Origin of the sequence: Vibrio sp. D404a (genome assembly GCF_030248535.1) — a bacterium.
GTDB lineage: Bacteria > Pseudomonadota > Gammaproteobacteria > Enterobacterales > Vibrionaceae > Vibrio.
Map to the genome: position 1 here is coordinate 1 of NZ_JAHGAJ010000019.1, position 115,343 is coordinate 115,343.

The 115,343-nt window shown below is 44.6% G+C and carries 91 protein-coding genes and 7 tRNA genes (1 of these 98 running past the window's edge); 54 read left to right on the forward strand and 44 right to left on the reverse strand.

What is annotated here, in order from left to right; translation table 11 throughout:
- Nucleotides 1-96: 96 nt before the first annotated feature.
- From KI655_RS11710 to KI655_RS11755, 10 genes are all read left to right on the forward strand, one after another.
- Nucleotides 97-183, forward strand: a tRNA-Leu gene (locus tag KI655_RS11710).
- A gap of 56 nt (nucleotides 184-239) precedes the next feature.
- Nucleotides 240-313: transfer RNA gene (locus KI655_RS11715), tRNA-Cys, on the forward strand.
- A gap of 337 nt (nucleotides 314-650) precedes the next feature.
- Nucleotides 651-2,516 (forward strand): methyl-accepting chemotaxis protein, encoded by a 1,866-nt coding sequence (locus tag KI655_RS11720; protein WP_285405676.1) that lies wholly within the window; start codon nucleotides 651-653, stop codon nucleotides 2,514-2,516.
- Nucleotides 2,517-2,733: 217 nt separating this feature from the next.
- Nucleotides 2,734-4,152 carry a PLP-dependent aminotransferase family protein gene (locus tag KI655_RS11725; protein ID WP_285405103.1) on the forward strand — a complete coding sequence of 473 codons (1,419 nt, stop codon included), beginning with the start codon at nucleotides 2,734-2,736 and terminating at the stop codon, nucleotides 4,150-4,152.
- A 154-nt stretch (nucleotides 4,153-4,306) separates the two neighbouring features.
- Complete coding sequence (locus KI655_RS11730) at nucleotides 4,307-5,893, forward strand: cytochrome ubiquinol oxidase subunit I (RefSeq protein ID WP_285405105.1); 1,587 nt, start codon at nucleotides 4,307-4,309, stop codon at nucleotides 5,891-5,893.
- A gap of 12 nt (nucleotides 5,894-5,905) precedes the next feature.
- Nucleotides 5,906-7,042: a cytochrome d ubiquinol oxidase subunit II gene (cydB, locus tag KI655_RS11735; protein ID WP_285405107.1), complete on the forward strand. Its 1,137-nt coding sequence runs from the start codon at nucleotides 5,906-5,908 to the stop codon at nucleotides 7,040-7,042.
- Nucleotides 7,043-7,050: 8 nt separating this feature from the next.
- Nucleotides 7,051-7,158, forward strand: a complete 108-nt coding sequence (cydX, locus tag KI655_RS11740; protein ID WP_285405109.1) for a cytochrome bd-I oxidase subunit CydX — start codon at nucleotides 7,051-7,053, stop codon at nucleotides 7,156-7,158.
- Between the two features lie 184 nt (nucleotides 7,159-7,342).
- Nucleotides 7,343-7,429: transfer RNA gene (locus tag KI655_RS11745), tRNA-Leu, on the forward strand.
- Between the two features lie 53 nt (nucleotides 7,430-7,482).
- Nucleotides 7,483-7,556, forward strand: a tRNA-Cys gene (locus tag KI655_RS11750).
- Between the two features lie 209 nt (nucleotides 7,557-7,765).
- Entirely contained in the window at nucleotides 7,766-8,272 is a 507-nt protein-coding gene (locus tag KI655_RS11755; RefSeq protein WP_285405111.1) for a hypothetical protein, read from the forward strand.
- A 31-nt stretch (nucleotides 8,273-8,303) separates the two neighbouring features.
- Here KI655_RS11755 and KI655_RS11760 read toward each other — a convergent pair whose 3' ends face one another.
- A complete protein-coding gene (locus KI655_RS11760) occupies nucleotides 8,304-9,092 on the reverse strand; it encodes a lipase (RefSeq protein ID WP_285405112.1) in 789 nt (262 codons plus the stop codon).
- 255 nt (nucleotides 9,093-9,347) lie between these two features.
- Between KI655_RS11760 and KI655_RS11765 the strand changes: the two genes are divergently transcribed.
- From KI655_RS11765 to dld, 3 genes are all read left to right on the forward strand, one after another.
- Nucleotides 9,348-9,421 (forward strand) — tRNA-Cys (locus tag KI655_RS11765).
- Nucleotides 9,422-9,632: 211 nt separating this feature from the next.
- The gene (locus KI655_RS11770) at nucleotides 9,633-10,535 is read left to right on the forward strand and encodes a LysR family transcriptional regulator (RefSeq protein WP_285405113.1); all 903 of its coding nucleotides are present in this window, start codon (nucleotides 9,633-9,635) and stop codon (nucleotides 10,533-10,535) included.
- A 332-nt stretch (nucleotides 10,536-10,867) separates the two neighbouring features.
- On the forward strand, nucleotides 10,868-12,574 hold the full coding sequence (dld, locus tag KI655_RS11775) for a D-lactate dehydrogenase (RefSeq protein ID WP_150869649.1): 1,707 nt from the start codon (nucleotides 10,868-10,870) through the stop codon (nucleotides 12,572-12,574).
- A gap of 167 nt (nucleotides 12,575-12,741) precedes the next feature.
- On the opposite strand, the gene KI655_RS11780 is transcribed toward dld, so the two are convergent.
- The 10 genes from KI655_RS11780 to KI655_RS11825 all read right to left on the reverse strand — a co-directional run bounded on the left by KI655_RS11780 (nucleotide 12,742) and on the right by KI655_RS11825 (nucleotide 25,234).
- On the reverse strand, nucleotides 12,742-13,713 hold the full coding sequence (locus KI655_RS11780; RefSeq protein ID WP_285405117.1) for an energy transducer TonB: 972 nt from the start codon (nucleotides 13,711-13,713) through the stop codon (nucleotides 12,742-12,744).
- Between the two features lie 5 nt (nucleotides 13,714-13,718).
- Nucleotides 13,719-14,141 (reverse strand): biopolymer transporter ExbD, encoded by a 423-nt coding sequence (locus tag KI655_RS11785; protein ID WP_150869647.1) that lies wholly within the window; start codon nucleotides 14,139-14,141, stop codon nucleotides 13,719-13,721.
- Nucleotide 14,142: 1 nt separating this feature from the next.
- Complete coding sequence (exbB, locus tag KI655_RS11790; RefSeq protein ID WP_285405120.1) at nucleotides 14,143-14,988, reverse strand: tonB-system energizer ExbB; 846 nt, start codon at nucleotides 14,986-14,988, stop codon at nucleotides 14,143-14,145.
- Nucleotides 14,989-15,095: 107 nt separating this feature from the next.
- Complete coding sequence (locus tag KI655_RS11795; RefSeq protein WP_285405121.1) at nucleotides 15,096-16,577, reverse strand: porin family protein; 1,482 nt, start codon at nucleotides 16,575-16,577, stop codon at nucleotides 15,096-15,098.
- A 54-nt stretch (nucleotides 16,578-16,631) separates the two neighbouring features.
- Nucleotides 16,632-17,360, reverse strand: a complete 729-nt coding sequence (locus KI655_RS11800) for a Slam-dependent surface lipoprotein (RefSeq protein ID WP_285405123.1) — start codon at nucleotides 17,358-17,360, stop codon at nucleotides 16,632-16,634.
- Nucleotides 17,361-17,504: 144 nt separating this feature from the next.
- Complete coding sequence (locus KI655_RS11805) at nucleotides 17,505-18,884, reverse strand: PKD domain-containing protein (RefSeq protein ID WP_285405125.1); 1,380 nt, start codon at nucleotides 18,882-18,884, stop codon at nucleotides 17,505-17,507.
- 189 nt (nucleotides 18,885-19,073) lie between these two features.
- Nucleotides 19,074-20,396 (reverse strand): PKD domain-containing protein, encoded by a 1,323-nt coding sequence (locus KI655_RS11810; RefSeq protein WP_285405127.1) that lies wholly within the window; start codon nucleotides 20,394-20,396, stop codon nucleotides 19,074-19,076.
- Nucleotides 20,397-20,584: 188 nt separating this feature from the next.
- Nucleotides 20,585-23,707 (reverse strand): TonB-dependent receptor domain-containing protein, encoded by a 3,123-nt coding sequence (locus KI655_RS11815; protein WP_285405130.1) that lies wholly within the window; start codon nucleotides 23,705-23,707, stop codon nucleotides 20,585-20,587.
- A 74-nt stretch (nucleotides 23,708-23,781) separates the two neighbouring features.
- On the reverse strand, nucleotides 23,782-24,717 hold the full coding sequence (locus KI655_RS11820) for a FecR domain-containing protein (protein WP_285405132.1): 936 nt from the start codon (nucleotides 24,715-24,717) through the stop codon (nucleotides 23,782-23,784).
- A 1-nt stretch (nucleotide 24,718) separates the two neighbouring features.
- Entirely contained in the window at nucleotides 24,719-25,234 is a 516-nt protein-coding gene (locus KI655_RS11825) for a sigma-70 family RNA polymerase sigma factor (protein ID WP_150869641.1), read from the reverse strand.
- A 349-nt stretch (nucleotides 25,235-25,583) separates the two neighbouring features.
- Here KI655_RS11825 and KI655_RS11830 point away from each other — a divergent pair.
- Together KI655_RS11830 and KI655_RS11835 are read left to right on the forward strand one after the other, a co-directional pair.
- A tRNA-Leu gene (locus tag KI655_RS11830) sits at nucleotides 25,584-25,670 on the forward strand.
- A gap of 53 nt (nucleotides 25,671-25,723) precedes the next feature.
- A tRNA-Cys gene (locus KI655_RS11835) sits at nucleotides 25,724-25,797 on the forward strand.
- 66 nt (nucleotides 25,798-25,863) lie between these two features.
- Here the strand turns inward: KI655_RS11835 and KI655_RS11840 are convergent.
- The 4 genes from KI655_RS11840 to KI655_RS11855 form a co-directional block, all read right to left on the reverse strand.
- Entirely contained in the window at nucleotides 25,864-28,629 is a 2,766-nt protein-coding gene (locus KI655_RS11840; RefSeq protein ID WP_285405135.1) for a hypothetical protein, read from the reverse strand.
- Between the two features lie 495 nt (nucleotides 28,630-29,124).
- Entirely contained in the window at nucleotides 29,125-32,004 is a 2,880-nt protein-coding gene (gene gcvP / locus KI655_RS11845; protein WP_285405137.1) for an aminomethyl-transferring glycine dehydrogenase, read from the reverse strand.
- Nucleotides 32,005-32,097: 93 nt separating this feature from the next.
- Nucleotides 32,098-32,478 (reverse strand): glycine cleavage system protein GcvH, encoded by a 381-nt coding sequence (gene gcvH, locus KI655_RS11850; RefSeq protein WP_285405139.1) that lies wholly within the window; start codon nucleotides 32,476-32,478, stop codon nucleotides 32,098-32,100.
- A 56-nt stretch (nucleotides 32,479-32,534) separates the two neighbouring features.
- A complete protein-coding gene (locus KI655_RS11855) occupies nucleotides 32,535-33,830 on the reverse strand; it encodes a serine hydroxymethyltransferase (protein ID WP_239839939.1) in 1,296 nt (431 codons plus the stop codon).
- A gap of 421 nt (nucleotides 33,831-34,251) precedes the next feature.
- Here KI655_RS11855 and KI655_RS11860 point away from each other — a divergent pair, with 421 nt between their 5' ends.
- From KI655_RS11860 to KI655_RS11870, 3 genes are all read left to right on the forward strand, one after another.
- Complete coding sequence (locus tag KI655_RS11860; RefSeq protein WP_285405142.1) at nucleotides 34,252-34,875, forward strand: helix-turn-helix domain-containing protein; 624 nt, start codon at nucleotides 34,252-34,254, stop codon at nucleotides 34,873-34,875.
- Between the two features lie 467 nt (nucleotides 34,876-35,342).
- Nucleotides 35,343-36,476 carry a glycine cleavage system aminomethyltransferase GcvT gene (gcvT, locus tag KI655_RS11865; protein ID WP_285405144.1) on the forward strand — a complete coding sequence of 378 codons (1,134 nt, stop codon included), beginning with the start codon at nucleotides 35,343-35,345 and terminating at the stop codon, nucleotides 36,474-36,476.
- Between the two features lie 213 nt (nucleotides 36,477-36,689).
- A complete protein-coding gene (locus tag KI655_RS11870; RefSeq protein WP_285405146.1) occupies nucleotides 36,690-37,799 on the forward strand; it encodes a trypsin-like serine protease in 1,110 nt (369 codons plus the stop codon).
- Here KI655_RS11870 and KI655_RS11875 read toward each other — a convergent pair.
- Nucleotides 37,779-38,090: a hypothetical protein gene (locus tag KI655_RS11875; protein WP_285405149.1), complete on the reverse strand. Its 312-nt coding sequence runs from the start codon at nucleotides 38,088-38,090 to the stop codon at nucleotides 37,779-37,781. The genes KI655_RS11870 and KI655_RS11875 overlap by 21 nt on opposite strands.
- Before the next feature lie 200 nt (nucleotides 38,091-38,290).
- Between KI655_RS11875 and KI655_RS11880 the strand changes: the two genes are divergently transcribed.
- A complete protein-coding gene (locus KI655_RS11880) occupies nucleotides 38,291-38,608 on the forward strand; it encodes a helix-turn-helix transcriptional regulator (RefSeq protein WP_285405150.1) in 318 nt (105 codons plus the stop codon).
- A gap of 48 nt (nucleotides 38,609-38,656) precedes the next feature.
- On the opposite strand, the gene arfB is transcribed toward KI655_RS11880, so the two are convergent.
- Nucleotides 38,657-39,067, reverse strand: coding sequence for an alternative ribosome rescue aminoacyl-tRNA hydrolase ArfB (arfB, locus tag KI655_RS11885; protein WP_285405151.1), 411 nt, complete (start codon nucleotides 39,065-39,067; stop codon nucleotides 38,657-38,659).
- A gap of 86 nt (nucleotides 39,068-39,153) precedes the next feature.
- Between arfB and KI655_RS11890 the strand changes: the two genes are divergently transcribed.
- A complete protein-coding gene (locus KI655_RS11890) occupies nucleotides 39,154-39,756 on the forward strand; it encodes a beta-phosphoglucomutase family hydrolase (RefSeq protein ID WP_285405678.1) in 603 nt (200 codons plus the stop codon).
- 161 nt (nucleotides 39,757-39,917) lie between these two features.
- Here the strand turns inward: KI655_RS11890 and KI655_RS11895 are convergent, their stop codons facing one another.
- From KI655_RS11895 to KI655_RS11910, 4 genes are all read right to left on the reverse strand, one after another.
- The gene (locus tag KI655_RS11895; RefSeq protein WP_285405153.1) at nucleotides 39,918-41,822 is read right to left on the reverse strand and encodes a diguanylate cyclase; all 1,905 of its coding nucleotides are present in this window, start codon (nucleotides 41,820-41,822) and stop codon (nucleotides 39,918-39,920) included.
- A 196-nt stretch (nucleotides 41,823-42,018) separates the two neighbouring features.
- Entirely contained in the window at nucleotides 42,019-43,767 is a 1,749-nt protein-coding gene (locus KI655_RS11900) for a formate--tetrahydrofolate ligase (protein WP_285405155.1), read from the reverse strand.
- A gap of 256 nt (nucleotides 43,768-44,023) precedes the next feature.
- A complete protein-coding gene (locus KI655_RS11905) occupies nucleotides 44,024-45,328 on the reverse strand; it encodes an inosine/guanosine kinase (protein WP_285405157.1) in 1,305 nt (434 codons plus the stop codon).
- A 129-nt stretch (nucleotides 45,329-45,457) separates the two neighbouring features.
- Complete coding sequence (locus KI655_RS11910) at nucleotides 45,458-45,937, reverse strand: CreA family protein (protein WP_285405159.1); 480 nt, start codon at nucleotides 45,935-45,937, stop codon at nucleotides 45,458-45,460.
- Between the two features lie 250 nt (nucleotides 45,938-46,187).
- Between KI655_RS11910 and KI655_RS11915 the strand changes: the two genes are divergently transcribed.
- The 5 genes from KI655_RS11915 (at nucleotide 46,188) to KI655_RS11935 (ending at nucleotide 54,016) form a co-directional block, all read left to right on the forward strand.
- The gene (locus KI655_RS11915; protein ID WP_285405161.1) at nucleotides 46,188-46,682 is read left to right on the forward strand and encodes a hypothetical protein; all 495 of its coding nucleotides are present in this window, start codon (nucleotides 46,188-46,190) and stop codon (nucleotides 46,680-46,682) included.
- A 60-nt stretch (nucleotides 46,683-46,742) separates the two neighbouring features.
- Nucleotides 46,743-48,488: an HD domain-containing phosphohydrolase gene (locus KI655_RS11920; RefSeq protein WP_285405163.1), complete on the forward strand. Its 1,746-nt coding sequence runs from the start codon at nucleotides 46,743-46,745 to the stop codon at nucleotides 48,486-48,488.
- A gap of 280 nt (nucleotides 48,489-48,768) precedes the next feature.
- Nucleotides 48,769-49,494: an HAD-IA family hydrolase gene (locus tag KI655_RS11925; RefSeq protein WP_285405164.1), complete on the forward strand. Its 726-nt coding sequence runs from the start codon at nucleotides 48,769-48,771 to the stop codon at nucleotides 49,492-49,494.
- Nucleotides 49,495-49,837: 343 nt separating this feature from the next.
- Entirely contained in the window at nucleotides 49,838-50,935 is a 1,098-nt protein-coding gene (locus KI655_RS11930) for an efflux RND transporter periplasmic adaptor subunit (RefSeq protein ID WP_285405165.1), read from the forward strand.
- 9 nt (nucleotides 50,936-50,944) lie between these two features.
- Nucleotides 50,945-54,016: an efflux RND transporter permease subunit gene (locus KI655_RS11935; RefSeq protein ID WP_285405168.1), complete on the forward strand. Its 3,072-nt coding sequence runs from the start codon at nucleotides 50,945-50,947 to the stop codon at nucleotides 54,014-54,016.
- 68 nt (nucleotides 54,017-54,084) lie between these two features.
- Here KI655_RS11935 and KI655_RS11940 read toward each other — a convergent pair whose 3' ends face one another.
- Entirely contained in the window at nucleotides 54,085-55,512 is a 1,428-nt protein-coding gene (locus tag KI655_RS11940) for a methyl-accepting chemotaxis protein (RefSeq protein WP_285405169.1), read from the reverse strand.
- A gap of 148 nt (nucleotides 55,513-55,660) precedes the next feature.
- Nucleotides 55,661-56,884 (reverse strand): aromatic amino acid transport family protein, encoded by a 1,224-nt coding sequence (locus tag KI655_RS11945; RefSeq protein WP_285405170.1) that lies wholly within the window; start codon nucleotides 56,882-56,884, stop codon nucleotides 55,661-55,663.
- Nucleotides 56,885-57,356: 472 nt separating this feature from the next.
- On the opposite strand from KI655_RS11945, the gene KI655_RS11950 reads away from it, so the two are divergent.
- The 3 genes from KI655_RS11950 (at nucleotide 57,357) to KI655_RS11960 (ending at nucleotide 59,519) form a co-directional block, all read left to right on the forward strand.
- Entirely contained in the window at nucleotides 57,357-57,485 is a 129-nt protein-coding gene (locus KI655_RS11950) for a hypothetical protein (RefSeq protein WP_285405172.1), read from the forward strand.
- Nucleotides 57,486-57,566: 81 nt separating this feature from the next.
- Nucleotides 57,567-58,181, forward strand: coding sequence for an ACP phosphodiesterase (locus tag KI655_RS11955; protein ID WP_285405173.1), 615 nt, complete (start codon nucleotides 57,567-57,569; stop codon nucleotides 58,179-58,181).
- Between the two features lie 66 nt (nucleotides 58,182-58,247).
- The gene (locus KI655_RS11960; protein WP_285405175.1) at nucleotides 58,248-59,519 is read left to right on the forward strand and encodes a DEAD/DEAH box helicase; all 1,272 of its coding nucleotides are present in this window, start codon (nucleotides 58,248-58,250) and stop codon (nucleotides 59,517-59,519) included.
- A gap of 128 nt (nucleotides 59,520-59,647) precedes the next feature.
- Here the strand turns inward: KI655_RS11960 and KI655_RS11965 are convergent, their stop codons facing one another.
- Nucleotides 59,648-60,397 (reverse strand): TetR/AcrR family transcriptional regulator, encoded by a 750-nt coding sequence (locus tag KI655_RS11965; RefSeq protein ID WP_285405680.1) that lies wholly within the window; start codon nucleotides 60,395-60,397, stop codon nucleotides 59,648-59,650.
- Nucleotides 60,398-60,565: 168 nt separating this feature from the next.
- Between KI655_RS11965 and KI655_RS11970 the strand changes: the two genes are divergently transcribed.
- From KI655_RS11970 to KI655_RS11980, 3 genes are read left to right on the forward strand one after another with little or no spacing between them, the layout of a single operon-like run.
- The gene (locus tag KI655_RS11970; protein ID WP_285405176.1) at nucleotides 60,566-61,654 is read left to right on the forward strand and encodes an efflux RND transporter periplasmic adaptor subunit; all 1,089 of its coding nucleotides are present in this window, start codon (nucleotides 60,566-60,568) and stop codon (nucleotides 61,652-61,654) included.
- Entirely contained in the window at nucleotides 61,654-62,709 is a 1,056-nt protein-coding gene (locus tag KI655_RS11975; protein WP_285405178.1) for an efflux RND transporter periplasmic adaptor subunit, read from the forward strand. Before KI655_RS11970 ends, KI655_RS11975 begins: the two co-directional genes overlap by 1 nt.
- On the forward strand, nucleotides 62,706-65,765 hold the full coding sequence (locus tag KI655_RS11980) for an efflux RND transporter permease subunit (RefSeq protein ID WP_285405180.1): 3,060 nt from the start codon (nucleotides 62,706-62,708) through the stop codon (nucleotides 65,763-65,765). The genes KI655_RS11975 and KI655_RS11980 overlap by 4 nt, the downstream gene beginning before the upstream one ends.
- Nucleotides 65,766-66,061: 296 nt before the next feature.
- Here the strand turns inward: KI655_RS11980 and KI655_RS11985 are convergent, their stop codons facing one another.
- Both KI655_RS11985 and KI655_RS11990 read right to left on the reverse strand, forming a co-directional pair.
- Nucleotides 66,062-66,799: an EAL domain-containing protein gene (locus KI655_RS11985; RefSeq protein ID WP_285405681.1), complete on the reverse strand. Its 738-nt coding sequence runs from the start codon at nucleotides 66,797-66,799 to the stop codon at nucleotides 66,062-66,064.
- Nucleotides 66,800-67,353: 554 nt separating this feature from the next.
- A complete protein-coding gene (locus KI655_RS11990) occupies nucleotides 67,354-67,989 on the reverse strand; it encodes a hypothetical protein (protein WP_285405182.1) in 636 nt (211 codons plus the stop codon).
- A gap of 196 nt (nucleotides 67,990-68,185) precedes the next feature.
- Here KI655_RS11990 and KI655_RS11995 point away from each other — a divergent pair, with 196 nt between their 5' ends.
- The 3 genes from KI655_RS11995 (at nucleotide 68,186) to KI655_RS12005 (ending at nucleotide 69,685) form a co-directional block, all read left to right on the forward strand.
- On the forward strand, nucleotides 68,186-68,431 hold the full coding sequence (locus KI655_RS11995; protein WP_285405184.1) for a DUF2164 domain-containing protein: 246 nt from the start codon (nucleotides 68,186-68,188) through the stop codon (nucleotides 68,429-68,431).
- A gap of 148 nt (nucleotides 68,432-68,579) precedes the next feature.
- On the forward strand, nucleotides 68,580-69,119 hold the full coding sequence (locus KI655_RS12000) for a cytochrome b (protein WP_285405186.1): 540 nt from the start codon (nucleotides 68,580-68,582) through the stop codon (nucleotides 69,117-69,119).
- Complete coding sequence (locus KI655_RS12005) at nucleotides 69,116-69,685, forward strand: YceI family protein (RefSeq protein ID WP_285405188.1); 570 nt, start codon at nucleotides 69,116-69,118, stop codon at nucleotides 69,683-69,685. The genes KI655_RS12000 and KI655_RS12005 overlap by 4 nt, the downstream gene beginning before the upstream one ends.
- A gap of 245 nt (nucleotides 69,686-69,930) precedes the next feature.
- On the opposite strand, the gene focA is transcribed toward KI655_RS12005, so the two are convergent.
- Nucleotides 69,931-71,382, reverse strand: a complete 1,452-nt coding sequence (gene focA, locus KI655_RS12010) for a formate transporter FocA (protein ID WP_285405190.1) — start codon at nucleotides 71,380-71,382, stop codon at nucleotides 69,931-69,933.
- Nucleotides 71,383-71,640: 258 nt separating this feature from the next.
- Between focA and KI655_RS12015 the strand changes: the two genes are divergently transcribed.
- Nucleotides 71,641-72,546 (forward strand): LysR substrate-binding domain-containing protein, encoded by a 906-nt coding sequence (locus tag KI655_RS12015; RefSeq protein WP_285405192.1) that lies wholly within the window; start codon nucleotides 71,641-71,643, stop codon nucleotides 72,544-72,546.
- Between the two features lie 204 nt (nucleotides 72,547-72,750).
- Nucleotides 72,751-73,245, forward strand: a complete 495-nt coding sequence (locus KI655_RS12020) for a DUF1097 domain-containing protein (RefSeq protein WP_285405194.1) — start codon at nucleotides 72,751-72,753, stop codon at nucleotides 73,243-73,245.
- 157 nt (nucleotides 73,246-73,402) lie between these two features.
- Here the strand turns inward: KI655_RS12020 and KI655_RS12025 are convergent, their stop codons facing one another.
- Nucleotides 73,403-75,043, reverse strand: coding sequence for an ATP-dependent endonuclease (locus tag KI655_RS12025; RefSeq protein ID WP_285405196.1), 1,641 nt, complete (start codon nucleotides 75,041-75,043; stop codon nucleotides 73,403-73,405).
- A 235-nt stretch (nucleotides 75,044-75,278) separates the two neighbouring features.
- Between KI655_RS12025 and KI655_RS12030 the strand changes: the two genes are divergently transcribed.
- The 5 genes from KI655_RS12030 to KI655_RS12050 all read left to right on the forward strand — a co-directional run bounded on the left by KI655_RS12030 (nucleotide 75,279) and on the right by KI655_RS12050 (nucleotide 81,339).
- Entirely contained in the window at nucleotides 75,279-77,024 is a 1,746-nt protein-coding gene (locus tag KI655_RS12030) for a bifunctional UDP-sugar hydrolase/5'-nucleotidase (protein WP_285405198.1), read from the forward strand.
- A gap of 493 nt (nucleotides 77,025-77,517) precedes the next feature.
- Nucleotides 77,518-78,519, forward strand: a complete 1,002-nt coding sequence (locus KI655_RS12035; RefSeq protein WP_285405199.1) for a TerC/Alx family metal homeostasis membrane protein — start codon at nucleotides 77,518-77,520, stop codon at nucleotides 78,517-78,519.
- 312 nt (nucleotides 78,520-78,831) lie between these two features.
- Complete coding sequence (locus KI655_RS12040; protein WP_017059812.1) at nucleotides 78,832-79,020, forward strand: hypothetical protein; 189 nt, start codon at nucleotides 78,832-78,834, stop codon at nucleotides 79,018-79,020.
- Between the two features lie 181 nt (nucleotides 79,021-79,201).
- Nucleotides 79,202-79,873, forward strand: a complete 672-nt coding sequence (locus tag KI655_RS12045; RefSeq protein ID WP_285405683.1) for a DUF1223 domain-containing protein — start codon at nucleotides 79,202-79,204, stop codon at nucleotides 79,871-79,873.
- Nucleotides 79,874-80,055: 182 nt separating this feature from the next.
- On the forward strand, nucleotides 80,056-81,339 hold the full coding sequence (locus tag KI655_RS12050; RefSeq protein WP_285405245.1) for a DEAD/DEAH box helicase: 1,284 nt from the start codon (nucleotides 80,056-80,058) through the stop codon (nucleotides 81,337-81,339).
- Between the two features lie 165 nt (nucleotides 81,340-81,504).
- On the opposite strand, the gene KI655_RS12055 is transcribed toward KI655_RS12050, so the two are convergent.
- The 3 genes from KI655_RS12055 to KI655_RS12065 are packed head-to-tail and all read right to left on the reverse strand — an operon-like array spanning nucleotide 81,505 to nucleotide 83,957.
- Nucleotides 81,505-82,860, reverse strand: coding sequence for an FUSC family protein (locus tag KI655_RS12055; RefSeq protein ID WP_285405246.1), 1,356 nt, complete (start codon nucleotides 82,858-82,860; stop codon nucleotides 81,505-81,507).
- A 13-nt stretch (nucleotides 82,861-82,873) separates the two neighbouring features.
- Complete coding sequence (locus KI655_RS12060; RefSeq protein ID WP_285405247.1) at nucleotides 82,874-83,734, reverse strand: HlyD family secretion protein; 861 nt, start codon at nucleotides 83,732-83,734, stop codon at nucleotides 82,874-82,876.
- Between the two features lie 10 nt (nucleotides 83,735-83,744).
- Nucleotides 83,745-83,957: a DUF1656 domain-containing protein gene (locus KI655_RS12065; protein ID WP_285405248.1), complete on the reverse strand. Its 213-nt coding sequence runs from the start codon at nucleotides 83,955-83,957 to the stop codon at nucleotides 83,745-83,747.
- A 210-nt stretch (nucleotides 83,958-84,167) separates the two neighbouring features.
- Between KI655_RS12065 and KI655_RS12070 the strand changes: the two genes are divergently transcribed.
- The gene (locus KI655_RS12070; RefSeq protein WP_285405249.1) at nucleotides 84,168-85,082 is read left to right on the forward strand and encodes a LysR family transcriptional regulator; all 915 of its coding nucleotides are present in this window, start codon (nucleotides 84,168-84,170) and stop codon (nucleotides 85,080-85,082) included.
- Nucleotides 85,083-85,141: 59 nt separating this feature from the next.
- On the opposite strand, the gene KI655_RS12075 is transcribed toward KI655_RS12070, so the two are convergent.
- The 3 genes from KI655_RS12075 to KI655_RS12085 form a co-directional block, all read right to left on the reverse strand.
- Nucleotides 85,142-85,699 carry a PhnA domain-containing protein gene (locus KI655_RS12075; RefSeq protein WP_239839970.1) on the reverse strand — a complete coding sequence of 186 codons (558 nt, stop codon included), beginning with the start codon at nucleotides 85,697-85,699 and terminating at the stop codon, nucleotides 85,142-85,144.
- A 224-nt stretch (nucleotides 85,700-85,923) separates the two neighbouring features.
- Nucleotides 85,924-88,422: a VolA/Pla-1 family phospholipase gene (locus KI655_RS12080; protein ID WP_285405250.1), complete on the reverse strand. Its 2,499-nt coding sequence runs from the start codon at nucleotides 88,420-88,422 to the stop codon at nucleotides 85,924-85,926.
- Nucleotides 88,423-88,439: 17 nt separating this feature from the next.
- Complete coding sequence (locus KI655_RS12085) at nucleotides 88,440-89,693, reverse strand: porin (RefSeq protein WP_285405251.1); 1,254 nt, start codon at nucleotides 89,691-89,693, stop codon at nucleotides 88,440-88,442.
- A 345-nt stretch (nucleotides 89,694-90,038) separates the two neighbouring features.
- Between KI655_RS12085 and KI655_RS12090 the strand changes: the two genes are divergently transcribed.
- Complete coding sequence (locus KI655_RS12090; protein WP_285405252.1) at nucleotides 90,039-91,121, forward strand: site-2 protease family protein; 1,083 nt, start codon at nucleotides 90,039-90,041, stop codon at nucleotides 91,119-91,121.
- Nucleotides 91,122-91,220: 99 nt separating this feature from the next.
- Here the strand turns inward: KI655_RS12090 and KI655_RS12095 are convergent, their stop codons facing one another.
- Nucleotides 91,221-92,009, reverse strand: a complete 789-nt coding sequence (locus tag KI655_RS12095) for a M48 family metallopeptidase (protein ID WP_285405253.1) — start codon at nucleotides 92,007-92,009, stop codon at nucleotides 91,221-91,223.
- Nucleotides 92,010-92,129: 120 nt separating this feature from the next.
- On the opposite strand from KI655_RS12095, the gene KI655_RS12100 reads away from it, so the two are divergent.
- The 5 genes from KI655_RS12100 (at nucleotide 92,130) to KI655_RS12120 (ending at nucleotide 95,842) form a co-directional block, all read left to right on the forward strand.
- Complete coding sequence (locus KI655_RS12100) at nucleotides 92,130-92,555, forward strand: hotdog fold thioesterase (RefSeq protein WP_285405254.1); 426 nt, start codon at nucleotides 92,130-92,132, stop codon at nucleotides 92,553-92,555.
- Nucleotides 92,556-92,579: 24 nt separating this feature from the next.
- Nucleotides 92,580-92,813: a DUF3389 domain-containing protein gene (locus KI655_RS12105; RefSeq protein ID WP_285405255.1), complete on the forward strand. Its 234-nt coding sequence runs from the start codon at nucleotides 92,580-92,582 to the stop codon at nucleotides 92,811-92,813.
- Between the two features lie 170 nt (nucleotides 92,814-92,983).
- On the forward strand, nucleotides 92,984-94,675 hold the full coding sequence (locus tag KI655_RS12110; RefSeq protein ID WP_285405256.1) for an SgrR family transcriptional regulator: 1,692 nt from the start codon (nucleotides 92,984-92,986) through the stop codon (nucleotides 94,673-94,675).
- A gap of 9 nt (nucleotides 94,676-94,684) precedes the next feature.
- A complete protein-coding gene (locus tag KI655_RS12115; protein WP_285405257.1) occupies nucleotides 94,685-95,578 on the forward strand; it encodes a DMT family transporter in 894 nt (297 codons plus the stop codon).
- 12 nt (nucleotides 95,579-95,590) lie between these two features.
- The gene (locus KI655_RS12120; protein WP_150896419.1) at nucleotides 95,591-95,842 is read left to right on the forward strand and encodes a hypothetical protein; all 252 of its coding nucleotides are present in this window, start codon (nucleotides 95,591-95,593) and stop codon (nucleotides 95,840-95,842) included.
- Nucleotides 95,843-95,918: 76 nt separating this feature from the next.
- On the opposite strand, the gene KI655_RS12125 is transcribed toward KI655_RS12120, so the two are convergent.
- The gene (locus tag KI655_RS12125; RefSeq protein ID WP_285405258.1) at nucleotides 95,919-96,551 is read right to left on the reverse strand and encodes a DUF2238 domain-containing protein; all 633 of its coding nucleotides are present in this window, start codon (nucleotides 96,549-96,551) and stop codon (nucleotides 95,919-95,921) included.
- Between the two features lie 202 nt (nucleotides 96,552-96,753).
- On the opposite strand from KI655_RS12125, the gene KI655_RS12130 reads away from it, so the two are divergent.
- Together KI655_RS12130 and KI655_RS12135 are read left to right on the forward strand one after the other, a co-directional pair.
- Complete coding sequence (locus tag KI655_RS12130) at nucleotides 96,754-97,593, forward strand: isopenicillin N synthase family oxygenase (protein ID WP_285405259.1); 840 nt, start codon at nucleotides 96,754-96,756, stop codon at nucleotides 97,591-97,593.
- 225 nt (nucleotides 97,594-97,818) lie between these two features.
- Nucleotides 97,819-98,439: a DNA-J related domain-containing protein gene (locus tag KI655_RS12135; protein WP_285405260.1), complete on the forward strand. Its 621-nt coding sequence runs from the start codon at nucleotides 97,819-97,821 to the stop codon at nucleotides 98,437-98,439.
- Nucleotides 98,440-98,498: 59 nt separating this feature from the next.
- Here the strand turns inward: KI655_RS12135 and mrdA are convergent, their stop codons facing one another.
- From mrdA to tesA, 5 genes are all read right to left on the reverse strand, one after another.
- Nucleotides 98,499-100,397 carry a penicillin-binding protein 2 gene (mrdA, locus tag KI655_RS12140; RefSeq protein ID WP_285405261.1) on the reverse strand — a complete coding sequence of 633 codons (1,899 nt, stop codon included), beginning with the start codon at nucleotides 100,395-100,397 and terminating at the stop codon, nucleotides 98,499-98,501.
- Between the two features lie 287 nt (nucleotides 100,398-100,684).
- Nucleotides 100,685-102,340 carry an ABC-ATPase domain-containing protein gene (locus tag KI655_RS12145; protein WP_285405262.1) on the reverse strand — a complete coding sequence of 552 codons (1,656 nt, stop codon included), beginning with the start codon at nucleotides 102,338-102,340 and terminating at the stop codon, nucleotides 100,685-100,687.
- A gap of 163 nt (nucleotides 102,341-102,503) precedes the next feature.
- Nucleotides 102,504-104,411, reverse strand: coding sequence for a GGDEF and EAL domain-containing protein (locus KI655_RS12150; protein WP_285405263.1), 1,908 nt, complete (start codon nucleotides 104,409-104,411; stop codon nucleotides 102,504-102,506).
- 190 nt (nucleotides 104,412-104,601) lie between these two features.
- Nucleotides 104,602-105,801, reverse strand: a complete 1,200-nt coding sequence (fabV, locus tag KI655_RS12155; RefSeq protein WP_285405264.1) for an enoyl-ACP reductase FabV — start codon at nucleotides 105,799-105,801, stop codon at nucleotides 104,602-104,604.
- A gap of 81 nt (nucleotides 105,802-105,882) precedes the next feature.
- Nucleotides 105,883-106,488, reverse strand: coding sequence for a multifunctional acyl-CoA thioesterase I/protease I/lysophospholipase L1 (gene tesA / locus KI655_RS12160; protein ID WP_285405265.1), 606 nt, complete (start codon nucleotides 106,486-106,488; stop codon nucleotides 105,883-105,885).
- On the opposite strand from tesA, the gene KI655_RS12165 reads away from it, so the two are divergent.
- The 3 genes from KI655_RS12165 (at nucleotide 106,487) to KI655_RS12175 (ending at nucleotide 111,677) form a co-directional block, all read left to right on the forward strand.
- Complete coding sequence (locus KI655_RS12165; protein WP_285405266.1) at nucleotides 106,487-107,161, forward strand: ABC transporter ATP-binding protein; 675 nt, start codon at nucleotides 106,487-106,489, stop codon at nucleotides 107,159-107,161. The two genes, tesA and KI655_RS12165, sit on opposite strands and share 2 nt — an antisense overlap.
- Nucleotide 107,162: 1 nt before the next feature.
- Nucleotides 107,163-109,598: an ABC transporter permease gene (locus KI655_RS12170; protein WP_285405268.1), complete on the forward strand. Its 2,436-nt coding sequence runs from the start codon at nucleotides 107,163-107,165 to the stop codon at nucleotides 109,596-109,598.
- Between the two features lie 618 nt (nucleotides 109,599-110,216).
- A complete protein-coding gene (locus tag KI655_RS12175) occupies nucleotides 110,217-111,677 on the forward strand; it encodes an FAD-dependent oxidoreductase (protein WP_285405270.1) in 1,461 nt (486 codons plus the stop codon).
- A 144-nt stretch (nucleotides 111,678-111,821) separates the two neighbouring features.
- Here the strand turns inward: KI655_RS12175 and KI655_RS12180 are convergent, their stop codons facing one another.
- The 3 genes from KI655_RS12180 to KI655_RS12190 are packed head-to-tail and all read right to left on the reverse strand — an operon-like array spanning nucleotide 111,822 to nucleotide 114,311.
- Nucleotides 111,822-112,760, reverse strand: a complete 939-nt coding sequence (locus KI655_RS12180; protein ID WP_285405272.1) for a biotin-dependent carboxyltransferase family protein — start codon at nucleotides 112,758-112,760, stop codon at nucleotides 111,822-111,824.
- Entirely contained in the window at nucleotides 112,753-113,520 is a 768-nt protein-coding gene (locus KI655_RS12185) for an allophanate hydrolase subunit 1 (protein WP_373417254.1), read from the reverse strand. The genes KI655_RS12180 and KI655_RS12185 overlap by 8 nt, the downstream gene beginning before the upstream one ends.
- 47 nt (nucleotides 113,521-113,567) lie before the next feature.
- Complete coding sequence (locus KI655_RS12190; RefSeq protein WP_285405687.1) at nucleotides 113,568-114,311, reverse strand: 5-oxoprolinase subunit PxpA; 744 nt, start codon at nucleotides 114,309-114,311, stop codon at nucleotides 113,568-113,570.
- 170 nt (nucleotides 114,312-114,481) lie between these two features.
- On the opposite strand from KI655_RS12190, the gene KI655_RS12195 reads away from it, so the two are divergent.
- Nucleotides 114,482-115,343: the 5' portion of a TonB-dependent siderophore receptor gene (locus KI655_RS12195; protein ID WP_285405274.1), read on the forward strand. 1,193 nt of this gene lie beyond the right edge of the window; only the first 862 of its 2,055 coding nucleotides appear in the window; the start codon lies at nucleotides 114,482-114,484; its stop codon lies beyond the right edge, outside the window.

The following is a 115,343-nucleotide window of genomic DNA, read 5'->3' on the forward strand; positions in this document are numbered from 1 at the left end:
ACCTCGTGTGTCGCTCCAAAATTTTGTAATGTTGATTGGCATCGACATTAAGATGGTGTTTACGAATCGTAACGGCATCGCAATAAAGAATTGCGTGCCCTGGTGGTGGAATTGGTAGACACAAGGGATTTAAAATCCCTCGGCGTTCGCGCTGTGCCGGTTCAAGTCCGGCCCGGGGCACCATCTATTTCTCTTATAAAGAGACACGTAGTTACCTTAGACTACGATAATCAAATTAAGGCGCCTTGGCAGAGTGGCTATGCAGCGGATTGCAAATCCGTGGACCTCGGTTCGACTCCGGGAGGCGCCTCCATTATTCAATCAAACCAGTCCTAGTGACTGGTTTTTTTGCATCTGAATTTTATCTTTTGTTTTAAACACTTCTTTCTTATTAGGCCTTAATGCTTGGGACTGTATAGACCAACGAAAAGCATTGGATGCAGAAAGCCGTTGATCAAAAGAAGCGGTAGCGTGTTTTCTAATACTTTGGTATTACACAAGTCACATATTGACTAATGCTAGTCAACTTGTTTCATTATTGAGTCGAAACTCTCATAAAATCAGTTGCATAGATGAGACTATAAAACACTAACTCATGTTCTAAGTTTTATAAGAGGCTCTTAATTATGCAATTTAGTCTAAAGAGAAAGATGGTTTTCTCTGTGGTTTTGGCGATTGCGGTGACATCTGCCATTTTACTATTCATTGGCTACAAAACGTTTCAAACCAATAGCTGGCAAGCGATAGAGAGTGAGAGCCGTAATACGCTTCATGCTCACGCTAAAGGTATTGGCGATTGGTTCCACGATAAGAAGCAAGCGGTAAACGGCCTACAGCAACAAATCTCCCTAAACCCAGATCTAGATGTTGTACCGCACCTACGCCAAACATTGGTGTCAGGCGGCTTTGGTTTAAGTTACTACGGTAATAAAGAAGGTGAAATGTTCCGTCATGATCCATCTTTGAATAAACCGGGTTATGACCCACGCCTACGTGGTTGGTACAAAGAAACACTTGCGGCTAATCAAGCGATTACGACTAAACCTTACGTAAGCGTCACAATGCAAACACTAGTGGTCACGCTTACCGATCCAGTATTTGAAAACGGTCAGATTGTCGGTATTGCTGCGTCTAACCTTGCATTGGATAAACTTATTCAAGACGTGTTAGCGATTCCTGTACCGGGTGACGGCCATGCGATTTTGATTGATAAGCAGGGCACAGTTGTGGCGCATAACAACCAAGACTTTATCTTGAAAAAGATCTCGGATATTGCGCCAGAGCTGAATATCTCTAGCCTTAACTCAGCCGCTGCAAATTTGACGACGCTTTATGCCGATGTAGATGGCGTTGATAAAGTGATCATGGCTGAACCAATCAAAAATACCGATTGGATGCTAGTGATAGAGATGGATAAGGAAGTTCTAGAGCAGCCCCTGTTTACTATGCTTTTAAACCAAATCACAACAGGCTTAGTGGTTCTGATTGTAATGGCGGTTGCGACCTCTTGGTTTGTTGCACGTCAGTTGGTGGAACTCGGACGTGTTGGTGAAGCACTAGCAGATATCGCAGAAGGTGAGGGTGACCTTACTCGACGCCTCACAGTATCGAGCAAAGATGAAGTGGGTCAGTTGGCGGATAAGTTTAATATCTTTATCGATCGTCTGCATGACATGATGAAAAACGTGAGTACCGTTTCTTCTGCAATGACGCAGGGCGCGAACCATGCCAATCAAAGTGCAATGAAACGAAGCGAGAGTGTGGGTAAGCAACAAGATGAAATCACTATGGTTGCAACCGCAGTGACTGAAATGGCGACCGCGACCTCAGAGATTGCCGCCAATGCCGACAATACGGCTAAGAGCGCAACGCATTCGGTAGAACTGAGTGAGCAAGGCTTCCATCAAATGGAGAAAAGCCAAGCATCGATCAATGAACTGGCGAGCGAGCTAACCGGTGCAGTATCGATCATCAGTGAGCTAGAAGAGCACGGCCAACAGATCGCGACCATTCTTGCCACTATTCGAGAGATTGCAGAGCAGACTAACTTACTGGCGCTTAATGCTGCAATTGAAGCTGCGCGTGCAGGTGAGCAGGGCAGAGGTTTTGCTGTTGTTGCTGATGAGGTTCGAGTGCTATCACAACGCACCCACGCATCGACAGAAGAGATCGAAGACAAGATCAAGCGCCTACAGCAAGCGACCAATGGTGCGGTGCGAGTGATGAATCAGAGTCATGATATGGCCCGAACCAGTGTTAATGACGTGAACCTAGCGGGTGAAAGCCTAGAGCAGATTCGTGAGGCGATTCAGGTGATCAGCGACATGGCGACTCAGATTGCATCGGCAGCAGAAGAACAGTCGTTAGTGACGGCTGAAATCAACACCAATACAGAGTCGGTTCGTGAAGTGAGTGATGTGATGGCGTTGGATGCGTCAGATGCGGTGGTACAAGCGGATCAACTTAACCAACTTGCCACTGATCTTAAACAGGAGCTAAGCCGCTTTAAGCTATAGAGGTCAATGTAGCTTAGTAACACAATCAATAAAGCACAGGCCATCGAGTCTGTGCTTTTTCGTTTTGGTGCCCGCACTTCAATTCGCAGTTAAAACTACACTCCGCCAGCTATAAGCAAAAAATATAAGCGTAAAACGCTAAGCGTCTGTATTGCTTGCTATCTGCGTCTCTTACAGTAACCTTATTGGCAACCATTAAGTATGTTGAATGATTGGTATGAAGAAGTCTCAGGTATTAGCAGAGAAGTTAAAGAACCAGATAGAACACAATATTTGGTTGAGTGGTGAGAAGCTCCCATCGATACGCAACTCCTGCAAGCGCTATAACCTCAGTATTGAAACAGTACTCCAAGCGTATCAGCAGCTTGAAGCCGAAGGTTATATCTACTCCAAACCTAAGTCTGGTTACTTTGTGTTGCCGCGTCGTGATGTGCTGGTAAGTAAAGAAACCAATCAAAAACCAATCACTCCTTATCACGTGCGAATCAGTGATCTGTTGTATGACGTGCTTCAAAAGGCCAAAGATCCAAGCATCATTCCTTTAAGCTCTGCGTTTCCTGACCCGTCGCTATTTCCGCACCAAGCCTTGTCGCGCAGTTTGGGTAATGCAAGCCGACAGATGCCAGACAACAGTATGCTGACCAACTTACCACCCGGTAACCAAACATTGAGAAGACAGATTGCTCAACGCTATCAAGTGAATGGGCTAAACGTTCTTCCCGACGACATTGTAATTACGTCTGGTGCAATGGAAGCGCTTAGCTTGTGTTTGCAGTCTTGTACTGAGCCCGGTGACCTAGTCGCGATTGAATATCCTGCTTTTTATGGCGTACTTCAAACCATAGAACGCTTAAACCTGACGGCAGTAGAGATCCCAACAGATCCGGAGTCTGGAATTGATCTGGATGTGTTGTCGTCGGTCTTCTCATCTATGGATATCAAAGCATGTTGGTTTATGACGGCGGCTCAAAACCCAGTAGGGTACTCAATGAGCAGTGGTAACAAACAGAGACTTGCTGAGTTGGTCAATCACTACAACATCCCAATGATCGAAGATGATGTCTATCGTGAGTTGTATGTTGGCAGTGAATCTACTTTGCCTGCCAAGGCGTACGATCAGAATGAAAACATCATGCTGTGTGGTTCTTTTTCAAAATCACTCTCTCCCGGCTTTCGAATCGGTTGGGTGGTGGCAGGAAAACAAGCCTTAAAGATTCAGCGTTTACAACACCTTGCTACGCTCTCTAGTAGTATTCCCATCCAGTTGGCTCTGTCCCATTATCTGACTTTTTATAGCTTTGATAATCACCTGAAGAAGCTTAGGAAAGTACTGAATGAACGCAAGCAGCAACACGTTAATTTGTTGGAACAGCACCTACCCGATTGCACCAAGGTTCATAACGCAAAAGGGGGATATTTCCTATGGATTGAGTTGCCGCCACATGTATGCGTCGAGACGCTTTATGATCGGGCACTAGAACAGAATATCTCTGTCGCGCCGGGGATCATATTCAGTGGTGACAAGCGCTTCAACCACCATATTCGCCTGAACTGTTCTTATGCCTGCGATGACAAAATTTCTCGAGCCATCAAAACCTTAGGCCAGCTAGTCTCAGAGCTGGAATCGCAAGGTTAAAAGGGCTGGTGGTCTACAACTGTTTTCTCGACATGAATATCTGATCTGTTCTAATTTTTAGTGGCTGATCTGTTCTAGTTTGGTTCGTGAGAACTGTGCTGAAATACGCTCCAACTTATGTATGAAAGTCATCATTATGATGTTTGGAGCTTTAATGTTTGATGTTGTTGAATTATCACGCTTGCAGTTCGCGTTGACGGCAATGTTCCATTTCCTCTTCGTTCCTCTGACCATTGGAATGTCCTGCCTATTAGCGATCATGGAGTCGATCTATGTGCTAACAGGTAAGCAAATCTACCAAGACATGACCCGCTTTTGGGGTAAGTTGTTTGGGATTAACTTTGCCTTGGGCGTGACTACAGGTCTCACGATGGAATTCCAGTTTGGTACCAACTGGTCTTACTATTCACACTACGTTGGCGATATTTTCGGTGCGCCTCTCGCCATCGAAGCCTTGGTTGCTTTCTTCTTAGAGTCGACCTTTGTTGGCTTGTTTTTCTTTGGTTGGGATCGCTTATCTGCACGTCAGCATTTGATTGTGACCTGGCTAGTCGCGCTTGGTTCGAGCTTTTCCGCTTTATGGATTCTTGTCGCGAACGGTTGGATGCAAAACCCGATTGGTTCGGAGTTCAACTACCAAACGATGCGAATGGAGATGACCAGTTTCGCTGATGTCGTGCTTAATCCTGTTGCTCAAGTGAAATTCCTTCACACAGTCTCGTCAGCGTATACGTGCGGTGCCATGTTCATTCTCGGTATCAGTGCTTACTACCTACTTAAAGGTCGAGACATTGCCTTTGCTAAACGCTCGTTCGCAGTCGCGGCATGTTTTGGTATGGCATCGATTATCTCTGTTCTTGTACTAGGAGATGAATCTGGCTACGAGCTTGGCGACGTACAAAAAGTGAAATTGGCGGCGATAGAAGCAGAGTGGCACACCGAGCCAGCCCCTGCAGCGTTTACCTTGTTTGGCTTACCGAATCAGGATAAGGGTGAAACAGACTATGCCGTAAAGATCCCTTATGTCATGGGCATTATTGCGACGCGCTCTTTGGATGAACAAGTGACGGGTTTGCATGACATACGTGAACAGCATATCGAACGCATTCGCAACGGTATGGTGGCTTATGACTTACTTGAGCGCTTGCGCGCTGGAGACAGCTCCAATGAAACCGTTAAATCGTTTGATGAGGTTAAACAAGACCTCGGCTATGGATTGCTTCTAAAGCGTTATACCGAAACGGTGACTGACGCCACTGAGCAGCAGATCCAGCTCGCTGCAGATGACTCCATTCCAACGGTGTGGCCACTATTTTGGTCTTTCCGAATCATGGTGGGTTGCGGCATCGTGATGCTGATCGTGTTCAGTGCTGCATTTTTACAAACCTATCGCAAGAAAATCACTGCCAAACCTTGGGTACTGAAGGCCGCATTGTGGTCGATTCCTCTGCCTTGGATTGCCATTGAAGCCGGTTGGTTCGTTGCAGAGTATGGCCGACAGCCTTGGGCGGTTGGAGAAATTTTACCAGTCACGATGGCCGCGTCCGAGCAGTCTGTTGAAAACGTATTGTTTACGCTCGCGCTTATCTTAGGCCTCTATACCGTATTTATTATCGTTGAAAGTTACTTGATGGTGACGGTTGCACGCAAAGGCCCAAGCAGTCTGAAAACAGGGCGATATCACTATGAACAAACAAAACCATCGGTTGAAGCCAAGTTGGCATTACAAGTAGAGCAGTAGGACGGATTTTATATGTTTGAATATGAGACGTTAAAAGTAATTTGGTGGGTGCTGATTGGAGTTCTTTTGATTGGCTTTATGGTAACAGATGGTTTTGACATGGGTGTCGGTGCACTGTTGCCAGTGATTGGGCAAACCGATACTGAAAAGCGTGTGATGATCAACTCAATCGCACCGCATTGGGACGGAAACCAAGTATGGTTGATTACCGCTGGCGGCGCCTTGTTTGCAGCTTGGCCTATGGTCTATGCGACGGTATTTTCAAGTCTGTATGTGGCGATGTATTTGGTTCTCATCGGCTTATGGCTGCGCCCACTGGCATTGGAGTATCGAGCAAAAGTTGAAAGCAAGGTGTGGAAGCAGGCATGTGATGCTGCGATTACGTTTGCTGGCGTTTTCCCACCTGTCCTGTTTGGTGTGGCTTTTGGTAACTTAATCCAAGGTTTGCCGTTTTCGTTGGATAGCTTGTTGATGGTCAGTTACCACGGATCGTTTATCGAACTCATTAACCCATTCAGTTTGCTTTGTAGTTTAGTCGCGTTGTCGATGACGTTAACCCAAGGTGGAGCTTGGTTGTTAATAAAAACAAAAGGTGCAATTTATACCAAGGCGAGAACAACGACACAAATGAGTGCCTTAGCGACCTTCGTATTTATGATAATCGGCGGACTCGTTTTGGACCAGTTGATGGGCTTTCAAGTGGTCAGCACACTCGATCACAACGCGGTTTCTAATCCGTTAAACAAGGTTGTTATCGGAGGAGAGGGGATGTGGTTAAGCAATTTTGAAAACCATACTTGGATGTGGTTCGCACCGTTAGGCAGCGTAGCGTTTCCAATGCTGACTTTCATCTTTGCAAGACTAAAGAAAGATTTGGCGGCGTTTATCAGTTCAAGCTTGAGCAACACGTCAATCATTTTAACGGCTGGATTTACCATGTTTCCATTTATCGTGCCTTCGACGATCAACCCGAATTTCAGCCTGACGCTGTGGGATGCGACATCCAGTGAACTGACCCTCAATATCATGACCGGCGTGGCGTTTGTGATGGTGCCGATCATTCTGGGTTACACCGCTTTTAGCTATCGAACGATGTTTGGTCGACTCGATAATGAGTACGTTGAACAAAACAGTCACTCACTGTATTAGGAGGGTTTATGTGGTATTTCGTTTGGATTCTTGGCTTATTACTCGCTTCTGCATTCACGGTATTGAATCTCATTGGACTTGAGAAAGAGGAAAGTAATACCGACTTGCTGGATTAATGTCGGTGTTAGGCGAGTACGCTTTGAGCAACATGGTTTGTTATTAATCTTTAAGTTCGATAAATAAGCATATGAATTAAAAAGATTAAATATCTATTGATTCCGTTGCTCAATCCGTTAAAGTACTTCTCGTTCTCGCGGCATAAGTCGCTGAGAGATGGTGTTGCCATCGCATGATTGCGTTGCCCTGGTGGTGGAATTGGTAGACACAAGGGATTTAAAATCCCTCGGCGTTCGCGCTGTGCCGGTTCAAGTCCGGCCCGGGGCACCATCTACTTACTCGCAAGAGGGAACAGAGTCGACCTCTTAAAACTCGCACAATTTGGCGCCTTGGCAGAGTGGCTATGCAGCGGATTGCAAATCCGTGGACCTCGGTTCGACTCCGGGAGGCGCCTCCAAATTACAAAAGACCAGCCTAGTGCTGGTTTTTTTGTATCTCAATTCTTCTATTTCTTTGATTTCAATAATATAACTCGACCTTGTAAGGGAACGAGCGCTTCAATATCTGACTAGACGTCGACGCCCGTTGTAAGCGTGTGTAATTAAAACGAGCATAATAATAAAACACTGTTCATAATTACTGGGTTCAACTAAAAAGGAATCCCTCATGTTTAGAAATTTTCTGGTTTTCTCTCTCGTTACTATGCTTGCGGGCTGTGTGCTTTATCCGACGACTCGTGACTACTACAAACCTGTGGTTAAGTTAGGGCAAGTCGAAACGGCGAGTGCAGGCTGTGGGTACCATAAAGCCAAGTATGATGGGTTAGAGCAGCGTGCTGGTGGAATCACGGTTCGAGCTTATCCTCATTTCTCCTTAGAAGAAAACACACTGTCGCTGACTCTATCAACGGAATCTGAATACGATAATGTCGAAGTAACTTTGAATAAAGTGGTGAGCAATGATGTGGAATTACCGTCTGTACCTTTGACGCTTTCATCAGATTATGTCGTTAGTGAAGTTTACCGTGCTTGGTATACGTCTGACGCTGTTCGAGTACAAGGTAAACCCGGTAAGTTGTTGATCACGGCGTCGGACAACTATGGCAATACCTACACGTTCGAGTTTGAATTCGCGAGCCAAAAAGATATCTATTATTCTTCGATAAACTGCTAGCCAATCAATCAAGGGGCGTTCATATCTTGTGTTATCTCTGATCAAAGAAATCTTTGTTGCGAATGTACTTACTCATTAAGTGATACGAGAAGGGACGAATCACCCAGCTTAATAGCGAGCGCCCAAAGCGAATTAGAGTTGGAGTGTTCTCATAGATTCGACCGTTGTAAAGCCAGAGCATTCTGCCTGCATGCCAATAGATAAGGGGAATAGGCGGCATGAAAGTCACGATGTCTAAATCACAACAGATACGGTAGGTTTTCTTGTTAAGAGAATAGCGCTGCTTGAATTGCCAGTTGCCAATCGCGGGTTGGCCAAACGTCACGACACGTTTAATGCTCTTAGGGTATTTGTGATTCAGGTAATCAGCGAAAACGCAGCCAATCGCTCCGCCAGAAGAGTGTCCGGTGATGGTAACTCGCTTGCCTTTTTCAATGAGTGGCGCGAGTGTTGTTTCTAAACGTTCGAAGACTGAAGCGCCGAGCGTATCTTCGTTTCTACTGGGTTGGCTCTCTTGAAACAGAAGATGATAAAACCCTGCGTGGATACGGTAGTTGAGCCCAATCGATTTGCAGCTTCTTGTCCATAACGCGAAGTTTAATAGCCAATCACTGAGGCTATGCGAGCCTTTGATCACCACAATCACTTCAGTTTCCGCTTCACTCCACAGCACACGGATCATGGTTTTCCCAAACTGATTTTTGATGATTCGTTGCCCGTTTGGGTCAAACCCATAGCGTGTTTGTTTGAATACCCTTGGGTAGGCGAGATTGCATAAAACGGCATACCTTTCATACTGGTATCTTTTAAGTGGTTTCAAACTTTATTCCAATCGTCCCTTTACTTCTTACCTTAGTGGGCAATTGTGAAAGATCCATGACAATCAGTATGGTTATGATGACTCTCAATGAGGGCGATGCAGTCGTTTTACACAAGAATTGGTTAAAGCAGCAACGAACAGACCGATTAGATATAGACAATTGTTGACGTTATTTTTGAAGGCGCTATAGTACACCCCGTTCTCAAGCATCAGCATGGGACAGTGACCTAATTTACTGTAAATAGGACACATGAAGGCGCCTTGGCAGAGTGGCTATGCAGCGGATTGCAAATCCGTGGACCTCGGTTCGACTCCGGGAGGCGCCTCCATTTCAATATCATTCCAAATTCGGTCAGCTAATGCTGGCTTTTTTTATACCTAAATTTCAGCAAGCCCGATGATATTTATCGCTGATGCCAATTCCCTATAAGATTTGACTGAGCATCATTAGCGGGCTTAGTGACAACTGTGAACTTAGAGTCAGCTTTTTGATCCAAAAACGCCTAGAATTACCCTGTTTCCAATAACCTGTGAGTATTCATGAGAAGTACCGACGATTACATCATCTTTTATCACTTAATGGAGCAAGGCTCTTTTAGTGGCGCTGCCAAACAAATGCAGTTGACTAAATCGGTGGTGAGCAAGCGTATTTCTAAGTTAGAGCAAGAGCTGGGCGTGCAACTTCTCTATAGAACGACGCGCAGTATTAAGCTGAGTGAAGCGGGTCAGTCGTTTTATGAGCAGGCGAAACGCGTATATAAAGCGGTTGCGACAGCCGAAGAGTCAATTGTCGGCCTAGGGCAGAACCTATCGGGTAACATCAAAATTACCGTTCCAACAATATCTGGTGAGTTGATTTTACCGAGCGTCATCGCAGAGTTTAATGAGCAGTACCCGGACATAAATATCGACATGGATTTGGATAATCGATTTGTGGATATTGTGAATGATCGTTTTGATTTGGCGATAAGAACTGGTGTACTCCCTGATTCAAGCCTGATTGCACGTAAGCTGGTGGATGCGCACTGGGTTGTGTGTGCCTCTCCAAAATATCTCGCCGTAAATGGCAAGCCAGATTCCCCTCAAGAGTTAGTCAAACACAACTGCTTGGCGTACTCCTACCAAGAGACAGGGGCAAAAGAGTGGGCCTTTAAAGCGGGCGACGAACTTTACCAAGTCAAAGTCGATGGTAACCTGTGTACCAATAATTCATCGGCACTAAGAAATGTGGCTTTGTTAGGGCAAGGGATCATTTACGTACCTAGAGTCTTGATTCATGATGATTTAGAGCAGGGGCGTTTGATCCAACTTTTTCAAGGACAAACAGCCAAGTGCTTAGGCATTTATGCGGTTTACCCTTATACACGTCAGCAACCTGAAAAGGTGAAGCGTTTTATTGAACACCTGTACCAAGGGTTTCAAAAGCGCAGCCATCAGTTTTAGGCTAAGTCTAAGCAAAGTTTCTAGTTCTTTTTCTGCTCGGTATCTCATGCTTGGCACCTCACTTCACATCTCGAATATTAGTCGGTGTAAGCCACGCATTTGCAATAACTGGATGTGTGACGCAGCTGTTAATGATTGGTTTTGATATTGTTTCCATAAAGAAACAATCTGTTTCTTGCTCAAATTTTGAAGTTTGTTTTAGTTAACTTAATGAAAATATTAGCTTTATTACAAATAAGCTTAATTTTGGATAGTGTTGGCGAGATCAGCAGCGTAGACGCTGTATAACAGGCTGCTTATAGTGGCTGGGCATAATAATTAGAGATATGGATATGAAACAAAAGCAGCTGATTGATCAATTCAAGGTAATCGTGGGTGATGACAATGTGTTAACCGACGATATCAAAACCAAGTATTACCGTTCGGGCTTTCGCTCTGGTGGTGGCTCTGCACTGGCCGTTGTCTTTCCAAATACCTTGGTAGAACAGTGGAAAGTTATTAAGCAATGTGTCGAAGCTAACTGCATTATCATTATGCAGGCTGCTAAAACTGGTTTAACAGAAGGTTCTGCACCAAGCGGTAACGATTATGATCGCGATGTTGTCGTTATCAATATCACTAAAATGAAACAGATCCACCTTCTTGATGGTGGCAAGCAAGCAGTTTGTCTGCCGGGTGCGAGCTTACACTCCCTAGAAAAAACACTAAAAACGGTTAACCGCGCACCACACTCTGTTATCGGTTCTTCTTCTTTAGGTGCGACAGTGGTTGGCGGTATCGCGAACAACTCCGGTGGCGCTCTAGTGAAGCGTGGCCCTGCCTACACTGAGCTTGCGATATTCGCTCAAGTCGATAAAGACGGCAAACTTCATTTAGTTAACCATTTAGGCATTGATGGTCTTGGCGAGACGCCAGAAGAAATCTTACAAAACATTCAAGACGGAAACTTCGACCCAAGTAAAGTGGTTCATGATGATCGCATGGCTTCTGACAAAGAGTATGACGAGCGCGTAAGAGACGTTACCTCTGACATTCCTTCACGATTCAATGCGGATGATCGCCGACTGTTTGAAGCCAGCGGCTGTGCCGGTAAGCTTGGTGTTTTTGCAGTACGTGTTGATAGCTACCCAGTACCTGACAAAGAGCAGGTCTTTTATCTTGGTACAAATGATCCGGCGAAACTCACTCAGCTACGCAAAGACTTTTTGACTCAGTTTGAGAATCTGCCTGAAATGGGCGAGTACATGCACCGTGATATTTTTAATATGGCGGAGAAGTACGGCAAAGATGTATTCCTATCCATCGATCATCTTGGTACGGACAACTTACCAAAGATGTTTGCTTTAAAAGCCAAGGTTGAAAATACCTTAGAACGAATCCCGTTTGTTAGTAAACATCTGCCAGATACGATTTTGTACTATGCGAGTAAATTGTTCCCGCAACATTTACCACAAAGGTTGCTAGATTATCGTGACAAATACGAACACCACTTGATCTTAAAGATGAGTGATGGCGGTATTGATGAGGCTAAGAAATATCTTAAAGAGGTGTGGGCAGCAGAACCAGACCAAGATTACTTTGAGTGTACCGCAGAAGAAGGTAAGAAAGCGTACCTGAATCGTTTTGCAGCAGCAGGAGCGGCGATTCGTTACGAAACCATCCATCGAAATGAAGTAGAGGACATTGTCGCACTCGATATTGCGTTACGACGTAACGACGAGGAGTGGTTAGAAACACTGCCACAAGAGGTGACAGATAACCTTGTGATGCCTCTCTATTACGGTCACTTTATGTGTTTTGTATTCCACCAAGATTACATCTTCAAAAAGGGAACAGACACAAAACGCATGAAGCGATTGATGTTAGAACACTTGAATAGCCGTGGCGCGAAATACCCAGCGGAGCACAACGTAGGACACTTGTACGAAGCGGAAAACTCACTACAGAAGTTCTACCATCAGCTCGATCCAACCAATACCTTTAACCCAGGTATCGGTAAAATGGACAAGTATCGCCGTAATTGTAACTGCTGTGCCTAACGAGCTTTAATCGAAACATAATAAACAAAGCCACTTCAACGAGTGGCTTTGTTGTTTTATAGCGCCTGAGTTCGAGCATTTAGGCGTTTGAGAGTTTGAGAGTTTGAGAGTTTGAGTAAGGGTTTGAAGATCGAACCTGCGATGTTAATACTTCAAATACAAATGACTCAAAAGCTAAAGTTGATTGGAAGAGTAAGGCTTAAGCGTGTACCAGTTATGCTCGTCGGGGGTTTAATTAATGGTTGAGCGCGGTAAACAAGGTCGACAGCTTCGTTATCTAACGAAAGGGTACCCGAACTTTTAACCAACACGACGTCAATCACATTACCTTGGCGATCCATTGTAAATTTGATAACAGGCATGCCTTTCTTCTTCATGCGCTTCGCTTTTCTGGGGTAACGCTTTTCTCGCTCAAGATGTGCATGAAGTGCTTGCTGCCAATTAATTTTAGCCGCTTTTCCCGCTTCAGAAAGTTGTCCAACCCGAAGCGCACTCGCTTGCTGCTGGCTATTTTCAGCCATTAAATTAGGTTGAGATTTTGCTGTTTGCACGATTTGTTGTTGGTCTTTGAGATCATCACTGATTGGACGCGGTTTCTCAATCGGAACGGGTTTTACAATCGCCTTTTGGGGATCGGGGGTGACTTTAGGTTTCGTCTTTTTGACAACGGGAGGCTCTGGACGACTTTTAGGTGGTACAGGCGTTTTCGCAATCTGTTTTGGCTCCTCGGGTTTAGTTTTCGTCTCTTTTTCCGGCTTGGCCTCTTGGTTGATTGCTGATGAAAGCGCGTTTGCTTTCTCAACCTCAACGAACTTTGGCTGCTCTTTCACAGCTTTCGGTTTGACGATTGGTTGTATCTCCTCAACCGTTGCAGCTTGGATCATCTGCTCTTGAATTATCTCAGGTTGATTTTCGCCTATCTCCGTATCTTCTACTTGCATTTTTGCCATCGCAAGAGGGGCAACAATCGTAACCTTAATGGGTGCAGCTTGCGGAGGCGGAGCAAAATCGTACTCAGGTGTCCAAAGGTAATAAACAAGAGCAGATAAGTGAAGGGCAACACTCAATGCAAAACCGACGACAAACCAAGGCCGACGAGGCTTACGTGATCGGACCCTTAAGGTGGCAAAAATACTCATGCTTATTACCCCTGCGGCGTTTCTAAACCAACGAGCGCAATCTGGCTGTATCCGGCGCGTACAAGTGTGTTCATGACTTTCATGAGTTCGTCATAGGTAATGCTTTTGTCAGCTCTTAGATAAATTCTCTGATTCTGGTCCTCGATAAGTAGCGGAAGATCAAATGGTAGCTGTTCTAACGTTGAAGTCTTATCCTCACCTAATGTCAGCTCTAGCCCCTTACCAACGGTAAGGAACAAAGGTTCATCAGGTAAAGGTGTGGCTTCAGCAGAAGATGAAGGTAGATCGACGGGTACATTAACGGTAGCCAATGGTGCTGCTACCATCACAATGATGAGTAGAACGAGCATTACATCAACCAAGGGTGTCACGTTGATATCGTGGTTTTCCACCAGTTCATCGCTGTCTGAAGATGTTTGAAATCCCATATCACACCACCTGCTTTAATTGTGATGGCGTCTCTTCATTGGTATCGCGGTCACAATCTCGGCTAACAAGTACCATGGTCGCAACAGACACGTCTGTTAGGAGTGCTTTATAGTGTCCAATACGTCGAGAAAAATAGTTATACATCATCACCGCAGGAATAGCGGCAACCAAACCGATCGCTGTTGCGAGTAGTGCTTCAGCTATACCAGGGGCCACAACGACAAGCGTCGTACTTTTGGCTTTCGCGATGCCGATAAACGCATTCATAATTCCCCAAACTGTACCAAATAGGCCGATGAATGGGCTAACTGAACCTATGGTTGCCAAAATGCCCGTCAGTGACGTCATGTCTCGGGTTAACTCTGCTTGAACTCGCTCAAGTCTTAATTGAACGCGTTCTTTAATGCCGTTATGAGTCGCAGGGCCTTGACCGGACATATAGATTTCGTGCTGTGCAGCGGTCACTACGGAGACTTCTTGCCCTGCTTGTAGCGTAAGAGCGGATTCCGCATGCTGAAGAGTGTCTGCGGTCACTAGGGTTGCTAATAGTTGCTTAGTTCTTTTCGTAGCAAGAACGAGCTGTATCTGCTTAGTAATGAAGACTGCCCAGCTCAAAATGGAAGCCACTAATAAAGCGATCATAACCGACTTAACTACCCAATCTGCAGCATGGTACATTCCCATCGGCGAAAGATCGTGGGTGATCAATGGATTTGAAGGTGGGGCAATCTGTTGGTTTGAGACCACAGTATCGGAGATAGGTTGAATCGACGTATCACTCAAAGAATAATGGGAAAACGTCAGCATTAAAAACACTGACGCGATACGAAAAAAAAGCGTTGTCATTAGGTATCACTCACTAGGGATTGAATTAGGCTGGTGGAATAAATTTCCACGTTGTCGCTACCTATACCGAATGAAATTAAAAAAACCGTAAAGAAATTTTAATTATTTTAAAAACGCCTAGTGAACTTGATAGTGATCTCATTTTGCTGGTAGGTGTAGAGCCAATCAACATTGCTTTTTATTCTTTTATGATTCCAAACCAATGAAGGGGTAACACCGAATAACTTGATATCTTTTAGCGAAGCAGAGAGCGCGTAATTTTGCTCTTTATCTCTACGCGTTTCGCTCAGAATGCTATTGAAGCCTTGGTAGTCACGATGTCTAAACGATCCAAAAAGTGTCAGATCAACCCAAGGAATCACATCTGAATTCAAGCCAATTTTACCGCCATAAAGCTCGTAAGCATGGACTTGTTCTTTGTTCTGTTTACCTGTCCAATCTATGCCACCGAATAACAATAGGTCATGATTAAATTGGTACCAATAAGTAAGATACGAAGCCAGCTGCCAGTCTGTTTGATAACTGAGTACACTTGGGATGTAGTCTTGATAGTCGGCTTTGAACTCGAATTTAAGGGCACTGTTTTGGCTGGTTGTTCTAAGCCAGTCTAATTTAACTCCTGAGCTGAAATAAACAGAGCTGTTCGCGTAACGACTTAATTCAAAAGAGGGGCCGATTGATACTTTGTTGAGGCGATTATGAAAACTGTATCCGAAGCCGATTCGAGAAGTATGTTCATTGTAATCACTGTTGTTCCCGTAGTTAGTGCCATAAGTTAGGCCTTGTAAATGAATACCGTGGTGTCGAGACAAAGAGAAACGTTTATTGATACTCGCCTCAAAATCGATCCCATATGCTTTTTCTTTTTTAGGCGTGACACGGTCAAAGAGACACTGACCTGTGTTGGATGTCACTAGGCAGGTATAGGATTCAGAAGAGCTGTTTAAGTTATCATTAAAAGAACCGCCAATCGCCACAGACCCGTTCCAGCTGTCGCGAGCAATAAGTGCTTGGGTAAAGCTGTCGATGGTTCGAATCACACCAGCAGCTCTCGGATTTTGTGAGGGTATTTTTGATTTGATTTGATTGAACAGGTTGAGCGCATCTCGGTTTTGGTTACTTTCAAACAAGACTCGTGCTAGCTCTAACTGCGCGGGGATAAAATTGGGTTGTAAGGCTAATGCGTCTTCGAATGCGAGTTGGGCGTGTTCCAGATCACCTTTAGCTCGAGAGATTGCGCCGTCAGCGTAATTCAGTAACAGTGGGTCAGGCTGTTCAAACTGTCGATAGATTTCCAGTAACTGGCTAGCTTGCACCCATTGACGGTAACGAACAGCAAGATGAAGAGCTTTCGCGACTTGATTCACATCGTTTGTGTCGATCTGGTATCCAGTTTGGGCTGGTTTTTGGGAGTTAGCTTCGCGCTGGTTCTCTTCTTCAAGTATTGCTTGTTCTTTGTTTTGAGCCGACAGGGCGTCTCGTTGTTCAATACGAAACTGCGTATCCGTGTCTTGAGCCCAAGAAAGAGGTGAAGATAAAACGCAAGACAATAGTAGGTAACGTATAAGTGGAGTGGTGTTGGAGTTCATGTGGTGCTCATTAAAAAGAAGCAGCCGAAGCTGCTTCTTAGCCATTGAAGGTGATTACTGTTTTGCACCGCCGAATGCAGTATCAAGATCAGAGTTGCCAGCAAAAGTCGCAATACCTGCAAGTGTTGCTGCATCTGCGCCAAAGAAGTGACCTTGAGAAATACCTTGAGTTGTCACACCTGCTTGGTTAGCTGTTGCCGTACCATTGAACGAAGCGCTTGCTGCATCAATCGTGCTATCCACATTGATAGATAGAGACGCATTAGCAATGTCGCCTGTTAGAGTTTGTTGAGCGAAATCAGCAGTAAACGTGCCTTCAAGCTGGTTACTACCGCTAAAGTGGTTAATACCAGTAATGTTGTACGTCGCGCTACCTGAGGTAGGTACAGTGGTACCAGTGTTGTCGCCTACATAGTAAACAGTGCGGTTGTTGTAACCTTTATCCTGCTCCCCTTCATACCACTCACCAAACCAAACGTCTTGGTTAGCCGCTTGCGCAAAGTTGTAGTGCGTTGAACCAAAGTGTTTACTGCCAGAGGTGTGTACGCCATTTCGTTTTTTACTGCTGAAAATATTGCCTGCTAGACCATCGAAATCGACGCGCTTACCTGTTGAGCTGCCAATGCCGGCTTTACCTTTTGAGTGAAACAGTGGGACGTAAACTTCAGATTCACCAACCTGACGTAAAGAGTCGTCGCTAATCGCGCCATCAAAACCTGCTTGTACAAGTGGGCTAAGGCCAATCATTGCTGCCGCGATCCATGAAAGTTGAACTGGTTTCATTTTGATTCCTTTTAAATTGAGTATGGTAAGTAAAAAGCAAACCCAACATCCGGTGCGCGCGACAGATGTCGTGCTTGCTTTCAACTATTACACCGTTTAGGAAAGAGAAAGCCGCAATAGAAAATCGCATTTTTTAATAAAATTTTATCGGCTAGTGAAATCGTAGTAACTGCCAATACGCTCTATCAGCGTAAAGTCATTTGGCCCATTTAAACTCCACGCAAAACCGAAAAGAACTCGAGAGGTTCGGCCATGTGTTGGAGGAGAAAGCAAAGTCAGGGTTTCGCGGGTTCCTGCTGGAATCACATAAACATCAGATTCGGCGATCTCACCAAAAGGGGTTCTTATGATGGGTTGTACAATGTCTTTACTGTCAGATGCAGACGTAATGGTAAGCGTGATGTCTTTTTCGACAGCTTCAAATGTAAAGGACCCTAGAGTGTAGTACTCAGGTACTGCTCCAGTATCGTTGGTTAGATCTATGCTCTTATCTTCTTTGAATGGCAGAAGTAACGGTTCGGTTTCATCTCTCAGAAAGATTTTTGCATGCGGGCCATCTAACGAAGCAACGCGCACGTATGTAGGCCTGTAGGGTAAATCGGTGAACTCCCCGTCACTTACTTCGACATTGACAGCAAATTGTCCACCTACATCAGCAACAAAGCTTGTGGTTTCAGCACTAGGGTTACCAATAGTTGCATTGCTCCCTTGCGGCGTTGATGCAAAGAACCAATTAAAGGTGAGGGGATCGCCGTCCGGGTCAGAACTTTCGGTGGCGGACAAAGGAATCGTCATTCCCTCTATTGCTAGCATCGCATGGCTACTATACGCAATTGGAGGTCGGTTTTGATGGTTTTCATTAAAGGTGACGGTTGTGGTCGCCTTAGTTGATAAGAAACCATCGGTGACGGTTAATTCCACCACATAGTCACCTGCCACATCAGCGGTTAAGTCGGGGTATTTGCCCTCATATTTACTGAGGCTAGGCTGACTCCCGTCTGGCTGGTTGATAATTTGCCATTGACGGTAAAGCTCATCGCCGTCAGCGTCCGTGGATGTGTCAAACAGTTTGACTGATTGCGATAGGGACGCGCTGTACGTTGGGGTAAGTGAGACCACCGGTGGCGAGTTGTCTTGGTCGGGTTTAGCTACTATTTTTACTTGATTTGGGCGACTGTTGACTTTGCCATCGTTGACCACCAACGAGAGATAATACGTACCAATCTGATCCGCAACGAAAGTCGGTTTGATGGCCTCCAAGCTGGAAAGCTGTGCTTCACTTCCTGCGGGTTTTTCTGAGAATGACCACGAATAAGAGATGAGGTCGTTGTCATAATCAACACTACGCGTGCCGTCTAAGTGGACGACTTGATTAACTTTAACTTGTTGATTGATGCCAGCGATAGCGATCGGAGTTTGATTATTCGGGTCGCTTGTCGGCGATGAATCAGAAGCGCTTCCATTACACGCCGTAATGAAAGCGAAAGAGAGAATTATTGGAAACTTGTAAGTATAGCCATGCATTGCAATACACCGTCGAGAGTAGAATGTTAAGTCATCGTTTTTTGCCTTTCCTTGCTATACCGTTTAAGAAAGAGAAAACCGTAATCCAAAAATAAAAAAGCGCGAATGTTCGCGCTTTTGGTAGGTTTAGTTTGGAGACTAATGATTCGAGTTTGGAATCTAGAGTCTTTAGCTTGGAAGACAGTGAACTTAGTTAGCCTCAGCACTAAAGTCGTAAGCAACGCCCATGTAGTTTGTGAAATCACTGTCAAGGATGAACGAATATACAACGTTGGTTCGCGCGCCCGTCGTCGGTTTTGCCCACATTTTCACGTAAGCCACATCCCCTGCATGTAGGACCTGGTTTAGTTCTATCCCTGTCATTTTCGGTGCATAATCTTCACCTCTGAAATCCATCTCAGTAATTTCACTGATTGTGTAGTCTTTACCAACCGCCTCTAGAGTATAAGTTCCCACTAGAACGTATTCGGGAGAATCACCTGTGATGGTTTTATCTAGGGTAATCGGCGTCGGTGTGTAAGGTAGGGCATGTACTGTTTTTTCATCTCCAAAGGTAAAGATGATTTCGCTGCTGCCTATGGCACTTGCGCTTAAGCGAACCATATCGGCTTCACTGGTGAATTCACCGTCATTTACAGTCAGCGAGAAGAGGTAATCACCCACTTGGTCGGGTGTGAAATCAGGTTTCGCGACTGTCGAGTCTGACAGTTCAGCCGTACTATTTTCCGGTTTAGAAAGTAGTTTCCACGTGTACGTAATCGCATCTTCATTGCCGTCGTAGCTGCCGCTGCCATCTAAGGTTGCTGTTTCTCTAATCTCTAATGACTTTGCGCCACCTGCATTAGCGACAGGAGCAACGTTTTCTGCTGAATAAGACACAGTCACTTCTTGGCTAACGCTCTCGGAACCGTCGCTTACTGTTAATTTCAGTTTGTAGTCACCGGCTGTATTAGAAAGTAGTACTGCTGTTGATGCTCCGCTGCCCGTGAGTTTCATTGTCGCACTATCTGGTGTTGATAAAAGCGCCCATTGATAAGTTAAAACATCGCCATCAAGGTCGACGGCGTTAGACGGAATTTCGATAGATTTGGTTAGAGCAACACTTGGTGGTGTCGCAATATCGATGATTGGCGCCACGTTTTGTGATGCGTCAGTGACTTCAATGGTTTGCTTTGTGGTGCTTGAAGTGCCAGATACTGCACTTTCTAGTTCAAATGTGTAATCACCAACAACATCTGGAGTGAAATAAGGTGAAATGGCTTTGCTTGCGTTAAGTGCAGCGTTACTGCCATCAGGCTTGCTTGTGAGCTTCCATTCGAAAGTCATGTTTTCGTTGTAGGTATCTAAACCTTGGGTTGCATCTAAGCGCACACGCTTGCCTAATTTGGCATAAGATTTTTCTACAGTTGCGTTGTTTGAAGAGTCTGAACTGCTGTCGCTGCTCCCACTACCGCATGCGATAAGCGCTGGCATAGCAGCAGCAAGTAAGGTCCATTTTAGTTTTGAAGTCATGTATTTTTTCCTAATCATGAGTGGCAAAGCTGTTTGAAATCAGCCATGCAAATGTCAATTTCATTGGGTATACCGAATCAAGATGAGAAACCCGTAAAGAAAAACGCCCCGAAAGGCGTTTTATTATGGTTTTGAGTGATACGTTTGATTCCAAACGAGTCTGAAAGGCAATATCAGTGGTCTTTTTATTAAAATTTACCACTTAGTTTGAAGGTTAATGTCCGGCCTGGAGCGGGCATACCTGATACCGAACCTGTATCTAAGTAATAAACATCAGATAAATTATTACCAATCAGTTCAGCACTCAGTTTTTTTGTGAAGGCATATTTGACGTAGGCATCATAAGTAATCACCTCAGTTCTTTTTATGATCTCATCTTCATGACTCGCTGAAACGTAGTTGGTACGTACGCCTGTTTCTAAGTCGGTATCAAAGAAACGAGTACCTAGTAAAATACTGCCTGTATATTCAGGTGCTGCATGGGCAGCAAGGAAGCTTCCTTCTGAAAATCCACCACGAACACAGGTTTCTTCGGATGGGGTATTGCCTGAAATTACATCCTTTATATAACCTTGAGCGGCTGAGTTTTTGTCACAAACCTCGTTTCGGAAGTTGTAAGCAATTGAGGCATCAGCAAAATAATCGCTGTTATCAAACTGCCCATTGATCTCAATACCGCTGGTTCGTTGGCTATCTAGGTTAGTGAAGTTATAACTGTCACGGTCTCTATCCATCACATCGTCAATGGTTTGATCAAAATAGGTCAGCTTAAAGCTCGCATTATCGAAGTAGTGAATGTAGGCCGTCTCGTACAGTTTGGCACGCTCAGGTTGTAGTGGAGCACTTGCGACGGGGTTGCTACTGAATCCACTGGTACTTTCAAATAAGCTTGGGAAACGTAAAGTCTCAGCATAACGTGTGTAAATTCGGCTGTTATCGCTGATTAACCATGTGGCTGTGACAGAAGGCATCCAACCGCTACCGCTAGTTTTGTACTGGGTATTGTATTCTTCAGAAGTTTCAAGCGACTTGGCTTTACAACTGCCTTCGATGTAGTTTTCTTGTTGCATGGCAATACGACAAGCATTGTTCGCCAGATCGAGCTCGTTGTCGCTATTGGTTAACCAATTGGATGCATGGTGCTCGATGAAAGTGGTTTGATTTTGCGCCGCTTCGGTTTGTGTTTGTAGCTTTTGTTGTAATATGGCATCGAAATTAGCGAGTTCAGCTTGTCGTTCGTCTAGCTGACTTTGGTACTCACTGGCTTGATCAGGGAACATAACGATCAAGTTTTGCAATCTATCTATCTCAGTATTGAGGTTTTGTTGCGTGAAAGTGACTCTTACCTCATGCTCTGCATTTGCTACATTTTGTGCGATCTCTTCCGGCGCATAGGTTTCTAGAGTTTGATACGTTAGTTGGTAGCCGTCTTTCTTGTACTCTTTAAGAGGGCTAATGTCGCCAGAGTTTACTTGATGTTCGATGTAGTAATCTGTCGCATTGTAAGAGATGTAACGAACACCAGAATCTAACACGATGGATTCATGTGGGCGCCATTCAATCTTTACTGCGCCGTTGTATTCTTCTCTTTCACCGGCACGGACTGCACCACCATAGAAATCGACAAGGTTGGCTAGTCCCTCTTTAGGGTTCAATTCGTGCATCATGTAACTGCCGGACAACGTCATATCAATAGAGTCTGTCAGTAGCATCTTGTTATTGAAATCGAACCCGTACCTTTGCTCATCACGGTTAACGACGGATGTGTTTATGATGATGTCAGGCGTATCGCTTTTGTAGTTCACGAAGTTGGGGAAGCCATAACCAGTATTGCTGCGTGAATCTGTTTTTGTCAGCCATAAGTTGGTGCTTAGGTTTAGCAAATCGTGTTCAGGGTTAGCTCTAAATTTCAGGGTGTAAGCTTGCATTTTTGCGATCGCAAGCGGCCACTGAGCGAGTCCGTCGGAATTACGGTAGTCTGAACGACTCGCCAATATTTCACCATGAGTACTTTCCGTGTATCGGATACTGGCGTGCAGTTTGTAGTAATCACTGAAATTGATTGTGCCTTTTAACAGTGCTGATTCCATTTCGGCCGATGTGTTGGGTACTTCGTGGCCTGGGTAGTGGACCAATGCCATGTGTTCAGGTCTTAAAAGTGGATTTCGCCCCGCGACTTGGTCACTCGAGTTATTATCAAATGGTTTCGAGTAGAAGTCAGCTTTGCTTGTACCTGAGTAGTAGTTGCCTCGATTTCGGTATGCGTATGCGGCTAACCAGTCAAATTTTGGTTCGATTCCAGCGAGTGCGAGGCGGTAGGCGACGTCTTCTCCATTGAAGGGATTATCTGTTTTGTTGTCTCTGGTTTGGAAACGAAGTTCTGGATCGTCGTACAGTGGAACACCACCTAGCTCGGCATAAGCAGGGACGTCTTGCCAACGTTTTCCGGTATGCAGTCGCGCTTTGTTTGGCTCGATGGAGTTACTGCTGCTTTCGGCAACTAACTCAATACCAAATTGTTCACCTTCTTCAAGGATATCTTGCGGTTGCAAGGTAGTCACCTTTACGGCACCACCTGTTGAGGTATTGATCTCTGAGTTTAATTGAGCACCTTGATAGACGGTCATACTGCCGATGAGGTTGGGGTCAATGTAGTTTCTGTTCGATGACCCACGATAGCCGTTATACACTGAAATGCCTTGTTCAGTACCATCGATAACAACAGGTACACGACCAAAGCCTTGTACTCCACGTACGTTCGGGTCGATACTGCCACCGCCATTTCGTGCTTCGCCACTGTGTGTGTTGGCGACACCGGTGAATAGATCCGCTGCACTGGTTCCTTTGAAACGTTCGATTTCTTCTTTCCCAAGATAAGCGGTTGCGACGTCTTTATCGTACACATCCATTTCACCGTCTGTGTCTCTTTGATAGGCGTCATCAAAATGGGTGCGAACTTGTATAGCATCGAGCGTCATCGAGTCTGTAGTCGGTACGAGGTAGTAAACACCATCAGACTGTTTTTGTGCTTGCAGACCGGTATTGGTCAACAGCATAGACAGCGCTTGTTCATTGTTGTACTGGCCGACTAAACCTTGGCTGTAGAGCTCTGAAGAGAGTGAGGAATCTAGATAAAATTCGATACCCGATTCAACGGCAAAGTGGTTGAGAGCACTGTCTAGGGTGCATGCTGGAATATTATATTGATGATCTTCTGCAGCGTGAGAAGCAAAAGGAAAACTCAATATAACGACACCGAGTTTCAAAGTGGTAATTTTGGAGAGTAGCGAGCGCTGCTTGGCATTTGGCACCGTAATTTCCTTATCGGGATTTCTAACTGACTGTCACATACACCGAACAAGAATCAGAAATCCGTAATAAAATTTTATTTTGCTGTGATGGTGACCCAAAGAGGAGTTCGGTAGTGGATTCTTACCGGTAGTATCTGGCTGATATTGTGTAAGGTTTTATCAATATCTTTGGTCGAGAACACACCAGTAAGTTTGAGTGCTGCGGCACTGGCATCGACGTTGATGATGCCGCGTCGATAACGCCCTAATTCGTTGATGAAGGTTTTGAGCTGTGTCGCTTCCGCCATGATTTTATGTTCCAACCAAAGCATGTCTGAATCTTGGGTCTGGTTTGGCTGTGATACTGTGCGCCGATCGAAGTGGGCAGTTTGCCCTGCGAAAAGATGCGGTTTCCCCATCCCGAGCATAGGTTGAATTTCGACTTCACCCTCGTAAACAGAGACCTGAGTGGTATCTGTGTGCTCACGGATACTGAATTGGGTTCCGATAGGCAACACTAAACCCCGCGAAGTTGTGACTGTTAATGGGCTGCGATGATGTGTATTGGTGATCATGACTTCGCCGCTTTCGATGTGAATATCACGCTGATCATTATTAAAATCGATAAACAGTTTGGAATCAGTATTGAGTGCCAATTGTGTGCCATCGAGCAGCGTCATCGAACGAATTTCGCCCGTTGCCGTTGAGTATTCGGTACCTGTCGGCGTTGGTCTGTACACCGCCATGCCTGAACCTAGTGCGACGAACGAAATTGCGCTTATGGACAAGAATTCGCGACGGCTGACTCTCGGTGGCTTACGCGTTAAGACCTGCTTGCTGACTTTTCCTTGAGGAATGGCACAAAACTTACTTTGTAGCAGTTCTAACTTTTGCCATGCCAAGGCGTTATTAGGGTGGGCAAGCCTCCAACACTCGAAGGCGTCGTGATCTTGTTGCGTGGCATCATCAGCCCAAAGACGTGCCATCCAAACTGATGCTTGTTCTATGGTCTCAGGTGGTAATTGCTGCATCTTAACCCTCGTTAAGCATGGCTAGCATGCAACCTTGAAGGCCCTTAGCAACGTACTTTTCCACAGACGATACTGAAACTTCAAGCTCGAAGGCGATCTCTTTGTAGCTTTTGCCTTCGAGCTGTCTCATGAGCAGTGCTTGGCGAGCTTTGATTGGAAGTTTGTGGAGTAGGGTATCGATCTCAACAAGTGCTTCTACCACTATGGTGTGATCTTCCGGAGAGCTAGCGACAAGAGAGGGTTCTTGTTCAATGAGCTCTAAGTAGGCACTTTCCACACGACGTTTTCGATAAAGATCAATCACCAACCCTTTAGCAATATGAGTCAGGTACTTTCTTGAATCTTTGTATTCAGGAAGCTTACCTCTGGTTAACAAGCGTAGATAAGTATCTTGAACAAGATCAGCCGTAGTGTCAGGACAGCCTAAGCGTCGTTTAATAAACACCGATAACCAGCTGTGATGCTCTTGGTACATTTGATCCACGCTGTGTGAGGTGTTGTTGCTCGCTACGGTCATTCCCTGATACTCCTTACTAACCTTAATGATAATTATTATCATTGGGGCGATGAATATATCAGAAATTTTCTTATGTGCTACATGTTTTTTATAAATTGAGTGAATTTGAGAGGTTATTCAAATCTTTGATTTATATGGATAGTGTTTCAATAAAAATAACAGAAGGGTTGTTTATATGAAATGTTAATTGACTGATGCGGTTATAGAACATTCAATAAAGCTCGCTTTGTAACCACTTGAATAAATTAACTAAAATAATGGTTGATCTAAAAAGTGAAACCGTTAAAGTACGTTTCGTTCTCGCGGCACAAGTCGCTGAGAGATGGTGTTGCCATCGCATGATTGCGTTGCCCTGGTGGTGGAATTGGTAGACACAAGGGATTTAAAATCCCTCGGCGTTCGCGCTGTGCCGGTTCAAGTCCGGCCCGGGGCACCATCTACTTACTCGCAAGAGGGAACAGAGTCGAACTCTTTAAACTCGCACAATTTGGCGCCTTGGCAGAGTGGCTATGCAGCGGATTGCAAATCCGTGGACCTCGGTTCGACTCCGGGAGGCGCCTCCAAATATAAGAAAGCCCGCTACTCGTAGCGGGCTTTTTCGATCTGACTGACCTAAATTATCTTCTTGTTCATTCGTAACTGTTCATAATGATCAGCTCTTTACCATCAGACATGAATGTTTTGTAGCCGTCTCCTGAAACAGCTAACGCGATATGCACTAAGCTATTATAGTAGCCAGAGGCATCTGCACTGAAGCGTTCAGAACCGTCTGGGTTATAGATCCAAAAGTCTTTAGATGCGTAATACCCATCGATAATTCCATGTACTTCATCATTCTCACCGATAGCGACACCGTTCGGGTACGCATCAGCAGGGAGTGATTCGCTTACAGTCATTGTATCAATATCAATAACAAGAAAATCATATGGTGAACCACTTGCAGCATAGACCGTAGAGCCGTCTTTGTTGACGGCGATGGCACGCCCATTTGATCCCGTACCATGGGGAACCTCCCCAATAGTTGTAATGTTTACCGTGTTACGGTAGCTGTTGTAGCTAAGCTCATAGCAAGCGAGAGTGTATGGTGATAACCCACTGTTAATACTACAGAAACGATCACCATATAGGTTTGCATCTAAATACCCAGTGCCATAAACATAAATAGAGTCTTCCTCTGAAGTCAGCTCATTACCTGTTTTCGGCTCATAAACTCTAGCGTGCGAAGAAAGTATTACGGGCTTACCTGAAGGCTCAACAAGGGTGAACATATCTGCAAGTGCATTATGTCCCTGCCATACTTTAACGAGTGATTGATTGACTAGGTCGAATACGGCAATGCTATCACCATCGATACCTGCATATAACCACAGGCCATCTTCACTTATCTGCATATGACCGAACCGATGCGTACCACCTAGTTCAAGCCCTCCAATGTAAGCAAGGGTATGGCTGTGATAAATACTTATTTCAGCAGACTCAGTTTCACCGTGACTCGCATAGATATACGGTCTAACAGGGTCGGCGGCTAGTTGATAGAACTCGCCAATAATTGTGCTTCTTAACTCCGGTTCGCTGCTTCCAATCCAAAGTGCGACTTTAATGCTCTCACTGTTTACTATGTTGCTTTCTTCAGCGCTAACTACTACTTCAGTCTCGTAAAGAGTGTCATTGGTTAGTCCATCTATGTTGGCACTGACCACAAGTTTATCTGAGGTAGTACCGGATGGTGTCACACTCAGCCATTCTGCAGAGGTAGTCGCAGTCCAAGCTGTATTAGGTAGGTTGTAGCTATCTAGAACGTCGATCTGCGCAGTAAGCTTCTCTTTGGTTGGGAACTTGGTGAGAGAAACCCCTCTATCCGGGATCAGTAGAGCATGACGTGAGGCCAATACATTGACGTTGATGCTTTTGGTTATTTGGTGCCCTAGGACATTCGTGCTGACTTCAATTATGCTGTTGTTTTCTCCCTCTGAGAGGTTGTCTGGAGAAATTAACTGGACATCAACTTGTTGTGCTGAGCTTGATATTTCAGCTAGAGAGTTGATATTAATACCTTCAGGTAACGTTAAGCTAACAGGGTAACTCTGCTCTCCCGTATTTAGACTGATCTCTAAGCTCTTTGTCAGTGGCTGCCAACCATCGGTAACATCAAAATCAATGTTAGATTTACTGAATGTCAATTCTGGAAGTAAGACCTCTATAGAGGCATTGATGTCAGTTCTAGTGCCATCTAACTCATTGTTTAGACTTAATGTGGCATTATGTTGACCTAAATTTAGTTGAGTCGCATCAATCGATACAACGACAGTTTCTGGGCCGTTACCTGACGTTTTGTTAAACTTCAACCAAGCTTGATCACTAGTCAAAGACCAATCGATGTTGGAACCGGAAATTAATAATTGCTGAGTGACGGAGTTGAGTGAACCTAGCGTCGTATTATGTCTAAACTCGGTGAGGTTTGATGACAATTTGTCGTGACGAGTTTCATCTAGAGGATACAGATCGAGACTGTCTTCAATGCCGTCGTTGTCATCGTCAGTATCGGTGTTGTTACCAATACCATCGTTATCTGTGTCTACTTGCTCGTTCGGGTTTAATGGTAAGTCATCTTTATCGTCAGAAACACCGTCATTGTCGTCATCGGAGTCTTGGTTGTTACCAATGCCATCCCCGTCGGTATCAACTGACTCAGTATTGTCATTTGGAAACTGGTCGATGTTATCAGGTATACCATCGTTATCTGTGTCTGGAGCTGTAAAATCTGTTAATTCAATTGTCACACCTTGCTCGATACGACGAACTATACCGATGTTTTCGACAAACCAAAGCTCGACATTTGATGGGATGTTAAAGTTATAGCCATCGATAGTCGCGTTAATGTCTAAGTCGTACTTCACATGCGTAGCTTCAAAAGTGCCGAAAGGGACGGTAATCGTCTCTGTGCCAACTACGGTACTGTCGCCATAGATCGTTACATCGCGCACACCGTATGTTGGGTTTATGTTTGCGGTACCAGAAGCAGAAAAATTCTTCTGAGCCGCAATGACGTTGTTAGAAAGAAGTTCAATTGGTTGGTTGAAGCGAAAATCAATAGTGAAAGTACCTACACCATATACATTGACATAGGGAGAGTAAAATCCTGCCAAAGATATACTGTCTTCATTGGTAATGAAGTACTCCTTGCCACCCGTAGGGTAATTAAGTACTTGAGCCGTAGCTCCTGCTACTTGTGTTGTCGTTGCATATGTCTGCTCTGTACTATTTGAGTAGTACCATTTAGTTTCACTTGATGTGGGTAACATACTGTTTGTTGACGATGGGGCTACTGCTGTATCACCACCTCCGCCACTGCCGCCACCACCACATGCAGCTAAGCCTAACGTACTGATAATCAAAAGCAAAAAGTGGAAAAGTTTTTTACAACTGAAACACCGTATAGCCAATGACGATGAATTGAATGTATTCAAAAGAAAATCTCCATTTTATTAATTTTCTATGATTCTATTTATTTTTTAATTAGGTAAATCACTTCAAATCAATAAATTAGAGTGATATTTCATCCCGTGATTTGTTTGTTATGGTTCTTGTGAGGCTGGTCGCATATCGTGCAAGATAGGTCGACCTAAAACATAGTGATGAAAGTGTTATTGTTATCTACTGTGATATGAGAAATGGATCATACAGCGGATTGCAAATCCGTGGACCTCGGTTGGACTCCGGGAGGCGCCTCCAAATTACATATAACCAGCCTCGCGCTGGTTTTTTTGTATCTGAACAATTACCCGTCCAATCCTTATTTGACGTTGTACAGGCTCATACAGAGACAAAATGACTAGAACAAAAAAAGCGAACCAAACGGTTCGCTTTTTGATTATTTAGACTGTACGAAATTAGTCTTCGTAGTTGTCGATGCTTGGGCAAGAACAGATTAGGTTACGGTCGCCATATACGTTATCTACACGGTTCACTGTAGGCCAGTACTTCGAGTTCTTCGTTGCTTTCGATGGGAAACAACCAAGTTCACGAGAGTAAGGGCGATCCCATTCTGCGCTAGCTAGGTCAACTTGCGTGTGCGGTGCGTTCACTAGAGGGTTGTTGTCTAGTGGCCATTCACCTGCTTTCACTGCTGCCATTTCGTGACGGATTGCGATCATCGCTTCACAGAAACGATCTAGCTCTTCTAGGTCTTCAGACTCAGTTGGCTCTACCATTAGCGTACCTGCTACTGGGAAAGACATAGTCGGCGCGTGGAAACCGAAGTCCATTAGACGCTTAGCAATATCTTCTTCGCTGATGCCTGTCTCTTCTTTAAGTGGACGAATATCGATAATACATTCGTGCGCTACGCGGCCGTTAGTACCACGGTAAAGAACAGGGTAGTGAGGACGTAGTTTCTCCATCACATAGTTCGCGTTCAGAATCGCTACTTTGGTTGCGTCTGTTAGGCCAGATTCACCCATCATCGCGATATAAGCCCAGGAGATAGGTAGAATAGAAGCACTACCTAAATCCGCAGCAGATACCGCGTAGTCGCTACCTTGTACACCATTTTCGATGTGACCCGGAAGGAAAGGTGCTAGGTGAGATTTAACACCGATAGGACCCATACCCGGACCGCCACCACCGTGTGGGATACAGAACGTTTTGTGTAGGTTCAAGTGTGATACGTCTGAACCGATGAAGCCAGGTGAAGTCAGACCAACTTGAGCGTTCATGTTCGCGCCGTCTAGGTAAACCTGACCGCCTGCAGCATGTACTTGTTCACACACTTCTTTCACTTGCTCTTCGTATACGCCGTGCGTAGAAGGGTAAGTGATCATGATGCTTGATAGGTTGTCTTTGTGCTTCTCGATCTTAGCTGCTAGGTCAGTCATGTCGATGTTGCCATCTTCATCACACTTAACAACTACTACCTTCATAGAAACCATAGATGCTGTTGCAGGGTTAGTACCGTGCGCAGAGCTTGGAATCAGACAAACGTTACGGTGACCTTCACCGCGGCTTGCGTGGTAGCGTTGAATAGCGATTAGACCTGCGTATTCACCAGATGCACCAGAGTTAGGCTGTAGTGAGAAATCGTCGTAGCCTGTGATTTCACATAGCTTCTCTTTTAGATCTTTCGCTAGAGCTGTGTAACCAGCCGCTTGCTCTAGAGGTGCGAATGGGTGAATTGAACCAAACTCAGGCCATGTAACTGGAATCATCTCAGCAGCAGCGTTTAGCTTCATCGTACAGCTGCCTAGTGGGATCATGCCGTGCGTTAGTGAGAAGTCTTTGTTCTCAAGCTGTTTTAGGTAACGCATCATTTGCGTTTCGCTGTGGTGCGTGTTGAATACTGGGTGAGTTAGGAACTCTGATTCACGACGGCAGTTTTCTGGAATTGCAGCAAATTCGTTCGCAGCAATGTCAGTAGATAGTGCGTTGATGTCTTCTTTCACGTCGAAGATTGCAAATAGAGCGTTGATGTCTTCGATCGTTGTTGTTTCATCTAAGCTGATACCAATCTTACCCGGAAGCAGGCGCAGGTTGATGTCTGCAGCTTGTGCACGTGCGTACAGTGCTTCTGTCTTCTCTTCAGAGTTGATGGTGATGGTATCGAAGAAGCTGTTGTTCGTTAGCTCATAACCCGCTTTAGTCAGGCCAGCCGCTAGAATAGCTGTCATGTGGTGAGTACGACGAGCAATAGTACGTAGGCCTTCTGCACCGTGGTAAACCGCGTAGAAAGACGCCATGTTTGCTAGAAGTGCTTGAGCTGTACAGATGTTCGATGTCGCTTTCTCGCGGCGAATGTGTTGCTCACGAGTTTGCATTGCCATACGTAGCGCTTGGTTACCGTGAGTATCGATAGAAACACCGATTACACGGCCTGGCATGGTACGCTTATGCTTTTCACGAGTACCCATGAATGCAGCGTGTGGACCGCCGTAACCCATAGGAACGCCGAAACGTTGCGCTGAGCCGATTACTACGTCAGCGCCCATTTCGCCAGCTGGCTTAAGTAGAGCAGAAGCGAGTAGGTCAGTGGCAACTGTTACTAGAGTTTTGTTTGCTTGAGCTTTGGCAATGATGTCTGTTAGATCGCGAACTTCACCTGTTGTACCAGGGTATTGAACTAACGCACCAAATACATCTTGCTCTGGAAGTGTTTCAAGAGCACCAACCATTACTTCAAAACCGATGTACTCAGCACGAGTTTTAACAACTTCTAGTGTTTGAGGGTGAACATCGTCTGCAACGAAGAAGACTTTGCTTTTGCTCTTACCAGCACGCTTACACAGAGTCATGGCTTCGCCTGCCGCTGTCGCTTCATCAAGAAGAGATGCGTTTGCGATTTCCATGCCCGTCAGGTCCATGACCATTTGTTGGTAATTCAGTAGAGCTTCAAGACGACCTTGAGAGATCTCTGGTTGGTATGGCGTGTACGCTGTGTACCAGCCCGGGTTCTCTAAAACGTTACGTAAGATAACGTTTGGAGTAAATGTGTTGTAGTAGCCTTGGCCGATGAAGGTACGTTTCACTTGGTTTAGGTTAGCGATCTCTTTAAGCGAGCTCAGCATATCCATTTCGCTCATAGGAGCATCAAGCGTCATTGGCTTTTCTAGGCGAATTTGAGCAGGAACCGTTTCGTCGATTAATGCTTCTAAGCTTGTTGCGTTAATCGCTTCAAGCATCTTTTGCTGGTCTGCCTTGTTTGGGCCGTTGTGGCGTGCAACGAACTCGTTTTGAGTACCCAAATCTTTAAGTAATTGGCTTTGAAGTAATTCAGTCATGATATCGTTCTACTTTCTCTCTATAGGGACCGTGAGCAAGCCCCTAAAATTAAGCTGCTCTGAAGAGCAGCTTATCGTACACGGGTTACCTAATTAATCTTCTTCGATAGAGTTTAGGTATTCTTCTGCATCTTTTAGGTTGTCTAGTTCAGACGCGTCAGCCATCTTCACTTTAACAATCCAACCACCTTCATAAGGTTCTTCGTTGATTAGCTCTGGGCTATCTTCAAGCTCTTCGTTGATTTCTACGATTTCACCTGTGATAGGAGCGTAGATGTCAGATGCTGCTTTTACAGACTCTACAAGAGAGAAGCTTTCACCAGCTTCAATTTCGTCTTCTGTTTCTGGTAGGTCAACGAATACAACGTCACCTAGCATTTCTTGAGCATGCTCAGAAATACCGATAGTTACAGTACCGTCACCGTTGTCTTTTACCCACTCGTGGCTGTCTGCAAACTTAAGTGTATTGTCCATTGCTTGTTCTCCAAAAATTTATGAGGTGTTAATTTAAAAATGAAAAAAGTGTTCTATTAACGGTAAAGCGGGAAGCGCTTGCATAGCTCTTTTACTTGCTTGCGAACGCGTTGCTCAACTTCAGCGTTGCCTTCTGGGCTTTCAACAAGTCCATCAAGTACGTCGCCGATCCACTCACCGATGAGTTTGAATTCTTCAGCACCAAAACCACGACTGGTTCCAGCTGGCGTTCCTAAACGAATACCAGAGGTAATCATAGGCTTCTCTGTATCGAATGGGATGCCATTTTTGTTACATGTGATCCCTGCACGCTCTAATGCTTCTTCAGTTACGTTACCTTTCAAGCCCTTAGGACGAAGGTCAACCAACATTAGGTGCGTGTCTGTTCCGCCTGTCACGATGTCACAACCGCGAGTTTGCAATACTTCAGCAAGAACTTTTGCGTTGTTGATCACTGAATCGATATAAGTATTAAATTCTGGACCTAGCGCCTCACCAAATGCGACTGCTTTAGCAGCAATTACGTGCATTAGCGGGCCACCTTGAAGACCTGGGAATACCGCAGAGTTGATCTTTTTATTGATGTCTTCGTGGTTAGTTAGAATCATGCCGCCGCGTGGGCCACGCAGTGTCTTGTGTGTCGTTGTCGTAACAACGTGTGCATGAGGAAGTGGGCTAGGGTGTGCACCTGTCGCGATAAGGCCAGCGATGTGTGCCATATCGACCATCAGTAGAGCACCAACTTCGTCTGCGATTTCGCGGAACTTAGCGAAGTCGATAGTGCGAGGGATAGCACTGCCGCCAGCGATGATCATTTTAGGTTTGTGTTCTACAGCAAGCTCGCGCACTGCGTCGTAATCGATTTCAAGTGTGTCGCGGTTTACACCGTATTGAACTGCGTTGAACCATTTACCAGAAAGAGCAGGGCGTGCGCCGTGAGTTAAGTGGCCGCCTGCATCAAGAGACATGCCTAGGATTGTGTCGCCCGGCTGTAGAAGTGCCAGTTTTACTGCTCCATTTGCTTGAGCGCCAGAGTGAGGTTGAACGTTAGCGTATTCACAGTTAAACAGTTTCTTAGCGCGCTCAATGGCGATCGCTTCTACTGTATCTACGTGTTCACAACCGCCGTAGTAACGACGACCCGGGTAACCTTCAGCGTATTTATTGGTTAGGCAAGTGCCTTGCGCCTGCATAACTGCTTTAGAAACGATGTTCTCAGAAGCAATTAGCTCGATTTGTTCGTTTTGACGTGCGTTCTCAGCTTGGATTCCAGCGAATACTGCGTCGTCAGTTGCCGATAGGTTAGTAGAGAAAAAACTGTCTAAGCTATGGTTTTGGTATGCGTTGTTCATTGTCGAGACCTTTCAATTAACTAATGGATATTGTTTTTATGTGTCCACTAGGTCTTGCGTTGGTTTCTGCATCGTAATCGTTTGCGTCAATATGGCGGTAAAGCCTTGAATATTGGGGCAAGCGACCAGTTGTAGGGTCAATGCAGTGCGAAATTGTTTCCCCTAAAAGTGGGGTAAAAACAGCTGCTTTAAATGTTAAATCTGTCATTTAATGCAAGCTGAAGTAGCATCTCTTCATCTAACAAGTCGATAACATAGCGCTGTTAAATTCAATTTTCAATAAAAATTTCCAATAGGAAACAGATTTTCTTGTTTTGCTACCGGGAGCACGCTTTAATTTGTTGTGTGGTCTTTAATCAACAAAGCGCTTCGTGCAACAATGAAATTCATAGACAGGATGTAGAAATAAAACGAGGGACCTATGTCAGAAGACATTTACGATGAGTACCCATCTTTGACACTGGCAAAAGAGACGCCAGACCAAAATATAGAGCCGTTGAGGCTTGGCCAACGCATTAAAGATATCCGCAGTAAATTGGGTATCACTTTAGAAGAAGCGAGCCAACGAACTGGCCTTGCTCGTTCAACGCTGAGTAAGATTGAAAATGAGCAGATTTCTCCTACCTTCCAAGCAATGCAAAAACTTGCGATGGGATTGCAGATAGATATGCCGCAACTCTTTGAGCCACCAAGGAAAAAGGTTGCGACAGGTCGTCGTGATTTAACCAAGGCAGGACAAGGAAAACCGCATCCAACACCAACCTATGAGCATGAGCTACTAGCGACCGAATTATCTAATAAAAAGATGATGCCATTTAAGAGTCGTGTAAGGGCGAGAGCCTTCGAAGAATATAATGATTGGGTGCGTCATGATGGTGAAGAATTCCTTATGGTGATCACGGGCGATATCATGTTCTACTCGGAGTTCTACGAGCCAATCCCAATGAGTGAAGGGGATAGCATGTACTATGATGCCAATATGGGTCATATGCTTATCTCGACCAGTACAGAAGATGCACTGATTTTGTGGGTGACTGCAAAATAAATGTAAAGTTTTAAAATTTCTTATAGTGAAAGCAAACGTTTGCTTCTGTCGTTAAGATCTTTCAAATAGCACGATATAGATGTTAAAAGCATCAATATCGTGCTTTTTTGTGTCTGCAATATTTGTTTTAAAATTGTTAAATGTCACATTTTGGACTGTTTTGATCTTGTTAAGGGTGTAAAACTGATTCAGGCTTGTTTACTATAGTGAACACGGTTTACTCATGTTGATTGATGTTTACTGAAGTGAATTCTTGGAAGGCGACCTAATGTGTCTATTTAGCTATGTTTTCTGGTTTTCTATAAAGAACAATTTTCTTATGTAGAAACAGACTGAATAGAGGCCATATCGCCATTTCCTACTTTCTTACTGTTCTCATCTTAGGTGATAGATAGAGAGCAACTCTAAATAGAGATATAAGCGGCAGCGTCGATGTTGGATACCTGCAACGCTTCATGGAGAATAAAATGACTCAAGAACAAGCAACTCAAGACCTGTTAAAAACACCTCTGCATGCATTGCACGTAGAAGTTGGTGCAAAGATGGTTCCTTTCGCTGGCTACGACATGCCAGTTCAATACCCATTAGGCGTAAAGAAAGAACACTTACACACGCGTGATGCAGCAGGTCTGTTTGATGTTTCTCACATGGGCCAATTGCGTCTTCACGGTGAAAATGCAGCAGCGGCTCTAGAAACTCTAGTTCCAGTAGACATCATCGACCTACCATCTGGTAAGCAACGTTATGCGTTCTTTACTAACGAGCAGGGCGGTATCATGGATGACCTTATGGTTGCAAACCTAGGTGATCACCTATTCGTTGTTGTGAACGCAGCTTGTAAAACACAAGATATCGACCACTTAACAGCACATTTACCAAGCGACGTTGAACTTGAAGTAATTGACGATCGTGCGCTTTTGGCACTGCAAGGCCCTAAAGCATCTGAAGTACTGGCTCGTTTCCAACCAAGCGTTGCAGATATGCTGTTTATGGACGTTCAGAAAGTCGACATCGACGGAGTAGAGTGCATCGTAAGCCGCAGTGGCTACACGGGTGAAGACGGTTACGAAATCTCAGTACCAAACGACCACGCTGATGCACTAGCGCGTAAACTAACCAGTGAAGCTGAAGTAGAGTGGATTGGCCTTGGTGCACGTGATTCGCTGCGCCTAGAGTGTGGTCTGTGTCTATACGGTCACGATCTAGATACAACAACAACACCAGTAGAAGCTAGCCTTCTATGGGGTATTCAAAAAGTTCGACGTACAGACGGTGAGCGTGCTGGTGGCTTCCCTGGTGCAGATATCATCCTTGAACAAATCGCAACTAAAGACGTACAACGCAAGCGTGTTGGTCTAGTGGGTCAAACTAAAGCTCCTGTACGAGAAGGTGCAGAGCTGTTTGATGCGGAAGGCAACAAAGTAGGTGTTGTAACAAGTGGTACAGCGGGTCCTAACGCAGGTAAGCCTGTTTCTATGGCGTACGTTCGTACTGATCTTGCTGCTATCGGCACAGAAGTATTTGCTGAAGTCCGCGGTAAGAAACTGCCAATGACAGTAGAAAAAATGCCATTCGTACCTCAGCGTTACTACCGTGGCTAATCGATAATACTTTATTAACGATTGTTTTTCCCTAACCCCTTATTCTCCACCATTCATATGGTTGATAATGAGGGGTTTTGTTTTTTATATAACTTATTGATCATCTTAGGGATGTATCACATTTGAGTCACAGATCGCTTAATATTTTATAATTTATGCCGCTATACTGAAGATTACTCAACAAGGAAATCGCAGACGTGTAGGAGAGTGGCGATGAAAAGTGCACTATCGAAGAAGTGGATATGGGCAGGCGCACTTCCCTTGATTGGAAGTTTTGCAGTGTGTGCTGATACCACAACCCCAACTACTGAGTCTGACGCGAATTTAGAATCTAGCGCAGAGATAACCCCTTATATTGTCAACGGCAGCAATGCGTCGGTGTCTGACTTTCCTTCGATAGCGAGTTTGTTTATCGATAGTCTAGAGTATGACAATTTCTATACGACCAACCCGTATTGTGGTGCGACAATTCTCGACCAGTATCATGTACTCACCGCTGCTCACTGTATCTATGGTAACGAAACGGCGCAGTTGTTTACGACCGTTGTACCTCAACTCGAAAATGTAAATGACTATCCCTTTGGTAATATACAACGTTACCGCGTCACTGAGATCTACTATCGAAACGATTACGACAATCGACTGAGTCAGTTATTGGCGAATGATGTCGCTATCTTAAAGTTGTCTGATGCAATGAACATAGACACGATTAACGATGTTGTTAGGCGCCCGAGCAGTGAGGCATACCGCAGTACGTTTGGTGCACCCGAATTTGTGGCGATAGGGCATGGTGATACGGTCTCAGGATTTGATGCGACCACGAGACTTCAGCAAGTTGATCTCAATCTGATCACCAATTCTGTGTGTCGAAACGTCTTTACCAGCGGTTCAGCGTTAACCGATAGCCAGATCTGTTTTAATGGCGATTTTAGTTCCATAACGAGATTGCGTGGTGGTACTTGCCAAGGAGACTCGGGTGGACCGGTGTATTGGAAAGATGGCTCAAATTATGTGCAAGTAGGCATAACCAGTTTTGGTCCAAGCCAGTGTGGTGATCCAAATGCAGGCGCGACATCGGTGTTTACCGAAATTTATGACTATCGAGTATGGATTAACAGTGTGCTCAGTGGCTCTGAAACACCAAAGGCGACGTCTAGCGACCTTCAACGCACGGCTTACTTAAATCAGCATGGAAATATTCAGTTCGCGAGTAGCTCAAGTGAAGATGGTGGTTCACTTTCAGCATTGTGGTTAGGAGTCCTCCTTGCACTTGGGCTAAGAAGAACTCACTCTGTTCGACGGTTACAAGGTTCGAGACGTTAAGTCTGCCAATAACTCATCTATTTCTAAGATCGCTTTATTTATGTGTACTACGCCTAATTGAGCGATCTTTTTCTCTTCTCGTGTCAGAGAATTAAAGCCTTTTTCCACCTCTTCTTTGTTTAAGCTGTGGCTATGAAGTAATAACTCCTTGTAAGTGAGCAGCCTGAATTGCACTTTTGTGATTTCGGCGGCTTGGTTAGGTGACTCTAGCAACTGTTGAATACAGGGAAATACTATTTTAAAGCGGTTTGCAATTTGATCTTTTGCATCGCTAGCATTTGCGTTTTGCAATTTCTTTGCTCTTCCCGTGAATGATTAAAGTTAGTTTATTAATTGCGCTAAATTTATAAAGTAACACAAGTTATTTGAAATATAACGCTTTTTAGGCGCTGCATCATATGTGACTTGTCGTGTATGTAAATAGTTTATGCCCAATTTGGTCTGTTTTTTGCTGCAAATAGGACATTACTGTCTATTAAAGGCCAAGGATTATGGCAAATGAACCCATTGTGATGGCGATTATTGAACGGAGAAAGCGGGCGAACTTGTCTCAAGAAAAACTCGCTTCTATGGCTGGGGTGAGCCTAAAGACGTATCAAAGGATTGAACGTGGAGAAGCGGACATTAAGATGTCGCAGTATCGCTCTTTGACTCGTTCACTGGCTTTGACCGATTTAGATTTGGTGATGGATACGCTAGAGGCAAGTCAGACGTCTGCTGAAGATGTCGCGGCTGTATCACGTCTATTGAGTGATGAGCAAAGAAAGCTGTTGATCAAGTTGATCTTATCCTTCGTGCGAGGTCGCTAGCTAAGAACAACTGATTTAAAGGCAAGGTGGGGAGTTCAACAAACCGCTTTAACTGATGCGGCCACGCAGTTGTTTAGTCGTACTGCGCTGTTTTTTCTTTTCTAAGCGTCGTCTCTGTGATGCTTTTGTTGGTTTGGTTGCACGCCTTGCTTTAGTCACCTTGGTCGCTTCTAAAATCAACGCCTTCAGCCTGTTCAAGGCATCTTCTTTGTTCTGCTCTTGAGTTCTAAATTGTTGGGCTTTTATGATGATAACGCCGTCACTGGTGATTCGGCTGTCTTTTTGCGCAAGCAGACGTTCTTTGTAAAAATCAGGCAAAGTCGAGTGCTTAACGTCGAAACGAAGGTGGATTGCGCTCGACACCTTGTTGACGTTTTGTCCGCCAGCGCCTTGCGCGCGAATCGCGGTAAGTTGTATCTCCCAAGCTTGAATAGAGACGTTATTCGATATTTGCAGCATAACCAATGATAAACATAAAAAATGTTGGCTCATCATACGCGTAATTGGTTATGGTATCAGTAGTTTTATTAGAGAGTGACGAAGTAATGACGATTGATCTAACTAAGTACGACGGCCTAATTTTTGATATGGACGGGACTTTGATTGATACCATGCCAGCGCATATTCAAGCTTGGCAGGCAACGGCCGAGCATTTTGGGTTTGAATTTGAAGCTTCGTGGTTACATAGTTTAGGTGGAATGCCAAGCTACAAAATTGCCGGTGAAGTAAATGCTAAGTATGGGTTGAGTTTGGACCCTCAAGCGGTATCAGCGTTTAAAATGGCGACCTTTGCAGATATTGAAGAGAAAGGCGATGTGATCGCTTGTACTCATGATCTTTTGCTCGAGCACTATGGCGAGAAAAGAATAGCAGTAGGAACGGGCAGTCAACGTAAGAGTGCAGAAACCTTGCTGACGAAAACGAACATTATAGAGAAGCTAGATAGCTTGGTTACCGCAACCGATGTTCAGCGCCATAAACCAAATCCAGACACGTTTTTAGACGCGTGTAAAGGAATGGGGCTTACTCCAGATCAATGTGTGGTGTTTGAAGATACCGACTTAGGTAAGCAGGCGGCACACGCAGCGAATATGGATTGCATTATGGTGGTTAATGGCGGTGAATTAGCCTTCTACCCAAGACCGTAGTGAAGTTTGATACGCTTTCGCTCGTCTGAAGTATCAGTGACTAGCTCACACAAAAATACTTATTAAGAATAAAAATGGCCCTTATTTCACTTTCATTCGAAAGAGTCAGGTAAATAAGAGCCATTTTAATACGTTGAAAAACATGGAAGATGAGAAGAACGTTAGGCGATCTGTTCCATCTCTGTATCGAGGAACAAACAGATGTTGTTACGACCGTTCGCTTTGGCTTCATAGAGTGCTAAATCGGCACACTTATAGCTGAGCTTGGAGTCATGCGTTATGTTGGTGACACCGCCACTTACTGAGACTTTATCATCAAGCTCAAGCGCGATTGCCACTCTAAGACGATTTAATACGCAATAAGCTTCGTTTGGATTGGTGTGGGGGAGAACAATACCAAACTCCTCACCGCCGATACGCGCAACGAAGTCGGTTTCACGACACTCGCGTTGCAGCACCCCTGCGACCACTTGAATGACCTTGTCACCGTAGTCATGGCCAAATTCATCATTAATACGCTTAAAGTGGTCGATATCGACGATAGCCAAGCATGACTGTTCAAACTCAGGGTAACGTGCCACTCGGTTACATTCGTCTCGCAGCTCTTCATCAAACTTACGTCGGTTCCAGCAACCAGCAAGCCCGTCTTTTTCACTTAAATTACGCAGTTTGTTTTCGAGCTCTTTGTGCTTACTGATATCGACAAAAGAGGCGACGTAGAACTGAATGACGTTGTTTGAGTCTTTAATGGTTTGAATTCTTAGGATCTCAGTGATCAGGGAGCCATCTTTACGACGGTTAATGACTTCGCCTTCCCACATGCCTCGCTCATTGATAATCGCCCACATGCGCATGTAGAACTCTTGATTATTCTTTCCTGAAGCGAACATCGAGGGCTGCTTGCCTTTGACCTCTTCTAAGGTGTAACCACTCATTCGGGTGAACTCACGGTTAACCTTAATGATGCGGTTATTTCTGTCTGTGATGACCAATGCCGACATACCGTTCATGGCTGCTTTAGCGAGTTGGCTCTCGATGCTGTTCTTTTTATGGTTAGTATTCCAGGCGACGAAAACGCCTGAAACAATTGAAATCAATATGGAGAGCGTGGCAATTTGAATAATGATCGCTTTATATTCTTGCTGGTATTGCGCACTTAGCTCCTGATTATCGACATGCAGCACCATGTGTACAGGACCTTGCAGCTGTTCAATGTTAGGGCTGATGTCCGCATAGAAATACCAGTCTTTGCCATCAAAGTAGCTACCACTACGCTGTTGCGAGACTTCTTGCCACAGTTCGGGATGAGTCATGGCGTAGGTTTTGTCTGCGCGAGAGTCGATTAAATGGCCGAACGCTTCATCCGGCTCTGGTGACATTAAGATATGACCAGTGCCATTGAGTAAGATCGGCTGTGCGAGAGAAGAGCCAAAGGTGTAATGCAGGCGCTCGTATATCTCTACCATGTTTAGGTTCACGATGAAGTAGCCGACGATACGCCCATCAATGGCGACGGGTGTCATAATGCGCAGGGCAGGTAGCAAGGGTATCACTGGCTCGCCATTTTCATACTCAAGATCAATACCGAATGATGCAATCTCACCGATTTCGAGCTGTTGTAGTATCGTGAAATAATCGCGAGATGCTTTGTTCTGTAGGTCGCGAGTCGGGACAACATTTGCTTGGCCATCGTGATAATTGATGCGTATTGTTTCGTTGCCTTCAAGATCTAGGTAACGAAGTTGAGAGTAATATTTTTGACCGTTTGCGAGCATCAACCACAGATCTTGTAGTGCATGGCTGTTATCGATCGATGGTTCTTGGATGGCGCGCTTTAGAGTGGATGATTCAGCGATGGTGGGAATGGTGTTAGATACTTCACGTATGATTAACCCCAGTTCGTGAAAACTGTATTCGATTTGGTTCTGGCTGGCCTGTTTTATATTGGTGTCGTGCTGCGCTTCTATACGATCAAATTCAGAATTGATATAGAGTGCTGGAACTATTCCTAGGGCTAGAACAGTACAGAGAAATTGGCCTGAGAGTTTTTTTATGCTTGCTATCATTACATTCCCCAAAGAATCAGCGCAATACTATAGATTTAGTGGGGTTATTAATGTGATCTTGACCCAGAACTGATGAGGTAAATCTCCCAGTTGAGAGGTATGTGTGCAATTTGTTGCTTTTATATGCAAATCACAAACTATCTTACATTCACTGCGACGATAACCTGTGATTTGCTGTTCAAAACATCTATAAATGTTAACTTAAGCCTGTGATTTCACCATCTTCATTGATGTCTAAAGACATAAATGCTGGCTTATCTGGTAGGCCGGGCATGGTCATGACATTGCCACACAAGGCGTAAACAAAGCCTGCACCCGCACAGAGTTTTAGCTCTCTCACGGGTACATCAAATTGGGTAGGTGCTCCTTTAAGGTGCGCCTCTGTCGAGATAGAGAGTGGGGTTTTAGCCAAACATACCGATAGGTTATCGAAGCCGTGCTTTTTGAACTCGACCAATTGAGCCTTGGCCTTTTCAGATAGTGTTATGCTTGCCGCGCCATAACCCACTTCGGCCACCGCCATGAGTTTCTCTTCAAGTGACTGATCTTGAGTATAAAGTGGCTTAAATTGTGCCGGTGTTTGGCAAGCATTGACTACGGCTCTAGCCAAATCGGTCGCACCTTGACCACCACGTCCAAATGCTTCACTTACCGCGACAGATACACCCGCATCATATTCATGAATCAGTGCCGTTAATTGGCTGAGTTCGTGCTCAGAATCTTGTGGGAAGCGGTTGATTGCGACTACAACTGGGACGCCATATTTCTTAACGTTGTTGATATGCCACTTCAAGTTTTCAAATCCAGCAATCAGCGCGTCATTGTCATCATTGAAGATAGAGTCTGGGAGCGGGGTACCCGGGCGTAAATCATACAGTCCTGAGTTAGCTTTCAAGCCTCTCAATGTTGCAACCACGACTGCGCAGTCTGGAGATTGTTTTGATGCACCCGCTTTGATGTTGCAGGCTTTTTCAAAGCCCATGTCAGAACCGAATCCACCCTCGGTTACAACATAGTCGGCCAGTTTCAAAGCAATGTTGTCCGCAATAATCGAAGAGTTGCCATGCGCAATGTTGGCAAACGGCCCTGCGTGGATCAGGGTAGGGACGCCTTCTAATGTCTGCATCAGTGTAGGCTCGATAGCATCCTTCATTGTTACGGTCATCGCACCAGCGACTTGGAAGTCTTCAGTAGTAAGCGGTTCACCGTTTTGATTGTAGGCTAATACGATACGTCCGATGCGTTTGCGAAGGTCGTGCAGGTCTTCGGCTAAGGCAAGAATCGCCATGAGCTCAGACGCGGCAGAAATATCAAAGCCATCTTCACGTTGGTAGCCATTAATGGTCTTACCGTTTTCGTTCTGACCTACGGTGATCATGCGTAGAGCACGGTCGTTATGGTCGAGAACACGTCGCCAAACAATACGCTGTGGGTCGATATTGAGTGCTTTCAGGCCAGAGCGTTGTTCAAAGGCTTCACTGCCTTCACGTTGCTCGTGATAAAGGCGTGCGTCAATGGCTGCTGACGCAAGGTTATGCGCTGCGGTCACAGCGTGAATATCACCGGTCAGGTGAAGGTTCAATTGATCCATTGGGGCAACTTGAGAGTAACCGCCACCAGCAGCGCCACCTTTTACGCCAAATACAGGGCCCATAGAGGGTTGTCGGATACAGGCCATTGCTGACTGATTGATGGCTGCTAAGCCTTGGCTAAGTCCAATTGTTGTCACTGTTTTACCTTCACCTAGTGGTGTTGGTGTAATAGCCGTAACGAGTACCAATTTACCGTTAGGTTTATCTTCAAGGCGTTTTACGCTGTCGAGCGAGACTTTTGCTTTGTGTAAACCGAGTGGCTGAAATTCGTCAGTTGTTAAGCCTGCACTTTGGGCGATATCAGTGATGTTTTTGAGTGAAGCAGAGCGGCAAATATCAATATCAGACAGCATATTTAATCCTTATGTTGAACCCGATAAGGTGGTACGAAAACGTTTGCGTGGCGATATTACTGTATAAATCGACCATGTAAAGGCTAACCACACGAATTATGTGCTGGAAGATAACAGATTTAGCCAGTCATTGCGCGAGATCAAATCTTCCTTTGGCAAATCATCAAAGAAAACACCGTGATGGTTTGTGATATTTTGCCCAAAAATAAAAAGGGTTGCATAACGCAACCCTTAATAGAAAACATCGAACGTGTGATTAACGATCCCAGTATGCTTCTTCTAGACTATCTTCTCGCTCAGGCAGTGAACGGCCAAGACGAGGGGAGTGCTGAGTCAGTACTTCGTAGCTTACGCGGTTTGCGTATTTACAGATCTGCGATAGAGACGAGTAGGTCATGTATGGCTGATCATGCTTCGATGAATTCGGCACGTTCATGTGGTGGTGGCTGTTTGCCGCCATATCATGAAGTAGTGCAGACAGAGCTGCATCACCCGCACCGTTAGTGTTCTTGATCTCTAGAGGGCCACCTAGGTAAGGACCAATGTGAGAGTACACTTTCACTGGCGCTTTACAGTCGTCTTTACGCATTGCACGGCTGAACTCATACTTGTTGAACTCTGGAATGTTACCTGGAAGTAGAGGCAGTTCAGTTTCGCGTTTAGCCGACTCGTCTGTGTAACCCGCCATGTACAGACCAACAGGACCTGCAGTACAAAGAACAAGGTCTACCCACTCAAGCGCTTTATCAGCAGCAAGCAGAGGATCTTTCTCGCCCGTGAGTGCTTGGCCTTCCTCTTCGTTCATTGCAACGATAGAGATATTCTCTTTGATGTAATCTTGCCACCACTCTGCGTTGCCTTCGATTACCCACTTAGTGCCCAGTGTTAGAACCACAGGGACATTATTTTGCTTGGCAATCTCAATTGCACGAGCAACCGCTTTTGGCATTGGATCTTCTGGCTTGCCGCGCATTAGGTACGAAGATACAACCAGTGCAGAAGCTTTCTCAAAAACTTCTTCTGGTACACTGTCTGGGCGCAGGTTGTTCATCTCACCTTCGTTGATCGCAAACGTACGTTCACCATCATCAGAAATCAACGTGTAACAACGGCCAATAGAACCTTCTACTGTTTGTAGATGGTTTAAGTTCATGCGCGAAGAGGTGCGGCATAGGTAACGATATGCGAACGAGCCAACTTCGATGTTACGAGACATAACACCCAGTAGCACAGATTTGCTATCTGCCAAAACAGAGTAGTTGTGTAGTGTATTACCGATGGTGTCACCTGGATATTGGTGCGTGATCAGGCCACTTTCCACAAGTTCCTCATAAAGGGCATCAGCTTTGCTCTCTTCTAAAACAAGAGAGTGACCTTTACTCAGTTCGTATTTAGCCAGGAACTCATCTGAAACACGAGCTTCAATATCTACAATTGTTTGACCAACACCAACAATAATCGGGCGAAACAGTTTTGGTGTTTCCTTCATCTGGTTGATGAGTGGATCACGAGCGTGTGTAGGGAAGTAGTGCTTAGATTTGCGCTGTCCAGGAAATTTCATAAGAAAATTACAGTGAGAAAATTTTGCCGCATGATATCACAGATTTTTGTAATTTCTTTCATTTTTATTACATTCGTAACCACCTGCACATTGTATGAACAGGTGGTTGAACAAAACTAAACCGATCGCTTATTTTTCTTCATGAGTCAGTGTTGCTGGGTCAACATACGCCTTGGTGCCCCATAGTGGCACGGTAGATAGGCTGTGTTTGAAACTGCCTTCAGTCTCTTTAGTGGTGTAAGACAAGTAGAGCAGGGTTTGGTTTTCTGCATCAAAGATACGTCTTACCTTCATGGTTTTGAAGAAGATACTTTTTGACTGCTTAAAGACCACTTCGCCAGAGGCGCTTTTGTCTATTTTTGCAATCATCTCTGGTGTGATGTCTCCAGTCTGACGACAAGATATAGAGCTGTCACTCGGGTCGGCCAGAGAGAAGTCAGCTTCGATAGAAGCGATATGACAGGTAACACCTGGGATCTTCTCGTCATCAAGGTGAGAAATCTTAATGTCTTTTAGAGTGAAGAAACCAAGGGATACATCACCCACTTCGTTATCTGAACAACCAGCCAACATGGTCATAATACCTAATGCGATTAGGGCTTTTTTCATAAGAAGTCCTTTTAATTTATAGAGTTCTGATTACTATAAGGATTATTGAAAGCTTGAATACGAGTGTAGAGCTTTTCGCTCTATTCGAAAAGAAAGTATTGGGAGAACCTTAATTTATGAAGCATTTAAAGTACTTGTTGGTAGTTACGATGCTATGTATGCTCTCTGCTTGTAGCTCGGCGCCTAAGCCGACCGTGTGCCTCCCAAATAATTGTGATATTTGGGGATACTAAAAGTAGGTAGTAAAAGAATGAATAATGAAATACCTGAAATCGCACAGAAAAAAAATGCGTGGTTACTCAGTCAGCTCGATGTCGCTTACCCAGCGAAAGAGAGCTTACTTGGAAGAGATGTCTATAAAGCGAATCTCGACAACAGAACCTATCAGCCGCTTTCTGTCGATCAAGCACCCGCCACAATCGAAGAAATACACAAAGTCGATTTCCACAAACTCACCGTTCTTTTCTCACTTAATCAAGCCAGCGCTTACGAAAGCGAATACGACAAAACGCATATTCTTGAATTCTTAAGCCAGATCATTTTGTCTGATGAACACCAACTTTATATTGGGACCGTCGGCTCAGATGTAGTAGCTAGCGCGATCGTGACAAAAACCGAAAGCGAGTTGCTTGTTTCTGACTTGGTTAACCAAGTGGATCAAGACATTCTAGGTTTTGCCCAACAACTTATAACGCTATGTGATTCATCTCATCTTTCTACTAACAATGTGTGGGTGGAAAGCTAAATTAGGTTTGATAACTAAGCCGAATCTGTACAATACGCTGTCTGATATAAAGGGTATGGCATGTTTAAAGTATTGGCCGCATTGTGCGGTTTATGGTTCGGCTTATTTAGTTCAGTTTGTTCTGCACAAGAGTGGGATGTAAAACACATTCTCGTTTTGCATTCCTATGAGCCCTCATACCAGTGGACAGCTGACTTTCAAAAAGGCATTGACGAGGCGTTGAGTCTATCGCAATTGCCCATCAAGATGTCGGTCGAATATCTTGATACCAAACGTATTAACTCTTCCCAATACTATCAAGCCCTCACTGACTATTTCTCAGCTAAGTACGCTTCGCATCAATTTGATGGTGTGATCGCCACTGATGACAACGCCGTCACTTTGCTCAATATGATGCCCAACCTCATTTCACGCCAGACACCGATTGTCGCAGTGGGGGTTAACGATACCGACGCCAATCTATATCAAGTGACTGACCGAGCAACCATGCTCTATGAAAACGACCACATTGATAAAAATATCCAGCTTATTAATGACCTAAGACCTAAGATCCAAAACCTCTATTTCTTAAATGATGACAGTGTCACGTCTGAGCATATTCGTCACGAGCTTTACAAAGCAATGACAGCATTCCCTCATATCAAGGTGATAGAGATTCGAGAGGAGTCATTGGCCCAAGCAAAAGAGAGGCTTGAAACGATCGATGCCAATGATGCGGTATTGCTGACCCATTTTAATACTGAGCTTAACCAAGGGATTTATCACAGCTATCAACAGATCGCCGACACCGTGTCGGACGCGAGCAAAGCCCCGGTGTTTGCTTTATGGCAGTTTTTAATCACAGGCGAGGTACTGGGAGGGTATGTGAATCACTCTAAGAGTATTGGTACTGAAGCTGTGGTCGCTCTCGACAAATATCTTCCACTGAATTTCTCGGAACAGATCGATGTTGGAGACAGCAAGCGCTTCGTGTTCAACTTTAACGCCATCAAAAAACTCAGCTTGTTCAATCAGACACTGCCAGAGAATACGTTGTTGATTAATGAACCTCGCTCCTTCTTTAAAGAGAACTTTCGTTTGCTTGTGGCTCTGACAATAGTCATAGCAGGTTTGAGCCTGATTGTGTTGATGCAATATGTCACCATCCGCCAAAAGAGGGAGCTTGCTAAGAAGAACAAACGAATTTTAGCGCTCCAGAAGCAAACGATGTCGGTTCAAAAGGACATGATTCATGTACTGGGCGAGGCAATAGAAACGCGCTCGGGCGAGACGGGGAATCATGTTAAACGAGTGGCTAAACTCTCAGCGCTGCTTGCCAAGCATTGTGGCCTAAGCCATCGAGAACAAGATGTCATTGAGATAATCAGCCCAATGCATGATGTGGGCAAAATCTCAGTGCCTGAAGCGATACTCGATAAACCCGGGAAACTCACACCGAGTGAGTGGGAGATCATGAAACAACATACGACAGCAGGTTACAAGCTGCTTAAAAGTGGTTCCGGTGATCTCACTAACTTAGCCGCCATCATCGCTAACGAGCATCATGAACGCTGGGACGGCAAGGGCTACCCTGTGGGCAAACAAGGAGAAGAGATCCATTTGTTTGCAAGGATCACCACGGTAGCAGATGTGTTTGATGCGCTATTAAGTGCGCGTTGCTATAAAGAAGCCTGGCCAATCGACAAAGTCAAAGCGCTCTTTGAGCGAGAAGCAGGGTTACAGTTCGATCCTAAGCTGGTGGAACATCTATTGAATAATATTGACCAATACATAGCGATTCGCGACCAATACCCGGATTCTCACTAAACTTCTGTACTAATCTGCTGATACAAAAACAGGTTTTGGTCACAAGAGTGTCATTTCTTTGTGTTTAAATAATCACCATATCTTCCCAGTTAGCCTGAGCTTTTCGCCAACTCAGGTATAAAATACCTATAAGCATTTTATAAATAGGGTTATTAGGGTGATCTGTCGCATATTTCGCGAAGTTAATTAAGTGCTTTTGAGGAAAATGCTACATCAGTCATGCCTGTGAAAACCGTATGCCTATAGGATGAAAGTCGGACTTTAGGTAAGTGGGGCAACGATGAGATTAGATCAAACGAAATGTGTGATATTTGATTGTGATGGAACATTGATAGACAGTGAAAAACTGTGCTGCCAAGCATTAGTGAATGTATTCGCTCAATTTGATGTGTCCGTGTCACTAGAAGATTGTTATGCACATTTCCAAGGTGGTAAGTTGGCTGATATCTTAATGGATACTCAGAACCGCCTCGGTTTATCTATCTCGATTGATACCCTTGAACCGCTGTACCGAGTTGAACTTGAAGCTTTATTCCAGCGATTCTTAAAGCCAATGGATGGCGCTATTGAGCTGATTCAATTTCTGAAAGCTCAAGGTATTGAGTTTTGTATTGCGTCAAATGCTCCTAAAGAGCGTGTTGAATCGTCGCTAGCGATGACGGGGATGCTTGACGACTTCAAAGGAAAAGTCTTTTCGGCTTTTGATGCCAATAGTTGGAAGCCTGAACCAGACCTCATCATGTATACTGCGATGAACATGGGTTTCTTACCCAATGAATGCATCTATGTGGATGATACGATTAAAGGGATTGAGGCAGGTGTGCGTGCCGGGATCCAATCATTTCGCTTAAGACCTAACCTACCAAGCACTCTCGTTAGAACACCAAAAGCCGACTCCGAAGAGTCAGCCGCTATTGATATCTACAGCCTTGAAGAGATATCCGCTTGGCTTAATGGCAAGCATTACTCACTTGATACACCATACTCTGGTGCTTTGGTGGGGTAGTATTGGGTTGTATCCTGACTATTTTACTAAATTGTTTGGTATGGAACCCACAAGCAGCGCAAGTAAACTTCTCTCCACAATTTGAAAGCAGATATTCGTCGTGTTGGCAAAGCGGGCATGTGATGTCGTCATTTGGTGCGTCTGTTTTATTCATTATGTCACCTGCAGCAAGTCAAAAAGCGATAACTTCGCTCTATTAGAGTACCTCTAAGCCCACTTTTTAAACAGATTTCCTTATTAAGTTTTATTCAATTGCGACTGAGCTCATGCTAATGACTTTACATTAGATAACCTTTTTACGGTCTGATATACTGGTACGCAGTACCATAAGTTGGATTCTATTGTGAAATATATCATTTTCTTGATGGCCATCGCCTTAACTGGATGTGGCCCCCAAACTTCTGACTCATCTGAAGAACAGAGCCAAACTATTCGCAGCGTGAAATTCACAACCGCTGTTTTTCAATCTCATACGCAAACGCGTCAGCTTAGTGGCATTGTGCGCAGTGCTCAAACATCACCGCTGAGCTTCAAGGTGAACGGTACGGTTAGTCAGCTACTGGTTTCAAAAGGACAACGTGTCGAAAAAGGGCAGGTACTGGCACAGCTCGAAACCAGTGATTTATTGTTAGCACTTCGCAAAGCGCAAGCTTCATTAGGCGCTGCGCGTGTCGCCAAGCTTCAAGCTGAAGACAAATATCAACGCTCTGCCAAGCTAAATCTAAAAGGGTTTGTTTCAGAATCTGAATTGATAGCCATTCGTGCTGATCTTGATGCTAAGCAGCAACAAGAGAATCTCGCGCAAACGGATTTATCCAATGCAGAGCTGAACCTGAAGCGTGCCAAGCTTTATGCTCCATTCTCAGGTCAGATCAGCCAAGTACAGGTCGACGAGTTTACAAAGATCAATTCAGGACAGAAGATCATGGAACTGGTTAATGACTTTGCTTACGAAGTGGATTTTCTTGTGCCCGAGTCATTGATAAGAGAGGTTGCTTACGGAGATGAAGCCAAAGTAACCATCTCAGCACTTAACAATCAAACCTTGCAAGGTACCGTGTCTGAGATTGGTGCTGTTGTTGAGCGCGGCAACGCCTACTCGGTGACGTTACAATTGAATGACTCTAATCTATCTTTGAGAAACGGCATGTCAGCGGATGTAGAGCTGTCTATTGGTGGTGAGAGTCAAAATGTTGTTCTACTGCCATTGGAGGCATTCGACCTTAATGATCGTAGCCCTGATTTGAGTGGTGATAACGCAGCGATTTATATTGTCGCTCCGGAATCAAATATCCTAGAAAAGCGTTATGTCAAAACAAAACGCAACATTAATGCTCAGGTAGTGGTACTGAATAATCTCTCTGAGGGTGAAAAGGTAGTCACAGCAGGTATCCCTTATTTGTATGAGGGTCAGGAAGTCACGCTTTGGCAAGGCCTGTAGGAGAGCGGTATGCACAAAATTACTGAGCTTGCTCTCAAACACTACCGTTTTACTCAAGTCTTCTTAGCTATGCTCTTCGTTCTCGGTGTGAGCACGTTTCAGAATGCGCCAAGCAAAGAAGATCCGGAGATCCTAATCCGCAGCGCCGTCGTGGTTGCACAATTTCCGGGTATGTCGCCTGACCGTATAGAGAAATTCATTACCAAACCATTAGAACGCGAAATCAAACAGATCCCAGAAGTTACAGAGATAAAGTCTTGGTCTCGTACTGGAGTGGCACAGATAACGGTCACGGTACACGACAAATATTTCAATCTGCAGCCGATTTGGGATACGTTGCGTAACCGTATGGACAGCATGAAAGGCAGTCTGCCAGACGGCACTGCAGGTCCCTTTGTTAACGATGAGTTTGGACGTGTGTACTCGGCGACGATTGCCTTAACGGGCGACGGTTTCGACCATCACGAGTTACGAAAAACGGCGGAGGCCATTCAAGATAGGCTCAGCAGCGTTCAAACGGTTTCTCAAGTCGAACTTTATGGTGTCAACGAAGAGCGAATCTGGGTCAATGCCAAACACAGTGCTTTGACTAATGAGAAGTTTCAATTTCGACAAATCGTATCGGCACTGCAAGCGCGAAATGTTGTGTTGCCGGGCGGGGTAATTGAAACGGATACATTGCAAGTTGAGATAGAGCCTACCGGAAATTTTAACTCGGTTGAAGAGATCCTAGAGCTGGATCTTAATGAGCGTGAGTCAGGTAATACCGTCTATTTGCGAGACTTGGCCGACGTGGAAGTTGGCTACGAAGACCCATTCAATACGCCGGTATACTTTAATGGCAAAAAGGCGGTGATCATCGCTGCCTCTATGGCGTCTGGCAGTCAAAGCGATGCTTTTGGTGTCAAAGTTAAAGAGTTCATTGCTGAAGTAGAGAGCGACCTTCCTCTTGGAATGCAGCTTGAGTTAGCGACGTTTCAGCCCGAAAAAGTGAGTGCTGCGGTTAACTCGGCGACCACCAACCTAATGCAGACAGTTGCGGTCGTGTTGGCTGTGGTCATGGCGTTCTTGGGTCTGAGAATGGGGCTGATCATTGGCAGTATCGTGCCATTAACCATTCTACTCACCGTTATCGGCATGTCAGTTTGGGGCGTTGAACTCCAAAGGATGTCGATTGCTGCAATCATCATCTCGCTTGGCCTGTTGGTGGACAATGGCATTGTGATGGCCGAGTTCATTAAGAGTAAAGTCTCTGAAGGTGTAGAGCGTGTTGAAGCTGCGGTCATGGCGTCTAAAGCGATGGCTATTCCACTGCTTACGTCATCTTTAACCACCATTCTGGCCTTTATGCCGCTACTGCTCGCACAAGATGTCACTGGCGAGTATCTGCGTTCGCTGTCACAGGTGATCACAGTGGCTTTGCTGTCTTCATGGTTCCTGTGTTTGTTTGCAACACCGGCGCTTTGTGTTTGGTTTATTAAACCCGGTGAAGTTGAACGAACTGAAGGTAAAGAGGCGCAACTCTCGGCATTTCACGTCGCGTATCGTCGGTTTGTCAGTACGATCCTGAATCTACGTCTGACGACATTAGCGGTTGTGATCGCGGTGTTTGCGGTATCGATTTATAGCTTTCGTTTTGTGACGGTTCAATTCATGCCGGGCTCTGAGAGAAACCAATATCTGGTGTTTATTGATCTGCCAGCAGGAACGAAAGTTGAGGAATCAGATCGCGTTTCAAAACGGTTAGAAGATTGGCTGCTCGATAAAGAGCAGAACCCAGATATTGTCAGTATGGCTCGTTACGTTGGGGATGGTGGTCCGAGATTTTTCTTAGCACTGTCACCGGTTGACCGAGCGCCAAACCGTGTATTTATGGTCGTCAACACAATCGATTATGAGTCAGCTCTGGATATGGTGCAGAAAACCAATCGCTTTATTACGCAACAATTACCTGAAGCAAGTGGTCAGGCGAAGCGCATGTGGCTGGGTGGCACTGAACTTGGATTGGTTGAGTATCAAGTCGTCGGTAAAGATATTGATGTGATTCAGAATATCGCTAAGAAAATCGAGTTATCACTTCGACAAATTCCGGGCGCAGTGGGAGTCGCAAATGATTGGGAGAATAACGTTCCCAAGTTGATTCTTGATATCGACCAAGCGCAAGCCATTCGAGCGGGCGTGAGCAGTCGAGACATTGCAACCAGCCTTGATAGCTACTTGCGTGGTAAAGAGGTCACTAGCTTTAGAAATGACGAAGACGTGATCCCTGTGATTGTGGGTGCAGCGGAGTCTGAGAAAACATTAGAAAAGTTATTTACCACACAGATTGTTTCATCAACCAATGGTGAGTCGCTACCTTTGGTACAGTTTGCTTCAATTATCGCAGTCAGTGAACCAGCGGTCATTCGTCGCTTTGATTTAGAGCGTACTGTCACTATCAGCGTTAAGCATGAATCGTTGCAAGCGAGTGAGCTAAATAAACTGGTGCAGCCAGCCTTGGAGGAGATTGATTTGCCTCCAGGCTACCGCATTGCTTTAGGCGGTGAACTAAAAGGGGCGAGCAAAGCCAATGGCGCGCTGTTTGGTTATCTTCCACAGTGTTTTGCTGTGATGATTTTGCTGCTTTTACTGCAGTTTAATTCGATTCGCCGTCCGTTGATCATTTTGCTGACGATTCCACTCTCTTTGATTGGTGCTGTATCAGGTTTGCTAGTGACAGGGGCTTATTTTACCTTCCCTGCGATGTTAGGTATTTTCAGCTTGGCAGGCATCATTATTAACAATGGTATTGTGTTGATTGATTGCATAGAGCAGAACAGAAGCAATGGTGAGAGAGTGCGAGAGGCGATTATTTCAGCTTGTACGACGCGACTGCGTCCGATTGTGATGACGACACTCACTACGATTCTTGGCCTTGTGCCACTCGCGATTTCGGGAGGTGAGTTCTGGTATTCGATGTCTATCGTAATGATCTTTGGAATGATCGTAGGGACGGTATTAACGCTTGGCGTCGTGCCAGTGTTGTACAGTTTGTTTTTTAGAGACCAGCTAGAGCCGGAAGCGAAGTTAGTTTCAGATTAACGAGATGGCAAAAAAGAAGGACTCCACGGAGTCCTTCTTTCGTTTTAGGTGTTTATCAAAGCAAGGCGCTAAGTGCGGTATTTCGCTAAGGTTTTAGACAGCGAGATAGAAGCGGCCGTAAGAGTAGAAACACCGTTAGACGTGTTTTGAGCGACTTCTTTGATGACATCAGATTGGCTGCGAATGTCATTTAGCTCTGCTGCGATACTGTTAGCAACATTACTTTGCTCATCGGCAGAAGAGGCGATCTGTGCACTCATGTCCATCAGAGCACGTGCCGAGTCTGAGATTGAGTTTACATCATCACCGATGTTGGAAATCAATTGGCTACTCGTCTGCGCTTGATCTACGGTTTGCTCAGTAATTTTGGCGATGTTTTGGCTCTCTTGTTGCAGGCGTTCAATCATCGCTTGAATTTCGACTGTCGCAGATTGAGTACGGCTAGCAAGGGTACGAACCTCATCAGCAACAACCGCAAAACCACGACCTTGTTCACCTGCACGTGCTGCTTCAATGGCTGCGTTTAGTGCTAGCAGGTTGGTTTGCTCTGAAATCGCGTTGATAGTGGTGATCACCTCATTGATTTGACTGGTGTTGTCATTAAGGCTAGTTACAGATGATGACGCTTGTTCAATCAAAGATGACAGTGTGGTGATCTCAGCGATTGCTTGCTGTACTTTGCCGTGGCTTTGGTTAATTGCGTGGGCATCATTTTCTGTTTGCTCGGTTGAGCGTGCTGCGATGTTTGAAACTTCGTTTGCAGAAGCTGTCATTTCATCCATTGCTGTTGCAACAGAATCAAGAGACGCGTGCTGGCTACTAATTTGAGTTTCACTACGTTTCGCTTCTGCTTCAAACGAAGAAGAGGTTTCACTGAGTGTTGCCGCACTTTCATTGACGTTGTTTACAAGCTCGCTCAAGGTGTCCATAGAGCGGTCTAGTGCACAACCAATCGTACCAAACTCATCACGTCCAGGGTGGAAGCCAAGTCGAGAGCTTAGGTCACCATCACCAATCTTTTGAGTTGTGGAGTAGAGTACCCAAAGAGCGCCACCAATAAAGGTCGCAACCCAGTAGCAAAAAAGACCAAATGGAACACACCATAAGAAACTGAGTAAAAAGGTATTCAGTGCGTTCTGCTTTTGCTGCTCTGTGTCAGTTGTAGCTAGGGTAAGCGAGTAGTATTGACCATCCTTACCTTGCTGTGTTGCGGTAACGGATCCGTTGTTGTGAATGTACGTCTCAGTTGAGGTTACGCTTGAAGAGCGGTTAAGAAGGGAAGACTCAGGTGAGTCAGCAACAGACAACATACCTTTGAGTTGTTGTTCGGCTTGTGTCTTTGCATTTTGCTCAATTTGATTGAGCTGAGTGAGATAGTTGTTCGTTGATAGACTGCCTAAAGCAACTAAAAAGATGAGGAAAATAACCCACATTTTGTCGTTAATCGACATCTTAATAAACAGTTTGTCTATCGTTCGAAACTGAACTTCTTTCATGATAACTCCACGATAATTCCTTTTAACGTGGACTTTAAATAACCGAACGCAATAAATATGTGATCTGAGTCGTGTCTTTATGAAATCTAATGATAATCAATTTCTATAATTGGGACTCAGATCAATCACTTTTGATAAATTAATCAGTTTAGCCAAGTGAAGGCAGCAGACCACCCGAAATCAGAATCTGGATTGCGATGATAGCCATACCAACCATTCCCGCCATTAATAGTGCGAATTTGCCCCCTGCAACTTGGTAAGCCACCGTATCGCCTTCGATTGATGGTTGCTCTTGTTTGAAGCGCACTTTGTAAACCATTACGGTAGGTAACAAGATAGCCAACACTGCAAGAGCGATCGCAGCGTAACCAAGAGCCATGATGAAACCTTGAGGGTAGAACAGCGCAAAACCGAGTGGTGGAACAAAAGTGACTAAGGCTGTCTTAATGCGCTTACCTTGGCCTAATTTTTCGTTCAATGAATCGCCCATGAATTCAAATAAGCCTAAGCTCACACCAATAAATGACGTTAGCAGCGCAAGGTCAGCAAATACGCCAACGACAACACCAAGGTTCGATTGATGAACGGTCTCAGAAAGTGAAACAAGCAGGGCTCCCAAACTTGAATCGGCTAAAAGCTGATCTTGGCTAACCACACCTAGTGTTACGCCTTGCCAGAAAATGTAGATGATAAGCGGTAATGCTGAACCCACAATCATCACCTTACGCAGTGAACCAACATCACCATCAAGGTAGCGCACGATAGAAGGGATGCTGCCGTGGAAGCCGAAAGAGGTGAAGACCACAGGAATGGCTGCCACGATAAGGCCTTGTTGTAGTGGCATACTCAACAGGTACTGTGAGGTAACGTTCGGCGCAAGAAAGCTAAGTACTAACACCATTGCAATCAATTTTAATCCAAACAGAACTCGGTTGACCTTATCAACGCTGTGCGTGCCAATAGTAACAACAGTCGCGACAATGATAGTGAACAGCAGCGTTGTAATCTGGCTATTCATCTCTAAGCCCGTGATCTGCATGACGCGCTGGTTAAACTGTGCGCCACCACCGGCAATATACGCAGCACATAATGCGTAGAACAAAAACATCACTGCGAAACTCGCAATCCACTTGCCTTTATTCCCAAGAATGTTGTGCGCCAAGGTATGAAGTGTCGCATCCGATTCTGCAAATTGGTGTAGCTCAACCATGAGCAACGCTGTAAACGCCATTAGTGCCCACAGGCCTATCATTAGGATCAGTGATGTTGAGAAGCCGATACCTGCAGAAGCAAGTGGAAGAGCGAGCATGCCCGCACCAATAGTAGTGCCAGCGATGATCAAAGTACTACCGAAAACCTTTGATTTAGTCATTGTATATAATTCTTTACGATTAATGTTTCAAACATGGTTTATGTACTAATAAATGAGTTCATAACCAGTAATTATATTGGAATGGGTGCATTTTGTGGGACTTTAACAATGATTGCAAGGCTTGTTGTAACTTTTTATATCCAGTGTAAATTTATATTTACAATGCTATTCTTAGGATAGTTGAAAAGAGCATGGCAATCGTTTCACTATGATCTGACGCATAGTTTGATAAAGAAAACATTGAGCTTATGGCCGTTGACCAGTAATAGTGTGGGCGCGCGACCCAGTTTAGGAGATAAGGATCCGTTAGCGCAAATGCCGATTAAGGGTGGGTAGTATCACTTTTAGAAAGTGCATTTAAAATTATTGGGAAACACGGAGTGTCTTCATAAAACTGTCATACTTTACGCACAATATGGAGCCACTTAGTTGTAAGGGCGAGAGCCCATGATAAGGAATAGAAGGGCACATTATGAGTGACCAATATTTTAATGACGAAAGTCTAGAACTGTTAGATGCAATGGAAATTGGCATCGACCTTTCTGATTACGAACAAGCGGTTCAGCAATTGGCTGAAGAGATGTTTAACTCGTCAAACTAACCTCCGTCCTCATTAAAGTTAGCTAAGATTAAGGAGTATGTTTAGTATGTACTCCAATATGCTCTACTTTAATGAGGTTCAATGAACTTTCTTGCACACCTTCATATCGCCAACCATTGCAGTAGTGACTTAGCAGGCAATCTGCTCGGTGATTTTGTCAAAGGTGATCCCTCAAAGCACTATTCTCAACCATTGGCTGACGGCATTCGTCTGCATCGATTCGTTGATAGCTTTACTGATTCCCACGCTGTATCTAAACAAGCCAAGTCCTTATTTAGAAAAGAGACACAACGTTTTGCACCTATCGCTCTGGATGTGTTTTGGGATCACTGTCTTGCAAATAATTGGCACCAATACTCTGACTCATCGTTAGCGCAATTTTGTTCCACATCTCATCAGAAAATAGACCAAGACTCTGAGCCAAACTGGCCCGCAAATTTTTTAATGGTCCACCAGAAAATGGCAGAGCAACGTTGGCTAGAGAGCTACCAATCGATGGAATCTATTGAGTTAGTGTTGCAGAGAATGGCCTATCGACGACCTAGGCTATCGGTGTTGAAGGATTGCTTTGAAGACCTGTCTCAACACTACGATAAGTTGCAGTGTCACTTTAATCAGCTCTACCCAGAGGTTCTTGAGCAATCCTGGGCGCACAGGCAGCTTCAAATTGAAATGTTAAGAAAGAAAAATCAATGACAAAGGTAAACAGTTTCATCTTGGTTTGCTACAATCCGCGCCTATTTCTACTTTGAGCATCATTTTATGTCTGACACAAACCAAACTTTTAAACAATTGGGTCTCTCGGAGCAATTGCTGTCTACCTTGGAGACGCTGAACTTTACGACACCAACGAGCGTTCAAGAGCAGGCAATCCCATTAGTGTTAGAGGGTAAAGATGTACTGGCAGGTGCTCAAACGGGTACGGGTAAAACGGCTGCATTTGGATTGCCAATCATTCAGCGTCTGCTAGCGAGCCAAGACAATGTCATTCCAAATCCAAAACTAGTTCGTGCTTTGGTATTAGTACCAACACGTGAGTTAGCGCAGCAAGTTTTCGACAACATCACCAGTTATGCGGAAGGTACCAGTCTTAAAATTGTTGTTGCTTACGGCGGCACCAGTATGAAAGTGCAAACAGACAATCTAAGAGCAGGGGCCGACATTTTGATTGCGACTCCGGGTCGTTTGATTGATCACATGTTTACTAAGAACATCATGTTGAGCCAAACCGAAGTACTGGTTCTGGATGAAGCAGACAGAATGCTAGATATGGGCTTTATGCCAGATATTAAGCGTATCTTGAAGCGAATGAATGAAGTGCGTCAAACGCTGTTTTTCTCGGCGACCTTCGACACTAAGATCAAGTCGATTGCGCATCGAATGATGCAGTCACCAAGTGAAATCCAAGTGACGCCAACGAACAGTACTGCTGAAACCGTTAAACAGATGGTTTATCCCGTTGATAAGAAGCGTAAAAGTGAACTGCTTGCGTATCTGATTGGTTCTAAAAACTGGCAACAAGTTCTGGTATTCACTAAGACCAAGCAAGGTACCGATGCCTTGGTGAAAGAGTTGAAGCTAGATGGCATCAAAGCCGCATCCATTAACGGTGATAAGAGCCAAGGCGCTCGTCAGAAAGCGTTAGATGATTTCAAGTCAGGAAAAGTTCGTGCCTTGATTGCGACTGATGTTGCCGCGCGTGGTATCGATATTCAGCAACTAGAGCAGGTTGTAAACTACGATATGCCTTACAAAGCGGAAGACTATGTTCACCGCATTGGACGTACTGGTCGTGCAGGTAATTCTGGTTTGGCGATTTCACTGATGAGCCATGATGAAGCGTACCTTTTGGGTGCAATTGAACGTCTGTTAGATACACGTTTACCGCAAGAGTGGTTACAAGGTTTTGAACCAAGCCCTGAGCAGGACGTGACACCCGAGCGCAGTGGTCGTAGCAAAAGCCGTTCGGCGGAAAAACGTAAAATGAAGGCCAAGCTAAAAATCCACCAAAATCGTGGTAAAGCCCGTCGTTAGACTCGCGGAACGGGTTAGAAATACAAAAGGCGCTGTGGATGGTATCCATAGCGCCTTTTTTGAATCACTCGATTGAAAGTCGATTAACGTTCCTATCGTTATACCTACTTTAATGGTATCGACTTGAATTATGCCGGTTTTTGGTGCTCAGGGTTACACTTCCACACGCAAGGTACGTCATAGATAAGATCTTCAAGGCAGGTTGGGTTGAGAACCCATTCTTGATCGATCTTATAGGTGCTGATCATCTGTTTATTGAACATTTGCCAGTGGTTCATCAGCGCTTCATCTGGTGTCGCGACCAAGTCGCCTTCGTTCCATGTACTCTCCATAAAAGGGGTTAAGCACACAGCAGCGTTGGCATAGATGATCATCTGCCACTTTATTTCGTAAATATTGATCGGGTGCTCTGGGTAAGCAGCGTTGTACTCTTCAGCGAGCATGTTGATTTCGTACTCGATGTCACCAACGTTATCAATGAAATAATCCACTAAGTTGTCTTCTTGTCGCACTGAGTCTGAAATCAGCTGCATCGGTCTACGAGAGTGGATCATGTTGGTAAACAGACGCATAGAGAATAAATACAAGGTGACGTTCGGGGTTACGCCATTCGGTAGCTCTTGCATGATCTTAGCGATGTAAGCCTGAAAATACGCATGCAAGCAGTCGCTAATCGCGTGCCAAATCTTCTCTTTACTACCAAAGTGATGGCGGATCAAGCTGTGGGAAACACCCGCCTTTTCACTGATATTTCGTAGCGATACACGCTCGTAACCTTGGTCACAGAACAACTCTGCCGCAATGGTCATGATCTGAAAACGTGTCTCTTCAGCATCTTTGGCACTTCTTCGGCCTTGCTTCTTTTCAGTCATTGTCATTTTTTCTGTCATTGTCATTTCGCAAATTAGGATGATGTTCTAATTCTACACTGTTTTTGCCGAAATAAAAAATACTGCACAGGTGGAAAGTAAAGCTTGTTAATTCCGTTAAAATAAATATACTGCACACCTGTGTAGTAAATCATAATAATTAAATGGAGCCGCTTCATGCAGTCCAAATCATCATTCAGAGCCAAACCGGTGAGACTACTAGGCGCTGCCGCAGCAGTGATATTCCTAGCAAGCTCATTAACCGGTTGTAACAAAGTACAATCAGAAGAAAATGAATTGGTTATCAAGCCAGTTAAGCTATTGGAGATTCCTCAACAGACGGATATTGAACTCGATAGTTACATCGCGAAAGTAGATGCAACCGATCGTGCGGCACTCTCTTTTCAAGTGGGTGGTCAGATCGAAAACTTTGCCGTTCGCATGGGACAAGATGTCAAAAAGGGTGAGACGCTGGTTACTCTCGACTCAACAGATTTCCGTATCGCACTCGATGCAGCGCAAGCCAAGTACGATCTTGCGAATAGCCAATACCAACAAGCTTCAGAACTTTATGCTAAGAAGCTGGTAAGTACCGATTACTACGACCAAGCGGTAAACAACTACACAGCAGCCGGCGTGGAATTGGAACAAGCCAAGACAAACCTCGGTTACACCACGCTTGTTGCACCTTTTGATGGGATTGTGTCGATGGTCTTTGGTAAACAACATCAGGTCATCGGAGAAAAGCAGCCCGTTCTCAACATTTTGAACCATGGCGCTATGGACGTCACTTTCTCTGTGCCAGTCGCTAAGCTAGAAGACCGCACGATCACTGAGTTTGTACAATCGAATATGTGGGTGGTGATGGACAGTCATCGCGGTATTCGTATTCCAACTCGTTTTAAAGAGATCTCTACGCAACCTGACGAAGACACAAACAGCTACCAAGCGGTTGTCTCTATTCAAAAACCACAAGGTCTTAACCTGTTATCAGGTATGACGGCTCAAGTTGAAGTTCAAAAATCGAAAAGCGAAAACGGCATCGGAATCGTTGATTCAGCATGGGTAACTAAGCTGGATGATCGCGGTGAACTTTGGCGCTATGACCCAGTAACAAAAATGATTTCCAAAGTAACCGTTTCTCTCAATGAGAATGGTCGAGTGGTGGCTGGCCTTATGGGTGGTGACCTAATTGTCGAAGCCGGTGTCGACGCATTGGTTGATGGACAACAAGTAAAAGCTTGGACGCGTGAGGGCGGTATTTAATGAAACTCAGCAAATTAACAGTCGTTGTTGCATCAACGCTTGTACTGGCAGCGTGTAACAACGAAACCGTACATCGTGAACAGCCAACGCTAACCGTTTCAACATTTGAAGTTCAAGCGCCGCTAAAAGAGCAGTTCCGCAGCTTCAATGGTCAAGTTATGGCAGCTGAACTGACACCTTTGGCTTTCCGCATTGCTGGTGAGATTGACCAAGTACTCGTTGAAGCTGGCGACGTCGTGGAAAAAGGGCAGTTACTGGCAACCATAGATGGCGATACATACCGACAAGATGTGGTTGATGCACAGTCGCAATACGACCTTGCAAACAAGCAGTTAGAACGTGGGAAAGAGATGTTTGCGAGCAAGATGCTGTCTAAGTCTGAATTTGATCAGCTTACAGCGAACTTCAAATTGGCGTCTGCAAATCTCGCTTCTACAAAGCAAGCGCTGGGATACACAGAATTACAGGCACCTTTCACTGGCACTGTTTCAACGGTCGATAAAAAGCAGTTTGAGAATACGACACCGGGTGAAACGCTATTGAGCTTGTACCAAAACGATAAGGTGTATGTGCGTATTCAGGTATCAGATTCGATATTGGCGTCTATTAGCCCAGACATGCGCTCTAATACTTACCGTCCAAGTGCCACATTCGGTGGCATCGAGGGCGCTTATCCGCTGACTTATTTAGAGCATACCAGTGAGCTCCATCCTCAATCGAGAACTTATGAGTTTTGGATGTCAATGCCACAGCTTGATACGCCTGTTATGCCGGGCACCAGTGTCACTGTGAATGTTGACATGGCGAAAGCAGGGCTGAGTGATGTTCAAGGCTATCAACTGCCAATGACGACGCTGCAAGCGGGCGCTCAAAATAATGAGTTCTACGTGTGGAAACTCGAAGACGGCCAAGCATACAAGAGCCTAGTCGAAGTCGAAAAAATCAGCGGCAAAGGTGCGCTAATCGCACATGGTGTAGAGCAGGGTGAACAACTGATTAACTCTAACCTACGCAAACTACGTGATGGTATGAAATTGTCAGGAAAAGCAGAATGAACATCGCAGAATATTCAATAAAAAATAAAGTTATCAGCTGGCTGTTTCTGGTTATTTTGGCCGTTGGAGGCATTAGCTCTTTTGGCAACTTGTCACGTTTAGAAGACCCAGCATTTACCATTAAAGATGCCATGATCATTTCTACTTACCCGGGTGCAAGCTCAATGGAAGTAGAAGAGGAGTTAACTTACCCGCTCGAGAAAGAGATTCGACAGCTGCCTTATATCGATAAGATCACCTCGACCTCCTCTGACGGCATGTCTCAGATCATGGTGAGCATGAAGATGGACTACGGCCCAGACGAGCTTCCGCAAATCTGGGATGAGATGCGTCGTAAAATCAATGACCTGCAGCCTGCGCTACCAACAGGTGTCCAGTCTGTGCAGATCATTGATGACTTCGGTGACGTATTTGGTGTGATGCTGATGCTTACCGGCGATGGCTACGACTATGTTGAGTTGAAGCAATACGCAGACTACCTAACACGTGAACTCGAATTGGTTGATGGTGTCGGTAAAGTCAGCATTGCAGGCGATCAACAAGAGCAACTCTTTGTTGAGATGTCTCTAGAGCGCCTAGCAGCACTTAACCTTGATATGTCGACGGTAACGTCACTGCTTGCACAACAAAACAGTGTGGTCTCTTCTGGTGAGGTAATGCTTAACGGTCAGAGCCTAGCGATTAAGCCCAACGGGACTTTGAGCACGGTCGAAGAACTTGAAAACTTGATCATCCACGGTCGTGATACGGGCAACCTAATCCGCCTTAAAGATGTGTCGACAGTAACAAGAGGTATCGCTGAAAAGCCGGGTAATGTTCTTACTTACAATGGCAAACCTGCTATCAACATCGGTATTGCGTTCTCTTCTGGTGTTAACGTGGTTGAGATTGGTCAGGCGTTAGATGCAGAGTTAGAGCGACTAGAGTCGATTAAACCTGCTGGCGTTGAACTTAATTACTTCTACAACCAAGCACAAGAAGTGGACAAGTCGGTATCAGATTTCATTATCAGTTTGGTTGAAGCGGTCGGGATTGTAATCGTCGTTTTGCTGTTCGCTATGGGTCTACGTAGTGGCTTGATCATCGGTTTGGTTCTGCTACTTACCGTGTTTGGTACCTTCATTCTGATGGACTACAACCAAGTCGAACTGCACCGTATCTCGCTTGGCGCTTTGATCATTGCACTGGGTATGCTGGTGGATAACGCGATTGTCGTTGTTGAAGGTATCTTGGTGGGTCTGAAGAAAGGCAAGACCAAGTTAGAAGCAGCAAAAGACATCGTTACCCAAACACAGTGGCCGTTATTGGGTGCAACAATCATTGCGATCACAGCATTTGCTCCTATCGGTTTGTCAAAAGACGCAACCGGTGAGTTTATGGGTTCTCTGTTCTGGGTGCTATGTTTCTCACTATTCCTTAGCTGGGTGACGGCTCTTACACTCACGCCTTTCCTTGCAGATTTAATGCTGAAAGAGGAAGAGAAAACAGGTACTGATGAAGACCCATACAAAGGCATCTTGTTCGTAGCCTTTGGTGCGATGTTGAAATTTGCTCTGCGTTTCCGCTGGTTAACCGTTGCGAGCATGGTGGGCTTACTGGCAGTGTCTGTGGTTGGTTTTGGTATGGTGAAGCAGCAATTCTTCCCACCATCAAATACACCAATGTTCTACGTTGATATGTGGATGCCAGAAGGCACCGACATTCGTGAAACCATCAAGCAAACAGAGAAGGTAGAGAGCTACATTCGTCAACTAGATGACGTTGAATTTGTAACGACGACCGTTGGTCAAGGTATGCAGCGTTTCGCGCTGACTTACCAACCTGAAAAGAGCTACGAAGCTTACGCGCAATTACAAGTGAGAACCTCGGACAGAGACACCATGTTCTCAACATTGGAAAAGCTTGATGGAAAACTTGCGCTTGAGTTTGAACAGCCGACTTTCCAGTTCAAACTGATTGAATTTGGCCCGTCGCCGGCGTCTAAGATTGAAGCGCGTATTATTGGACCTGATCCTGATGTATTGCGTTCCATTGCTACGGACGTTGAAAACATCCTGCTTGCGGACCCAGGGGCTCGTAACGTAAGACACGACTGGCGCGAACGTACTAAAGAACTGGTACCGTTATTTAATGAATCGAAAGCGCGCCGTTTAGGTATTTCAAAAGCGGATCTTTCAAGCACTCTACAAATGGCATTTGGTGGCTACAACATTGGTCTGCTGCGTGATGGTACTCACATGCTGCCGATTGTTGCTCGCTTACCGGAAGAAGAGCGTTTTGATTTTGAATCTTTGAACAACGTGAAAATTTGGAGCCCATCACTTCAAACTTACATTCCAGTTGAGCAAGTGATTGATGGCGTTGAACTGCAATGGTCAGAGCCTCTGATTCAACGTAAGGACCGTAAACGCACATTAACCGTGCTAGCGGACCACGATGTACTAGGTGATGAAACACCAGCAAGTTTGTTTGCTCGTGTTCAACCTCAGATTGAAGCGATGCCGCTGCCAGCTGGTTACAGCCTTGAATGGGGTGGTGAATATGAGTCTTCTAAGGACGCTCAAGAGTCACTCTTTGGTTCACTGCCGATGGGTTACTTACTGATGTTCATCATCACTATGCTGCTGTTTAACTCGGTTCGTAAACCTTTGGTTATTTGGTTCACGGTACCATTGTCGATTATCGGTGTTTCAATCGGCTTGTTAGGCACCAACATGCCATTTAGCTTCACGGCTTTCTTAGGTCTGTTAAGTTTGAGCGGTATGATCTTGAAGAATGGTATTGTGCTGCTTGATCAAATTAACAGTGAATTGGAAACAGGCAAAGACCCATACCTAGCGGTTGTAGACAGTGCAATTAGTCGTGTTCGACCAGTATCGATGGCAGCACTGACGACGATTCTCGGTATGATCCCACTTGTTTTCGATGCTTTCTTTGGCTCGATGGCGATTACCATCATGGCAGGTTTAGGCTTTGCTACGGTATTGACCTTGATTGTTGTACCTGTGATGTTCGCTATCTTATTCAGAATCAAACCGTCCACTGCGGGATATTAAGGATTGATATAAACGATTCGTTTTAGCCAAGCCCAGTCAAACTCTGACTGGGCTTTTTTGATCTTGTCAGGGGAGTGTTTAACTTAGACTTAAGGGAGAGCTAAAAGTTACGTGAGGGCTAAAAGTTACGAGAGATCCAAAAGCAACGTGTGAGCTAAAGGACAACGAAAGATGGAGTAAATGGAGGATAAATAGTAAAGACAGAGTAGGAGAGCACACCGTCATTCGCGAACAATAACAGTACTTGTCTGCTTTAGTTGCAGACATGACACAATCTAAGCGAGTGTCATCTGAGCCTATATCGCGACTTGAACGTCCAGTTCAATTGGGGTTGGCATGGCAAGGAAGTAACCCTGATACATATCAAAGCCCATCGTCTTCATCAGGTTGAGTTGGTCTTGAGTTTCAATACCTTCAATAACCGTTTGAGCATTGATAGATTTAGCCAGTGACATCACATCTTCGATAGGTTCCGCATTGCCTTGTTCAAACTCCAGCATTAAAGAACGGTCAACCTTGATAATATGGGGAGTGATATGACGCACTCTACCTTCGTTTGAGGCTTGGGTTCCGTAATCATCAACCGCCACCTTAAATCCATTGTCTGCAAGAGACTTGGCTGCCTCCTTAAGTCGTTCTTCACTGTCAGCATTGAGCTCAACCAATTCCATGACAATTTGCTCTGGTGATAGGTTCAACTCTTTGATGCGTTTTGCTAACAGGCTATCGCTGACATTTGAATTCGCGAACAGCTCTCCGACGTTTGGTAACACATTAAGAAAGAGTTGCAGATGACGAGAGGTAGATTGAGCAAAATTTCGGACGTGTATTACGCGGCTTAAGCGCTCTACGTTAATTTTGTCTTCAATAGGGGTGTTATCTGAATGAAGGTAATGATCAGGACGAATGACTTTGTTGTCGTCATTAGTAATTCTTACCAGTGCCTCAACACCAATTTGTTCCATGTTGGCGCTAAATATGGGCTGATAAACGCTTCTTAAAGTAAGGTCTTGGTATTTGGCAACAAACTGCATCTCGTCATCCACTGAGATGCATTTAACGAATTCATTACGGTCAGTTAAAATCATACTTAATTAAAGATAATCCATTAAAGGGACTGGTATTTCCTTGTGTCACAATATTGACACGCGTGGTTAAATTGTCAATTAATAAAAGAAGCATTAACGCGATCCATATATAAATATAAACAAATTAACATCACGAACCATTATAAAGCCAAGTTATACATTTTACTTATGAATTAATTGGGTGTGATTTGTCGCGCAAATATTAACCACTCTATGTGTTATGCATCGCAATGCTAGAGCTAGGTTTAATATATTGTGGCGGCATATCTAGTCACTAATCAAAATACAATTTAAATGTTGATTTATGGCTCAATGTCTAATTTATAGAAATAAAGTGAAATAGCCAACATCAATGGTGGCGTGAGGGCAAAAAGAAATAAAATCGAAACAAATCAATGTGGTATATATTTTTGATGAACAAACAGTCTGGTATTTTTGTTTTTCAATGAATATTCGTTTGTTGTTTTAAGTTGACTGAGTTGTTTATGCTACCGCTTTAATCAAACCCATTGCATAACCGCGTAAAGTTGAATGTATTTACGTACCAGTTGTTGATTATTTGATCGTTTTAAAGGATGGCCAAACTTGATAAAGCAGGGCGCTATATTGAAGTTGTGACTCAGTTCAGACGCAAATTGTGAATCACTCTCTTGCAGAGTAATACCTTGTTGACTGTATTCAGTGATCTCATCAGGCAGTTCGCCCATCCACCAGTGCAGTAGTTCTCGACTGTGTTTACTGCGACTGATCCAATGATCAGAAACAATAATAAGCAGATCATTTGGTTGAATGGCATAGCCGTATTCAGCAAGCCAATGATGGATATCAAGTAGCAATTTTTTACGGCACGTTTTTCCCGCACTCACCATATGATGACTGATCACCCATACCGTACCTATCTCAGATGAAACACGAAAGTGTCGTGCTGTTTCGTTAAAAGGAAGCATATCGAGTGGGTAAATCGCGCTCTCGTGATCAAAACTAAGAAGGGTGTGCTGCATGCGCCTTGAAAATGCCTTACCAATGTGGTGCTCACTGATACCTTGATTGTGAACTGTGGGGTAATGGTGTTCGCACAGCTTCAAACAATCCTCTTGAAAAAGGTTGATGCTCTGTATCACGAGATCTAATAACAATGAATGTCCTTATACATGGCTACAATGTTGATTACTGAATAGTAAGGTAATGACTGTGTAATTTGCCAACAACAAAGGCTCAGTTCTTGATCGCTTTATCAAAATTTAGCTATGTGTGAAGTTTTATGTTGTAAGCCTGCTACAGGAGATTAACATTTATGAATTAACAATATTTAGAAAGACTTACGAGGAAGTGATGGCCATAGAGCTAGATAGCAAACAAAAAGCAGAAATGACGGATGTGCTGCAACGCTATTTGCTAGATGAACTTGATGTCGAGATTGGTCAGTTTGACGCTGACTTTCTTGTTGATTTTATCAGCAAGAAGTTTGGTGCGGTTTACTACAACAAAGGGGTAGAAGACGCTCAAAAAGTGATGGAAAGAAAGATGTTAGATATCAGTGATGAACTTTATGAAATAGAGCAGGTCGTTGAGTTATAAGTAAAATAATCTTGTTCAAATAATTCGAACAAGTTGTTTGAGTTTTAGTTATGTCATTTATGTAAAGCTAGGTAAATAATATGTTTCAGCAACACAGAGTCATGTACGCTCTTCATATTATACCAATTGCAACCATTTGGAATGAAACATGAGTAACAATGTAAAGAACTACAATCCAATCGCTAGACTGTTGCACTGGGCATCAGCATTGACAATTTTTGGCCTATTTGGTGTTGGCCTGTGGATGGTTGACCTCTCTTATTACAGTGAATGGTATAAGACAGCACCAGATTGGCATCGCTCGATTGGCATTCTTTTGGCAGCTGTGACCCTATTTAGATTGATATGGAAAACAGTGACAGCGTCACCAAGTGTTGAAGGGAAAAGTTATGAAGTGGTAGCCGCCAAAGTGGCTCACGGCTTTATGTATCTAAATCTATTCGCTTTATTTGTGTCTGGTTACCTGATTTCAACATCGGATGGCCGAGGTATAGATGTATTTAACTGGTTCACTGTTCCAAGTATGGGCGAGCTATTTGCTAACCAATCTGATTTGGCAGGGACTGTACACTACTACGCAGCTTGGGTACTGATTGTATTGGCATCAGTTCACGCACTGGCTGCGATTAAACACCACATTATCGACAAAGACGATACGCTACGAAAAATGATAGGAGCATCAAAATGAAAAAATCAATTATCGCTACAGGACTAGCCTTTGCTATGGCAATGCCTTTCGCTGCGAACGCTGCTGATTACGTGATTGATACAAAAGGCGCACACGCGTCTGTTAACTTCAAAGTGAGCCACCTTGGTTACAGCTTTATTAAAGGACGTTTCAACACATTTTCTGGTGACTTCTCATTTGATGAAAGCAACGTAGAAGCGTCTAAAGTGAACGTTGTGGTAGATACTACGAGCCTTGACTCAAACCACGCTGAGCGTGACAAGCACATCCGTAGCGGTGACTTTATCGATGCAGGTAAATTCTCTGAAGCAACATTCAACAGCACAAAAGTGGTTGATAATGGTGATGGCAAGCTAGCAGTAATGGGTGACCTAACACTACACGGTGTAACTAAGCCAATCACTATCGATGCTGAATTCATCGGTGCTGGTCAAGACCCATGGGGCGGTGAGCGTGCTGGTTTCATCGGTACAACACGTCTAGAGCTTGCAGATTTTGACATCAAAGTCATGGGCGCTTCTAGCTACGTTGATATGGAACTGCACGTTGAAGGCGTGAAGAAGTAAGTTGAATAGACTGAACCTAAACAACTGAGCTCGGCTCTATAAAAATAGAAAGACGCGAAGCCATTGCTTCGCGTCTTTTTCGTTATTAAGCCTTGAGTCTTTTCATGGTGCACACTGTTCCCGTGTTGTCGCATCCACTAGACATCTTATTAAGCCACACGCTGTTATTACGTGTTTCTATTTCCTGTTGGTGCTCCCGCTAATAAGTAACTAACGTAGAGTATTTAACGTGTTACCACTTGTGATTAAGCGGTTTCCAGTTCAGTCTCTTTCACTACGTTTAGACGGTCACCGTAGATAGGGCGTAGTGCTTGCATCACTTCAGCACGAGTCAGAACACCCACCATTTCGCCATTTTCTAGAACTGGAAGCATGTGTGGTTGGCTCACTTTCATCGCTTTAGCACGCTCTTCCAGAGACAGAGTCGTAAAGCGAGTCGCGATGCCCATGCTAGATGTTGGGTAAAGTTGCTCTTTGTCGATACATAGGAATTCAGCCACATCCACAAGTTTGTCGTTTGCATCAATTGCCACAACATCACGGCTCATTAGGTCAACGACCTTTTGGCCGGCAGTTGGAATGTAATCTTGGCACCAAAGGTCAACCATCACATCGTGAATTGAGAATACGCCAACCAAGCGACCTTCCAAGTCACACACTGGCGCGCTTACTTGCTGTGCATCGAGTAGTGTGTCGATAGCTACAGAAGTTGTCATTTCAACGCTTAGAGTAGTAGGAGTGGTGTTCATGATTGCTTTGATAGTTGTATTCGTGTTCATAGTGGTTTCCTTAACTGACGTAATTTGAGTTGTTTGTGTAATTGCTGTTATTTTTGCTGCTTTAAGTTGTGGTCTGCGGTAGATGCTCCAGTTCGCTAGGCCAACTAGTACCGAACCACCAACGATGTTGCCGAGGGTCACTGGTAGCAAGTTTGCGCTGACAAATTGCATAATGTTTAAGTCTGCATACTGAGCCGGTGTCATACCGATTTGGGTCCAAAAGCTTTCTGGTGCGAAGTTTTGAATCACAATACCCAGTGGCACCATGAACATGTTCGCGACACAGTGCTCAAAGCCAGAGCTGACAAACATGGCAACAGGTAATACTGTCATCATCGCTTTTGTCATCGCATTCGCTGAGCTGAAGGTCAACCAGATGGCTAGACACACCAGCAGGTTACACAGCACGCCTAATGCAAAGGCTTGGATAGGGCTATGGTGAAGCTTGTGCTGCGCAATGTTTAACGCGTTAAGTCCCCATTGACCACCATCTAATTGGTAAAGACCCGCTGCGCTAACTAATGCGAGTAGGAACATCGCACCAATAAAGTTACCGACGTAAACTTTTCCCCAGATCGACAGCATCTTGCCGAAAGTGATCTGTTTGTTTGCCCAAGAGATGCTAGATAGCACCGAACTGGTAAACAGTTCACCACCACAGATGACGATTAGGATAAGTCCCATACTGAAGGCGAGACCGCCCGCTAAGCGGCTGAGCCCCCATCCAGCATCGGCACTGCCTGTGGTTACCGTGATATAAAATAGGAAAGCGAGTCCGATGAATGCGCCAGCCATAATTGCGAGACTCATGGTCATGCTGCTGGTTTTGTTCGCTTTACTTAATGCAAATTTCTCTGCTTCGGCCATCATTTCTGTTGGCGAAAACAGTTGATGATTATCAGAAGTGCTGGTCGCCATACCCCCTCCTTGAACAATCCGTCATATGTAATTCCTAGTGTTAATACCTAAGTGAATGGTGAATGTTGCAGCGGACATTTCGTTGCTGCCCATTCAGATTACGAGCGGTGAGGGTAGAGGTAAAATTGATAATATTTAGAAACCACATCAGAAATATTGATATAGAGAACGGAGAAGGTACAATGAAACCGATTGCTCACAGGCTTTATAAAAAAGAGCGTCGGAATACAGATAATTACAAGAAATTAAGGAAGAAAATTGCGTTATTCATTAAAGCAGCTTGCCGTCTTTGACGCCGTTGCAGATTCCGGAAGTGTAAGCCAAGCAGCAGACAAGCTTGCACTGACTCAGTCGGCTACCAGTATGTCCCTAGCTCAACTTGAAAAGATGCTAGGCAGGCCCTTGTTTGAACGACAGGGTAAGCAGATGGCATTAACTCATTGGGGAATGTGGTTAAGACCTAAGGCAAAACGTCTTCTGCAAGATGCCCAACAGATCGAAATGGGCTTCTACGAACAACACCTTCTTAGTGGTGAACTTCGCCTTGGCGCGAGTCAAACCCCAGCAGAACACTTGGTTCCAGATCTCATCAGTATTATTGATAACGACTTTCCAGAGATGCGTATCTCGCTCGGTGTGCAAAGTACTCAAGCTGTAATTGATGGTGTACTCGACTATCAATATGACTTAGGCGTTATTGAAGGGCGTTGTGACGACAACCGAATTCACCAAGAAGTGTGGTGTACAGACCATTTAACCGTCGTTGCATCGGCACATCACCCGTTTGCTAAGCGCGAAAGAGTCAGCATGGCTCAGTTAGAGCAAGCGAAATGGGTATTACGCGAACACGGTTCTGGTACTCGCAAAGTTTTTGATAGCTCTATTCACCATTTAATTGCGGATTTAGACGTGTGGCGTGAATACGAACACGTTCCGGTGCTCCGTAGCTTAGTCGCTAATGGTCCATACCTCACCTGTTTACCATTCCTTGATGTCGAACGTTTTATCGACTCTGGTCAGTTAGTTACTTTAAATGTACCGGAACTGGAAATGGAGCGTACGCTGTCATTCATCTGGCGTGCAGACATGGCGGAAAACCCGTTGGCGGAATGTATTAAGCGTGAAGGTAAGCGCATGATGAAGAGCCGTCCGTCGGTTTTATAGCCATCAGATTGTCAATCTATTAATACCGATATCTGTTGAATAAGCGATATCGGTCTCCATATGGTGATAAATCGACATCTTGATACATTATAAATGTGATGTTGATCGTCTGTTTTCTTTGTTAGTTACCATACTATGCGTACTTGATTTCAAGTGAGGCTGAATTCTGTTGCGACTATTCGTAATGAGAGTTTAGGAAATAGTATGAGTACATTAGTCGCGATTTCGTTAACAACAGGTATTTTGTCAGGTCTTTGGGGTTGGATTGCCATCTCTTTTGGTTTGCTGTCTTGGGCAGGCTTTTTAGGTTGCACCAGTTACTTTGCATCACCTACCGATGGTGTAAAAGGACTACTGGGTAGCTTAGTGACCAACATGACAGGTGTATTCTGGGCAATGGTGATCATTCATAGTTCTACCTTTGCTGGTTTAGAAATCTTGGGCTACGTGATTACTGCTATTGTTGCTTTCTTCATGTGTATTCAAGCAAAGCAAGCCTGGTTAGCTTACATTCCTGGAACCTTTATTGGTTGCTGTGCAACGTTTGCGGCTGCCGGTGATTGGCAACTTGTTGTGCCTTCGCTAATACTGGGCGGCGTGTTTGGCTACTTAATGAAAACAAGTGGCGTATGGCTTCACCAAAAATCAACTCAATCTTCTCAAACGGCTGAACAACGCGCTGAACATGTAAAGGCTTAACCCTTATTTAGGCTAGAGCTTTACGGGAATGGCTGCATTGGATATGTCCCTGTGAAAAGATAACCCCCAATTAATTTGTATAGCTTTTATACAGGCACACCGTTTGGTGTGCCTTTTTTCGATTTCAAACAAAAACAACAAGCAATAGTGCAAGTGACTAAGTGTTGCCGTTCGCCATGGTAATGACTCGTTTGAGTGTCCAGCGGAGGAGTAGAGGAATGCATTCAAGACCGCGATTCTCACAGTGAGAGACAATGGCAAGCGCAAGGTCCGGCTTGGCGTGTTTTTTGAGTACCCGTGCAACCACTTTTTTCGGCGGAATAGGGTGGTCATGCGGGATCTTGACCATATCTCTAAAAAAGCCTTCAAAACCATTCATATAAAGATAGTGTTCGATGTCCTTTTCAGGAAGTTCAGTCAAGCGATGACGAGGTTGGTCGTTGTCGAGTTTGGCAAGCACAGTGGTTGCATACTTCTTACCAGCCGCATCACCATCAGTAACAACATGCCAATCAATACCAAACTCTTTCGCAACCTTAATCAATGCCTTTAATCCTGACTGTGCAAATTCGATGATCTGCACGCCCTCAGCAGCTAAGTTATAACCGCACTGGTTTGCTAACTCATTGAATAGCCATACCTCGGTCTCTCCTTCAACCAGTAACCAGCACCTTGCAAACAGAGCGCCAGAACGATGAAAACGAATGTGGAACCCAATGCGACGCAGTTCATCCTTACTAAAATGAGAGATGTTCAATTGGTTTGCGATGGTTTTATCGGATTGGCGAACCAGTCGACGAATAGAGTGCAAAGGTACTGCAGCTAATAAGTCACCACTGTTGGTTGTTAAGATTTTTTGCATCGGCAGTTTCTGTAGCAAACTCCATGCTCTCGCGAGATGCGTTGGGTGTAAGCGACCCTCAGGATCTTCTAAGATCAAAAGTGGTCGGGCGCAGCGCCTTAAATCATTGGGTCCTTTGGCGTGAAGGTAAGCGTTAAGTAAGCCCATAAATAGCAAACGCGTCTGCTTGTTGTTGGTCTCTTCAACCAGTTCATGAATGCTCTTGTCGTTGATTCCTGTTGAATACATAAGTCCATCGCGTTGCTTACGAGGGTTTTTACGTGAGACGCTCTTGAAGGAGAAGTAGTGCTCTATCAAACTCTGCATTGAGTCTAGGCTACTGCGCATTTCGCCTTTGTTGACGTGGCCTGGAATCGCCATCAAGCGGCGGCAAGTGTTATCAATGCGCTTTTCAATTCTGGTTTGATGCCCATTACCGTTTCCATTGCCATTAAATGGACGGTCGAAGTGACGTGCATCGCGAAGTCGTATCACCGGATGCAATGACATTAGCTCTTGTGCAAGTTTCTCAGAATGGTGGAGCTTGAGTGGATTGCCTTCAAGATCGAGAAACGCATAGTGAGTGGTGGTTTCATACTGTTCAAGCGTCGCACTAATGCGATAGTAGATGCGGTAAGTACCGTGCTCATCTTGAATCCAGATAGGTTTTAGCTTGCGATAACGCCCAGCGTTCAATTCAGACTTATCGTTGGCTTTAAGAGACAAGACGATTTGAAGATGTTGCGACTGTGGGTGTGAGACGGAATAGTCCACGTGAAAGTCTGTCATTTCGAATTGATAAGGCACGCCATCGGCGGGGAGCACAACAGACAGAGCATCAAGCAGTGAAGACTTACCCCAGGTATTTTCACCGATTAACGTTGTGAGTTCATCGAATGCCAGCGACATTCGTTTTATACCTCTGAATCCAGAAATCTCGATTCGTTCTAATTGCATAGGCTTACTCCTAACAAAAGATCTGCTAATGCTTTGAAAGCAAACAGATATCTATAATCATAATCGATATTTTTGTGCTAGGTGTATTCTGTTGTCACAAAACAGAGTCTAAAGTTTAAACGAACCGAATGTGATTCTTGATCTATCACGCGTATTTTTTTGCAGTGCTGTTTCATAAAATTCACGATTCTGTCATGATTCCCGACCTAGTATGAAGGGAAGAAGAGAGAGACCTATGACAAAAAAGAATAAGCCAGCGAAACTGGTATTAGCACACGTCAATGACACCCATTCATACTTTGAACCGACGTCATTGCAGCTATCACTAAAAGTGAACGACCAAATCATAGAGCCTTATGTCAGTACAGGAGGCTTTGCACGAATCGCGACGCGGTTTAAACAAATTAAAGATGACGCAACAAGGCAAGGCAAAGAGACCCTGTTTTTGCATGCCGGAGACTGCTTCCAAGGTACTTTGTACTTTTCTCTATTTAAGGGAAAGGCCAATGCTGACCTGTTGAATGCGCTTAACATTGATGCCATGACCCTAGGTAACCACGAACTCGATATGGGTAATGAGCCTGTAGCAGAGTTTGCCAAGCGCATCGAATTTCCACTACTGGCGGGTAACTGGAATTTGTCGAATGAGGATATCAATAAAACTCATACCCTTGCTGACAATCCCCAAGTGAAAGCCTTCCTTCCTCAAACCCACAGTGCCAGTTACATCACCAAAGAGTTTGAGGGTGAACCTGTGGCGATCTTTGGACTGAGTATCGATCAAATGGGGCTGATTGCGAACCCCGATATCGATACTCCCTTCGAAAATGCGATCGCCACCGCCAAAGCAACGATTGAGCAGATTCATCAAGACGGCATTAATAAAATCGTCTTGTTGAGCCACCTAGGCTACGAAGGTGACTTAGAGATGGCGAGTAAGGTAGACGGTATTGGTCTGATTGTGGGTGGTCATAGCCATCGACTTCAGGGTGACTTCTCAGAGATTGGCCTGATCAAAGACGACGAGTATGGCGTTAAGGTCAATGACACTTATGTTGTTCAAGCAGGTTTCCATGCGATGTCTCTTGGTCATTGTGAAATTGAATTTGATGAATCAGGAAAAGTGGTGCAATTCAATGGGCGAAATGAGCTGCTATTGGGACGTCGTCTATTTATCGATGCAAAACTCAGTGAAGTCGGTCAGGGCGATGCTCACGACCTCGCTTGTGAGTACTTGAACAATCATCCTCACATTTCGGTGTGCAAAAAAGACCCGGATATCCAAAGTATCTTAATTGATAAGTACCTTCCGAGAGTGCGCCAGCTTCAACAGCAAATCATCGCCACTGCTGGTGATAAATTACGCCATGTCCGAGTGCCGGATGCAAAAGGGCCTAGTGAGTTGGCTCCCTTGGTGGCACAGTCGTTTCATTATGCGATGAATCAACGCGGTTTGGATGTCGATTTTGCCATTCATAATGCGGGAGGTGTTCGCAATTCACTTAATGCTGGTGACGTTTCTGTGGCCGATATTGCCGGAAAACTCCTACCGTTTGCCGTACCAATAGGCACTTATCAGATAACCGGTGAAACCGTTGCCGCGATGTTAGAAGGTGCAATCAACAACGCCCTTGATAATGGTGTCGTTGGTACAGGCTCTGGCAGTTTTCCTTATACGCATAATCTAAGATTTTGTTACCACGCAGAAGCACCGATTGGTCACCGTATTCATCACTTAGAGATATGGCGAGAGGGCGGCTGGCAAGCGGTGGAACGCAAACAGCTGTACCGTGGCTCTTCGTCGGCTTACACCATGAAAGGCAAAGAGGGTTATGACGCTGTGCTGAATATGCAGGGAGAAGGCACTGTGACTACGTTATCCATGGCTGACTGCTTTATTGAGTTTTTAAAAGCAAATCCAGAGGCATTGAACCATAAACGCGAACAAAACTGTTTGGTTTGTTATAAACAGGCACAGTAATACTAAATTGGTATCTTTTTTGCTTAATGTTTGTCAGTTGCTCTATTTGGCAGGAGACGGAACATGTGGAAAAAAGATTGGTTGGATGCGGTAGCAGTAGTAGGTTGGGTGTCGGTATGGTCGGCGCTCGTTTACTTTGTTCCCATTGCAGGGTTGTAACAACGAACGCCAAAGATTATTGAGATCTATGGCTGATACCTGCAATTAACAACAGTGATAGACAAAAGGGGCTTTTTGCCTCTTTTTGTTTTTTTAGTGCAAATTTATATAGACGAAACACAAATTCGGGAATATTATCCACGCGTTTGGGGAGTAGTTAGCGCAAGTTTACGTATCGTCATCTCGTTAGGCCAAGAGTCTATCCGGTACGTAAAGGTGAAATCCCATATTTCACTTCAACGAGACCAACGCAATCACAATCGAGTTCCATCTTGGATCTTGATCTGTTTTGTTTGCGGAAGGTCTTTAATCAGTTCTTCCGCCCGGAGGAATAATGAACTCAACTCAATCTCTATTATCAACTCAGCAAGACGTACTATCCACTTCACCTGATGTGATGACTTACGTAGGATTCTTCTTACTCACCTTGGTGTTAGTGTCTGTCGATATCTATCAAACCCGTGGTGGTAATGTGACCATCAAAAAGGCGACAGTGTGGAGTATTTTTTGGTTCTTGTTGGCGTTTCTGTTCGCGGGCTCTATCTACCTGTTTTGGGAGTTTTACGCACCTCATAGCGACTACACCGCAGAGAAAGCGACCGTATCATTCATCACTGGCTATCTGTTAGAGAAGTCACTCAGCGTTGATAACCTGTTCGTTTTCGCAATGATCTTTGGCCAGTACCAAGTTCCAGAGCATTTGCGTCCTAGAGCGTTACTGTGGGGTGTGATTGGTGCACTTGTACTTCGTGCTGTCATGATCGCATTGGGCGCTCAGCTACTAGCACAATACCACTGGGTACTTTATGTCTTTGCAGCATTCCTTATTGCTACTGGTGTCAAACTGGCGCTGGACAAAGGTGAAGAGGAGAGCGTAAACACATTACCTGAGAAGCTACTGCGTAAAGTGATGCCAGTGACAGAAGAGTTCCATGGCGCTTCATTGATCGTAAAACAAGGCGTTAAGTGGATGATCACTCCGATGATGCTAGTTATTGGTGCGATTGCTGTGATGGACGTGATGTTCGCATTGGACTCTATCCCTGCGATCTTCGCTGTGACGCAAGAACCGTTCTTAGTATTAGCTGCGAACGTATTTGCTCTGCTAGGTTTGCGTTCATTGTATTTCGTTTTACAAGGCATGATGGATAAGTTCATCTACTTAAAACCTGCATTGGCTTTCATCATGGTATTTATCGGTATCAAGATGCTGCTGGTGGAAAGTGAGTATGCGATCCCAACGTACTGGTCATTGGGCGTCTTGATTACAACGATGACAGTGGCGGTTATTGCATCTATCTATGGAAACAAGTCAGACATAGAACAGACGAATTAAACTCAAAATAACTTATCTAAATAGTGGTTGTTTTCTCGAGGCCAAGAGCGCAGTGAATTTATTTATGTAAATTTATTGTGACCTTGGCCTCTTTGTTTAGAGAGTTATTTGTACTAAATTCAACTTTTAAGCGCTTATCTGAATTTAAATTCACTTTGATTGCGTGCGTATTCTATACGGTTGTTAAAGGGTTGTTTCATTAGAAAAAGTAATTCGAAAATCTAGTTTTTGTCATTTTTTAACCCGCGAATAATCGCCTATTATTCATTCCAACAGAACGAAACACTTAAACAAATTTATAGAGAGGCAATCATGGCTCAAGCAGTACAAATGAATACTATCGCTGTTCCTAACTCTATGGATAAGAAGACCTACTCGGTTAACTTCAAAGGATTGATTGCACATATTTTTGATATTCTATTCGTAGATAACTCTCCACGTAGTTACTACGCTAGCGACCTATCTGGTCACATGCAGCGCGATATCGGTATCAACCGTTAATCTTGCGAAAAGAATTGATAGAAGCCAGCTCATGTAGCTGGCTTTTTTGTACCTGAAAGAAAAAGGCATACGGCTCGGTCTTATTTTTAACTCGATTGTTATTATTAGGATCAAGAAAGGAGTCGTTATGCGCCGAATCAGTAAATACCATTGGTTGGGACTACCTTTGACCTTGGCCTCCATGACGATCTCTGCACAAGAATGGTCACACAAAGGTCAACCTGCACAAATCATTGAACTGTTTACCTCCGAGGGGTGTTCCAGTTGTCCACCGGCTGATGAATACCTCGGCAAGCTCGAAAGTCACCCACAGCTTTGGCAAGAGGTGATCCCACTCGCTTATCACGTTGATTATTGGAACTACCTAGGTTGGAGTGACAAGTTTGCCAGTAAAGCCTACAGTCAAAAGCAACGTCTCTATAAAGCTTATGGTGTGGTAAGTAGTGTCTATACGCCCGGTTTTGTGGTCGATGGCAAAGAGTGGCGCGGTTATTTCAATTGGCTTGATCGTACCTTGCCTTCGATGCAGCAAACAGACAACCCAACTTTGAGCCTTAGCCGCACTGATAATACCTTTAAAGTCGATTATGAAGGTGAGGGTAACTATGTCGCCCACATTGTCCTACTGGCAATGAACCAAGAGACTCAAGTTAAAGCGGGTGAGAATCGCGGCAGAAAACTCGAACACGACTTTGTGGTGCTCTATAACGGCTTTCAACGCGGTGAATCCAATTGGAAGTTTGATATCGATTTCGATCCATTGGTGGTTCAGCCCGATGCCGTGGCGGTGTGGCTCACTAAGCCAACGTCATACACACCTGAGCAGACCGTCGCTGGGTGGCTTAATCAATGATTGGCCGTTAAATGGTTCTAGTAAGACACTAATCATGTCATTGACTCAGCTTGTTCGATTTTAAGGCTCAGATTATCTATTAAGAGCCTTAAAACTCGTAGAACCCATGAATTGATTACGGTTCGAGGCCGAATTGAGGTAGTATAGCGCGCTCTTATTTATCCATAGAGTCTACATCGTTAATGACTGATACCACGACACCAACCAACTTTTCTGAACTTGGTTTAATCTCGCCACTTGTTTCTCGTTTAGCTGAGCTTGAATACCAGCAACCAACGCCTATCCAATCGCAGGTCATTCCTAGCGTTCTTGTGGGGCGTGACCTCATCGCTGGAGCAAATACCGGTTCAGGTAAAACAGCCGCTTTCGCTTTACCGCTGCTTCAACAGGTTTATCACGAGAGCCCTGTGTCACGTCGTAAAGGTAATCATGTCTCTGGTTTGATCTTGGTACCAACACGTGAACTGGCAAGACAAGTTGCTGATAGCGTGAAGTCTTACGCTGTTCACTTTAACGGTGCGATTAAAACGGTTTGTGTGTTTGGTGGGGTGTCAGTCAACAGACAGATGCAGGCACTGCGTGGCGGAACGGACATTCTTGTCGCGACCCCGGGCCGTCTTCTTGATCTGGTTTCAAGCAATGCGGTGAAGCTTGATCGTGTAAAAACGTTAATTCTAGATGAAGCAGACCGAATGCTGAGCCTAGGTTTTACGGAAGAGCTAGATGCGATTCGTAAACTGCTGCCAGCTAAAAAGCAGACTTTGCTTTTTTCTGCGACCTTCCCAGAGCAAGTTCAAGCACTGACAGAAGAGCTACTTAACGACCCACTTGAGGTTCAACTGCAAAGTGCGAATGCAAGTACCCTTGTTCAGCGTGTATTTGAGGTAGAGAAGGGGCGTAAAACCGCTCTATTGGCGCATTTGATTAAAGAGCACCAATGGCGACAAGCACTGATTTTCGTAAACGCTAAGAACAGCTGTGAGCATCTAGCGGACAAACTGTATAAGCGCGGCATTATTGCGGAAGTGTTCCACGGTGATAAAGGTCAGGGTTCACGTACGCGAATCCTAGAAGACTTCAAATTGGGTGAAATCGACGTTCTAATCGCGACAGATATCGCGGCTCGTGGTTTGGATATCGAAAAGCTTCCAGTGGTTATCAACTTTGATTTGCCACGTAGCCCATCAGACTACATGCACCGCATTGGTCGAAGTGGTCGTGCAGGTGAAGTTGGTCTAGCTCTGTCTTTGATCGATCACGAAGATTACCACCACTTTAAGATCATTGAGAAGAAGAATAAGATTCGTCTCGAACGTGAACAAGTGGAAGGCTTTGAAGTGGATGCAGAAGCCGTTGCAGACTTAATTGCTGCTCTCAAACCTGTCGCGCCACCAGCGGGAACAGGTAAGAAGAAAAAGAAGAAGAAAGCAGCACAAAATAAAGATGTGTGGCTGAAGCATAACTGATGTGAGTCAGTAACTATTTGTGACTCAGTAATGATCTATGACTGAGTTACTATCGATACAGAGAAAGGCGCTTAATTGCGCCTTTCTTGTGTTTGTTACGCTGCTATTATTGTTGATGCGCGTTAGCACACTGCTAGATAGAGGATTGGCTCCATCAAGTTCAACTTAAATCGTGGCTGTTATTCTGAATAGGTCGGTAAACAATTTCGATATCATCAAGATGATCATGATTGTAGACAACATCAATAATGGCGTCTCAATTTGATACACCGGCGTAAGGTTCAAAGCACCGGATGTAAGCACAACCAATAAGTTGATACCCAAGATTCGATGAATCATCAACTTAGGGGTAGCAAAAACCTTCCATATCACCACACTATTGATGAAATAGAACAGCGCCAGTTGCCACAATTCAGTCATCATCGGCATGATAAAAATATACTGAAGTAAAATAACCGTTCCTGTACCAATCACGCCAAAAAACGCGTCTTTAATAACACTGGGTGGCATGGTTGGCAGCATCGAAGAGAATACGCCAGCAATCATTGGGAAGATAAAACCGCCTGGGACAGGAAGGTATATCCAAGCCAGTAGTGACGTGACAAACATTGAGACACCTTGTAAGACTTTTCGGCTATCTTCATTTAGATGCTCAACGAAAGTGCGATGCTCTTGGTGCCAGCATACTTTCTGATTGTGATTCATGACCAAAGGCACTCCCTCGACCAGAGACTGGTGAGGCGTCAATAGTTCTAATCGCTCCATATTCTCAACCAATTTCGGCCAATCAATAGAATCATCGAGTTCGTTACAAGCAAGCTCAAGTAAACAACCTTGAATATGTGCCATTTCATCAATTCGTAAACGCCATGATTTAGCGTTCTGTTTTAAGTGGTAACTTCCAGACAATGGTAAGTTTAATAGCTGGTAAAGCTTATCAATGTTTGCAGCGTTGGCTTCCAACGCTTCGATATCGAGTTTCATGGGGTTACGTATCGCTGATAGCAAAGTTTGTCTGCTTGATTCTAAGCGTTGGACAAATTGTTGCTCTGTGGTTACTGGCCATAGTAGACGATAAACGACGGTGAATGTGATGACACCAAGAAGGGTTTCTTGTATCCGTAACACCGCAAAATAGAACGTCGCTTGGCTATCGAAGCCACCCATACAGGCAATGATTGAGCAGACAGCAAATCCGATCGAAAAGATATAACCGTATTTGTCATCGCTAGACATGAAAATACAAATGCCAAGGAATAGGGTGAAGAAGGTCAAAAACAACAAACGATCTTGTGAAAACATGGCAATGAGTAAAAAGGCATAACCGGTTCCTAACAAGGTTCCCATTAACCGGTTATAGCCTTTGTTTATTGAGTGTGCATAGCTTTCAGTTAATGCCATAACCGCAACGGCTATTGCTGCCCAATAGGGTTTCTCCCATTGAAACCACAATGCTAGGCAGATTGCGATAACAATTGAAAGCGACGCTTTAATCGCTTCTTTGCTTGATGCACTGAACATAAGGCTCACACTTCTATTTGATTATTTTGATCGAAGCTGTCATGCCGACACGAAGTTGCAAGTCTTCAGGTACGGTATCGAGCTCGACTTTGATGGGTATGCGCTGAGCAAGACGAATCCATTGAAAATTTGGGTTAACGTTCGGCAGAAGGTCGTTACCGGTACTCCCATCTTGTTTAGCAATACCAAAGCCAATGCTACTTATACGGCCTTCCAGCACAGTATCGTTGTGCATCATGAGTGTAACCAATGCCTTGTTGTTGGATTCAACGCCCACTAGGTCAGTTTCTTTGAAATAGCCTTCAATCCAGAAGCTATCTTCATCAATCAATGCCACTACTGGTGTGTTGGCTACAACTTGAGATCCTGCACGTAGATTCAAGTTAGTGATGTAGCCATTTGTTGGCGCATAAACCTTGGTAAACTTTAGGTTCAATTGGGCTTCTTCTACATTTGCTTTCGCTAACTCTACATTGGCAGCAGACGTTTCAACCGCATTGCTCAAATTGTTGAGCGTTAGAATCGGCACAGCACCGGGCGTGCGCTTTTGCAGGTTAACGGCACGTTGCTCTTCATTTTTCGCTTTCGCTAATAGCGCAAGCGCTTGTTTTTGTGTTGCTAATGCTTTGTGGTAAGCAGCTTTGTAAATGCTCGGGTCAATTTCAAAGAGTAAGTCACCTTTTGATACGTGAGAGTTATCATCAACGTGGACTTGAGTGACTTGACCGGTAACACGAGGCGTTATAGATACGATATAAGCACTGACCTGCCCATCCCTTGTCCAAGGGTTACTTGTATAAGATTGATAGTAGGTATAAGCGACCGTTCCTGCAGCACCCAGAAGTAATAAGGAAATGAGATAACGTTTAATCATGTGAGATGCCTTATAAGATGGGAATGAATAGACCAATCGCGCCTGTAAACAACACGATTAGGCAAATTTCTGCAACTGCCGGAAAAGCGACAAACTTATGGAGCCCGAACTTGGTTGCGAGTGAACCCGTGACCATTGTCAGTGCGTAAGCCAATGCGATAACCAATAAAAACGGTGGGAAGTAGACTTCACCCCAAACAAGCTCGTGCGGCATTGTGTTCATATTTCGACTCTCTAACCTCTGAAGAAAACAACGATAAAGTAATCAAAGAGATACTAAAAATCGCTTATAGAGGATCAGATCCATCAAATGAATCATTTAGGTATATACTTGGGTGAAATGCCGTAAAAGATTGGTAGGTCATCTGACTGTCTCAATCTGATCTCAAAGAACTATGATCTTAAAGAACTATAAAGAAGTGAAACACATCAAATGAACTTTAGCATTGAACAACTTCTCGCGTTTGTGACCGTCTATGAACAGCTTTCATTCAGCAAAGCCGCGGTAAAGCTTAAAAAACACAGAACGACCGTAGGTCAGGTCATTACCAACTTGGAAGACCATCTTGCAGTGGATCTGTTTGAAAGAGTGGGTCGTTCTGTTGAGCCAACAGAGGATGGGCACCTTCTTTATCACTATGCAAAGCAGATGACGGAACAAGCTCGTACCTTTAATAAAGTTGCATCGAGCCTTTCGTATGGTGGGTTAGAAAACATCACTATCGCGTATTCGAGTATGGTGCCACAAGGCGTGCTAGTGGATATACGTAAACGACTCAAGCAAGATTTCCCAATGATGCGAGTTAATTTTGTCATCAGAAATAAAAAGGAAATTAAAGCAGGGTTGCAAAGTGGTGAATTGCATTTTGGACTTGTAAACGCGCATCATAGCCGAGCCATGCACAGCTTTGATTCGACGTTTCTTGGGCACTTTGAGTTCTATCCATTCGCACAAAAAGCGGGTGAGCTTTCAAAGATAGACAAAGACGATGTATTAGTCGCTTTAAGAAACTCGAAACAGTTTGTATTGAAGTCTTTGGTTGATGAAGGAATGGGAGAGAAGATCATTGTTAGCTCGGACTATGAAGAGATCGACCAGCTATCATTAATTATCAGAATGCTTGAAGAAGGGTTAGGGTGGGCACTGTTGCCTAGGGCCTTTTTTACTGACTCTGAGTTTTCAACACACTTGATAGAGCCTATTCATTCCGCTCAGATGGTTGAAGGGTTCAAGTTCGGCTTCGCGTTATGGTGCCCACACTCGAAACAAGTCAGTGCTATTAAAGGCTCTTTGCTCTCTGTGATAAAAGAGTATCGTGAGCAGCTCATTGGGATCCTAAAGCCGTAAACATTTGGATATGAAAAAGGCGCTCAATGAGCGCCTTTTTGGGTACTTACTAGAAGCGATTACTTCTTGCGGCAGAACTCAGCGATCACGTACATTGACTGACCGCCGTTTGTTTTACCAGAAACCAGTTTAGGGTCGTCACCAACGCTGATGCCGCGGATAACTGTACCTTGTTTGATTACTTGGTTAGTGCCTTTAACTGGAAGGTCTTTGATTACCGTTACGTCGTCACCTTTTTTAAGTTCAACTCCGTTGCAATCAAGAGGCTTATCATCAGCAGACATGCCGATTTGTGCCCAAACCGATGTTTCTTCTTCCATGTACATCATATCTAGCGCGTCTTGCGCCCAGCTTTCAGAGTTTAGGCGAGTTAGTTGGCGCCATGCCGTCACTTGTACAGGTGGCTCTTGGCTCCACATGCTGTCTGTTAGACAACGCCAGTGGTTGATGTCTTTAGGATCGTCAATCTCACCAAGACACTTATCACATACCATGATGCCGTGGTCTACCGTAACGTGGCTGTGTGGCGGTACTGCGTATGCAGTAAGAGAAGAATCAGAACCACATAGTTCACATTTTGATTGGCAGCGTTCTAGCATAGTAGCTTCAGAAGACATAATGGACTCACATTTATTAGGTATTAATTTACGGGGCTATTATCCACTTTATTTAATAGAATGAAAGGCCTCGTACGGTATTCTGTCTTGATTAATTTTAGCTGAGATCAATCGAAGTGCTTAAATCTTAGATGCAAACGATTCATCTAGTGATCAAAGTAAGAGAGGTACCAACAAAAATGCCAGCGATTAGGCTGGCATTTTGGGGTTTCGGTTAAGGATGGTTAAGGGTTCTTACTTGCATCTAGTAGGCTTGCATCAACGCTTAAGGTACCTAATGCATTTCCGTTTGAGAGAGTGAACTGAACAATTTGAGAGGTCATCTCAGTATTTGCTGCAGAATCACTCGCGTTTTGCGGAGTTATTACAGTTGAGTGTTCAGCAGCAGAGTTTTCGTCAAAATACGAAGCTACTTGAGTGCCCGAAGCATCGAGAGCAGTATTCACCAAGCCCAATTTTTTGAACAAGGACTCTGTTCCGGCAGCTACTCCTGAAACTGAATTAGGTATAGTCTGATCATCGTGTGCTTGTATGCCCAGTACAGGTCCAGTTGTTGAAGAAGCAATGTTGATAGGATCAACATTATCTAACACGGTTTGAGCTGCATACGTAAATGACGTCAACGTTCCATCAATCTTTGCTTTGATTGCCTTCTGAACATCTGTCGCACTGTCTTCGCTTAGGTCTGCGTAGTATGCAGTGAAACAGTCGCCTCCAGCCGTATTTTGTGGAATACACTCTGTTACGTATTGCGTTTGATATTCTGTAACGCTAGATACTGAAACAGTATGTTTGATCTCTGGAGAAAAAGAACCAGAGTTCAATAAGAAAGGAGCAATACCGCCGCCCGGGTTTGCAAGAGTTGCACTCGTGTAGCTAAATAAAGAATCAATATTCGTATCTAATTGGGTGTTACCAATGGTATATGAACTAATTCCAGTGATTGCGCCAATTGAGTGACCAAATAGCGATACGTTTGTTTTATCGAGATTACTGAATGCTGCGTCTGTAGCCGTGTTTAGAGCAAACCGAACACCCAAACCGTCAATTGCACTTTGGCGAATGTTGTCACGCGCTACCGGTAGATATTCTAGGTTCATATATACGGTTGGATTCGCAGGTGTTGTAACGACGTCTGCACTTAGCGCTCGTTGGCCATGAAGTGGTTGGTCGATTGCTATAACAGCATATGGTTTATAAGGGGGAGTTCCAGTCAACGCACCGCCAATATGCTGCATCGCAAAAGCGTATGCGCTCTCTTTGATGTTCGTGATGCCATGTTGGTATTGAAGTATCGGCAAGTTGCTATCAATAGCTAAACCTTCTGGTACAAACATCATGAAGGGTACAGATTTAACTGCGCGAATTTGCGGAACGGCACTGTATTTAGTCATAACACGAGCGCTGTCGAGTCGTTGCCCATTCGCTAGTTCTAGTTTTTCGCCAATAAGCAGTTTTTGATAGTTTGGGTCATACAGCTGTGTTGCAGGTTCGGTAATACCGAGAGCTCCAAGCTGAGTTGCAATTGCTACCTTATCTGCGTCGCTACCAGAGCTAAGAGTATTCAGGATAGTAAGAACACTTGGCATAGCGCTTCGCCACGGAGACTTTTTCCAATCATCATCTGTCAGAGAGTCGGATAGAAAGTATGGCAGCTCTACAGTGCCACGATAAACTTGGATCGATGCATTTGCTGGAGTATCGTAAAGGGCATTGTATACAGTGGCTAACTGGGTTGCAGTTGCGTCCCCAAATGCATTTTTAAATACAGCATCGTTTTGAACAGCTGTGGCAAAGTCTTGCGCTGCCCCTGAAACACTAAACGTGTAAAGATTATTTAAATCAGCTTCAGCGATATTGTTTGGGTTAGCTAACTTCTTCCAAACATCAGAAGGCGATACCGTTGGAGAAAGGGTTTGGGCAATGGCTGCTTTGGTACCGTTCATTACGTTACCAGCAGAAGCTGTGGTAAACCAAGATGAGTATATAATTTCATCTGTACTTGCCACACTACCATGACCAGCAAATAAAGCTTCTACTTGGTGGATAATCTTTTGTGGTAAATCTAATGAACCAGATTGATCAATGCGTGTGGATTTTAGAGAAGCATAGGACTTAGATGTACCTAGCGATTCATCTTGGCTATCAATGATCGAGTCGGTTATGGCATAAATGTAGTCTGAGTTTGGATCTAGCCCATTTAGTGGGAGAACCTGTATTGTTTTCAAGTCTGTTGAAACAACAAGGTAGTCAACACCTGCAGTTAGTGGTGTAAAGTTACTCATAACACCACTTGCAAGGTCGACATCAACCTTAGCTACTTTTACACCACTGTTAAGATGTGGACTGAAAGGGGTTGTGCCCATCATTTGGACATCATCTTTTAGTGTACGCCCGCTAGGCAGGTTGGTGTTGATTGTGAATGGCATGATGGTGCTCCAGCCATCAGCTTCTCCCATCGCAACTGTTGGATCATTTAACAACCCCGTCGAGTTCTCGTCCAACGGAATGTTCAACGTATGGTCATTTGTATCGAATAGGAAAAATGAAGGAAGAGGGATATCTGCTTCGTTGCCAAGAAGTGTAAAACTGACAGTCGAGCTGCGCGCTAATGATTGTTCAATAGCGTCGGAGTAGATAGAACCAGAGCTTTCAGTATTGTCCCCACAGCCTGCAAGCAGTAATGCAGAGCAAACCAGAGATAAAGTAAATTTGGTATTCATATAATTATTCCCGGGGATTAGTTGAATGTGTAGTTGAGTTGGATAGCAGAAAGGTAAGCTACACCTTCAGCGTCAAATGTTAGCTTATCTCCGGCTGCGTCAGTTTCTGTGAACGAACCACTTTTACTCTGTACTAAAGCAAATGCTGCATCGATGGTCATATTTTCTGAAACAGAATAAGTCAGACCTGCTGAGTACCAATAACGATCACTGTCAGGAATACTTAGTGTTGCTTCACCAGCTTGTTCGTCATAAGCAAGGCCTGCTCTCAACGTCCAATCACTGTTTACTGTGTATGTCGCACCGACAGACCATCTTTGATTGTCGTCATAGTGCTCAGTTTTAAGGAAACACTCATTATTTGCACAATCAGGGCTTGTAGCTTTTAATTCTTTAAACTTGCTCCATTTAGTCATCTGCCAGCCATAATGGACAGCCCAGCTATCATTAAGCTGATGGAACGCGGACAGCTCGATAATATCGGGAAGTTCAATCTCAAGGCGACCTGTTGTTTTCCCAGGCTGGCCATTAGACATGCGCAACCCTGTGTAATCTGTAAATTCACCGTCATCGAAATCTAAATTGACCGACGATCGGTAGCCAAATCCAAAACGGTTATTTTCGTTGAGTTCGTAAAGAGCACCTACATTCCAGCCGAAACCGAATGTTTCGCCAGTCATCGAGATAAGCTTATCACTTGCAGAACCACCAACTGGCAGGCTTCCCTTATGTCTGTTCAACTCAGCTTCTGCGTAAACAAAGTTGATACCTGCGCCCACACTAAAGCTCTCATTTACCCTGTAAGCAATGTTTGGATTTAGGTTCACTGAAACGAGAGACGTGTCGCCAGCTAGATCACCTGCGTAAATGTCGTCTGGGTAATCAGTAGCAACACCGTATGTTGTGAACATGCCAATACCCCAAGCCCAGCTATCGTTGATAGGGCTGATGTAATATGCAGCGGGTACGATTTGCAAAGGAGCGACGTCTGATGACTTTTGATTAAAATCGGTATCGTTGATCTTTGTCTGAGTAACATTAACTTCCGGGTCAACGATAGACACTGCGCCTGAAAATTGTGCTTTATCAAAAAGGGTCATGGCAGCAGGGTTACGCGCTAATACACTGGCATTATCTGCCACGGCACCTTCGCCTGAAAATGAACGTCCCAAACCTGATGCTGAGTGTTCTGCAACTTGGAATCCGGCAGCTAAAGAGTTACAAGCGACCAGCACTGACAGTGAAACGAGAGAGCGTTGTACTGTTTTCATTTAAACCCTCCTAGGGCATTTATTTCTTTCTTATACGTGAAAACAAACATGAGCGACCATGCTAAATGTTAAGCACATGTTAAGGTTATGTTTTACGAAAAGTCAAAGGAAGAACAAATATTTTGTGAAGTTATATTTATTAGATGCGGGACTCTAACATTGATTATATAAATGCTATCAATGCATTATCTAAGGTAGGAGGTGTGACCAGAAGGTTTTTGAGCGTTAACTGAACAATAAGAAAGGAATTGTATATTTTTTAACAAATTTCTATTTGTTTACCGAACTAACTGAACTCGGCATAATACGCATCATTAGATCTTATCAATAATTTTGGACAACAAATTGCAGTTACTCGCAGTAGAATTTCTGGGAAAAACACTCCGTTTGGAAGGCTCAATGGCTGGTTGGCAACAGCTGTTCTGGAACAATGCGCTTGTTTCACAGCTTGATGCGACCTCAGAAGCCGAAGACTCACGTACGCATCAATTTCAACTTCAAGCAGGAGAGAAGGTGCTGGCTTGCCAATTAGACGTCAAAGTTCAATGGCAACCATTCGATATGGAGTACCGCGCAACAGTCAATGATGAGCTTGTGACTCAAGGCTCGCGAAATACAAAAGATATCGAGCAGCAAGTACCGGAAATTGCACCTAAGCCAGAAAAGCGTTTCAGTTTAATTGGTTTGGTATCGCTAGGTATGAAAGCGTTAAAGAGCGCTAAGTTAATCAAAGTGGTGTTGGCCTCGGCGAGTTTAGCGGCGTACTCTTGGCTTTTCTCGATTCAGTTTGCCTTGGCATTAATAGCGTGTCTTATGTTTCATGAATATGGTCATATTCGTGCGATGAAGTATTTTGGGATGAAAACGAAAGGCATCTACCTGATCCCATTTTTAGGCGGTCTTGCGTTGTCGGATGAGAAGATCAACACGCGTTGGCAAGACGTGGTCATCTCCATCATGGGACCATTCTTTGGTTTGATTCTATCTCTGATTTTTACTGTGTTGTATTGGGTGACAGGAGAGATGTTCTTCGCAGGACTCGCTGTGTTCAATGCTCTACTAAATTTATTCAACCTGCTACCAATCTTGCCACTCGATGGCGGTCATGTGCTTAAAAGCATCAGCTTCTCGATGAACAGTCTGTTGGGCATTGTTTTATGTGCTGCTGCAGCCGTTGGTGGTGTGATACTGAGCTATCAACTCAACTTAACCTTGTTTGGGTTCTTGTTGATTATGGGTAGTGTTGAGATTTTGATTGAGTGGCGAGGGCGTCATCACAGTCATTTACTACCGCTTGATCGCTATGGTCAGATTATTTCAGCGGTTTGGTATGTGGGTTTGGTAAGCGGACTGATTGGTGTTATTTGGTATTTCGCTTCAACAGGTGACCAGCTATTGAGCTTACCGCTACAAATCTTAGGTACCTAATCGAGTGAATTGCTTGTCTTAGTACTCTAACAGAAAAGCCCTAGGTTGAAGAACTTAGGGCTTTCGCTTTATTTTGAGGCTTGTTTTTAGCTTATGTGTTTAGACCTTACAATTTGGTCTCTGCACATTGGTTTGAGGTAAAGTGGTGATGGTCGCACGGAGGTCTTGAATACGCGTACTGTGCGATGGGTGAGTCGAGAGCAACTCTGGTGGTTGATTACCGCCTGACGCCTTAGCCATGTTCTGCCATAAATTAACACTTTGGTTTGGATCGAAGCCTGCATCTGCCATGTATCGCAAGCCCACAATGTCAGCTTCTGACTCTTGAGTTCGTCCATAAGGAAGAATCACGCCGTATTGAACACCTAGACCTAGCGCAGCCATAGTCATCCCTTGATACTGGGCGTATTCAGAAGCACCAAGTGCGGCATTGGTTATCGAAAGTCCGGTATTTGCAAGTTGAGATTGAGATAGACGTTCATTACTATGGTCGGCAATCACGTGTGCGATCTCATGGCCAATCACTGTGGCGAGTTGATCTTGATTAACAGCAACTTTTAACAGACCTGTGTACACACCTATTTTGCCGCCGGGAAGAGCGAACGCGTTAACTTGGTCGCTTTCGAAAACAACCACTTCCCACTCGTCAAAACTTTGTTTAGGGATATGTTTGGTGATGCTGTTTGTCACGCACTGAACATAAGCGTTAGTCTTGGCATTGGTACTGATTTTTTGTTGTTGCTTCATCTGCTCAAATGATTGAGCACCTAGCTGTGACATATCTTGGTCTGAAAACAACAAGATTTGATTTCGCCCAGTAGGAGAAGAGCTACATGCAGTAATGCCAGCAAGTGTGATAAGTGAAGCGAACTTCATCCATGACGTCATACATTATCCTCTGTGTAATGCTGTTTTTATGCATGTTAACATCAACTTGCGTGATAGCTAATAGCTGAGTGATAACAATCGCGACATATAGATAATTATAACAATGAATAGGAACATGATATGGCTATCTGGAAAAAGCCCATAGACCTCGAGATCATCAACGCTACGTCTAAGAACACGCTCATTGAGCATTTAAATATCGTTTACACCGAAGTCACTGATAACTCTCTAGTGGCGACGATGCCTGTTTGTCACTTTACTCATCAGCCTCTTGGGATGTTGCATGGTGGCGCTTCGGTAGTCTTAGCGGAGACGTTGGGCTCACTAGCGGCTAATTTCTGTGTTGCCGAAGGTTATTTCTGTGTGGGGTTAGACATTAACGCCAATCATGTCCGTTCAATGCGTGAAGGTCATGTGATTGGTACAGCAGAGCCAATTCATCTGGGCGCATCAACTCAGGTATGGCAGATCAACATTACTGACGAGCGCGAAAGGCTGGTTTGTTCGAGTCGACTGACTATCGCCGTTAAAAAACACAAGCGATAGCGAATTAGGTTAGTAAGAGTATTTATGGTTATTACATTTAGTGGTGGAAAGATCATCGCCACACCTCATGAATTAGTGGTTCGTTTAGATGGTGAGTATCGTGTCACTCTGCAAGCACAGGTCGATGCGATTCAACTCATTGGAAAAGGGGCAAATGTCATTTCTGCCAATGGTTCCGAGTGTAAGTGGTCTATTAAGTTGGACGATGAGCAACAACTGAGAGAGATAGCCAACGAAATCGGCTGTGATGTTCTTTAATTAAACGTAAATAAATTCAGCAATATAGCTATTTGGGCGCTCATGATTGAGCGCCTTTTTGTTGCGTGTTAATTAAGACAATACTACGCAAATTCGTTAGGTATCTGTTGATTTCATTGACTAAAATAAGGAAACTGAAACCAATTCTAATTAGTTGATATTTCCTCTTTATGAGCAGCCCTAGATTACGCGTCCAGTTTGAAACCTTATTTGAGTACTTTGACGGTAAAGACTCAGAAGTTCAGTTAGATGACATTACGGATGTACTTTGTTGTACTCGCCGTAATGCTCGTATGGTATTAAACAAACTCGAAGAAGAAGAGTGGATTGAATGGCAACCAGCAGCCGGTCGAGGCAAGCAATCTAAGCTAATCTTTAAGCAAAACCGTAATGACGTCAGCGAAACATTAGCGCGTCGCTACCTTGAAGACGGAAAAATTGGTCAAGCACTTAACGTCTTGGATAGGGATGCCGCTAAACTCACTCAAGTAATTCAGAACTATTTAGGTGTGCAATACCAAGAAGGTGAGCAGGTGATCCGCTTGCCTTACTATCGTCCACTGTCGATGCTCAACCCTGCCAAATCTATGCGTCGTTCAGAGCAGCACATAGCCCGTCAGGTATTTAGTGGCTTAACAAGGCTTGATGACAACGATCAACTTCAACCCGATCTCGCTCATTCGTGGCAAAAGGTACAAGATGATCATTGGCGTTTCTTCATTCGTCCGGGTGTCCGTTTTCATAACGGAGAACTACTTCAAACCAGCCATATTGTTGAGACGCTTGACTCATTAGAGAGTCTTAACATGTTCTCGCACATTAAGCGCGTGGAATCTCCGGCCAACTGTGTCGTTGATGTCTACCTGACTCGCCCAGATAAGTATTTTCCTCTTGCACTAACCGAGTCGATCGCCAAAGTCACTTTACCTTCAAGTTTACGTGGCGATGACTATGATATCCGCCCGATTGGTACCGGCCCTTATCGAGTTGAGAAGAACGATGACCAACAATTGATCCTTCATGCCTTTGATGGATATTTTGGGTTCCGACCACTGATAGATAGAGTGGAAGTGTGGGTAGTCGATGAGGCTTACTCTTCGATGGTCTATCCAAGTCTCTCAAAGCCAGTAATGGCTGATCGCGGTGATAGTGATGAGGTTGAGCTGGATCCGGGTTGCACGTATCTATTGCTTAACCGTCAGAAGGGCATTGCTAAGAATCCACTATGGGCGGAGTTCCTCTCTAATGCTCTGAATGCCGCAGATCTGTTTACTCATATCCCTAAAGAGACGGTCATTGATCTCGGCGTTTTACACGCATATGGTCTCAAGCCGGGTTGGTATGATGTGAAGCTCGCTCCTCCTGTTTGTCCGCAGTCTTCTACAAAGCCAGTGATTAAAATTGCCTTTCAGCGCCAACACCCAATGTTCCCAACCTTGGCACACGCTATTGAAGCTGTTCTAAAACAATATGGCGTCGCGGTTGAGCTGTTTGGTTACGACATGGACCCACCACATGCCGACGATGTCGATATTTGGATTAACCCGATGGGAATCGCTAACAATCGCGATGATGCTCTGGTTGGTTGGCTAATGGATTACAGCTTTATTGAAGAGTCGAGCCCGTTAGATGAGTTTGATCAGTGGTGCACCATGGTTGAACAGTGGCGCGCCGGTGAATACGAAACATTCCCAGCTCGTCAGCTTGGTAAAAAACTGGTTCACAGTAATCAGTTAATCCCAATGTTTCACTGCTGGCTTGGAGTAAACAAGGATCAGTGCGGTACGCTGCAAAATGCCAAATGTAATGCGTTAGGTTGGTTCGATTTTAGTCAGGTTTGGAATAAGCCCGATCTCGGTTAAAGGCTCATTATGTCTACTTTGTTTCTTACGCTTATTACTCTGATTGCCTTTGCTGCCAACTCTGTATTGTGTCGATGGGCACTCGCGGACAATAGTATCGACCCTTTGAGTTTCTCTTTGATTCGTATTGTCTCCGGTGCCATTACCTTAGTACTGATCTACTGGGCGGTGAATCGCTCAAAACAGCAACCTGCTGGTGGAAAAAATAGTCAGCCACTGAAATGGAAGGGCAATCCAATTTCAATTGGTGCGTTGATCGTCTATATGTTTGGTTTTTCCTATGCCTATGTAGCGCTCGGAGCTGGGTTAGGTGCCTTAATCTTGTTTGTGATGGTGCAACTGACTATGGTGGTTGCGCACTTGATTCAAGCAAGAGGAATGTCGTTACTAGAGTGGTTTGGGTGTGCGATTGCGATTAGCGGCTTGGTCATACTACTTTGGCCTGATAACCAACAACACGCTTTGGATTTTAAAGCCGCCTTCCTTATGATGTTAGCAGGGGTTGGCTGGGGATATTATACCTTGGCCGGACGAAAAGTGAATGATCCACTGCATGCTACTATGATCAACTTTAGCTATGCAGGGTTGGCATCTCTTGTGTTGCTTGTCCTTGTTTCATTAAATGAAGTGATGTCTGACTCGATGTTTATGAACAGTTCTGGTGTCACTTACGCTCTATTGTCTGGTGTGTTTGCCTCAGCGATGGGCTACACACTCTGGTATCAAGTAGTGAAAAAACTAAGCACATTGACGGCCTCTGTGGCGCAGTTAAGCGTGCCCATCATTGCAACTCTCGGTGGTGTTGTATTTTTATCCGAACCCATCACGCTGCAGTTTGTTGTTTCATCCGGAATCATTTTTGTCGGTATCGCGGCAGTAATCTTTGCTCCAAAAAACAGTTAATCTCGAACATTTATGGCTAAACCTAACAAGAAACAACCAAGCAAAACGGTTCAGATCTTCTGTGCCAAATGTAAGACGCAACTCTTCAAGTACCGAAAAGGTGGCAAGGGGGCATTAGTGAAGTGCTTTAAAGAGAGGATCGTTGAAGACTACACAACGACCCCTTGTCACTGCCCAAGCTGCGGGATCGAATTCGCCAGAGATACGCTAGTAAGAGGAACTCCTGCGTTTAAGATGATTGGCGGAAAGGTCACTATGAAATAAGAGATGGATAAACAAAGGAGCACTTTACAGTGCTCCTTTGTTTTAGTTTGAATTATTACAGCCTGATTGTTGACCGCTATGCTTTGGGCTCACTTATTCGGCCTTGTAGCTTCATGATTATCAACGCAACGATAGCGCCTGATGTATCACACAACATATCTTTTTGAGCATCCCAAATATCTCCTTGAGAGCCTAAAAACGCGATGCCTTCGTCGCCACCAGCCAGCTCTGCATACCACCACTCAATGATTTCATAACCAGCGGCCACACTCATGATCGCAAATAGGGAGAACCAAACTGCAATCATCGGCGACGAAAGCTTTTTACGAATGAGGTATTCAGCAAGCGGGTAGGCGTACAAACCAATCGAGAAGTGAGCGACACGGTCGAAGTTATTGCGCTCAGAACCGATCATTTGGTTGAACCAATCAAAGGGCACCTCTGCGAAGGTGTATTTAGCGCCGATGGTGTGCAGAGCAAGCCAAATGAACATCAAGACATACGCGGTGTTAGAGAAAGTAAGCTTACGAGAGAACCACCAGATACCTGCGAGAATACCAACCGCTGGGATGATTTCGGCGACCCATACTGCTCGCGACGAAGGCTGTATGGCCGAAAACAGAAACACAGCGATATAGAGTGCAGTCAGTAGCAAGAGCGAACGATTCTTAGCAATTGGCGTATGCAGTGGTTCGGTGGTGGCTGTCATAATGAGTCCTCGATAAATTTTGAACATCTTTTCATAATTATGAACACTGTTCAATTGATTTTCAATTTACAGAATGTGTTGAAAAGGCGTGTGAGCGCCCAGTATCTAGACAAACGATTGCGAGAGTTTCACAAAAGTTTGATTTACGACAAAGCGCCCCCTAAAATCCACGTTCACTACATACATAACTAGAAAGAAAGTCATGAAACTGGAAACTGTCGATTATCTTGCTGACGATGCAGCAGAGCAATTTGTTCGCTCACTACGTGAAACCGGCTTCGGTGTTTTGAAGAATCACCCAATCCCTAAAGAACTCGTAGAATCAATCTATGAAAATTGGTACCAATTCTTCATGACAGAAGAAAAGAACGATTTTCAGTTTAATGTTGATACACAAGACGGATACTTTCCACCTTCTGTTTCAGAAGTCGCTAAAGGACACAGCGTAAAAGACATTAAAGAGTATTTTCACGTTTACCCATGGGGCCAAATCCCAGAGCAACTGAAAGAGCAGATCTTAGATTACTATGCGCGTGCAAACGCATTTGCTCAAGAGTTGTTGGGTTGGGTTGAAGCGCATGCTCCTCAAGAAGTTCAAGAGAAATTCTCTATCGCGCTATCTGAAATGATCAACGGTAGTGAACAGACGCTACTTCGCGTTCTGCATTACCCACCAATGCAGGGTGATGAAGAGCCGGGTGCAATTCGCGCAGCCGCTCACGAAGACATTAACCTACTTACGGTTCTTCCTGCAGCGAACGAACCTGGTCTTCAAGTGAAAACGAAAGACGACCAATGGTTAGACGTGCCGTGTGACTTCGGTAACCTAATCATTAACATCGGTGACATGCTTCAAGAAGCGTCGGGTGGCTACTTCCCATCAACGACACATCGCGTAATTAACCCTACAGGTGAGCGCCAAGAGAAGTCTCGTATTTCTCTACCACTTTTCCTACACCCGAAACCAGAAGTGGTGTTGTCTGATAAGTACACGGCAAACGATTACCTGATGGAGCGTTTACGCGAGCTAGGTGTAATCTAACGTTTCGTAGAACGTATTAGAGTAAAAATTAAAGCCAGCGTCAGCTGGCTTTTTTGTACCGATTAACCAAGGTTAGCTGAGATTGAGACTTGAAATTCAATAGGTTAATTCAATCATTTATTGGGCAGAAGCGTTGAAAGTTACTGATAAAACCTCGACAAACTGCAATTGATGGCTTTCAATGTATATATGAACCAACCTGCATTATAAAACTGGCTCCATATTATGTTAGAACAACAAGACGTGACAACGCCATTTCATGCTCATATGGAAAACCCGCTGCTTTGGCCGATCATGGAAGTCCTAAAGAAACAGCCGAGTGGCTGGAAGGTGCATACGCTGGCAGCCCACCTCAATGATCTCGATCTTGTGCCTATCTTGGATGCCAAGCCAGAAAAAGATCTCTTCAAGAAAAATTTCCTGATCATGAATGCGCTATACCAATTGCAAGAGACACTGTTTCCAGAGAGTTGGTTACAAGTTCAAGCAATGGACATTGAGCTCATGCACGGCAGATATTACGCCAATGGACACTCCATCGATCCTGAAGATCCGCTGCGTGATTACTACATTCATTGGGAAAATTACGAAGCGGAAGAGGGCGAAGTTAAGCGTCTACTGAATGAGTTTTGGAGCCGCTATCGTAAATTCGTGGGCGGCGAGCATATGGGTGACATGGACAGAGATAAAGCTCTATCTCTATTCGAACTGCCATTAGATGCAACCTCGACTGAAATACGAAAGCGTTGGAGAAAGCTCGCTTTACGTTGGCACCCAGATAGAGAAGAGGGTAACAGCGATAAATTCAGAATCCTGTGTGAAGCTTGGAATGTATTACGCAGTTAGTATTTAGGCCCCACATTTTGATTTGTGGGGCTTTGCCTTAACTCTCTCTAATGTTGATGTTATGAGTGGTCTTTATTCTGTCCGCTTTCATGCTCAAACGCGTAATCGAGTACTTTACGTATGTAAGGAGCTCCGACCTTAGAACCACCATTACCGTGTTCAATTACCACAGTCGCGACGTAATCAGGGTGCTCGTAGGGTGCAAACGCGGTATAGAGTGCGTGGTCCAGTAGGTGTCTTTCTAACTCTTTTGAGTTGTATACCTGATCTTTCGCTAAACCAAAGACTTGTGACGTTCCAGATTTACCGCCACTGGTATAGGTTGTCCCTTTAAACGCTCTTCTACCGCTGCCGCGACTTCCGTGGTTCACTAATCTCATCGCGTTGATCGGTACCTCCCAAATTTTATCCGGAACCTCATCGATCGATGGCATCGGCTCTGGCGTCACTAACTGTTGAGTATTAAAGTCTTCACCATGATCTAGCGTTGCACGCAGAATGTGTGGTGGCATCACCTTACCGTGATTAATCAAAACTGAGGTCGCTTTAGCAAGTTGTAATGGAGTCGAAGTCCAATAGCCTTGTCCAATACCAATCGGTACGGTGTCACCTTGATACCAAGGAGTTCGATAACGCATCATCTTCCAGTCTCGAGTCGGCATATTGGCGTTACTTTCTTCATAAATGTCGATGCCCGTTGGTTTACCAAAGCCAAAACGGTTCATCCATGTACTAATACGATCGATGCCTAGGTCGAAGGCAGTCTGGTAGAAAAACGAATCCACTGATTCTTCAATCGCTTTTGTTACATCTACTGGGCCGTGCCCCCAACGCTTCCAATCACGCCAAGCTTTTGAATTCGATTTAGAGCCCGGAATGCGCCATACACCATGATCATCACGAACCGTATGTTCGGAAATAACCTGTTCTTGTAAGCCTGCAATTGCCATAAAAGGTTTGATAGTCGATGCGGGCGGGTAGACACCTAATGTGGTTCGGTTGACCAGAGGGTGAGCAGGGTCGTTGAGTAACCTTTGATAGTTCTTGCTAGAAATACCATCAACAAAAAGGTTGGGATCGTAGCTTGGGCTTGATGCCATAGCCAAGACACTGTTGTCTTGCGGGTCAAGTATAATGGCGCTGCCAGTTCTATGGTTCAGTTGTTCAAACGTGTACTTTTGTAGTTCAAGATCGATGTTCAACACAATGTCTTTACCGGCAACAGGTGGAACATATTGAATCGTTCTTACTATTCGACCGCGACTGTTGACTTCAACTTCTTGATACCCTTTTTGACCGTGGAGGATATCTTCGTAGTATCGCTCGACGCCGAGCTTACCAATAATGGTGGTAGCTTGATAATTCGCTTCTTTGCCTTGCTCTTCCAGTTTCCTTAAATCATTGTCATTAATGTGAGCGACGTAGCCAAGGACGTGGGTCAGCACCTCTCCGTTAGGATAGAAACGTTTCAGGCTAGTATCGATAGACAGTCCGGGAAACTGGTATTGGTGGACAGAGAACTTAGCGATCTCTTTTTCGGTCAGGTTCTCCAATATGGTGACGGACTTAAAGCGGCGAGTATTACGATAACGCTTTCGGAACTGCGTTATTTGTTCTTCGTTGAGCGGGATGTATTCGTTGAGCTTACTGAGCATCGTCTCAACATCTTTTGTCTGCTCTGGGATCATAGTGAGCGAAAACACCAACTTGTTTTCTGCAAGCAACACCCCATTTCTGTCGTAGATTAGACCTCGAGTCGGCGCAATAGGAAGTATTTTAATGCGATTGCCGTCAGCGCGAGTCTGGTAGCTGTCGAAGTTTTGAACTTGGAGTCGGTATAGGTTGCCGACCAAGACGAGAGTGAAAAAAAGAATCCCTATGAATGCGATGATGACGCGGTTTCTAAACAGGTTTACTTCACTTTTATGATCACGCATTTTTACGCGTTTATGGTTCATCAAAGCCTCAGTTTGTTACATTTACTTACATTTAGTAATTCGGAACTTTATCGGAATATCACCATAGCTTTGTAAAAACCGTGTCATGATTAATAGCCTTTCAAATTATAAGCTTAGTGATATAACTCAAACGAATCGTTACGACTGGACGATAGTTATGTCGTTTATTCCGTTGGTGGCGTGTTTGAAGTTTTGTTGTTTGAGTCAGGAGGACAGAATAGGGGTTAGAAATAAAAACGGCCCCCATATTTGGGAGCCGAAGAGAGGTTTCTAATGCTGGGTAACGCTTAGTTTGATGATTTAAACTGAGATTTACGCATGCGGTTTAAAGCCGCCATCACATCTAGCGTTCTTGGTTTTGCCAGGTCGCCGTAGTTCGGCATGTTAGCGTGCCAATCATTTTCCAACATCGTGTTGAACTCTTTTGCTGGGTTATTAGACCAGCCCGGCAGTTGAGCAAATTGGAACCAAGCCCAACCAATCGCGTTCACTTCTGATGCTGACTCTAGTTGCTCAAGCGCTGACAGGTCTGCAAACTCTTTACCAAAGCGAAGAGAGTCTTTGCCTTTCGCATTCACGCGGAACTTGCCATCGGTCAGGATGTTCATTAGAGACGCGCGGTTTAGAGAGCGAGGAACGAACATCTCTAGTGCAGTTTCACACTCATTATGACGTTGAGTCGGGTGCTGTTCGATCACTTGTTTCGCCTTTTCAGTTACATCGACTGCTTGGTAGTCATGCATTTGGATAACCGTATCCGCAACATCTAAGTAATCACCAGAACCGCCCATAACAACAATGGTTGAGATAGTCATTTCATCACGAAGCTGACCTATACGATCCACAAGTGGTGTGATCGGCTCGTCACCTTTAGCAACTAATGCCTGCATACGCTCGTCGCGAATCATGAAGTTAGTCGCTGACGTATCTTCATCGATTAATAGTGTTTGAACACCAGCTTCGATAGATTCTTGTAACCAAGCCGCTTGAGATGTAGAACCAGAAGCGTCTTGAGTACTAAAGTTTGAGGTATCTTTGCTCATCGGCAGGTGGTTGATGTAGTTCGATAGATTCAAGCTATGAACACAACGACCGTCTTCAGCGCGAATTTTCATGGTATCCGTTGCCGTTACAATGCCTTCACGACCATCACCTGGGATGTGGTTGTAGATAGAGCGTTCAACCGCATTCAACAGAGTTGATTTACCGTGGAAGCCACCACCAACAATCAGCGTAATACCTTTTGGAATACCTAGGCCTTTTACTTCACCGCGGTTAGGTGTTTTTAGCGTAACAGACAGAGATTCAGGCGCCTCAAATGCCACTGCGTCTTTCATTGGTAGATCGCAGTTACCGGCGATTCGTGGCAGCACACTGCCATTTGATACGAATGCCGCTAGGTTATGTTCATCTAATTGAGAGCGAAGTGCTTCTTGGTCTTCAATCGTTTGGCAATGTTCAACAAGCGCATCGAAATCTAGTTCACGCTCTAGCGTCGCGCGGCGAATGAATTTAGGAAGGTAGAACGTAATAATATTATTGGCTTTCTTCGCTAGAATACTACGACCGTCAGCGGGTAGATTAATGCGGAAACGGATCTCAATGCCGTGCTCTGTAAATAGCACAGCAGTGCTATCAAGCACCGTTTGGCCTGTCAGCGCGATAGAGATTGTCGATTCTTGCTTAGCGAATTCAGCAAAACTACGAGCGATGAAATCACGCGCAGCAATTTGGTAGACCTTTGATTTGCCTTTCAGCCACTCTAAACCCGTAAGAGACCACGCGCGTGTTGCACGAAAGCGAGAAGGTGACGCGTATGGGTCGCCCTGAATGTGGTCGATGTGAAGTTCAAAGTCAGCAAAGTCGTATTGACCCTTGATTTGTTGATATGCACGGTAGTTTTGTTTTTCGAGCTTTTTCAGCTTTGCAGTCAACTGATCCATAACGAGAAATGCCTTAATTGGAGAAAGATACAAATAGAAAGGCGGCGATTATAAAAATCACCACCTATAGAGTAAAGGGAAAGTCTGTCTAAATTGCAAAGTATCGCTAATTTAAAGCAGCAATTGCTTAGAGCTGGCGACAATTGGTGGGTTAATACCCAAATTACGCATAGCGACTGGTGTTAGAGTAATTCTGATCCGCTAAGCTGTGCTCAAACTCTTGGCACGTCATCGGCTTGCCATAGAGGTAACCTTGGCCAATGTCGCAGCCTTCTTGAATAATAAACTGCTCTTGCTCCTCGTTTTCTATGCCTTCAATGGCGACTTGTAAATCCAGCTTTTTGGCTATTTGAACGATAGAGCGGACGATCTCTGTATCATCTTCAGAGTTGTGCATCTGGTCAATAAAGCTCTTGTCGACCTTGATGGCATCAAATGGGAATTTTTTCAGGTAACCGAATGAAGCGTAGCCCGTACCGAAGTCATCAAGTGACAATGTCACGCCAAGGTCATGCAGAGATTCTAACGTATTCTTCGCTACAACTTCATCGGCAATCAATCCACTCTCTGTGACTTCGAGCTCAAGGAATTGAGCAGGGAGGTGGTAAGTGTCTAGTAGGTGAACCACTTGTTCGTAGAACTGAACATTCTTGAGTTGTACGGCAGAGACATTAATTGCCATTTTAAAATCATCAACGTGTCGAGACCACTCTTTGGCTTTCTCGATAGCAGAGCGCAAAACAAAGTTACCCACTTCAAAGATCAATCCATTCTGCTCGGCCATATGAATCAGAGTCTCATTGGATATGTCACCCAAGACAGGATGACGCCAACGTAGTAGCGCTTCTGCGCCAACCCATTTGTGGGTCATTGGAGACACCTTAGGTTGGAAATAGAGCATTAAGTCATCATTGCGAACCGCTTGTAATAGATAGCCTTCAATCTTGTTCAGATGAATTTGATCATCACTGTAAGCTTGAGAATAGAAACAGTATTTTTGCCCGGAATCTTTACAAGCTAACATCGCTGCAGACGCTTTTTTGAGAGCAGTCTCTGCGTTGTCCTGACTGTCGGTAACCGTCAAACCAATGAAAGCGTGCAGATGAACCTTGTCTTTTCCAATGCTGAACTCAGAGTGACCTACTTGAACCAATTGTTCACAGAAAGATTCAAGATGATTGTGTAGCCCTTCCGCTGTATAAGCGATGGCGAGATCGACAGACGTTGGTCGACCCGTGAGGACTTCAACATTTTTAATGGTGGAAAGTTTACGGCGGTATTCGACCAAGACATCATCAAATGCTTTGTAGCCGTAACGCGCTTGTATCCGCCTACCGTTGGTAAAACCAATATGTACAATGGCAAACGAGTGATCATTTAATTTACGCTCGCTCGACATCCGCAGATTCAGCCTAGATTCAAAGGCATCTCTATTGAGAAAACCCGTGCCTAAATCGTGATTCTTCTGGTAGTTGATCTTCTGCTCTGCGGCTTTGCGTTTGTCTATCTCAAGGTTTAACGAGTAGTTAAGGCTGGCAAGGTCTTGCGTACGTGTGTGTACTCGACATTTCAACTCTTTATTAAGCCTAGCTAACTTCGCATTTTGAAACAGCGTCGTAAGTTGAGATTCGATGGAGAGCTTAAAGCTTTCTAAGAGTTGGATGTAGGTTGGGGTGTAGTGGTTTTCCTTACTATCAAGAATGCAGATGGTGCCAAACACTTCACCATTAGGCCACAGCAAAGGAATGCCACAATATGAAATCATGCCAAGTTCGACATCAGGATTGTTTTTCCAAACAGGGTCTTTTGTCGCTTCTGGGACGACGAGTAGGCGGTTAGTCTTCATCACGGTTTCGCAATACAGCCCATGACCGAGATCTTCAGAATCGCCTTCTTTATATGGATTACCCTGAGATTGACTGGCTGAGAATACTTCAATAGAAGAGGTGTGCACGCGCATGATTAGCGCTGCAGGTACGTGGGTGATGTTAGCGAGTAAGTCGACGATATTTTGCCATCCGACTTTCATGTCACCCGGAATGTCTAAATCAAGCGTGTTTATCTTTTTCATAGGACTCCATGTCATTGTCATCAGACGATCCACATCCTGTGTTGTCGTCTCTCTATATCGATGTAATATGCACCTAGAGATGTAATGAAAGTGTTAACTAGAGTATAGGTAGGTTACATAAAAAAGCCTCTGCAATTTGCTAGAGGCTTTTAAAACTGAATCCAAGTCTCATACCTGAGAAACAACTAACTTAAGGCTTGAGATTTACGAAATCTTCTGTGTTAAGAGGCTGTGTATAGTCAATTCCAGTGAATTCAAATCCATTGAGTTGCATAAACTCTTGTTTAAAACCCGTGTAATCGCCTAATTGAGTAAAGTTGGTTTCATTCATGGATTGTAAAATTTCAGACACATGCGCTTGTGTTTCTGCTTCTAGCTCCCAGTCATCCATTCGAATCAAGCGCTCACCATCAACTGAGATCTTGTCTTGACCATAAAGCTTGGTACTGAAAAGACGCTGCATCTGTTGAATACAAGCCTCATGGGTGCCTTTCTCTTTCATGACCTGATAAAGAGCCAATAGGTAAGGGCTTAGCCCCGGAATGAATACACTCGCTTTGGTCACTAGCGCTTTACACACCGTAGCGTATGCACCACCACCAAAGTTCGCCAACTCAAGGTTGAGAGCATGGCTTGCTTGGTGAAGATCGATTTTCGCTCGCCCTAATGTGCCGTCAAGGTAGATTGGGTGGGTGACTTCAGGGCCAACATAAGAGAAAGCGATGGTTTTACACCCTTCAGCAATCGACTCAGAGTTGATTAACTCATCAACCCATTGGCGCCAGTCTTCACCGCCCATTACTTTCAGTGTGCTTTCAGCTTCTTCTTCTGTGGCTGCCTCTAAAGTGGTTGAGTTCCAACTATCATCTTCAAGAGAGATGGTATTGCCTGTCACACTCTGACCGATAGGTTTAATTGCTGAACGCCAAAATTCACCGTTGTCGTCTTTAGGGCGGACGCCCGCGGCAAGGCTATAGATGATCAGATCCACTTCGCCTTCAAAGTAGGTTTCGATTGCTTCAACCACTTGAGAGCGAGTTTCGTTGGAGAATGCATCACCGACGATGTTAATCGCAGTGCGACCTTCACGTTCGGCTTCTTGCTTGAAATAGATGTTGTTGTACCAACCAGCGCTGCCGAGAGACTTGTCACTAGGGCCGCGTTCAAAAGATACACCAATAGTGTCGGCATTTGCTCCGCCGAAGGTGAGGGCGACTCTGGCTGCTAAGCCAAAGCCTGATGACGCCCCAATGATCAATACTCGTTTAGGCCCGCTTTTGATCTGAGGGGCATTTTTTACGAATTCGATTTGCTGTTTGACCGCTTGTTGGCAGCCAAGAGGGTGTGCATTTTTGGCAACGACACCCTTTATAACGGGTTTTATTATCATAAATAACCTTACACTTAACGCTGTTATGAAGTCACGTTAACGTAAAGCTATGTAAAAAAGATTGAGCTAGACCATTAAAAGCTAAAGATACTGGTATAATTTCTCGGCAACAAAGTCTGCAATCCAAGGTTGAGCCTCAGGTTTAGGATGCAGGCCGTCGTTCATCATCCATTCAGGTTTCATGATGATATACTCGAGAAAGAATGGCAGTAATGGCACATTTTGCTGATCAGATAACGACGTAAATACGTACTCAAATTGTTCGTTGTAGCGTTTCCCATAGTTAGGTGGGATGCGTATCTGCATCATCACTGGCTCAGCTCCGGCCGCTCTGATCTGTTCGATTATCTTCTCTAAGTTTTGAGTGATCACCTTAGGTGGAAATCCACGCAGACCGTCATTAGCACCGAGCTCAATAAGCACCGTATCTGGTGTGTGCTCAGACAATAACTGAGGCAGACGAGAGAGGCCATTACCCGTGGTATCACCAGAGATACTGCCATTTATCACGGTTACTTTTTTGTCGTATTCCGACAGAGCATCAGGCAACAGGCTAGGCCAGCTCTGTTTGATGTCCATGTTGTAACCCGCGCTTAAGCTGTCACCGAGCACCAATAGGGTTTGGTTTTGCGCGAATGATGTTGTGGAAAAAAGTATAAAAATCAAAAAGGAAATTAGTCGAGTCATGCATACATCCATAATAAAAGCTGAATCTGTTTCGAAGACAGTGTCTACTAATCAAGAACAATTGACAATCTTAGAGAAGATCGACATCGATATTGCTGAAGGAGAATCAGTGGCGATCGTTGGTACTTCTGGCGCGGGCAAATCAACGCTCATGACACTGCTTGCGGGCCTCGATGTTCCGAGTTCTGGTGAAATTCATCTGCTAAATAAACCACTTTCACAACTCGATGACGAGCAGCGAGCGCAAATTCGCAGTGAGTCGGTCGGTTTTGTATTCCAGAGCTTTTTGTTGATCCCAAGTTTATCTGCACTTCAAAACGTGACTCTGCCTTGCCTATTGAAGGGTGAAGAGGAAGATATTGAGCGTGCCAAAGCGCTTTTGGAATCGGTTGGATTGAAAGACCGAGTTGACCATTTACCCTCTCAACTCTCTGGCGGTGAGCAACAACGTGTGGCACTCGCTCGCGCTTTCATGATTAAGCCAAAAATCCTATTTGCTGATGAACCAACGGGTAACCTAGATCAGCAAACGGCCGCTAAGATTGTAGAACTGCTGTTTGAACTCAATGCATCTCATGGCACGACACTGGTTCTTGTGACACACGATCCTAAACTCGCTCAGCGCTGTCAGCGCACACTAAAAATGCACCTTGGTCAAATCGAGGAGGTGTAGAGTGAGCCAATCAAAAGGACTGAACAAACGACTCTTCAGTTGGAGCATTGAAGAGATACGACACGGCCAGCTTTGGCCCGTTTCTATTGCTCTGACACTGATCATTGCTTGTGTTTTTGCTTTGTCCGCATTGGCAGAGCGAATGGAGCAGGTGATTGTTAAACAAGGCAAAGACGCGTTAACCGCCGACAGCGTCTTTATTTCTGCAAACCCTCTGCCTGAACCTCTATTAGAATTGGTGGCAGAAAAACGTTTGGACAAAAGTGAGCTGACTCGTTTTTCTACCATGGCATTCAGTGATAATGGAATGCAATTGGTGACGGTAAAGGCCGTAGAAAGCAATTACCCGCTGCGTGGGGAGATGCTTCTAGAAAGCAACAACCAACAAGAAAACCATGTTAAACCGGGTGAACTGTGGCTTGATGAGAGAATCTTTTCGCAGCTTGAGGTTAATATCGGTGACAATGTCACGATTGGTGATGCCGATCTGACCATTACCGGTCGTATTGCACAGGAGCCGGGACTCAGCTTTAACCCGTTCCAGCAGATGCCCGCTGTTCTTATTCACAGCAGCGACATCGATGCCACAGGTGCCATCCAACCGGGTAGTCGTGTTAGCTTCCGCCTGTTCTTAAACGGTGAAGACAGTGACTTACAAGCTCTTCAAGACTCTATCGAATTGACGCCGAGCGATCGCTGGCGCAATCAAGACAGTGCAAGCCGTACCAACGAGATGTTTGATAAGACCACTCAATACCTTTCATTGACCGTTGCGATTGTTGTGATCATGGCAGCAACCACCTTGGTATTAACGTGCCAGCATTACGTTGCGAGCAGACAAAAGACCATCGCAATGCTCAAGAGCTTGGGCGCAAGTAAACAGTGGGTGATCCACTGGCTTTCCATTCAAGTTCTTATGCTGATGGTTATTGGCGTTGTATTTGGTATTGCTATTGGCATTGGGCTTGAGTTCTTGTTGCGGATCCCTTTGGGAGACCTATTACCAAGTCCGCTACCAAGTTATGGCTATCAACCGATGTTATTATCTGTATTAACCAGTGTGCTCATTGGAGTACCAGCATTAGGGATTCCTTTGTTGGGGCTGGTGAACACGTCGGCAATCAGCGTTATTCAGTCTAACCACCAAGGTAAGAACGACAGTAAAAAATACTTGTTGCTGCTCGTTCCTGTTGTGCCAATGCTACTCATGTATGGTACTAACTTGCTGGTTTGGATCGTCCTTGGCGGTATCGTTGCACTGTTCGCTGTGCTTGCTTTAGCGAGTATTGCAGTCTTGAAGCTGATCGCGAAGCTTCGTGTATCGACAGCGATGCGCCTTGCGATTAGTCGAATCAACAGAACGCCATTAGCAACGGGTATCCAGTTTGGTGCTTTGTCTCTTTCGCTGATGTTGCTATCCATTATTTGGCTGGTGCGCAGTGATTTACTTTCAGATTGGCAGCAGACACTTCCAGAGAACGCGCCAAACGCATTTGCTCTGAATATTGCTGAGTATGAAAAAGAGGCGTATTTAGAGACGATTGATGCGAACAAGGTTGAGCGTACTCAAGCCTTTCCAATTATTCGTGGCCGCTTAACCACAATCAACGGAATTGAGGCGGATAAATACAGCGATGCGTCTGACCAAACAGATGCGCTTAGCCGAGAAATCAATTTCACTTGGGGTGAGACGCTTCCTGAGTATAACGAGGTGATTGCTGGTCAATGGACAGAGCAAAATGGTGTATCTGTCGAGTCAGATGTAGCCGAGCAACTTGGTCTTAAAATCGGTGATGAACTCTCATTCACAATCAACAGCCAGCAGTTTAAAGCAGAGGTGAATACGATTCGTGAAGTGGAGTGGCGCGAGATGAAGCCAAACTTCTACTTTATCTTCACCCCAGACGTGCTCAGCTCAATCCCATCTACTTGGTTGGTCAGCTTTAGGCTGCAAGACCAACATGACGAGATGCTAAGCCAATTGTCGCGCAACCATCCTACGGTTAGCTTGATGGATATCCGTAAAATGGGGAGTAAGATCCAAGAACTTTTAAAACAGATTGTTTGGTCGATTACGGTGCTGGCTGGCTTAGGTGTCGTAGCAGGGCTTCTACTTATCTTCACCTTACTTCGCTTGAGTTTGTCTCAGCGTCAACAAGAGATTCGCCTATATAGAACCCTAGGGGCGAGTAAAAGCCGTATTCTCAATACGATTTGGTGTGAGTACGGAATCATGGCTCTTGTGGCGGGCAGTATTGCCGCGTTGGGTGCAGAGCTAAGTGTCGCAAGTCTCATGACATTTGGTTTCGAATTGCCAGTGACTTTGCATCCGGGGTTGTGGGTGATGTTGCCTGTTATTACCTTTGTTACCTTAGCCGCGGTCGTGAATAGCTTGATTAAGCGACTTCTAGCGCCGATGAAGAAAGACTTTAATTAAGGTTTAGCTTACGATTTAAAGCTTAGCTACGATTGTTAGAGGTATAGCGTTAGAAATCCTCAAAAACTTGGTTTCTGAGTGATCGCTAGACCTAAAGCTAACGTTATGGTTAGGCCGATTTAAACTGAGTGCGCTCAAACATTTTCCGTTGGGCGCATTTTTTTATTTTAAATCGGTCAATCATTGGGTTACCCACAGGGCGTACTAAAGAGGGGATAAATTCCCCAAACATGGGGTTGTTTATACCTGTTAATAGGCTGTAATAATAAATTCATCTTTGACGTTTTTTGTCTTTAGTGCCTGTAAATAAAGGGGTTGCGCAACGAAAAAGCACCTTATCAACAGTTATCCACAAAATCGGTGGATAACTTTAGGGATAAGTTAATGAAGATGTCATATGCGTTATCTTTGAGCCTTTGTACGACCGTACTTAGGCCAGATCTGGCGTGTTTTACACCGTTCTTTTTTTCATTCACACATATTGAGTCAAGCAATAAATTTTGTTTTTTTAGTTTGACATCTGATGATGGCAAACTAAGACCTTGATAAAAATGTGATTTAATTCACCGTCAATCCTACGTAGAATACAGGGTAGTTAATTTTAGGCTTTAGAGTCCGATGAATCAGAACAAAATGGATAAAAAACAACCGTCTATAGCAATCATTGGCGGTGGTATTGCAGGTGTCACCAGTGCGATTCATTTCAGTGAACGCGGATACAAGGTGACTCTGCTGGAGAAAGGGCCAAGCCTTGTCAATGGTCCACCAATTTGTCACCTGCATGCGGGTGGTAATTTGTATCGAGATATTTCTCAAGAGCAGTGTCTTCAACTTCTTGCTCAGTCTATCGATACCGTTCGTTTATTTCCTCACACGCTCAATATTCGTCCAACCGTCATCGCTGTACCTCATAGCGATGGTGGTAAACCAGAAGAGTTGTTACCACGCTTGGCTGTGATTCAATCCGCTTACCAATCCTTGGTGGAACAAGATCCAAACAATCAAGTGCTAGGGAAACCAGACGAATACTACAAACTGTATGAAAAAGAGGATTTGGTTGCCTTATCAACTCAGGTCCAGCCTAGTAATCCACGTACTCTTGATGATTGGTGTATCCCATTTGCCAAGCACACCAACTTAGACACACTTAAATACCCTGTTGCGGTGGTACAAGAATATGGCTTGAGTGTGTTTCGCTTGTCGGCTTCAGCGCAGCTATCCCTCGAAAAACAGGGCAACTGCGAGGTGTTAACCGACAGTCGCTTGTCCTCAGTAACTCAATTGGAAGATGAGTGGCAGTTAAGTTACTCCGATCATGACGGTGAAGAGCATCAATTGACTTCTCAATACCTTATTAATGCGAGCGGTTTTGAAACGGGTGTTGTCGATGATTATGTGGGTTCGAAACAAGAGCGTCTGGTTGAGTTTAAAGCGGCTTATGTGACCGATTGGGCAGCCTGCCGAGATCATCAAGAAGAGTGGCCAGAAGTGATATTTCATGGGCCACGTGGCACGCCCCAAGGTATGGCACAGTTAACGCCTTACGCGGATGGTGTATTCCAGCTTCACGGCATGACAGAAGGCATTACTCTGTTCGAGGGAGGATTAGTTTCATCTTCTGTTGAATCGTCTCAGCCACAGCTTCCGGCTAAGCTACTCAAGAAAATTGTGTCTGGTTGGACGGAAGAGCAGCTAGAAGAGCGAACGCAAGCCGCGATTAAGCACATGGCTCAGTTTATCCCTAGTTTTGCGTCAGCAACCGTAGGTGGTAAGCCACTGTTTGGTGCTCAGCAGATTCCGGGAACTGACCCGAGCTTACGTGCATCAGACGTCTCTTTCTGTGGTGAAAAATACGCAAGACTCGAAGTAGTCAAAGCCTCGTCTACATTAGAAGCCGCTCAGAAGATAGATAACCAATGGTTCTACAACCAGTCGGCTAGTAAGACGATTGAAGATGCACATCCCGTTACAATGTCACTTAATGTCGATGATGTTGAGCACAGAGCGATCGCGCTAACACAAGAGCGAGGCTATCCAGCAGCGCTTGCGATCGTAACAGGAGAGAGCCGACAAGCTTAATCCTTACTTTGCTATCTCTAGACGGGAGTAAAGCAGTGACAAACAAAAAGGGTGACCTCATTTCGAGCGTCACCCTTTTTTTGATCTGATTTTCTTCTAATAATGTTTTCTTTTAACGAGCTTTTCTTTTAGTAACCTAGATTCTTAGTAACCAAAGAACCGTGCCCATTGGCTCCAAACATCTTGTAGGCCTATGCGGTCGCCTTTTGTAAAGGTGATCTGTTGCCCAGGCTTTGCTTGAGCAAGGCGAGGTAAATCAATGCGAGCTATGCAGCCTAACTTAGGGTAACCACCAATCGTCTGCCTGTCGTTGAGCAATATTATGGGTTGACCGTCTTTCGGTATCTGAATCGCACCCAAAGCAATCCCTTCGGACAACATAGTGATGTTGGGAGACTCTACCGCCTCTCCACTCAGTCGGTAGCCCATACGATTCGAGTTTTGATTCACGGTAAAGGTACTGCCATAAAAGGTTGACTTAGCATTGTCGCTAAAGTGCTCAGATTGATAGCCTTCAATGACTCTCAGTTTCAAAGGTAGGTTGTAGTTAGGAGTATAACGGAACGTCACACTCAAGGGTTTTTGGTGTGCTTCAATAGCGTGTGTTTCGAAATCTAACTGCTGACCGGCTTGGCAGGCAGCGCCATCTTGGGTTAACCCGCCGATTTTTTCACGCACTACCGTTGATGCGCTAGTGAGGCTATAAGGAACTTTGAACCCACCTTTTATGGCTAAATAGGCCCGTAATCCATTTTTTGGTAGACCGAACGAGAGCGTCTGTCCTTTGTGAGCCACAAACGTAGACCAGTTTGCAATAGGCTGGTCGTCGAGCTTAGCCTGCAGATCACCGCCGGTAATCGACATCAAGCAGTCATTATTTATCTGTATGGCACATTGACCTAAGGTGATTTCCAAGGAGGGGCTATTAATTGGATTGCTAAGCAGGTGATTTGCCCAACTGTAAGCGTAGTCATCAACGGGGCCACCTTGAGTTAACCCTAAGTGAGACAGTCCAAAACGCCCAAAGTCTTGAATCAGAGAGAGCGGACCTGGTTTGAGTAATGTAATTGAACCCTCAGTCATTCAGACAACCTCCAAGAGTAACAAATTCTTGCTTACTGATCGCTTCAAACTTCACTTTATCGCCAACATTGAAAAAAGCCCCTTGATTGAGTTGGTCTAGTGTCGCTTTAGTGTCGAATAGTTGAATAGGAGTACGCCCAATAATGTTCCAGCCTCCCGGGGACTGATCTGGATAAACAGCGGTTTTGCTGTCTGCGATGCCAACACTGCCTTTGGGAACTGATAATCTTGGGGTTTGGTGGCGAGGCATACAAAGCTCTGGAGAAACATCCGAAAGAAACGCAAAACCCGGCATAAAACCGACGGCGCTGACTTGGTAGGTAATACGAGTATGCAGCTCAATCAGTTTATCGAGTGATAGTCCTTGTTGTTGAAAGCGGGGTAAATCCAACGCGGTTTGTTCGCTATAGTAAGTGGGTATCATCACAACAGGGGCAGAATGTTTATTTACACGTGTGTTTAGGTTTGAAACTAATTGGTGTAACTGGCGTATAAACTCTGGCTCAGAAATTCGATACGGAAGGTAGTCTACCAAAATAGTGTGATACGCAGGCGTGACGTTCATTAGATACGTGCCAAAGGTTTCCCTTATCTGTTGGGAAATAGACGCGACGTACACCGATATATCAGAAGTAACCTCTGCAGAGTGAGGTTGTTGCGAATCTGTTGCTGATCTCTTACTTTCCTTAAGATCAATCTTGATCATGACACTACACTCTGCAACCGGGTCAATTACTACATCAAATTGTGTTTTCTTCATAAGCATCCGTTTTAACAGAAGAAGTTGAGCCATGAACTGACTCGTAGTTAGCGTATCGCGTTAATGTCTTGGCTAATTCGTTTAATCAAAGCGATGGACTGAGGGTTGTCGCCGTGCACACAAATGGTATCGGCCTCGATTTCTAGTCGCTCACCCTCTATGGTCGTTACTGAGCCGTAATTCACGATTTGCATCACTTGGTTATAGATATCATCTTGATATGAATAGACGGCGCCAGAAAGCGATCGTGGTGCAAGTTGACCGTTGTTGAGATAGGCGCGATCAGCAAACGCTTCAAGTAGGAGCGGTAAGTCGTAGTTATCGGCGATATCAAGAAATTTTTGGTTATTGGCTGTAGATAGGATCATTAACGGAATACCAAACCCAGCAACGGCTTCAGCAACGGCATTAAAGATTTGGGAGTTTGCCATCATGTCGTTATACAGTGCCCCATGAGGTTTTACATAGTGCAATTGATTACCATGATGCTGACAGAGTGCTTTTAATGCGCCAACTTGGTAGCACACCAGCTCAGTGATTTCTTTCATCGAATGAGGAATGGAGCGGCGACCAAACCCGACGAGATCTTGATATCCCGGATGCGCTCCAATCTGGGTGTTATAGTGGCTGGCCAACTTGATGGTTTTTGACATGACATGTGGGTCAGACGCATGAAACCCACAGGCCACATTCGCCATATCTACCCATTTCATAACGGCTTCGTCATCGCCCATCGTCCAACTGCCATAGCTTTCACCCATATCGCAGTTCAGTAGCACTTTTGTTGTCACAGAAAGATTTTCCTTCATTTATATCCTTTGTAGACGTTCTACTAAATCGTGCATTTAAACAGTGATCATTATCAAACTTCCATTAACATTGTTTCAACAGAATGATATATCGTATATAGTCAATTTATTGATTAAAGGATTAGTACACTATTCAGTAAGAAGTTTCTCATATGATCTACCGCCAAACCTGCTTAGGATTAGCATTACTGGGGGCGTATTCCACACAAGCACAAGACATCCATCTAGATGAGCTACTCAACATGAGCTTAGAAGAGCTCTCAATGTTAGACGTGCAAATAGAGACTGCGACCAAAACCAGTGAAAAGTTAGCCGATATACCATCTTCTGTTTACGTTTTGTCGAACGAACGAATCATGCGCAGTGGTGTTAAGTCTATCGCTGAAGCCTTAATGCTTGTTCCCGGCATAAAAGTAACCAAGTTCAATGAAGGTTCGTGGTTTGTCTCCTCTCGCGGATTCCATGATGGTTTGTACAACAAGATGCTCGTGATGATGGATGGACGTAGTTTGTTCAGCCCTGTCTATGGGGGAACGTATTGGGCAGATATTGATTACATTCTTGCGGATATCGACCGTATTGAAGTGCTCAAAGGCCCCGGCGGAACGATCTGGGGCGGGAATGCAGTTAATGGTGTGGTTAATATCATTACAAAATCCGCAGAAGAGACTCAAGGTTCATATGTATCCGGGCTAGCTTCAAACAGCGATAATTATCAAGTCAGTGCACGGCATGGTCTAGCGTTTAATGACGAGCTTTTCGCGCGAGCCTACTATAAATACAAAGAAGTCCCTGAGTATCAAGGCAGCGATGTATTATTGAAGCATCAAAGCGCTGGGGTGGTGATAGAGCCGGTTGATCATATGCAGCGATGGTCACTGCGGTTTGGAGGTGAACAAAGTCGCTCAGATTTTCAGGCATACACGATTCATTACAACAGTGACGGCACATGGAACGACTTTAGCTCTGCGCCTTCTTCTAATGAGAGTCACTCTTTCTATACCCAATTCAATC

What these genes read in the sequence shown, in the direction of transcription:
- KI655_RS11720 (WP_285405676.1), top strand. Translation starts at nt 651, where the DNA reads ATGGTTTTCTCTGTGGTTTTGGCGATTGCGGTGACATCTGCCATTTTA.
- KI655_RS11725 (WP_285405103.1), top strand. Translation starts at nt 2,734, where the DNA reads ATGAAGAAGTCTCAGGTATTAGCAGAGAAGTTAAAGAACCAGATAGAA.
- KI655_RS11730 (WP_285405105.1), top strand. Translation starts at nt 4,307, where the DNA reads ATGTTTGATGTTGTTGAATTATCACGCTTGCAGTTCGCGTTGACGGCA.
- cydB (WP_285405107.1), top strand. Translation starts at nt 5,906, where the DNA reads ATGTTTGAATATGAGACGTTAAAAGTAATTTGGTGGGTGCTGATTGGA.
- cydX (WP_285405109.1), top strand. Translation starts at nt 7,051, where the DNA reads ATGTGGTATTTCGTTTGGATTCTTGGCTTATTACTCGCTTCTGCATTC.
- KI655_RS11755 (WP_285405111.1), top strand. Translation starts at nt 7,766, where the DNA reads ATGTTTAGAAATTTTCTGGTTTTCTCTCTCGTTACTATGCTTGCGGGC.
- KI655_RS11770 (WP_285405113.1), top strand. Translation starts at nt 9,633, where the DNA reads ATGAGAAGTACCGACGATTACATCATCTTTTATCACTTAATGGAGCAA.
- dld (WP_150869649.1), top strand. Translation starts at nt 10,868, where the DNA reads ATGAAACAAAAGCAGCTGATTGATCAATTCAAGGTAATCGTGGGTGAT.
- KI655_RS11780 (WP_285405117.1), bottom strand. Translation starts at nt 13,713, where the DNA reads ATGAGTATTTTTGCCACCTTAAGGGTCCGATCACGTAAGCCTCGTCGG.
- KI655_RS11785 (WP_150869647.1), bottom strand. Translation starts at nt 14,141, where the DNA reads ATGGGATTTCAAACATCTTCAGACAGCGATGAACTGGTGGAAAACCAC.
- exbB (WP_285405120.1), bottom strand. Translation starts at nt 14,988, where the DNA reads ATGACAACGCTTTTTTTTCGTATCGCGTCAGTGTTTTTAATGCTGACG.
- KI655_RS11795 (WP_285405121.1), bottom strand. Translation starts at nt 16,577, where the DNA reads ATGAACTCCAACACCACTCCACTTATACGTTACCTACTATTGTCTTGC.
- KI655_RS11800 (WP_285405123.1), bottom strand. Translation starts at nt 17,360, where the DNA reads ATGAAACCAGTTCAACTTTCATGGATCGCGGCAGCAATGATTGGCCTT.
- KI655_RS11805 (WP_285405125.1), bottom strand. Translation starts at nt 18,884, where the DNA reads ATGCATGGCTATACTTACAAGTTTCCAATAATTCTCTCTTTCGCTTTC.
- KI655_RS11810 (WP_285405127.1), bottom strand. Translation starts at nt 20,396, where the DNA reads ATGACTTCAAAACTAAAATGGACCTTACTTGCTGCTGCTATGCCAGCG.
- KI655_RS11820 (WP_285405132.1), bottom strand. Translation starts at nt 24,717, where the DNA reads ATGCAGCAATTACCACCTGAGACCATAGAACAAGCATCAGTTTGGATG.
- KI655_RS11825 (WP_150869641.1), bottom strand. Translation starts at nt 25,234, where the DNA reads ATGACCGTAGCGAGCAACAACACCTCACACAGCGTGGATCAAATGTAC.
- gcvP (WP_285405137.1), bottom strand. Translation starts at nt 32,004, where the DNA reads ATGACTGAATTACTTCAAAGCCAATTACTTAAAGATTTGGGTACTCAA.
- gcvH (WP_285405139.1), bottom strand. Translation starts at nt 32,478, where the DNA reads ATGGACAATACACTTAAGTTTGCAGACAGCCACGAGTGGGTAAAAGAC.
- KI655_RS11855 (WP_239839939.1), bottom strand. Translation starts at nt 33,830, where the DNA reads ATGAACAACGCATACCAAAACCATAGCTTAGACAGTTTTTTCTCTACT.
- KI655_RS11860 (WP_285405142.1), top strand. Translation starts at nt 34,252, where the DNA reads ATGTCAGAAGACATTTACGATGAGTACCCATCTTTGACACTGGCAAAA.
- gcvT (WP_285405144.1), top strand. Translation starts at nt 35,343, where the DNA reads ATGACTCAAGAACAAGCAACTCAAGACCTGTTAAAAACACCTCTGCAT.
- KI655_RS11870 (WP_285405146.1), top strand. Translation starts at nt 36,690, where the DNA reads ATGAAAAGTGCACTATCGAAGAAGTGGATATGGGCAGGCGCACTTCCC.
- KI655_RS11880 (WP_285405150.1), top strand. Translation starts at nt 38,291, where the DNA reads ATGGCAAATGAACCCATTGTGATGGCGATTATTGAACGGAGAAAGCGG.
- arfB (WP_285405151.1), bottom strand. Translation starts at nt 39,067, where the DNA reads ATGCTGCAAATATCGAATAACGTCTCTATTCAAGCTTGGGAGATACAA.
- KI655_RS11890 (WP_285405678.1), top strand. Translation starts at nt 39,154, where the DNA reads ATGACGATTGATCTAACTAAGTACGACGGCCTAATTTTTGATATGGAC.
- KI655_RS11895 (WP_285405153.1), bottom strand. Translation starts at nt 41,822, where the DNA reads ATGATAGCAAGCATAAAAAAACTCTCAGGCCAATTTCTCTGTACTGTT.
- KI655_RS11900 (WP_285405155.1), bottom strand. Translation starts at nt 43,767, where the DNA reads ATGCTGTCTGATATTGATATTTGCCGCTCTGCTTCACTCAAAAACATC.
- KI655_RS11905 (WP_285405157.1), bottom strand. Translation starts at nt 45,328, where the DNA reads ATGAAATTTCCTGGACAGCGCAAATCTAAGCACTACTTCCCTACACAC.
- KI655_RS11910 (WP_285405159.1), bottom strand. Translation starts at nt 45,937, where the DNA reads ATGAAAAAAGCCCTAATCGCATTAGGTATTATGACCATGTTGGCTGGT.
- KI655_RS11915 (WP_285405161.1), top strand. Translation starts at nt 46,188, where the DNA reads ATGAATAATGAAATACCTGAAATCGCACAGAAAAAAAATGCGTGGTTA.
- KI655_RS11920 (WP_285405163.1), top strand. Translation starts at nt 46,743, where the DNA reads ATGTTTAAAGTATTGGCCGCATTGTGCGGTTTATGGTTCGGCTTATTT.
- KI655_RS11925 (WP_285405164.1), top strand. Translation starts at nt 48,769, where the DNA reads ATGAGATTAGATCAAACGAAATGTGTGATATTTGATTGTGATGGAACA.
- KI655_RS11935 (WP_285405168.1), top strand. Translation starts at nt 50,945, where the DNA reads ATGCACAAAATTACTGAGCTTGCTCTCAAACACTACCGTTTTACTCAA.
- KI655_RS11940 (WP_285405169.1), bottom strand. Translation starts at nt 55,512, where the DNA reads ATGAAAGAAGTTCAGTTTCGAACGATAGACAAACTGTTTATTAAGATG.
- KI655_RS11945 (WP_285405170.1), bottom strand. Translation starts at nt 56,884, where the DNA reads ATGACTAAATCAAAGGTTTTCGGTAGTACTTTGATCATCGCTGGCACT.
- KI655_RS11950 (WP_285405172.1), top strand. Translation starts at nt 57,357, where the DNA reads ATGAGTGACCAATATTTTAATGACGAAAGTCTAGAACTGTTAGATGCA.
- KI655_RS11955 (WP_285405173.1), top strand. Translation starts at nt 57,567, where the DNA reads ATGAACTTTCTTGCACACCTTCATATCGCCAACCATTGCAGTAGTGAC.
- KI655_RS11960 (WP_285405175.1), top strand. Translation starts at nt 58,248, where the DNA reads ATGTCTGACACAAACCAAACTTTTAAACAATTGGGTCTCTCGGAGCAA.
- KI655_RS11965 (WP_285405680.1), bottom strand. Translation starts at nt 60,397, where the DNA reads ATGACAATGACTGAAAAGAAGCAAGGCCGAAGAAGTGCCAAAGATGCT.
- KI655_RS11970 (WP_285405176.1), top strand. Translation starts at nt 60,566, where the DNA reads ATGCAGTCCAAATCATCATTCAGAGCCAAACCGGTGAGACTACTAGGC.
- KI655_RS11975 (WP_285405178.1), top strand. Translation starts at nt 61,654, where the DNA reads ATGAAACTCAGCAAATTAACAGTCGTTGTTGCATCAACGCTTGTACTG.
- KI655_RS11980 (WP_285405180.1), top strand. Translation starts at nt 62,706, where the DNA reads ATGAACATCGCAGAATATTCAATAAAAAATAAAGTTATCAGCTGGCTG.
- KI655_RS11985 (WP_285405681.1), bottom strand. Translation starts at nt 66,799, where the DNA reads ATGCAGTTTGTTGCCAAATACCAAGACCTTACTTTAAGAAGCGTTTAT.
- KI655_RS11995 (WP_285405184.1), top strand. Translation starts at nt 68,186, where the DNA reads ATGGCCATAGAGCTAGATAGCAAACAAAAAGCAGAAATGACGGATGTG.
- KI655_RS12000 (WP_285405186.1), top strand. Translation starts at nt 68,580, where the DNA reads ATGAGTAACAATGTAAAGAACTACAATCCAATCGCTAGACTGTTGCAC.
- KI655_RS12005 (WP_285405188.1), top strand. Translation starts at nt 69,116, where the DNA reads ATGAAAAAATCAATTATCGCTACAGGACTAGCCTTTGCTATGGCAATG.
- focA (WP_285405190.1), bottom strand. Translation starts at nt 71,382, where the DNA reads ATGGCGACCAGCACTTCTGATAATCATCAACTGTTTTCGCCAACAGAA.
- KI655_RS12020 (WP_285405194.1), top strand. Translation starts at nt 72,751, where the DNA reads ATGAGTACATTAGTCGCGATTTCGTTAACAACAGGTATTTTGTCAGGT.
- KI655_RS12025 (WP_285405196.1), bottom strand. Translation starts at nt 75,043, where the DNA reads ATGCAATTAGAACGAATCGAGATTTCTGGATTCAGAGGTATAAAACGA.
- KI655_RS12030 (WP_285405198.1), top strand. Translation starts at nt 75,279, where the DNA reads ATGACAAAAAAGAATAAGCCAGCGAAACTGGTATTAGCACACGTCAAT.
- KI655_RS12035 (WP_285405199.1), top strand. Translation starts at nt 77,518, where the DNA reads ATGAACTCAACTCAATCTCTATTATCAACTCAGCAAGACGTACTATCC.
- KI655_RS12040 (WP_017059812.1), top strand. Translation starts at nt 78,832, where the DNA reads ATGGCTCAAGCAGTACAAATGAATACTATCGCTGTTCCTAACTCTATG.
- KI655_RS12045 (WP_285405683.1), top strand. Translation starts at nt 79,202, where the DNA reads ATGACGATCTCTGCACAAGAATGGTCACACAAAGGTCAACCTGCACAA.
- KI655_RS12050 (WP_285405245.1), top strand. Translation starts at nt 80,056, where the DNA reads ATGACTGATACCACGACACCAACCAACTTTTCTGAACTTGGTTTAATC.
- KI655_RS12055 (WP_285405246.1), bottom strand. Translation starts at nt 82,860, where the DNA reads ATGTTCAGTGCATCAAGCAAAGAAGCGATTAAAGCGTCGCTTTCAATT.
- KI655_RS12060 (WP_285405247.1), bottom strand. Translation starts at nt 83,734, where the DNA reads ATGATTAAACGTTATCTCATTTCCTTATTACTTCTGGGTGCTGCAGGA.
- KI655_RS12065 (WP_285405248.1), bottom strand. Translation starts at nt 83,957, where the DNA reads ATGAACACAATGCCGCACGAGCTTGTTTGGGGTGAAGTCTACTTCCCA.
- KI655_RS12070 (WP_285405249.1), top strand. Translation starts at nt 84,168, where the DNA reads ATGAACTTTAGCATTGAACAACTTCTCGCGTTTGTGACCGTCTATGAA.
- KI655_RS12075 (WP_239839970.1), bottom strand. Translation starts at nt 85,699, where the DNA reads ATGTCTTCTGAAGCTACTATGCTAGAACGCTGCCAATCAAAATGTGAA.
- KI655_RS12080 (WP_285405250.1), bottom strand. Translation starts at nt 88,422, where the DNA reads ATGAATACCAAATTTACTTTATCTCTGGTTTGCTCTGCATTACTGCTT.
- KI655_RS12085 (WP_285405251.1), bottom strand. Translation starts at nt 89,693, where the DNA reads ATGAAAACAGTACAACGCTCTCTCGTTTCACTGTCAGTGCTGGTCGCT.
- KI655_RS12095 (WP_285405253.1), bottom strand. Translation starts at nt 92,009, where the DNA reads ATGACGTCATGGATGAAGTTCGCTTCACTTATCACACTTGCTGGCATT.
- KI655_RS12100 (WP_285405254.1), top strand. Translation starts at nt 92,130, where the DNA reads ATGGCTATCTGGAAAAAGCCCATAGACCTCGAGATCATCAACGCTACG.
- KI655_RS12105 (WP_285405255.1), top strand. Translation starts at nt 92,580, where the DNA reads ATGGTTATTACATTTAGTGGTGGAAAGATCATCGCCACACCTCATGAA.
- KI655_RS12110 (WP_285405256.1), top strand. Translation starts at nt 92,984, where the DNA reads ATGAGCAGCCCTAGATTACGCGTCCAGTTTGAAACCTTATTTGAGTAC.
- KI655_RS12115 (WP_285405257.1), top strand. Translation starts at nt 94,685, where the DNA reads ATGTCTACTTTGTTTCTTACGCTTATTACTCTGATTGCCTTTGCTGCC.
- KI655_RS12120 (WP_150896419.1), top strand. Translation starts at nt 95,591, where the DNA reads ATGGCTAAACCTAACAAGAAACAACCAAGCAAAACGGTTCAGATCTTC.
- KI655_RS12125 (WP_285405258.1), bottom strand. Translation starts at nt 96,551, where the DNA reads ATGACAGCCACCACCGAACCACTGCATACGCCAATTGCTAAGAATCGT.
- KI655_RS12130 (WP_285405259.1), top strand. Translation starts at nt 96,754, where the DNA reads ATGAAACTGGAAACTGTCGATTATCTTGCTGACGATGCAGCAGAGCAA.
- KI655_RS12135 (WP_285405260.1), top strand. Translation starts at nt 97,819, where the DNA reads ATGTTAGAACAACAAGACGTGACAACGCCATTTCATGCTCATATGGAA.
- mrdA (WP_285405261.1), bottom strand. Translation starts at nt 100,397, where the DNA reads ATGAACCATAAACGCGTAAAAATGCGTGATCATAAAAGTGAAGTAAAC.
- KI655_RS12145 (WP_285405262.1), bottom strand. Translation starts at nt 102,340, where the DNA reads ATGGATCAGTTGACTGCAAAGCTGAAAAAGCTCGAAAAACAAAACTAC.
- KI655_RS12150 (WP_285405263.1), bottom strand. Translation starts at nt 104,411, where the DNA reads ATGAAAAAGATAAACACGCTTGATTTAGACATTCCGGGTGACATGAAA.
- fabV (WP_285405264.1), bottom strand. Translation starts at nt 105,801, where the DNA reads ATGATAATAAAACCCGTTATAAAGGGTGTCGTTGCCAAAAATGCACAC.
- KI655_RS12165 (WP_285405266.1), top strand. Translation starts at nt 106,487, where the DNA reads ATGCATACATCCATAATAAAAGCTGAATCTGTTTCGAAGACAGTGTCT.
- tesA (WP_285405265.1), bottom strand. Translation starts at nt 106,488, where the DNA reads ATGACTCGACTAATTTCCTTTTTGATTTTTATACTTTTTTCCACAACA.
- KI655_RS12175 (WP_285405270.1), top strand. Translation starts at nt 110,217, where the DNA reads ATGAATCAGAACAAAATGGATAAAAAACAACCGTCTATAGCAATCATT.
- KI655_RS12180 (WP_285405272.1), bottom strand. Translation starts at nt 112,760, where the DNA reads ATGACTGAGGGTTCAATTACATTACTCAAACCAGGTCCGCTCTCTCTG.
- KI655_RS12185 (WP_373417254.1), bottom strand. Translation starts at nt 113,520, where the DNA reads ATGAAGAAAACACAATTTGATGTAGTAATTGACCCGGTTGCAGAGTGT.